Here is an 87,170-nt window from a genome sequence, read left to right on the forward strand (position 1 = left end):
ACGCCACCGCCGCACGAATGTCCATCGCCGTCACCTTCTGGGCCATGAACCACTCTGGATCCAACCAGCCCGCTCAGGTGTAAGCGATGTCCCGAGACATACCCCTGTAAGCGATGTCCTGCGACTTCACATCGGACCTGTTCCGACGAAAACTCCACAAATCACGGGTTGCGCAGAGCCGGGGCCACCCAGCGCCGCAGGTAAGCGCGAAGTGCGGCGCCGGTGCGTGGTGGCCGTCCCGGGTCGATGACGAAGGACTGGATGATGCGTAGTAGGTGCTCGGCGAGCTCATCGAGATCGTCATCGGCGAAACCTTTTGCCGCCCAGTCGACATCGAACTGGCGGACCACCGACTGCGCGAACTGCAGCGCGATATCCGAGGTCACCGATTCGGTGAAGGCGGGTGTGCGTCCCGGCGCCAGCAGCAGCCCGATGTGTTTGTCCTTGGGTAGCCACTCCAGCGCGGTCGCGATGGCCTCGGTGGCCGCGTCGGCAGGATCGGTGATGCCCTGCAAATGGGTGGACAGCCGCTCCAGGAAGTCGGTGGCCGCGACGACACCGGCCTGCATCAGTAGCGCCTCGGTGCTGGGGAAGTAGCGGTACACCGTCTGCCGGGTGACCCCCAGGGTGCGGGCGACGTCGGCGATGGAGAAGTCCGCCCCACGCTCGTCGATCGCCTTGCCCGCGGCAGCGAGAATCCGGGCGACGGCTTCCTCGTCGCTCGCCGGCGCGGCTCCGGCCCACCCGTGGGTTCGCACGCCGGAATTGTAGCGAGCTAGTGGTAGGAGACTTGCAGGTCCTTGACCCCGTTGATCCACCCGGACCGGAGACGTTGCGGCTCAGCCAGTTTCGCGATGTCGGGGATCTGGTTCGCGATCTCGTTGAACATCAGCTTGATCTCCATGCGGGCCAGGTTGGCCCCGATGCAGAAGTGCGCGCCGTTGCCGCCGAACGCCAGGTGCGGGTTCGGGTTGCGCAGGATGTCGAACTGGAACGGGTTCTCGAAGACGTCCTCGTCATAGTTGGCCGAGCTGTAGAACAGCCCGACACGCTGACCCTTGCGGATCGCGACGCCCCCGAGCTCCGTGTCGGCCGTCGCGGTGCGCTGGAAACAGTGCACCGGGGTAGCCCAGCGGATGATCTCCTCGATCGCGGTGTCGGGCCGCTCGCGCTTGAAAAGCTCCCACTGGTCCGGGTTTTCGAAGAAGGCGTTCATGCCGTGTGTCATGGCGTTGCGGGTGGTCTCGTTGCCGGCGACGGCGAGCAGGATGACGAAGAAGGCGAACTCGACTTCGGTGATCGACTCGCCGGTTCCATCTCCCATGTCGGCCTGCACCAGCCGGGTGACGATGTCGTCGGCCGGGCATTTCCGGCGCTGCTCGGCCATGGTGTACGCGTAACCCATGAGCTCGGCGTTGGCCACCGTCGGGTCGCTGTCGAAGTCGGGATCGTCGGTGTTCATGATGCTGTTGGACCAGTGGAAGATCTTCTCCCGGTCTTCTTCGGGGACGCCGATCAGGTCGGCGATGGCCAGCAACGGCAGGCCCATGGCGACATCGTCGACGAAGTTGCCGCTGTCCTTCTGTGCGGCCGCGGCCACGATCTCGCGGGCGGCGACTTCCAGTTTCTCTTCCAGCGCAGCCACCGACCGCGGGGTGAACAGCCGGGACACCAGCTTGCGGAGCCGGGTGTGTTCGGGGGCGTCGTGGTTGATCAGCAGCGCCTTGGTCAGATCGAGTTGGTCGGCGGTGACCCCGTCCGGCAGTCGCATCACCGCGCCCTTGGCGTTGGTGGACCACAGGTCGCCGTTGCGCGAGATGGCCTTGATGTCCTCGTGCCGGGTCACCACCCAGTAGCCACCGTCATCGAAGATCGACTCACCCTGCTCGTTCCACCAGACCGGGGCGGTCTTGCGCAGGTGCGCGAACTCGGTCACCGGAATGCCCCGGAGCAGCACCTCGGGGTCGGTGAAGTCGTACCCGGCTCCGAACGGGCAGGCATTCATGGTCGTCATGGGGTCCTCCTGGTGTGACGTACCGCACTCGCTGCACCGACCATACACCCAAATCCAAAGTGTATGGCCTCGGGTCTGGCGCCGTGCGGTTGCCGGGACGATTAGGGTTGTTGACCGTGCGCGTCCTCGTCATCGGATCCGGAGCCCGTGAACATGCCCTGCTGCTGGCGCTGCGGCGCGATCCGCAGGTCGACCAGCTCGCGGTGGCGCCCGGCAATGCCGGCACCGCGGCGATTGCCGAGCAGTACGACGTCGACATCAGTTCGGGGCCCGCAGTGGTCGCCCTGGCCCAGCGTCTGAAGTCCGATCTGGTGGTGGTGGGGCCCGAGGTGCCGCTGGTTCTCGGGGTGGCCGATGCGGTGCGCGCCGCCGGTATCGCCTGCTTCGGGCCGTCCAAGGACGCCGCCCGCATCGAGGGATCGAAGGCCTTCGCCAAGGATGTGATGGCCGCCGCCGGTGTGCGGACCGCGACCAGTGAGATCGTGGACAACCCGGCCAACCTGGACGCCGCGCTGAACCGGTTCGGCCCGCCGGCCGGACAGGCCGCCTGGGTGGTCAAGGACGACGGGTTGGCCGCGGGTAAGGGCGTGGTGGTCACCACCGACCGCGACGCGGCACGGGTGCACGCGGCCGCCCTGCTGGACTCCGGGCATCCGGTGCTGCTGGAGTCGTTCCTGGACGGACCCGAGGTGTCGCTGTTCTGCGTCGTCGACGGCGAGACCGTGGTGCCGCTGCTGCCCGCCCAGGATTTCAAACGGGTCGGCGACAACGACGCCGGCCCGAACACCGGCGGGATGGGGGCCTATACCCCGCTACCGTGGCTGCCCGCGCAGGTGCTCACCCAGATCGTCGACGAGATCGTCAAACCCGTTGCCGCCGAAATGGTGTCACGCGGAAGCTCGTTCTCCGGTCTGCTCTACGCGGGGCTGGCGATCACCTCTGCCGGGCCCTCGGTGGTGGAGTTCAACTGCCGTTTCGGCGACCCGGAGACCCAGGCCGTGCTCGCCCTGCTGGAGTCCCCACTCGGGGGGCTGCTCAACGCGGCGGCCACCGGCACCCTGGCGTCCTTCGAGGATCTGCGGTGGCGCGACGGGGCCGCGGTCACCGTCGTCGTGGCCGCCGAGAACTATCCGGGCCGGCCGCGGGTCGGTGACGTCATCACCGGCGCCGAGGCCGACGCCGTGCTGCACGCGGGCACCGCCCGGCGCGAGGATGGCGCGGTGGTATCCACTGGTGGACGGGTGCTCTCGGTGGTCGGCACCGGGGTGGATCTCGATGGTGCCCGCGCCGCGGCGTATGAGGCGATCAAGTCGATTCGACTGCCCGGCAGCCATTTTCGCACTGATATCGGACTGGCGGCCGCCGAGGGGCGTATCTCGCTCTGACCGCTCAGGCGACGAGTATCGGTGCCAGCCAAGAGATCTCGGCCGGGAGCTGAGAACTCCAGAACCCGCCGTCGTGCCCGCCAGGGGAGAAGCCACCGGCCGGCGGGTGGGGAAGCTGGGCGATGAACTCACCTGTCGCAGCGGCGAACGGATCACCGTTTCCGCAGTCGATGCGGACCGGGATCGAGCCCAGCGCCGCCACGCCCCACACGCTGTTGGCCTCGTAGTCCTCGGCACCGTCGAATGCCCCCGGGGCCGCGGCGCCCGGCGACGTCCACAGTGCTGGGCTCACCGCGCAGATCGCCGCGGTGCGCGCCGGTCCCAGCCTGGACCCGAGCAGCAAAGCGCCGTAGCCGCCCATCGACCAGCCGATGAAGCCGACCCGGGAGGTGTCCAGCCCCTGGCCGGCCAGCATCGGGATCAGCTCATCCAGCACCATCGCGCCGGCGTCATCCCCGGACGCGCGGTGGTGCCAATAACCTCCGCCGCCGTCCACGGCCACCACGGCAAACGGCGGTAGGCCCGCCGCGACCGCCTCCGCGAGACCCTGCTCGACGCCGCCGGCCATCACCGTCGCGGCATCGCTGCCCTTGCCGTGCAGCGCGATGACCGGACGCAGCGGCGCGGTCTGGCCCGGCGGCCTGGCGATCGCCCAGTTGGTGCTCATTCCGCCGCGTGCGGCCGAGACGAAGGACCCCGACTGGTAGGTGGCGGCCGGCTCGGCGGCGGCCCGGGGCAACACACCCGCCCCGGCGGCGACGGCACCGAGGGTGGCGCCGAGACCCATCCGCAGCACGGTCCGACGGTTGTGGGCTGACATTTGCGCCATCTTGCCATTGCCTGCTGTGGCGCTGTCTGCCAACTTGTTGTGATTGCCGAAAACCGCCATACAACTGGGATTTTGCTGGCAGCATGCAAGGCGTGACAGCGGCGGTGACTCCCAAGGGAGAACGTCGGCGGGGCGCTCTGGTGAGTGCCGCCGCCGATCTGCTGTGCGAGGGCGGGATCGACGCGGTCCGCCATCGCGCAGTGGCGCGGCGTGCCGGTCTGCCGCTGGCGTCGACGACGTACTACTTCTCCTCACTCGACGATCTGATCGCCAAGGCCGTCGAGCATGTGGGCGCCCGTGAGGCCAAGCAACTGGAGGTACAGGTCGCCGCGTTGTCGCGCCGGCGACGGGGCGCTGAGTCGACCGCCGACCTACTGGTGGACCTGCTGGTCGGCGACGATCCGGGGGCCCGGGTGTCCGAACAGTTGATCTCGCGCTACGAGCGCTACATCGCGTGCGCGCGGCAGCCCGAGCTCCGCGACATCCAGCGGCGGATTCTGCGGCAACGCACCGACGCCGTGCTGGAGGTCGTCGAACGGTCCGGTCGCGCCGTGCGATCCGAACTCGTCACGGCCCTGGTGTGCGCGGTCGACGGAGCTGTGGTTGCCTCATTGGTGGACGAGGGAGAGGGACCGCGGGCCAATGCCCGCGCGACCCTGATCGACGTGATCGACGTGCTCGCACCCGTGGACGACCGGGCCGTGCACGTCTGAGGTGAGCGAAGGGGCGGGATGACACAGTCGGAAACCACGGAGGAGCCACAACTCAAGCGGGTGATGGGGCCGGGCCTCCTGCTGCTGTTCGTGGTGGGCGACATCCTCGGTACCGGTGTGTACGCACTCACCGGGCAGGTCGCCAAGGAAGTCGGTGGCGCGGCATGGCTTCCGTTCCTGGTGGCCTTCCTGATCGCCACGATCACGGCGTTCAGTTATCTGGAATTGGTCACCAAGTATCCGCAAGCCGCCGGCGCAGCGCTCTACGCGCACAAGGCCTTCGGGATCCAGTTCGTCACCTTCCTGGTCGCGTTCGTGGTGATGTGTTCCGGAATCACCTCTGCCTCAACAGCTTCCCGCTTCTTCGCGGCCAACTTCTTCACCGCCTTCGACATCGACTGGGGCAAGGTCGGGGTGGTGGTGCTCGCCCTGCTGTTCATGGCGCTGATCGCGGTGGTGAACTTCCGGGGCGTCGGGGAGAGCGTCAAGCTCAACGTGGTGCTCACCATCGTCGAGATCACCGGCCTGGCCATGGTGATCCTGGTGGGTGTCTGGGCCTTCACCGGCGGCGGCGCCGACGTCGACTTCGCCCGCGTCGTGGCCTTCGACACCCCGTCGGACAAGGGCACCTTCCTGGCCGTCACCACCGCCACCTCGCTGGCGTTCTTCGCGATGGTCGGTTTCGAGGACTCGGTCAACATGGCCGAGGAGACCAAGGACCCGGTGCGCATCTTCCCCAAGGTGCTGCTGTCCGGGCTGGGGATCGCCGGCGTCGTCTACGTGATCGTCGCCATCGTCGCGGTGGCACTCGTACCCGTCGGTGTCCTCGCCGACAGCGAGACCCCACTGATCGAGGTCGTCAAGGCGGGCGCCCCCGGGCTGCCGATCGAGGCGATCCTGCCCTTCATCTCCATGTTCGCGGTGGCCAACACCGCGCTGATCAACATGCTGATGGCCAGCCGACTCATCTACGGCATGGCCCGCCAGCACGTGCTGCCCCCGGTGCTGGGCGTGATCCACCCGAAGCGGCACAGCCCGTGGGCGGCCATCATCTTCACCACCCTCATCGCGTTCGGCCTGATCTTCTACGTCTCCGCCGTCGCCAACAGCAGTGCCATCGCGGTGCTCGGCGGCACCACCTCGCTGCTGCTGCTGGCGGTGTTCGCCATGGTGAACGTGGCGGTGCTGGTGCTGCGCCGCGATGTGCAGGCCACGGGCGGGCATTTCCGCACGCCGACGGTGCTGCCCGTCATCGGCTTCTTCGCCTCGGCCTACCTGGTGCTGCCGTTCTCCGGGCGCCCCGCCCAGCAGTATCTGCTGGCCGGGATCCTGATCCTGATCGGGATCGTGCTGTTCGGCATCACCACCCTGATCAACCGTCAGCTCGGTATCCGCGGTAAGGGGATCGTCGATCCGACGCACCTGGGCGACTCGCCGTAGCCGGCTCGTAAGCTGTGTGTTCGTGACGATCCCGAATGTTCTGGCCAACCGCTACGCCAGCGAAGAGATGACGGCCATCTGGTCGCCCGAGGCGAAGATCATCGCCGAACGCCGACTGTGGCTGGCGGTGCTGCGTGCGCAGTCCGAACTCGGCGTCCCCGTGCCCGACGGCGTCGTCGACGACTACGAACGCGTGGTGGAGAACGTCGACCTGGGCTCGATCGCCGCGCGCGAGCGGGTGACCCGCCACGATGTGAAGGCCCGCATCGAGGAGTTCAACGCGCTGGCCGGTCACGAGCACGTGCACAAGGGCATGACCAGTCGTGACCTCACCGAGAACGTCGAGCAGCTGCAGATCCGGCGCTCCCTGGAACTGGTCTTCGCCCACGGTGTGGCGGTGGTGGCGCGGCTGGCCGAACGCGCGCTGGTGTACCGCGACGTGGTGATGGCCGGCCGCAGCCACAACGTCGCCGCGCAGGCCACCACGCTGGGCAAGCGGTTCGCCTCGGCCGCCGAGGAGACGCTGCTGGCGCTGATCCGGCTGCGCGAGCTCATCGACCGGTACCCGCTGCGCGGGATCAAGGGACCGATGGGCACCGCCCAGGACATGCTGGACCTGTTCGACGGCGACACGGACCGGCTGGCCGAACTGGAACGCCGCGTCGCCCAATTCCTGGGATTCACAGATGTTTTCACCAGCGTCGGGCAGGTCTACCCGCGTTCGCTGGACCACGATGCGGTATCCGCGCTGGTGCAACTCGGGGCCGGCCCGTCGTCCTTCGCGCACACCATCCGGCTGATGGCCGGACACGAACTGGTCACCGAGGGATTCGCCCCCGGACAGGTCGGCTCGTCGGCCATGCCGCACAAGATGAACACCCGGTCCTGTGAGCGGGTCAACGGCCTGCAGGTGGTGCTGCGCGGGTACGCGTCGATGGCGGCCGAGCTGGCCGGCGCCCAGTGGAACGAGGGTGACGTGTTCTGTTCGGTGGTGCGCCGCGTCGCGCTGCCGGATGCGTTCTTCGCCGTCGACGGCCAGATCGAAACCTTCCTCACCGTGCTCGACGAGTTCGGCGCCTACCCCGCGGTGATCCAGCGCGAACTCGATCGCTACCTGCCCTTCCTGGCCACCACCCGCATCCTCATCGCAGCGGTGCGCGCCGGCGTCGGCCGGGAATCCGCCCACGAGGTCATCAAGGAGCACGCGGTCGCGGTGGCGCTGGCCATGCGGGAAAAGGGACAGGAGCCCGACCTGCTGGACCGGCTCSCCSCCGATCCGCGGCTCTGGACCGGGTCGCCCTCGACGCCGCGCTGGCCGACAAGGAAGCGTTCACCGGCGCCGCCGGCGCCCAGGTCGACACCGTTGTCTCGGCGGTCGAAGATCTGGTCGGCCGGTACCCGGAGGCGGCCAAGTACACCTCGGGTGCCATCTTGTGACGTTGGCCGACCTCACGGATCTCGACAACTTCGCCTGCGGTTTTCCGCATGACCTGTTCGAGGCACACCGTCGTGAGGCCCCGGTCTTCTGGCACGAACCCACCGAGCACACCCCGGACGGGGAGGGCTTCTGGTCGGTGGCCGGCTACGCCGAAACCCTTGCCGTACTGCGTGATCCGGAGACCTATTCGTCGGTGACCGGGGGCACCCGGCCATTCGGCGGCACCCTGCTGCAGGATCTCTCCGTCGCCGGTCAGGTGCTCAACATGATGGACGACCCGCGGCACGCGCAGATCCGCAGGCTGGTCAGCTCCGGCCTGACACCGCGGATGATCACCCGGGTCACCGACGATCTGCGCAGCCGGGCCCGGACGCTGCTGGACGCCGTCGAAGCCGGGGTCGCGCTCGACTTCCTCGTCGACGTCGCCGCCGAACTGCCCATGCAGATGATCTGCATCCTGCTGGGAGTGCCCGAATCCGAACGGCATTGGCTGTTCGAGGCGATCGAGCCGCAATTCGACTTCGGCGGTGCCCGCTCGGCGGCGGTCGGGCAGCTCACGCCCGAAGAGGCCGGATCGCGGATGTACGAATACGGCATGCAGCTGATCGCGGCCAAACGTGCGGACCCCAGCGACGACATGTTGTCGGTGGTGGCCAACGCCTCGGACGCCGACCTGTCGGACCTGGAGCTCTATCTGTTCTTCAGCCTGCTGTTCAGTGCCGGGGCCGAGACCACCCGCAACTCGGTGGCCGGGGGACTGCTGGCACTCATCGAGCACCCCGAGCAGATGCGGCGCCTGCAACAGGAGCCGGAGCTGCTCCCGTCGGCGATCGAGGAGATGGTGCGCTGGACCACGCCGTCCCCGTCCAAGCGCCGCACCGCGACCCGCCCGGTGACGCTGGGCGGCTGCGATATCGCGCCCGGCGACAAGGTGCAGGTCTGGGAGGGTTCGGCCAACCGGGACCCGGCGGTGTTCCAGGATGCGGACGTCTTCGATGTCGCGCGGAAGCCCAATGCGCACTTGGGATTCGGCCAGGGCGTGCACTACTGCCTGGGTGCCAATCTGGCACGCCTGGAACTGCGGGTGCTGTTCGAGGAACTGTTGCCCCGGTTCCGCACCGCGCGGCTGGTCGCACCGGTCGAGTGGACCCGCAGCAACCGGCACACCGGTATCCGGCACATGTTCGTCGAATTCGGCTGATCGCTACTCTCGAAGGCATGGACTTCGGCCAGAACGACCACCTCCGAGTCTCCAATGCGGACCGCGCGCACGTGAGCGGATTACTTGAGCGCGCGGTGGCCGACGGCATGATCACGCTCGATGAGTTCGCCGACCGCACCGATGCCGCGCTGGCCGCCCGCACCCGCGGTGAACTGCGCGCCGTGCTCGTCGACCTGCCCGATATGGACCTGCATGCCGCGCACGCGCCGGTCGCCCGCAGCAGTGCGCAGCCCGAGGCGCTGGGTGGCTGGATGACCTCGATCGTCCGGCGTGGGCCGTGGACGGTGGCGCCGGTGATCAACCTGAACACCCGGATGTGCAGCACAACCCTCGACTTCACCTCCGCGGTCTTGCCCGGGCCGGTCGTCGAGGTGAACATCGACGACTACCTCAGTTCGACGGAGCTCATCGTGCCGGCCGGGGCCACCGCCGATCTCAACGGTGTCGACGCCATCGCCGGCAGCGCGACGGTCAAGGTGCGCAACCTCCCGCAGCCCGATCAGCTGCACGTGATCGTGCGCGGCAAGGTCAGGATGGGGTCGGTCAGCGTGCGGCATCCGTTCGGGAGTTGGCTGCGGCGTCTGCACGGCGGCTGAGGGCGAACTCGATCTCGGCGATCACCCGGGTGATGACCCCGTCGTGATCGCGTAGAAGCTGTTCCAGCATGTCTATTTGGACGGGATGCCCGACGGAACGGTTCCACCCGCCGCGGTTCGCGCACATCTAGTAACGCTCACCGTCACTCGATGTGCGCAAATCGCGAGGAGTTGCGTGGGTTAGGGTGACCTAATGCTCAAGAAGTCGCGTGTATTGGTGTTGGTGGCCACGGTGCTGCTCGGTATGGGTCTGCTCGCGGGCTGCGGCGGATCCGACAGCCCCTCGGCCAGCCAAGAGCCGGCGGCCGAGTCGGTCACCATCGATCACAAATTCGGCGAGACCACCATCCCGGCGAACCCCGAGCGGGTGGTCACCGTCGGCTGGAACGACCAGGACTTCGTGCTGGCTCTGGGCGTGGTGCCGGTGGGCACCCGCAGTTGGTTCGAGAACTACAACGACTTCCCGTGGGTCAAGGAGGCCACCGACGGCAAGGGGGTGCCGGTGATCGAAGGTGACACCATCAACTTCGAGGCGATCGCCAAGGCCAAGCCCGATGTCATCTTGGCCATCTACGAGGCCATCGACCAGAAGACCTATGACCAGCTGTCCCAGATCGCCCCGACCGTCATCCAGTCGGACAAGTACCCCGATGAGGAAACCCCCTGGGACGTCCAGCTTCTGACCACCGGCGACGCGCTCGGCAAGCAGCAGCAGGCACAGGGACTCGTCGATGAGGTCAACGCCAGGATCGACGCGGCCAAGCAGGAGCACCCCGAATTCGCCGGCAAGACACTGGTGGCGGATTTCAGCTCCGAGGTCGACGCGCCCTACCTGATCGGGGCGGGCGATCCGCGCCGCACGCTGTTCGACGCGCTGGGCTTCGGTGCCCAGGAGACCGTCGGCGACGTCTCGCAGGAACGGTTGTCGCTGCTGGAGGGTGACCTGTTGTTCGTCAACGGCGTGACCAAGGAGCAGCTGGCGGATTCGCCGGCCTTCCAGCGACTCAACGTGGTGCGCGAGGACCGCACGCTCTATGCCGGTTCGGATTCCACGCTCAGCGGCGCGCTGACCTACAGCGGGCCCAACGCCCTGCTGTACGCACTGGACGTGCTGACCCCGCAGCTGAGCAACGCGCTGCAGGGCCGTCCGGTCGCGGACCTGTCGAACTCCTAGTCGCGCGAGCGGGCCCGTGCGCGGGCCCGGTCCCGCGCCGAGGCGCGCGGGATCACCAGCGGGGTGCCCGTTTCGGGATCCTCGATGATCTGGCACCTCAGCCCGTACACCTGCTCGACGAGTTCGGCGGTGATCACCGTCGACGGGGTGCCCTGGGCCACGATGTGCCCGGACTTCATCGCGATGATGTGATCGGCGAACCGGCAGGCATGGTTCAGGTCGTGCAGCACGGCGACGATGGTGCGGCCCTGCTCGGAGTTCAGTTCGGCGAACAGATCCAGCAGTTCGATCTGATGGGCGATGTCCAGGAACGTCGTCGGTTCATCGAGCAGGATGAGCGGGGTCTGCTGGGCCAGCACCATCGACACCCAGACCCGTTGGCGTTGACCACCGGACAACTCGTCGACGGGCCGGCCGGCGATCGCCGTCACGCCGGTGGCCGCCATCGCATCGGCCACCGCCTGCTCGTCCTCGCGGGCGTACTGGCGCAGCACCCGCTGGTGGGGAAAGCGGCCGCGGGCAACGAGATCGGCGACCGTGATGCCCTCCGGCGCGATCGAGGACTGCGGCAACAGCCCCAGCTTGCGGGCCACGTCCTTGGTGCGCAGACCGGTGATATCGGCCCCGTCGAGGATCACCTGCCCGCCGACCGGTTTGAGCAGGCGGGCCAAGCCACGCAACAGCGTGGACTTGCCGCAGGCATTCGGGCCGACGATCGCGGTGACGGCGCCGTCGACGATGTCCACCGACAATCCGTCCACGATCAGCGTGGCGCCGTAACCCAGCGACAGGTCCTGCGCCCGCAGCGTTGCCATACCGTTTCCTTCCCTACTGCTTCCGTGCCTGCACGACGAGAAGCCAGATGAGGTACGCCCCGCCGGCCACGACGGTGACCGCGCCGACCGGGAGTTCGGCGGGCGCGAAGATTCGCAGCGCCACCAGATCACTGGCCAGCAACAGGAATGCGCCCATGAACGCCGAGGAGACCAGCCCGACGCCGGGGGAGTTGGTGAGCCGGCGCGCCAGTTGCGGGGCGGCGAGCGCGACGAACGAGATGGGTCCGGCGGCTGCGGTGGCGATGGCGATGAGCAGCACGCCGATCGCGAAGTAGGCCAGCCGCACTCGCTCCGGGCGGACCCCGAGCGCGCCGGCGGCGTCGTCGCCCATCTGCAGGATCGGCAGCTGCGGCCCGAGGTATGCCAGCCAGACCAGTGCGGGGAGCACGCACGCCAGCACCGGGACGGCCTGTTCCCAGTGCAGCCCGTTGAGGGTGCCCTGCTGCCAGATGGCTGCGGTGATCGCCTGATTCAGCTTGATCTTCAGGATGATCCACTGGTTGAGCGAGCTCAGCATCGCGCTCACCGCGATCCCGACGATGATCAGCCGGAAGCCGGCCAGCCCGTTGCGGTAGGCAAGCAGATAGACCGCCACCGCGGTCAGCAGTCCGCCCACCACCGCGCTGGCCGCCATCAGGTAGTAGCCGCCGCCGAACAGGGCGATCGCCACGAGTGCGCCGGTGTAGGAGCCGAACCCGAAGCCGATGACATCCGGACTACCCAACGGGTTGCGGGTGATCGCCTGGAAGATCGCACCCGAAATGCCCAGCGCCGCACCGATCACCAGGGCCAGCACGATCCGCGGCATCCGCCACTGCAGCACCACCACGCTGGTGAAGCTCTGGTCGCTGCCGGTGAGGACGGCCACCACCTCCGCCGGAGAGACCGGGTACTCGCCGATCCCGAGGGCCAGCACCGCGAGCACCACCGCACCCGCGCCGAGCGCGGACAGTACACCGATGCTGCGCCACGACGCCCGCACGGCCAGCGTAGGTTCGCGCCGCACCACCAGCTGCGGACGCCCGAAATCGATTCCTGTCACAGGCCGCTCGCCTTCGAGCGGCGGACCAGCCAGATCAGGACCGGCGCCCCGATGAACGCGGTGACGATGCCGGCGGGCAGCTCACCCGGGGGGACCACGACGCGGCCGACGATGTCGGCGGCGAGCAGCAGGGCGGGTGCGGCGAAAAGGCTGTAGGCGCAGATCCATCGCCAGTCGGGGCCGGTGAACCAGCGCACGACGTGCGGCACCATCAGGCCCACGAACCCGATCGGGCCTGCCGCGGCGGTGGCCGCCCCGGCGAGCACGGTCACCGCGATGAGCCCGAGGATCCGGGTGCGAACCACGTTGCCGCCCATCGCGACCGCGAGATCGTCGCCGAGGGCGATGGCGTTCAGCCCGCGGCTGACGTAGAGGCACAACCCGGCCCCGACGGCGATGAACGGCGCGACCACCCAGAACACCTCCAGTGAGCGCCCGTCGAGCGCTCCGGCGTCCCAGAATCGCATCGAGTCGAAGGCCCGCGGGTAGTGCAGCCGGATCGCGAAGGAGATGCCGTCGGCCACTGCGCCCACCGCGACACCGGCCAGCAGCATGCGTACCGGCGTCATGAGGGTGCGCCCGGTGGCCCCGATGAAATACACCAGCAGCATGGCGACGAACGCCCCGAGGAACGCGAACCAGATGTAGGACAGCGTGGTGTGCAGGCCCAGGAACGCGATGGCGATGACGACGAAGAGACCGGCGACGGCCTCGATGCCGAGGATCTGGCTGTCGGCCAGCGGGTTGCGGGTGATGCCCTGGATGAGGGCGCCGGACAGCCCCAGCGCGATGCCGACCACGATGCCCAGCAGGGTGCGTGGGATCCGCAGGTCGTGCACGATCCACTCATCGCCGGTGTCGGTGTAGTCGGTGACCGCGTGCCACACCGTTGACAGGTCGACGCTCTGGGTACCGATCGCCAGGCTGAGTATCGACACCACCAGTAGCAGTGCCGCGCAGAGTGCCAGGCCGGGCAGGCGACGGTCCCGGGTGATGACGTCGGTCCTGCTGCCGTCGGCGAGTTCGAGCGGCATGTTGTGCAGGCTAACCTAAGGAGCTGGCGGTCGGCTGGCAGCCCTCAGAGCTTCACGCCGGCGGCATGGATCTCCAGCAGCGCCAGCCCGCGGATGGCGGGGCGGTCGTCGCGGCGCCAGGCCCCGATCGGGTCGGGGTCGATCGCGGTGAGCTTGCCCAGCGGCCGGTTGGCCAGCGCACGCATCGCCAGCAGTTCCTGTCCCGCGTGCGTGGATGCCAGCGTCAGCACCGTCAGCTTGCGCCGGAAGAACCGCAGCCGCAGGAACAGCCAGGGCATGGCGACGGCCAGGATCGGCGTGGCCGCGACCGCGAGCGCCAGCACCCACGCCAGCCAGGTCGCGGTGCTGTCCAGGCTCTGACCTGCACCGGCGATCTCCCCGGCAGCATCGCTGGCGGCGCGTAGCGGCCCGCTGAGCGCATCACCGATCAGCGGGAAGTTGTCGGCGCGGTCCCCGGCGGTATTGAGGCTGCCCGACACCCCGTCGGCGCCGTCCTGCACCTGACGGCCCACCTCGGCGACGGTCGCCACGGCCGTGTACACCGCGCTGCCCACCATCACCCACACAGACGTCCAGATGAGGACGGCGACGTCGCTGACGAGCTGGGCCAGCAAGCGACCGGGCCGGGTGGCATAGGGCAGGTACCGCAATCTCATGGCATCGATCCCAGCACATAGGGTGAGTCAATGCGCCCCGCTCTGACCGACTACCGGCATCTGGCCAGCGGCAAAGTTCGCGAGCTGTACCGCATCGACGACGATCACCTGCTGTTCGTGGCCAGCGACCGCATCTCGGCATACGACCACATCCTGGACACCGAGATCCCGGACAAGGGCCGGATCCTGACCGCGATGAGCGTGTTCTTCTTCGATCACCTCGGTGTCGCCAACCACCTGGCGGGCCCGCCCGACGACGAACGCATCCCCGAAGAGGTCCTGGGCCGCGCCCTCGTCGTCCGTGCGCTGGAAATGCTGCCGGTCGAATGTGTGGCGCGGGGCTATCTGACCGGTTCCGGGCTGATCGACTACCAGCAGTCCGGATCGGTGTGCGGGATCGCGCTGCCCGCCGGGCTCGGTGAGGCCAGCAAGTTCGACGAGCCGCTGTTCACCCCGGCCACCAAGGCCGAGCTCGGTGAGCACGACGAGAACGTGTCCTTCGACGCGGTGGTCGCGCTGGTGGGCGCGCACCGGGCCGCTGAGCTCCGCGAGGCGACGCTGCAGATCTACCTGAAGGCCGCCGAGCATGCGCTGAGCAAGGGCATCATCGTCGCCGACACCAAGTTCGAATTCGGGGTCGATGCCGACGGTCAGCTGGTGCTGGCCGATGAGGTGCTCACCCCGGACTCGTCGCGCTACTGGCCCGCGGACAGCTACCAGCCCGGCGAGGTGCAGCCCAGCTATGACAAACAGTTCGTGCGCAATTGGCTGACCGGGCCCGATTCGGGCTGGGACCGCCACGGTGAGACCCCGCCGCCACCCCTGCCCGCCGAGATCGCCGCGGCCACCCGCGCGCGGTATATCGAGGCCTACGAGAGGATTTCCGGTTTGAGCTTCTCCGATTGGATCGGATCGTGACCACGGTGCAGCCGCCCGTCGCCAAGCGGGTCGAGCACCGCCGCGAGCATCACGGTGATGTCTTCATCGACCCGTACGAGTGGCTGCGCGACAAGTCCAGCCCCGAGGTCATCGCGCACCTGGAAGCCGAGAACGCGCACACCGAGGCGGCCACCGCCGGTCTGGCGCCGTTGCGGCAGAAGATCTTCGACGAGATCAAGGCGCGCACCAAGGAGACCGACCTGTCGGTCCCGACCCGCCGCGGTCAGTGGTGGTACTACGCCCGCAGCTTCGAGGGACAGCAGTACGGGGTGCATGCCCGCTGCCCGATCAGCCACGCGGATGACTGGATCCCGCCGGAACTCGACGAGAACACCGCGGTTGCAGGCGAGCAGATCCTGCTCGACGAGAACGTCGAAGCCGAAGGCCACGAGTTCTTCTCCCTCGGTGCCATCAGCGTCAGCGTCGACGGCAACATCCTGGCCTTCTCGGTGGACCTCAAGGGCGACGAGCGGTACACGTTGCGGTTCAAGGATCTACGGACCGGTGAACTCTACGAGGACACCATCACCGGGATCGGCGCCGGCGCGACCTGGGGTGCCGACAACCACTCGGTGTACTACACCACCCTCGACGAGGCGTGGCGGCCCGACACCGTGTGGCGCCATCGCCTGGGCTCCGGGCTGCCCGCCCAGAAGGTGTATCACGAAGCCGACGAACGGTATTGGCTGGGAGTCGGGCGTACCCGCAGCGACAAGTACGTCATCATCGCCGCGGGCAGCGCGGTCACCTCCGAGGTGCGCTACGCGGACGCTGCCGACCCGGACGCCGAGTTCACCGTGGTGCTGCCGCGGCGCGATCAGGTGGAGTATTCCGTCGAACATGCGGTGGTGGGCGGCGAGGACCGCTTCCTGATCCTGCACAACGACGGCGCGGTGAACTTCACCCTCGTCGAGGCGCCGGTGAGCGACCCGAGCGCGTTCCGCACGCTCATCGAGCACCGCGAGGACGTCCGCCTCGACGGCGTCGACGCGTTCGAGAGTCACCTGGTGGTCAGCTACCGCCGCGAGGCGCTGCCGCGAATTCAGTTGTGGCCCATCGGCGCCGACGGCAGTTACGGGGCGCCACAGGAGATCGCCTTCGAATCCGAGCTGATGTCGGCGGGTCTGAGCGGTAACCCGAACTGGTCCTCGCCGAAGCTGCGGGTGGGCGCGGTGTCCTGGGTGATCCCGGTGCGGATCTATGACCTGGACCTGGTGACGGGCGAACGGACCCTGCTGCGCGAGCAGCCGGTTCTCGGCGACTACCGGCCCGAGGAGTACGTCGAGCGCCGGGACTGGGCGGTGGCCCCCGACGGTGCGAGGGTCCCGATCTCCATCGTGCACCGCGCCGGCCTGGCGTTCCCGGCCCCGACGCTGCTGTACGGCTACGGCGCCTACGAATCGTGTGAGGATCCGCGGTTCTCGATCGCCCGATTGTCGCTGCTGGACCGGGGGATGGCGTTCGCCGTCGCCCATGTGCGCGGCGGTGGTGAATTGGGGCGGCCGTGGTACGAGGACGGCAAGCTGCTGCACAAGCGCAACACCTTCACCGATTTCATCGCGGTGGCAGAGCATCTGGTGGTCACCGACCTGACCCGGCCGAACCACCTGGTGGCGCTCGGCGGCAGCGCCGGTGGTCTGCTGGTCGGTGCGGTGCTCAACCTGGCCCCGCACCTGTTCGCCGGGGTACTGGCGCAGGTTCCGTTCGTCGATCCGCTGACCACGATCCTGGATCCGTCTCTGCCGCTCACCGTCACCGAATGGGACGAGTGGGGAAACCCGTTGGAGGACAGCGAGGTCTACGAGTACATGAAGTCGTACTCGCCGTACGAGAACATCGGGCAGTACGTCTATCCGGCGGTGCTGGCCATGACCTCACTCAACGACACCCGGGTGTTCTACGTCGAGCCCGCGAAATGGGTTGCGGCTCTCCGGCACGCGCAGCTCGACCCGGTGGCCGATGCCGGCAAGGTGCTGTTGAAGACCGAGATGGTGGCCGGCCACGGCGGTATCAGCGGGCGCTACGAGCGGTGGAAGGAAGCAGCCTTCCAGTACGCCTGGCTGCTGGCGACGGCGGATCCCGAGAACCACGGTGAGGGTCAGGCGGACAGCCTTTTCGGCGGTCCACGCATCTAGACACTGTCAAGATCGCGGCTATGATGGCCTGGTGAGCAAGCCGAGCTACCACCATGGCGACCTGCGGGCGGTGATCCTGGCCGAGGCGGCCAACCTGGTCGCCGCACGTGGCGCCGACGGTGTGTCGTTGCGCGAACTCGCCCGCGCCGCAGGGGTGTCGCACGCGGCGCCGGCACACCACTTCGGGGACCGTCGCGGACTCTTCACCGCGTTGGCGGCGCAGGGATTCCAGCTCCTGACGGCCGAATTGACCGATGCCAGGCCCGAGTTCATCGACGCGGCCAAGGCCTACGTGCGGTTTGCCTTGGCGCATCCCGGCCACTTCGAGGTCATGTTCGACAAATCGCTCTACGACGCAGCCGACGCTCAGGTGCGGGAGGCGTCCACGGCGGCGTACCTCGAACTGAGCCGCGGTGTCGGCACACTCGCCGATCCGCACGCCGGGGCCGATCCCGAGGGCGCCGCGCTGGCGGCCTGGTCGATGGTGCACGGCTACGCCCAGCTCTGGCTCAACGAGGCGGTCGACACCACCGGGGATCCGATCGCGACGGTCGAGAGGCTGGCGGGGATCCTGTTCGACGGCTAGCGTCGATCCGGTGAGCCTCAACCAGATTCCGCTGACCACCCTTGACGGCAAGGACACCACGCTCGGCGAATTGTCGGACGGCGCAACGCTGGTGGTGAACGTCGCCTCCAAATGCGGCCTGACCCCGCAGTACACCGCCCTGGAGAAGATCGCCGAGGACTACGCCGACCGCGGACTGACCGTCGTCGGCGTCCCGTGCAACCAGTTCATGGGCCAGGAGCCGGGCACCGCCGAAGAGATCCAGACCTTCTGTTCCACCACCTACGGCGTCACGTTCCCGCTGCTGGCCAAAACCGATGTCAACGGTGCGGACCGCCATCCGCTCTACGCCGAACTGACCAAGGCCGCCGACGACGAGGGGCAGGCCGGTGACATCCAGTGGAACTTCGAGAAGTTCCTGGTGGCCCCGGGCGGTTTGGTGGTCAAGCGGTTCCGTCCGCGCACCGAACCGGACGCAGCCGAGGTGATCGCCGCCATCGAAGCGGTCATCTCCAAATAGCAACGTCGCGTCCGGGTGTTCGCAACCGTCGTGACATCTGATGTTGCGACACTGACGTGCGTGACCGCAGAGCTGATCGTCTCGATTTCCGGGATCAGGGACCGCACGCTGTCCGACGTCGACACCTTCTGCGAGGAACTCGACGCCCGCGGCGTGCCGGTGTCCTTGCTGGTGGCTCCCCGACTCAAGGGTGACTACCGACTGGCGCGCGACCCGGCGACGTTGTTCTGGCTGGCCGAGCGGCGTGCCGCCGGCGACGCCGTCGTGCTGCACGGCTACGACGAGGCGGCCACCAAGCAGCGCCGCAGCGAATTCGCCACGCTGCAGGCACACGAGGCGAACCTGCGACTGCTGGGCGCCGACCGGACCATGGAACACCTCGGTCTGCGTACCCGGCTGTTCGCCGCTCCTGGTTGGACGGTGTCCGAGGGAACCGTGAGGGCATTGCCGCGCAACGGATTCCGGCTGCTCGCCGGACTGGCCGGGGTCACCGACCTGGTGCGTGACACCACCACTCCGGCCCGGGTGCTCGGCATCGGCGCCGGATTCCTCACCGAAACCTGGTGGTGCCGCACCCTGGTGCTCTCGGCTGAGCGCACCGCGCGCCGGGGCGGCACGGTACGGCTGGCGGTCTCGGCGCGCCAGCTGCGACACACCGGCCCGCGGCAAGCCGTCTTCGACGCCATCGACCTGGCACTCCTGCATGGCTGCGTCCCGGAGACCTACCGCTGGGACGCGGATCGCGCCCTCACCGACGCCGCCTGAGACTAAGTTGGCGGCATGGCCGATGCCGATGTGATCGTGGTGGGTGCGGGGCTGGCCGGACTGGTCGCCGCCGCAGAACTGATCGAGCGGGGCCGCCGCGTCCTGATCGTCGACCAGGAGAATGCCGCCAACCTCGGCGGCCAGGCATTCTGGTCGTTCGGCGGGCTCTTCCTGGTGGACAGCCCCGAGCAGCGCCGCCTCGGCATCAAGGACAGCCACGAGCTCGCCCTGCAGGACTGGCTGGGTAGCGCCGGTTTCGACCGCGAGGAGGACCACTGGCCCCGGCAGTGGGCGCACGCCTACGTCGACTTCGCCGCCGGTGAGAAGCGCAGCTGGCTGCGGGAGCGCGGACTGCAGACCTTCGCCATGGTCGGCTGGGCCGAACGCGGCGGTTACGGCGCACTCGGGCACGGCAACTCGGTGCCCCGCTTCCACATCACCTGGGGCACCGGGCCGGCGCTGGTCGACGTGTTCGCCCGGCGGCTGCTCGGTCAACCCCGGGCCACGTTCGTCCACCGGCACCGCGTCGACGAGCTGATCGTCGAGGACGGCGCGGTGACCGGCGTCCGCGGCACCGTGCTCGAACCCAGCGATGCCGCCCGCGGCGTGGCGTCATCCCGGGAATCAGTGGGGGAGTTCGAGTTCCGTGCCCAGGCGGTGATCGTCGCCAGTGGCGGTATCGGCGGCAACCACGACCTGGTGCGCAAGAACTGGCCGCCGAGGATGGGCCGCGTTCCCAAACAACTGCTCTCCGGCGTGCCAGCACACGTCGACGGCCGGATGATCGGCATCAGCGAGACCGCCGGCGCCCGCGTCATCAACAGCGACCGCATGTGGCACTACACCGAGGGCATCACCAACTACGACCCGGTGTGGCCCCGCCACGGCATCCGGATCCTGCCGGGCCCGTCCTCGCTGTGGCTGGACGCCACCGGTAAACGGCTGCCGGTGCCGCTGTATCCGGGATTCGACACCCTGGGCACGCTGGAACACATCACCACCACCGGCCAGGACTACACCTGGTTCGTGCTCAACGCCCGCATCATCGCCAAGGAATTCGGGCTGTCCGGGCAGGAGCAGAACCCCGACCTGACCGGCCGCAGCGTCAAGGCGGTGCTGGCCCGCGGACGCGACGGTGGTCCGATGCCGGTGCGCGCCTTCGTCGACAAGGGTGTGGACTTCGTCACCGGCAACTCACTGCGGGAGTTGGTCACCGCGATGAACGCGGTTCCCGGCGTCGAGCCGCTGGACTACGCCACCGTGGAGGCCGAGGTCACCGGGCGCGACCGCGAGGTGCTCAACAAATTCACCAAGGACAGCCAGATCACCGCGATCCGGGCCGCCCGGGAGTACCTGCCCGACCGCATCGCGCGGGTGGTCGCACCGCACCGCCTCACCGACCCGAAGGCCGGACCGCTGATCGCGGTGAAGCTGCACATCCTGACCCGGAAGTCGTTGGGCGGGCTGGAAACCGACCTGGATTCGCGGGTGATCAAGGGCGACGGAACGGTGTTCGACGGTCTGTACGCCGCCGGTGAGGCCGCCGGTTTCGGCGGCGGCGGCGTGCACGGCTACCGGTCCTTGGAAGGCACGTTCCTGGGCGGTTGTGTGTTCTCGGGCAGAGCGGCCGGCCGGGCCGCCGCCCGCGAGACCGCCTGAGGACCCGCCGCCAGCACGGCCAGGCACACCGTCGCCGACGCCAGGAACACCGAACCGATGTTGTCGGTCAGATAGTGCAGGTCGGTGGCCGCCATGCTCAGCGCGCCGATCACGGTGACCAGGCCGGCGACCAGCAGCAGCCACAGCGACACCCCGACGGCCAGCACCAGCATGGCCATCACGGTGATGACGACGGTGGTGTGCCCGCTCGGGTAGGCCAGTGCGTCGCCCTTGTAGCGGCCGAACAGCGGCTTGAGCAGCCGGGTCGCGATCACCGAGAGCAGCGGGCACAGCGCCACCACCACCGCCAGCCGCCACCGCCTGCGCACCAGCGCGATCAGCACCGCGACGGCGAGGATCACCATCATCGGCAGCGCCCAGCTGAAATAGAGCATCCACACCGGATCGGGTCCCAACACGCGCTGCATCACCCGCAGCGACCAGTCGTCGAACGCGGTGTCACCGTGGCCGACCACCAGCCCCAGCACCACCATCGCGGCGATACCGATCGGCGGCCACCACAGCAGCAGATTGCGCGGCCTCAGAACGCGGTTCCGTTCTCCGGATCGAGCACCTGGAAGTCGGTGTCGGTCATCTCCGAGAGCCGGCCGTAGTAGATGCCCCGGGCGGACGGCTCGATGATGCCCTGGTGGATCGGGACGGCGCGGGCCGGCGACACCGCCCGCAGGTATTCGACGGCCTCGGAGACCTTCATCCACGGCGCCGCCGCCGGGGTGGCCAGCACGTCGACCGCCTCATCGGGCACGAAGAGGGCGTCCCCGGGATGCATCAGCCGGGCGGGGTGATCGCCGTCGCCGATCAGGTAGGACGTGTTGTCGATCACCGGGATCTCGGGGTGGATCACGGCGTGGGTGCCCCCCACGCCGCGCACCGAGAGGTGCCCGATGGTGAACGCGTCGCCGGCGTGCACGGCCTGCCACGGCTCGCCGAGCTGGGCGGCGGTCTGCGGGTCGGCATACAGCTTGGCCTGCGGATTGGCCTCCAACAGGGCGGGCAGCCGCGCGGTGTCGGCGTGATCGGGATGTTGGTGGGTGATCAGGATGGCGTCCAGGCCGGTGATGCCCTCGAAGCCGTGCGAAAAGGTGCCCGGATCGAACAGCACCGTGGTCTGGGCGCCTTCACCGTTGGCGAAGCCTGCCAGCAGGCATGAGTGGCCGAAGTGCGTCAGTTGCATGGCTCCATTGTGGCCCGAGACGTCGCCGGTAGAGTTGGCACCGATCAAGACCGGTCCTAAATGAAGGAGTCCCCGTGGCCCGCGTCGTAGTGCACGTGATGCCCAAGGCTGAGATCCTCGACCCGCAGGGGCAGGCGATCGTCGGCGCCCTGGGCCGTCTCGGCCATGGTGGTGTCGCGGATGTCCGTCAGGGCAAGCGGTTCGAGCTCGAGGTCGACGATTCGGTGTCCGATGAGGCACTCAACGAGATCGCCGAATCGCTGCTGGCCAACACCGTGATCGAGGAGTTCTCGGTGAGTCGGGAGAATTCGTGAGCGGCAAGATAGGCGTCATCACCTTCCCCGGCACGCTCGACGACGTCGACGCCGCCCGGGCGGTGCGCCTGGCCGGCGGTGAGGCCGTCAGCCTGTGGCACGGCGACGCCGACCTCAAGGGCGTGGACGCGGTGGTGGTGCCCGGCGGGTTCTCCTACGGCGACTATCTGCGCTGCGGTGCGATCGCCAAATTCGCCCCCGTGATGGGCTCGGTCGTGGAAGCCGCGGGCCGTGGTCTGCCGGTGTTGGGGATCTGCAACGGTTTTCAGGTGCTCTGCGAGGCCGGGCTGCTGCCGGGCGCGCTGACCCGCAACGCCGGACTGCACTTCATCTGCCGGGACACCTGGCTGGAGGTGGCCTCGAATTCGACCGCGTGGACGACGCGTTACGAAGCCGGTGCCGACCTGCTGGTCCCGCTGAAGTCCGGCGAGGGTCGCTACGTGGCCGCCGAGTCCGTGCTCGACGAGCTCGAGGGTGAAGGCCGGGTCGTTTTCCGCTACCGGGAGAACCTCAACGGTTCCATGCGCGGTATTGCCGGCGTGAGCTCGGCCAACGGCCGCGTGGTCGGGCTGATGCCGCACCCCGAGCACGCCACCGAGCCGCTCACCGGCCCGTCCGATGACGGGCTCGGGTTGTTCTACTCCGCGCTGGATGCGGTGCTCACCGCGTAGCCCTCAGCGGCTCAGCGAGACCGAGGCCTCCGCGGTGTACGCCAGGAACGTGAACGTCTCCTGCAGGTACAGCTGAACGCTCTCGGCGTCGTGGGACAGGTAACCGATCGACACGTCGGTACCCAGCTGCAGATCGAAATCGCCTCCGCGGGTGGACAACACGAACGCACCGTCGATGGCCGGCGCCCAGATGATCTCGCCGTCCACCAGCCGGTTGAGGTGCTCGCGGATCGGATAGCCGTTGACCGTGGTCTCGCTCACCTGCGTGTAGACATCGGCGGACAGCAGCACGCTGTACGGGCCGTCGACACCGGCCAGCCGCAGCTCGGAGAGCGCCTGGCTGATGATGTCGGGCATCTCCCGCGGATCGGCGGGCAGCGCCAGCTTGGGGCACGAGCTCGACTTGCGGATGCCCTCGATCGCGGCCGCCTCGTAACCCTCGAAGATCGCGCGGTCCTCGGCGAACGCCAGCTTCTTGGCGGCGTCCTTGACCGGATCCCAGTCCGAGTCCTGCGAGCCGCGTTCGACATCGTCGACATCGCGGCGGGCCACCGTGAACGGCACCCGCAGCCGCACCAGCGGCTTGGACTCGCGCAGCTGCGCGATCACACCGTCACCGGGCGGCACGACATCGCGCAGATGCCCGGTGCTGACGGCGGCGGTCACCGCGCCGCCGGGATCGCTGACGTCGACCACCCGGCGGCCGGCGATGTGGCGCTTGAAGGTCCGGGTGGCCTCCTGCTCGATCTCGGTCCAGGCGGCCTCGGTGATGGGGGCGAGTTCGCGGTACAGGTTGTTCATTGCGGGGTTCCTTTCAGGCTGCCGATCGCAAGTGAGTAGTCGGCCCGCACCGCCTCGGCCGGGGCATCCGGGATCGGAAGTGGCGGTGGATCATCGAGGAAATCGATGGTGGGCACGAAGAACATTCCGCCGGTGACGGCGGTCGAGAAATCCAGGATCCGGTCGGTGTTGCCCGGCGGGTCGCCGATGAACATGTTGGTCAGCATCCGCTCGGTGACCGCGGGCGTGCGCGAGTAGCCGATGAAGTAGGTGCCGAACTCACCGTTGCCGACGGTGCCGTAGGGCATGTTGCGGCGCACGATCTTCAGCTCGTTGCCGTCCTCGTCGGTGATGACGTTCAGCGCGATATGCGAATTGGCCGGCTTCACATCGTCGTCCATCTCGATGTCGTCGGCCTTGGTGCGCCCGATCACGTTCTGCTGCTCGTCGACCGACAACGCCCGCCAGGCCGACATGTCGTGGACGTAGCGCTGGACGTGCACGTAGCAGCCGCCCGCGAAATCGGGATCCTCGGCGCCGATCACGGTGGCGTTGTCGGCCTTCGCCCCGGTCGGGTTCTCGGTGCCGTCCACGAAACCGAGCAGATCGCGGTTGTCGAAATAGTTGAAGCCGTGCACCTCGTCGACCACGGTCACCGCGTCGGCCATCGCCTCCACCAGCCGCCCGGCGAGTTCGAAGCAGACGTCCATCGTCTCGGCGCGGATGTGCCACAACAGATCCCCGGCGGTGGCCGGGGCGTGATGGCGCGGCCCGTCCAGCGCGATGAACGGATGCAGATCGGCCGGGCGGGGTCCGGCGAACAACCGGTCCCAGGCCTGCGAGCCGATGGATGTCACCACGGACAGTTTCTTGGTGGGGTCGCGGAACCCGATGGCGCTGACCATCCCCGCGATATCGGGCAGCGCGTCGTGGACGGTCTGCTCGCCGCCGTCGTCGATGGTGGCGACCAGAAAGATGGCCGCCGACGTCAACGGATCGACTATCTGCTGCGGCAGCGGGTCTGGCACAAAGCGACCCTAGCGCCACGGACCTGCACTGCGCGGGTCAAGATACAAAGATGGCAGCTAGCCCCCAGAGTCTGTGTGAGTTCATCGACGCGTCGCCGTCGCCGTACCACGTGTGCGCCACCGCGGCCCGCCGTCTGACGGCCGCGGGGTACCGCGAGCTGTCCGAGGCCGACGCCTGGCCCGCCGCGGGCAAGTTCTTCACCATCCGTGCGGGTTCGCTGGTCGCCTGGGACTCCTCCACCCCGGCGGTGCCGTTCCGGATCGTCGGCGCGCACACCGACAGCCCGAACCTGCGGGTCAAGCAGCACCCGGACCGGGTGATCGCCGGCTGGCAGGTGGTGGCGCTGCAGCCCTATGGCGGAGCGTGGCTGAATTCCTGGCTGGACCGCGATCTCGGGATCAGCGGACGGCTCTCCGTCGCCACCGACGGTCAGGTGAGGCACCGGCTGGTGCGCATCGACGATCCGATCCTGCGGGTCCCGCAGCTGGCCATCCATCTGTCCGAGGACCGCAAGGGCGTCAGCCTGGACCCGCAGCGCCACGTCAATGCGGTGTGGGGCGTCGGGGACCGCCGCTCCTTCCTGGGTTATGTCGCCGAACGAGCCGGGGTCGACGAGTCCGAGGTACTCGGCTTCGACCTGATGACCCACGATCTCACCCCCTCGGCGATCACCGGGGCCGACGGTGATTTCGTCAGCGCGCCCCGGCTGGACAACCAGGCCACCTGCTATGCCGGGCTGGAAGCCCTGCTGGCCGCCCCCGCGACGGCCTACGTGCCCGTGCTGGCCCTGTTCGATCACGAGGAGGTGGGCTCGCAGTCCGATCACGGAGCCCAGTCGGATCTGCTGCTGACCGTGCTGGAGCGCATCACCCTGGCCGGCGGCGGGGGCCGGGAGGACTTCCTGCGCAGGCTCTCCGAATCCATGGTGGCCTCCGGGGACATGGCGCACGCCACCCACCCCAACTATCCCGAGCGGCACGAGCCCGGCCATCAGATCGCGGTGAACGGGGGCCCGGTGCTCAAGGTGCAGCCGAATCTGCGCTACGCCACCGACGGCCGGACGGCGGCGGCGTTCGCGCTGGCCTGCAGGCAGGCCGGGGTGCCGCTGCAGCGCTACGAGCACCGCGCCGATCTGCCGTGCGGGTCCACCATCGGCCCGATGACCGCGGCGGGCACCGGCATCCCGACCGTCGATATCGGCGCCGCCCAGCTGGCCATGCATTCCGCGCGCGAAGTCATGGGTGCCCGCGATGTCGCGGCCTACGCCGCGGCGCTGCAGGCGTTTCTCGCTCCGGCCTAGGGAATGTCGATCGTGGTGGTCACGGCCACCAGTTGCGGGTCGGTGGGCGCCGAGGAGAAGCCGAACTGCACCGGGGGATCCAGCTCGGCCAGCCCGCCCAGCGGGACCGCGCCGAACTGCCCGGACAGGGCGTCGATGCGCCGCGAGCGGCGCACCCCGTAGTACTCGCGGCGCCCGCCGCCCGCGGTTCCGGCGGTGTGCACCCCGGGCACCAACAGCCCGGCGACCGGATTGATGACCCGCAGCCACCACGGTGCGCTCGCCAGTGGCCCGGGTACCAGCCGCAGCAGCCGGTCGAACCGCGCCGGGCCGCCCAGCTCCGCGGTGACGTCGAGGTCGGCCGTGGTGACGGTCAGCCGGTCGGCGCTCAGTTCGGCGGTGACCGTGCCGACCCGGACGTCATCGAATGCGTAAGTGGCCGAGACGAACTCGGCGACCTGCGCGGTGGGTGCCAATAGCAGCCGCTGTTCGTCGGCGGTCTGGACCATCACATCGGCGAAGGCGCCGAACGGTGAGGACTGCCACACGCCGACCACCATCCGGATGCCGGCGTCGGTGCCGAAGCCGGCGATGTGGCCGCTGAAAACGAGTCGTGTCCGCACATGTCGATTGTGCCTAGATCTCCGAGTCGCCGTAGCGGATGACGTTCTCCACCACGATGCCGTCCCGGGTGCGCACCCGGTCCATCCCGCGGATCGTGATCGGGCCGGACGGGGTCGTCCCGGTGCCGGTGTAGTGCAGGAACACCAGTTCCTCACCCTCGGTGCGGCCCGGGGCGGTGGCGCTGTCCACCAGGGTCAGTCGCAGGTCGGGGACGGCGGCCACCAGTTCGGCGATCTTGCCGACATAGGCGGTGCGGCCACGGACCGGCGTCGGGTCGCCCTGCCAGTGCCCGACGATGTCCTCGGCCAGCAGGCCGGCCACCCGGGACGGATCGGGCGCGGCCCAGAATGCCGCCCAGATGTCGGCGGTGAACTTCGGTGCGGTGGGTGTCTGTGTCATACCCGACAGCCTGCGGTGGTGACGCCGGGTCCTCAATTACCTCCGAGGTAGTCGGTGCCCTGTCCTAGGGTTGGACCATGGCACTGAGTGTTGAGATGATCACGTTCGATTGTGTGGATCCCGACGGCCTCGCCGACTGGTGGTCCAAGGCCGCGGGCGGTGACGTGAACGCCGTGGCACCAGGCGAATTCGTCATGGTCACCAGCGAGGGGCGTCCCGCGCTGGGCTTTCAGCGGGTACCCGACCCGACCCCGGGGAAGAACAAGGTGCACCTGGACTTCCACTCCGCGGACAAGGAGGCCGAGGTGGCCCGTCTGGTCGCGCTGGGCGCCACCGAGACCGGGCGGAACAGCTTCGGCGACGAGTTCCAGTGGGTGACACTGGCCGACCCGGAGGGCAACGCCTTCTGCGTCGCCGGCGGCTAGCGTCGAGTCGGTTTGCCCGCATCACTAGAATGATCACGTGACGCTGGAGCCCACTGCACAGACCGATACCGTCGAGCGGGCAGCCGCCACCCCCGACCAACCTCAGCCCTTCCGTGAGCTGGGCCTCAAGGATGACGAGTACCAGCGCATCCGTGAGATCCTGGGGCGCCGCCCCACCGACGCCGAACTGGCGATGTACTCGGTGATGTGGAGCGAGCACTGCTCCTACAAGTCCTCCAAGGTGCACCTGCGCTACTTCGGTGAGACGACGACCGACGAGATGCGGGCCGGGATGCTCGCCGGCATCGGCGAGAACGCCGGCGTCGTGGATATCGGCGACGGCTGGGCGGTCACCTTCAAGGTGGAATCGCACAACCACCCGTCCTACGTGGAGCCCTACCAGGGTGCGGCGACCGGTGTCGGCGGCATCGTGCGCGACATCATGGCCATGGGCGCCCGCCCGGTCGCGGTGATGGACCAGCTGCGCTTCGGCGCCGCGGATGCCCCCGACACCCGCCGCGTGCTCGACGGCGTGGTCCGCGGCATCGGCGGCTACGGCAACTCACTGGGCCTGCCCAACATCGGCGGTGAGACCGTCTTCGACCCCTCCTACGCGGGCAACCCGCTGGTGAACGCGCTGTGCGTCGGCGTGCTGCGCAAGGAGGACCTGCACCTGGCCTTCGCGTCCGGCACCGGCAACAAGATCATCCTGTTCGGCGCCCGCACCGGCCTGGACGGCATCGGTGGCGTGAGCGTGCTGGCGAGCGAAACCTTCGGCGGTGACGAGGGATCCGGCCCCGGACGCAAGAAGCTGCCCGCGGTGCAGGTCGGCGACCCGTTCATGGAGAAGGTGCTCATCGAGTGCTGCCTGGAGCTCTACGCCGCCGACCTGGTGGTCGGCATCCAGGACCTCGGCGGCGCCGGACTGTCTTGTGCCACCTCGGAACTCGCGTCCGCCGGTGACGGTGGCATGCGGGTGGAGCTGGAAGCGGTACCCCAGCGCGCCGCCGATATGACCCCGGCCGAGATCCTGTCCTCGGAATCTCAGGAACGCATGTGCGCGGTGGTGACACCGGAGAACGTGGACAAGTTCATGGCCGTCTGCCGTAAATGGGATGTGCTGGCCAGCGTCATCGGTGAGGTCACCGACGGTGACCGCCTCGAGATCACCTGGCACGGCGAGACAGTCGTGGACGTGCCGCCGCGCACCGTGGCCCACGAGGGCCCGGTGTACAAGCGACCGGTGGCCCGGCCCGACACCCAGGACGCGCTGATCGCCGACACCTCGGCCAAGCTGCCCCGCCCGGCTACGGGCGATGAGCTCAAGGCGACTGTGCTTGCGCTGCTGGGCAGCCCGCACCTGTGCAGCCGGGCGTTCATCACCGAACAGTACGACCGCTACGTGCGCGGTAACACCGTGCTCGCCGAGCATGCCGACGGTGGCGTGCTGCGTATCGACGAGACCACCGGCCGCGGCGTCGCGATCTCCACCGATGCATCCGGGCGCTACACCCAGCTCGACCCGTACACCGGTGCACAGTTGGCGCTGGCCGAGGCGTACCGCAACGTGGCCGTCACCGGGGCCACCCCCGTCGCGGTCACCAACTGCCTGAACTTCGGCTCACCGGAGGATCCGGGTGTCATGTGGCAGTTCTCCCAGGCGGTCCGCGGACTCGCCGATGGCTGTGCGACGCTGGGGATTCCGGTCACCGGCGGCAACGTCAGCTTCTACAATCAGACCGGCAGCACGCCGATCCTGCCCACCCCCGTGGTGGGCGTGCTGGGCGTCATCGACGATGTGACCCGCCGCATCCCGACCGGCCTGGGCAACGAACCCGGCGAGACGCTGCTGCTGCTCGGTGACACCCGCGACGAGTTCGACGGATCGATCTGGGCACAGGTGACCGGCGACCACCTCGGCGGGGTCCCGCCGCAGGTCGACCTGGCGCGCGAGAAACTGCTGGCCGAGGTGCTGACCGCCGCCTCACGGGACGGATTGGTCTCGGCCGCACACGATCTGAGCGAGGGCGGACTCATCCAGGCCGTCATCGAGGCATCGCTGGCAGGCGAGACCGGCAGCCGGGTCGTCCTGCCGGAAGGCGTGGACCCCTTCGTCTACCTGTTCTCCGAGTCGGCAGGCCGCGTCCTGGTGGCGGTGCCACGCACCGAGGAGAGCCGGTTCCGGGCCATGTGCGAGGCGCGTGGCCTGCCGGTCACCCGGATCGGCGTGTCCGATGAGGGCAGCGAATCGATCGAGGTGCAAGGGCAGTTCACCGTGACGCTCGCTGAGCTGCGGGCCACCTCCGAGGGCGTGCTGCCCGGGCTGTTCGGGTGATTGACCGGACCACACTCCGGCATCCGTTACTGGTTTGGGTCTGGAGTCTGGTCCGGCTCGATTTCGTCGGCATCCCCGTCGGGGCGTTGTTCTTCTGCCTGTCGCTGACCCCGTCGTTATTGCCGAGGGACTGGCTGTTCGCCGGGCTGATCGGTGGCATCAACGCCGCCATCGGTTACGGGATCGGGGTGCTGATCCGAAAAATCACGCACCGCTTCGTATTACGGCACCGATCCTGGTGGCCGCCGAGCACGTCGACCTTGCGCATCGCGAAGATTGCCGCGGTGGCGGGCGCGTTGACCGTGCCGGTGCTCACCGTGATCCCCGCGGCCCGCTGGCAGCGCCAGGTATCCGCGCTGATGGGCATCGAGGGGCCGACGACGCTGACGTACATGCGGACACTGCTGCTGGCCGTGCTGGTCGGTGCCGCCTGTATCGCGGTGTGGCGCGTGCTGGTCGATCTGGTCAAACTCATCGCGCGCATGCTGATTCGCCGGTGGCATCTGCACAGCGAGGTCGCCTTCTTCATCGGCACGGCCGTCATCGCGGTGCTGTTCGTCATGATGGTCAACGGCGTGCTCTACCGCGGGTTCCTGCTCGGCGCCAGCCAGATCTTCCAGCCGCAGAATGCCACCAGCATGGCCGGTGTGGTTCAGCCGCTGGAGCCCGAGAGATCGGGTAGTCCCACCTCTTTCGCGTCATGGGATTCCCTGGGCTATCAGGGCCGCAACTTCGTGGCCGGCGGACCGCATGCCGCCGATCTGACCCGGCTCAACGGTGCGCCCGCGTTGGAGCCGATCCGGGTGTACGCCGGGCTGCAGACCGCCGACACCGACGAGAGCCGAATGGCGGTGCTGCTCAGCGAACTGGAACGCACCGGGGCGTTCGACCGCGAACTGCTCGTCATCATCCCCACGACGGGCACCGGCTGGGTGAATCCGGTGGCCGCGAGGGCCGTGGAGTCCATGTACAACGGGGACACCGCGCTGGTCGGCATGCAGTATTCCTATCTGCCGAGCTGGATTTCGTTCCTCGGTGACCGCCAGAAGTCGATCGAATCGGCACGGATGATGATCGACGGTATCCATCAGCGATGGTCGGAGTTGCCCGAGAACGACCGGCCGAAACTGGTGCTGTACGGCGAGAGTCTGGGCTCCTACGCCGGCCAGGGCGCGTTCGGCTGGCTGCCCGATATCGCGGAGGAGGACTTCTCCGGGGTGCTGTGGGTCGGTCCGCCGCACGAGAGTTCGTTGTGGAGCGGGCTGGTGCTGCGCCGCGACCCGGGCACGCCGGAGGTCGAGCCGCGCTACGACAACGGCAGCACGGTGCGCTTCTCGCAGGCCGCCGATCCGGCCGATGTGCAGCGGGTCGCCGCCCCGCCCTGGGACGGTACCCGGGTGCTGTTCCTGCAGCACGCGTCGGACCCCATCGTCTGGTGGTCACCGAATCTGTTGTTCTCCCGGCCCGATTGGCTGCGCGAACCACCGGGAACCGACCGGACCGCATCCATGCGCTGGTACCCGATCGTCACCTTCTGGCAGGTGGGTGCCGATATGACCAATGCGGCAGGAGTGCCGGAAGGGCACGGGCACAACTACTCCGACACCGTGCTCGACGGTCTGGTGGCCGTCGCCGCCCCGGACGGTTGGACACCGGCCGACACCGAGCGGATCCGCGACGACCTTGACAGCAAGGCCGGCGTCGACGGCCCCGAGACCTAGACGTCCCGGATATCGGGCACCAGCTCGTGCGGGTCGGTGTCCAGGTCGTCGATGCCGAAGCTGATGATGCGGGTGGGCGTGATCCTGATGATGCCGGCGTCGAGTTCGTCGCCGGACTTGCCCACGGCCGCTGCTACCCAGGCCTGCTCCGCAGTGCCCCGAATCTCCAGGCAGCGCACCCGCCACGGATCACGGGAGGCGATGTCGTCCACCACGAACGCCACCTTCGGATGGTGTGCGATGTTGCGCCACTTCTGACTGTCGGACATGTGGAACCCGGCGATGTCGATGGTGCCCAGATCGGCGTTGTAGCTGAAACCGACCGGGCTGTTCTGGGGTGTGCCGTTGCGCTGAACGGTGGCGAGGCGGCCGAGGTCGGCCTGGTTCAGGAAGGCGATTTCGTGCGGTTTCATGGACATAGGGTCACGGTAGAACCTCAATGATCATTGAGGTCAAGGCCTCAGGGATTGATGGTGGGCGCGCCGACCTGGCGGCCCCACACATAATCGGTGAAGATCGGCTGACCCAGCTCGAAGTGGTTGTAGGGCGCGATCGACAACCCGGTGTCCATCACCAGATACGGCGCAGGCCACAGTTCCCGGGTGATCTTCTGCCAGCAACCCGGCCGTCCGCCCGGCCCGCCGCGGGCATTCACCCGCGGCAAATTGTCCGGGAACACATAGGTATTGGGCACGCCCGCGCCGAAGATCGTGCCCGCCGACGCCAGCGAGTACCCGTTGTCACCGCCGAACACCTCGGCCATCAACGGGGCGGCGTCGTAGTAGTTGCGGATGGTGCACAGCAGTTGCGGGCTGTAGTAGTCGAAGAGTTTCGAGGTGGGAATCAGATCCTGGGCAGCACGGACCAGATACGGCCCGCCGCGGTCCAGGATCTCGCCGGCGGTGCCACTGAATCCGATGGCCGACAAGAGTGCATCGTCGACCGCGCCGCGCTCATCGTGCAGCGTGCCTGCGGTCAACGCCGCTGCCGCGAGTCCGTCGAAGAGGCCGGGTGCGGCGTCGGCATAGATGTCGGCGAGTTCGGCCAGGCCCCGCACATCGCGGCGGAACTGCGGCATCTGGGCGTTGAAGCGTTCCAGGATGGCGTTGGCGTCGGTCAGTGACTCACCGAACGCGGTGCCCATCCCGCCGAGCGCCTGCGCCGCGGCGGTCAGGGTCTGGTTCAGCTGCACCGGGTCCACCCGCTCCGAGATGGCCATGATCGTCTCGAAAAGCGTGTTGAACTCCGTGCTCACCCAGCTGGCGGTGATCTCGCTGCCGGCCGATATACGTTGTGGGGAAGGGTTTTCCGGTGATCGCAGCGCGATGTACTTGTTGCCGAACACGGTGCTGGCGTTGATGTCGGCGCCGACGTTGGCCGGGATGAGGTGCAGATATCTCGGTTCGACTCGCAGCGTCAGCCGCGCATGCGGAGTGCCCGCGATGCTGGTCGCCGCGATCTCGCCGACCCGGCCGATCTCCACACCGTTGAGCGTGACCTTGGACCCCGGATCGACGACCAGCCCGGCCCGCGGCGATATCAGGGTGAGCTCGGTGCGCGAGCGGAAATCGCCTCGGAACTGCCCCCAGATCAGCGCGGCGCCGACCGTCAGCACGATCAGAGCGATGGCGCCGACCGTCTTGTACGGCGGTGCCGGACGGTCGACGACAGCCACTTTGCGACACTAAACCGATGATGGCCCGTCGTACTGCGGATCCGGCAGAGACACGCGCCGCGGTGCTCGCGGTGGGGGAGTGGCTGCGCGACGACTCCACCGCGGAACCGGCGCGCGATGAACTGGCCGCCGCGGTGCGCCTCACCGCGCGCACGCTGGCCGCGATGGCGCCGGGTGCGAGCGTCGAGGTGCGGGTGCCGCCCTTCGTGGCGGTGCAGTGCATCGAAGGCCCCCGCCATACCCGGGGCACTCCGCCCAATGTCGTGGAAACCGATCCGCGCACCTGGCTGCTGCTGGTCACCGGGCTGATCGGGATCGACGCCCCGGCGCTGCATCTGTCCGGATCGCGTGCCGCCGAGATTTCGCACTGGCTGCCATTGGTGGACCTGGATTCCTAGCGGAAGTACGGGTACTCCTGCACCCAGTGGAACCCGCGGTTGCGCAGGGTGAAACTCGACAGGTCGACCTCGTGCAGCGTGATGTCGACGGAGCGGCCCTCCAGGCGCCCGGTCAACTCGAGGCGGTCCGGTGCGGGCTGTTCGACGCTGAAGTCGGCGAACGGCCTCGGGTCCGGTACCGCAGCAGTCTTCCCGTCGGGCAGCGGCAACGGCGCGGTGATCGTGACGTGGCCGGCGTCGATCTGGGCGGGCGCATCCCGCAGGGTGCCGTCCATGAGCTGGAAGGTGATCAATCCGGGCCGGTCGACGACCAGGTGACTCCACCGGAACCGATCGGTGGTCAGCGGGGGCGACACCCGCCCGTCGACGCTGAACTCGGTGACAGCCCAGATGCCGTACAGCTGCGGCTTGGGCCGGCCGTCGCCGTATTCATGCCAGGATTGCCAGCCCACGACCGCGAGACCGATGCTGACCCAGATGCCCAGACCCACCTGCGCGGCTGTCGCAATTCGGTTGGCGCGCTGCCCGGTGAACAGTCGCGGTGTGTGCAGCGGTTCCGAATGACGTTGCAGCACAAGAGTATCGGCTATCCGACGTAGATGCGGCGCGAGCAGGACCAGGCTGATCAGCAGCAGGTGGGACGACAGGATCTTCACCGGCACGTCGAAGGCCATGTTCATCAGGAACACCTGGCCCATGCTCAGCAGGCTGAGCAGCGCACCCAGCACCGCGGTCCGGGGCCAGAACAGCAGCAGTCCCGCGACTACCTCGACCGCGCCCAGCGCCATCTCGTAGGGATGTGAACTGCCGACCTGCAGCCACAGCACCGACATCGGGCTGAACTGCCCGAAGGGCTGCAGCAGGGCCGCCAGCGGCGGCGCGGGCATCTGGGTGGGGATGAGCTTCGCGAAACCGTAGAACAGCATCTGCCCGCCCAGGCACAGGCGCAGGAACACGGTGAACCAGACCGCCAGCCGGGTGTACTCGGTACGCCGCCGGTCCAGCACCGACCACACTGCGGCACCTATCAGCGCGATCAGCAGCAGACAGGCGATGGACACCCAGATCGCGGCCTGGTCCCCGCTGCCCGAGCCGGGACGCAGCGCCGCGTCGACCCCGAACAGCGTGCGCCCCACCCAGTCGGTGACCGGCGCGGTCAGCAGCATCTGCCACATGACCGCCCCGGAGGGCAGCCAGAGCGCGATGATGCCGGCGAATGCGAAGGTGATCTGGGCGAACCACAGGCAGAACAGACCGAGGTACAGGAAGCAGAACCGGAATGCGACGCGCGTCACTGGATGCCACACGACGCCCCACGGTAGTCGGCGGGAATGCGGACCCCCGCTGCGGAGGTTGGGTGATGTGACGACGAAAACCGGCGTCCGATTGAGTTATTGGGGTCGGATGACCGTAGACTGGGCCGCGTCACCCACAGCCCCCAGGGAGCAGCCATCGTGACCTTCGCGCCTGTCGAGCCGGAAGAGAACGAGCCAAAAGAGGAATGCGGCGTCTTCGGCGTCTGGGCTCCGGGCGAGGATGTGGCCAAGCTCACCTATTACGGACTCTATGCGCTACAACACCGTGGCCAGGAGGCGGCGGGCATCGCCGTCGCGGACGGCTCCCAGGTGCTGGTGTTCAAGGATCTCGGTCTGGTCAGTCAGGTATTCGACGAGCAGACACTGGCCGCCATGCACGGCCACGTCGCTGTCGGGCACTGCCGCTATTCCACCACCGGATCGACCACCTGGGAGAACGCCCAGCCGGTCTTCCGCAACACCGCCGCAGGCACCGGGGTGGCTCTGGGCCACAACGGCAATCTGGTCAACACCGCCGAACTGGCCACCCGGGCCCGCGACGCGGGTCTGATCGAGACCCGTGGCGCGCCGACCGCCACCACCGACTCCGACATCCTGGGCGCGCTGCTGGCACACGGCGCCGCCGACTCCACGCTGGAGCAGGCCGCACTGGAACTGCTGCCCACCGTGCGTGGCGCGTTCTGCCTGACGTTCATGGACGAGAACACCCTCTACGCGGCCCGTGACCCGCACGGTGTGCGTCCGCTGTCGCTGGGCCGGCTGGACCGCGGCTGGGTGGTCGCCTCCGAGACCGCTGCCCTGGACATCGTGGGCGCCTCGTTCGTCCGCGACATCGAACCCGGCGAGCTGCTGGCCATCGACGCCGACGGCGTGCGTTCCACCCGCTTCGCCAACCCCACCCCCAAGGGCTGCGTCTTCGAATACGTCTACCTGGCCCGCCCGGACAGCATCATCGGCGGCCGCTCGGTGCACGCCACCCGCGTCGACATCGGACGGCGGCTGGCCGCCGAGAATCCGGTGGAGGCCGATCTGGTGATCGGTGTGCCGGAATCGGGCATCCCGGCCGCGGTCGGCTACGCGCAGGGTTCAGGCATCCCGTACGGCCAGGGCCTGATGAAGAACGCCTACGTCGGCCGCACCTTCATCCAGCCCTCACAGACCATCCGCCAGCTGGGCATCCGGCTGAAGCTGAACCCGCTCAAGGAGGTCATCCGCGGTAAGCGGCTCGTCGTCGTCGACGATTCGATCGTGCGCGGCAACACCCAGCGCGCGCTCATCCGGATGCTCCGTGAGGCGGGTGCGCTCGAGGTACACGTGCGGATCGCGTCCCCGCCGGTGAAGTGGCCGTGCTTCTACGGCATCGACTTCGCGACCCCGGCCGAACTGATCGCCAACTCGGCCAGCAACTCCGCCGACGAGGACGAGATGCTCGAAGGCGTCCGGCGGGCGATCGGCGCCGACACCCTCGGCTACATCAGTCATCACGGCATGATCGCGGCGACCGAACAACCGGCCACCCGGCTGTGCTCGGCCTGCTTCGACGGCAATTACCCGATCGAGCTGCCCGGCGAGACCGCACTCGGCAAGAACGTGATCGAGCACATGCTGGCCAACGCCGCGCGCAACGGCCTTCCGCTGGAGTCGGTCAAGGCCGGCGGCGACAACGCCGACGCGCTACGGCGTCCCTGACGGCACCGCCGTCGTGGCGTCCCTGACTACTCGGGTGCCGCCGAGCTGAACCGCAGCAGGTGGCGCTTGCCGCCGCGGGCGCCCGTGCCGTCCTGGGCCAGCGCCTCGCGCACCGCGTCCCGGTAGCTGGTCAGGCCGCCGCCCGGGGGTGCGATCACCCCGTCGATGTCGTGCTCGTGCATCACCGCATCGCATTCCAGCGACTCGACCAGCGGCCGGGCCAGGCCCGACGGGATCGGCGTGACCAGCCCGACCCACCAGCTCGCGATCGTGGGCGTCAGGAACGGCAGCACCACGATCACCCGGGGGCGCAGGCCGGCGATATCGGCGTAGCCCTGCATGGCCGCGCCGTACTCCATCACGTCGGGCCCGCCGATGTCCCAGGTTCGCGACTCCGGAACCGGTGCGGTCGCGGCCTCGGCGAGATAGTGCAGCGCGTCATCGACCCCGATCGGCTGGATCTTGTTGTGCACCCACTTCGGTGTCGTCATCGCGGGCAGCCGGTCGGTGAGGTGCCGGATCATCTCGAACGACGCCGAACCCGACCCGATCACGATGCCCGCCTGCAACACCACCGTCTCGATGCCCGAATCGATGAGGATCTGGCCGACCAGTGCGCGGGACTTGAGGTGGCGGGACAGTTCGGTGCCCTCGGGGTGCAGGCCACTGAGGTAGACGATGCGGCGCACACCGGCGCGCTTGGCGGCCGCCACCACGTTGTGTGCCGAGCGTTCCTCCTCGGCGACGAAGTCCTTGGAGGTGCCCATGGAGTGCACCAGGTAGTAGACGACGTCGGTGCCCTCGAACGCCGCGGTCAGCGAGTCGGGGTCACCGAGATCGCCGCGCGCCACCTCGATGCGGTCCCGCCAGGGACGGTCGTCCAGTTTCGCTGGGGTCCGGGCCAGCGCCCGCACCGAGTAGCCACGCTCCAGCAGCGCAGGCACCAGATGCCCGCCGATGTATCCCGTTGCTCCCGTGACCAAGCAGCGTGGGTTCGTGTCCGGCACGGGTCCTCCGATTCATGATGGGCTCTCATGACGTATTCGGAGCCGACAGGTCCCTGGATGACCGCAGATGGCCTCACTCAAACGGGCAGCCCGGGTTCGGTACCGGGTTGGCCTGCGGGGAACCGGCCGGATCGATGTAGCCGACCCACATCACCAGTGGGTCGGGGCCGAGGTTGCGGCCGAGGTGGATGTACCCGGTCCCGCTCTGCTCGGTGATGGTTCCGCCGGTGGGGTAGACGCCGTCGACTTCGCAGTCCGAGCCGTAATGAGTGAGCGTGCCGGCCCGGATGACGCCGTACACCTGGCCCGGATGCCAGTGCCAGCCGGTGCTCCCGCCAGGGGCGATGGTGAGTTCCTTGGTGATGAAGTCCTGCCCGTACAGGGTGGACTGGGACAGGATCCGCGCCTCGACCCCGATGCTGGGTGTGGCGGACGCGACCCCGGCGGCGGGCAGGCAGCACACCGCCGCGGACACGACGGCAGCCAGCGACAATGAGCGAATTGGTGTCATGACCGGACACGCTGTCACAGCGCCGGCGTGCGCGGAAGCAGTCGGCTGAATGCGATGAGGTCACCGCCCATGCAGTGGTTGGGGTGTGCGACCGGTAACCTTGGGCCCGATGAGCGAGTTTCGACTGGCGAGCCGGTGACCATGGGTAAAGGCCGCGCCGAACAACACGGCATCTCGTATGCAACCGCCGGAGTGGATATCGAGGCGGGCGATCGTGCCGTCGAGTTGTTCAAACCCCTCGCCAAGAAGGCCACCCGGCCCGAGGTCCGTGGCGGCCTCGGCGGGTTCGCCGGGCTGTTCGCGCTGCGCGACGGCTACCGCGAGCCGCTGCTGGCGTCCTCCACGGACGGCGTCGGCACCAAGCTGGCCATCGCCCAGGCGATGGACAAGCACGACACCGTCGGGCTGGACCTGGTCGCCATGGTGGTCGACGACCTGGTGGTGTGTGGCGCCGAGCCGCTGTTCCTGCAGGACTACATCGCCGTCGGACGCACCGTGCCGGAGCGGGTCGCCGCGATCGTGTCGGGTATCGCCGACGGGTGCGTGCTCGCCGGGTGTGCCCTGCTGGGCGGCGAGACCGCCGAGCATCCCGGGCTGATGGAACCCGACCACTACGACATCTCGGCCACCGGCGTCGGTGTCGTGGAGGCCGACGACGTGCTGGGCCCGGAACGGGTCAAGCCCGGTGACGTGATCATCGCGATGGCTTCGACCGGTCTGCATTCCAACGGTTACTCGCTGGCCCGCAAGGTGCTGCTGGAGATCGACCGGATGGACCTGTCAGGTCATGTCGAGGAGTTCGGCCGCACCCTCGGCGAGGAACTGCTGGAGCCGACCTACATCTACGCCAAGGACTGCCTGGCGCTGGCCGCCGAGACCCATGTGCGGACCTTCTGCCACGTCACCGGCGGCGGGTTCGCCGGCAACCTGGAACGCATCATCCCGCCCGGCCTGGTGGCCGAGGTGGATCGCGGCACCTGGACGCCCGCACCCGTGTTCGGCATGATCGCCCAGCGCGGACGCATCGAGCGCGCCGAGATGGAGAAGACGTTCAACATGGGCGTCGGCATGGTCGCCATCGTCGCGCCGGAGGACACCGACCGCGCGTTGGCGATTCTGACCGCGCGCCACCTCGCCTGCTGGACGGTCGGAACCGTCGCAAAGGGTACGAAGGATGGGGCGCGAGCTCAGCTCGTCGGCCAGCACCCGCGGTTCTGAGGGAACGCGCGGCGCGCCGCCGGGGCGGTCAGCGCCGCCAGTCGTCCTCGTCGGCATAACGGTCCGCGGGGCCCGCGAAATCGTCGGAGCTGCCCTTGAAGTCGTCGGCCGCGCTGCTGTTGGACAGCTCGCGCTGAAGCCGCTCGAAGTCAGTCTCCGGCGTGTTGTATTTCAGGTCACGAGCAACCTTGGTCTGCTTTGCCTTAGCTCGGCCGCGGCCCATTGGGACCCCCTCGCGCAATAACGGAGCGGCCCGACGTGCAGGCGGCTCCGATCTGTGTGTGTCTAATTGTCCTGCCAACACTTTACCGTGCCCCGCGGCGGGCCGCTGGTAGGCCCTTCCTTGCCGCGGTTCCTAACCGCCTCCGCTGCGCAGTCGCTCCACCGCGAGGCGCCCCGCGCCGACGCCGTCGACGTCGGGGACCGAGTCCGCGTCGATGACGGCGGCCACCGCCGACTCGCCTCCGGTGGTCAGTTCGGTGTCGACCGGCAGGGTTCGTTTCACCAGCGCCAGAGCGATAGGACCGTCGTCGATGTGGTCGACGACGGAGCCCAGCCGGCCCACCGCCCGTCCCCCGGCCAGCAGTGGATCGCCGGTCGCCGGGCGGTCCGCGGACCCGTCCAGGTGCACCAGCACCAGCATGCGGGGCGGTTTTCCGAGGTTGTGTACGCGCGCGACGGTCTCCTGGCCGCGGTAGCAGCCCTTGTCCAGGTGCACCGCGCCCACGCCGGGCCCGCCGATCCAGCCGATCTCGTGCGGAATGGTGCGCTCATCGGTGTCGACGCCGAGTCGCGGGCGGGCGGCGGCCACCCGGTGCGCCTCATAGGCCCACACGCCGGCCCTGGTGACACCCGCGGCGATCAGCGCATCGATCCAGCCGTCCTTGGTGGACCGCGGCACCAGCACGTCGTATTCACCGGGGTAGGTGCCGCGCAGGAATCCGCCCGCGGGCAGTGCCACCGCGGTCCACGGAGCCGGCAGCGCCTCGACCCCGAGAGCGGTCAGCACCCGGGGTTCGGACAGCCCGGGTCCCAGCAGCGAGAGCACCGCGAGGTCGGCGGGGTCGACGGTGACGTCGGCCCAGAAGATCATCTTGCGCAGGAAGCCCAGCAGCGGTTCACCACGCCACGGTTCGGTGTCCAGCACTGTGATCCCGTCGAGCTCGGTCTGGATCCAGTGATCTTCGACACGACCCTGACCGTCCAGGCTCAGATTCTCGACGACGACGCCGTCGGGCAGGTCGCTGACGTGCTGGCTGGAGATGGTGTGCAGCCAGCTGCGCCGCCCCGCTCCGGTCAGTTGCAGGACCGCGCGGTGCGAGCGGTCCACCACCACGGCGGCCCCCTCCGCGGCTCGTTGCTCGCCGAACGGGTCGCCGAAATGCCAGACCGCGCCGGCGTCTGGTCCTGTTTCTGGTGCGGGAACTGCGGACATACCGCCAATGCTACGGCGGTTACGCTCTGCCCCATGGTGGCCCGATCCGCGGACGTCGTGGTGGATCTCGACGGCGTCCGGCACGACCCGTCCACACCGCTGGTGCGGGCCGTCGACCCGGTGCTCACCCGCGGTGACGGTGTCTTCGAGACCACGCTGTTGCGGGACGGCCGGCCCTGCCTGCTGGACGCCCATCTGGCGCGGCTGGACCGCTCCGCCGCGATCGCCGGGCTGCCCCGCCCGGACCCGGACCGCTGGCGTGCGGCGGTGGATGTCGCGGCGGCTCACTGGGGCGGTATTGCCGACGGCGTGCTGCGGCTGCTGTACGGGCGGGGGGCGTCGTTCGTGGCGGTGTCCGCGGTGCCCGCCCGCGCTGTTGCCGCCCGCCGGGACGGACTGGCCGCGGTCACGCTGAATCCCGGGCCGCGCGGTGCGCTGACGGGCGCGAAATCGCTGTCCTACGCCCTCAATGTCGCCGCCCTGCGGGAGGCGTCGCGCCGCGGCGCCGGTGACGCGATCTTCGTCGATGACGACGGGGCGGTGCTGGAAGGACCGCGCTCATCGGTGGTGATCGCGCAGAGCGAAATTCTGCTCAGCCCGCCGCCGAGCCTGCCGATCCTGGCGGGCACCACCGTCGGCGCGCTGTTCGCGATCGCGCCGCGCAGCGCCTACCGCGCGCTGACCGTCGCGGATCTCCTTGCTGCCCAAGGGGTTTGGCTGGTCTCCGCGGTGACGCTGGGTGCGCGGGTGCACACCCTCGACGGTGTGGCGTTGCGGCCGGCGCCGGCCGCGGGCGAGCTGGCCCGTCTGGTGGACCTCGCGATGTCGCGCTAAATCGGTTGTCGGGTCACGGTTCCGGGAGTACGGTCGCTCGTACACAGGAGAGGAGGTGGTCCGAGAAATTGAGTGACATACGGACAAGTGAGGTGGCTGCTAGCTAGCAGCACCAGGAGTGTGATGGGTCTCTTGGCTCTTTCGCACACGCGCATCGTGCATCCTGCGAGCGCTGGCGAATTCCAAGCAGCCACCCGGCCCCCGAGCCCTTGGTTGGTCCAACCAAGACGAACGGCTCGGGGGCTGCTCCATGTCTGGGGTCGGTCAGCGAGCTCGGTGCCCGTCGTGGCGTGGGTGTCAGCCGATGAAGCGGACCAGCCGAGCCGACAGATGCGGCACGAGGCCGCCGTCGGCGTCCACCCGCTCTTCGACATAGGCGAGGTCGCCGCCCTCAACGATCCCGTAGAGGCGCTTGGCGCCGCCCACCAGCACGCCGGACTTGCTGCGCGCCAGGGCGTCGGTGGCCAGCTCCCAGGATGCCTGGTTGAGCGGACTGCCGTAGAACAGTTCGACGTAGCCGGCGGAGTGGGCGAGCAGCAGCTCGATGGCCTGGGTCTCGTCGAGATCGGCGGGGTCGTTGACGAACCGCCAGTAGCCGGTCTCGCGGAGGTCGGGGGCCGCGAACTCGCCGTCGGCGTTCAGCCGCCAGGACCGCGAATCCCAGTTCAAATAGTCGCCGCCGTCATGGGAGACGATGATCTGCTGGCCGAACCGGTAGTCACCGTCGGCATCGCGGCCCTCGCCCTCACCGCGCCACACGCCGACGAGCGGCAGCAGGGCAAGCAGCGCGGGGTTGAGGTCCGCACCCGCGCGCAGATTCGCGGTGTCCGCGGCGATCGGCAGATCGTCGAAGGCCGGGATGTTGCGGGCCGCGGTGATCTTGGCCCGTTCAAGCGCAGAGGCCACCGCCCGGTCACCCGAGCCGGGAACCGCTGCGTCGCTGTCGGAGCTCACCCCTCGTCGGTGACGAGCCGATAGACGGCGTACAGCGCAAACCAGGTGATGACGACGACGGCCACCACGAGCAGGAATTCGAAGAACAGAACCACGGGATGATCCTAACCGCCAGAGGTCACCGCGCTCGAGTCGAGGCCCGAGCGCGGTGACCGGTGGAGTGACTACGCGACCTTGACGTCGATCTCGTGGATGCCGGCACCGGTCGGGGCGATGCTGGCATCGCCGTTGCCGGCGGGGGACAGCGCCCGCAGCGTCCAGTTGCCCGGGGCCGCGAAGAACCGGAAGTCACCGGTGGCCGACGCGACGACCTCGGCGGTGAACTCGTCGGAGCCGTCCAGCAGGCGCACGAACGCGCCGCCGACCGTCTGGCCCGAGCCGTCCACGACACGGCCGGTGATGACCGTTTCCTTCTCCAGGTCGACGCCGGCGGGCAACGTCAGTCCTTGCTTGGGTGCAGAGCACATATCAACTTCCCAACTCGATCGGGGCTCCCACCAGGGAACCGTATTCCGTCCAACTACCGTCGTAGTTCTTGACGTTCTTGTGACCCAGCAGCTCCTGCAGCACGAACCAGGTGTGCGACGAGCGCTCCCCGATGCGGCAGTAGGCGATGGTCAGCTTGTCGCCGTCCAGGCCGGCCTCGGCGTACAGCTTGGCCAGGTCCTCGTCGGACTTGAAGGTGCCGTCCTCGTTGGCCGCCTTGCTCCACGGCACGCTGATGGCGGTGGGGATGTGGCCGGCGCGCTGGCTCTGCTCCTGCGGCAGGTGCGCCGGGGCCAGGATCTTGCCGGAGAACTCGTCGGGGGAGCGGACATCGACCAGGTTCTTCTCACCGATCGCGGCGATGACCTCGTCGCGGAAGGCGCGGATGTCGTTATTGGGCGCCTTGGCCGAATATGACGTCGCGGCCCGCTCGGGCACCTCGGTGACCAGGGGGCGGCCGTCGAGCTCCCACTTCTTGCGTCCGCCGTCGAGCAGCTTGACGTCCTCGTGCCCGTAGAGCTTGAAGTACCAGTAGGCGTAGGCGGCGAACCAGTTGTTGTTGCCGCCGTAAAGGATCACGGTGTCGTCATTGGCGATGCCCTTGTCGGACAACAGCTTCGAGAACTGCTGCTGGTCGACGAAGTCGCGCTTCACCTGATCCTGCAGCTCGGTCTTCCAGTCCAGGCGCACCGCACCCTGGATGTGGCCGCCCTCGTAGGCGGACGTGTCCTCGTCGACCTCGACGAAGACCGTCTTCGGCGCGTCGAGATTGCTCTCGGCCCAGTCGGTGGAGACCAGGACGTCGGAGCGTGCCATGAAGTGGTTCCTTTCGGTTGTGTGGTGCGTGAAGGTCAGGCGGGAACGCGGCGGAACCGCGCGACGAGCGGGTAGATCTGGCAGCCCAGGCAGATGCCGAAGGCGGCGTTGAGAAATGCGGCGAACAGTGCGAAGCCGGTGGCGATGAGACCGACCAGCGGCGCGCCGAGCGCAAAACCGACGGTCCCGACGGCGCCGAAGACGAATCCGACCAGCTGGGCGAACTTCAGCGGAGCGACCGGTTCACGCTCGGTGACGGGGCTCAGCCGCGGTGCGACGAGCGCCGCGAACACCGCGCCGTAGGGATGCCGGCGCGGTCCCAGTGCGGCACCGACGGCGAAGACGATCGTCTGCAGACCCAGGATGACGGCGGCCGCGGGCACGCTGGCCGTCGAGACCAGCAGGGTGACGATCAGCACGGCGGTGGTGATCCAGGCGACGAAGCGGGGTCCGCGGACGTCGACCTGGTCCTGGGCAATGGCCCCGGTATTGGCTGACATGTGAATGCTCCTGTTGCTTGGCTGGGCTGGACTGGCAGGCCACGAAGGCGCCTGGGAAGCGGCGCACCAAGATGAGGGCGCGGCTATCAGCAGCTACGACAACAACAGCAACAACCCGCGGTGCGGCACAGATCAACTGCGCGGCGTTTGGTGAGCAGCAGCTCAAGACGGGCGGTCACGACGCACACAATACCCGTAGGCACCGGCATCAAGCCAATAGCGGTTCGAGCGCCGAGCGCAGGTCAGCGGCTTTCGGGACGCCGGTGGTCCGGTACCGCGGACGCCCGTCGCCGTCGAAGATGATGGTGGTCGGCAGCGACAGCACCGAAAGCCGCCGTGCGGCTTCGGGATTTTCGTCCATGTCGATCTCCACATGGGCCACTGCGGGCAGTTCGTCGCATACCTGGTCGACCACCCGGCGCACCGCCGCACAGGGTCCGCACCACGTCGCGCTGAAATGCAGGATGGTCGGACCGGTGCTGGACAGGCCGAGTCCGCTGGTGTCGACATCGGAGGCCTCGGCTGCGGCCCGGATCATCCCCGAGCGCAGCGTGATCAGCTTGCCCACCAGGTACCCGAGGCCGAGCACCGCGATGACGATCACGATGACGAGCGTCAGCGAAGTGTTCATGACTGTCTGAACTCGTCCAGGCGCACGGTTAGTCCCTCGGCGATGCCCTCGACGATGATGTCGGATCCGCGGGCGCCGGCCGTCGTGGGCGTCAGGCCGAACGGCAGCCGCTGGCCCGGAATGCGGTTACTGAAGGCCTTCAGCACCGCGGCGGTCTTGTCCTCGGGCACCGGCTCGTCGGCGGTGCCGGGGCCGGTCAGCACCCCGGTCGCGGTCATGACCAGCGTGCTGCCGTCGGCATCGCCGGTCGTCAGGTCCACCGCCACGCTCACCCGCTCGTGGAAGTCCGCGTCCGTCGGGGTTCCGGTGAAGATCAGTCCGTTGCCGCTGGAGATACCGGATTCGGTGGTGCCGCCGGTGGCGTCGTTGCTCTCTCGCTGCGGCGCCTCGACCAGCAGGTCCTTGATGCCCATGAACTTTCCGACGTGCGTCGAGTCGATGATGATCCGGCTCTCGGCGATGTCGACCGGTAGCTCGGCGTCCGGGCCGATCAGCCAGGTCGAATCCGACAGATCGATCGAGTGCAGCGTGGCCTCCAGCGACACCCTGCCGGTCACCGGGTGTTCGACGCCGTTGGCCCGGATCTCGATCTCGCGGTAGTGATGCGCGCGTGCCTGGGTGATGAACGGGAACCCCAGGATGCTGGCCCACGGATCGAAATGCAGCTGCGCGGCGGTGCGCACGCTGCGCGCCAGCCGGTATTCGGCGTAGATGGCCGCGCCGAAATCCGTTCCCACGCCGCCCAGAATCACCGCGAGAATGGTCGCGAGGACACCGGTCAGCAGCTTGCGCACCCGGTCATTCTGTCGCACCCGCCGGGTCGCCGGACCGACACCCGCCGGTTCGGGTCTGCTAACCAGCAGGTAGCACGGTATTGTTATGCGATCGTCGGTCGTAACGGCCACGTGTCAACCATGAATCTGGAAGATGACCTCCGACACCGATGTCCCGGGGACGATCCAGGACTCGGGAGGACATTTTGGAACTTCTACTTCTGACCGTTGACCCGCACCCGGACACCGTGCTGCCCTCCCTGTCGCTGCTGGCGCACAACGTACGGACGGCACCGACCGAAGTGTCCTCCCTGCTCGAAGCCGGAACCGCGGATATTGCGATCGTCGATGCCCGCACCGACCTGGCCGCTGCGCGTGGCCTGTGCCGCCTGCTGGGCACCACCGGGACCTCGGTTCCCGTGGTGGCCGTGGTCAACGAAGGCGGGCTGGTCGCCGTCAACGTGGAATGGGGTCTCGACGAGATCCTGCTGCCCGGCACCGGGCCCGCCGAGATCGATGCCCGGCTGCGGCTGCTGATCGGTCGCCGCGGCGGGGTCGCCGACCAGGAGAGCGTCGGCAAGGTGACGCTCGGCGAGCTCGTCATCGACGAAGGCACCTACACCGCGCGGCTGCGTGGCCGCCCGCTTGACCTGACCTACAAGGAGTTCGAGCTCCTCAAGTACCTCGCGCAGCACGCCGGCCGGGTGTTCACCCGCGCCCAGCTGCTGCAGGAGGTCTGGGGATACGACTTCTTCGGCGGCACCCGCACCGTCGACGTGCACGTGCGACGTCTGCGCGCCAAACTCGGGCCCGAGTACGAATCGCTGATCGGCACCGTCCGCAACGTCGGCTACAAGGCCGTGCGGCCTGCGCGTGGGCGCACGCCGGCACCGGCCGTCGATGAGCTCGATGAGGACGACGAGTACGACGGTGAGCTCGACGGGGACCTCGGCGAATCCGACTTCGGTTCGACCGCAGGCTCGTTCGGCCCACTGCACAGCCAGTGATCGAATGGCGCACCGGGCTTTCCGCTGATGATCGGGCCCGGATCACCGACATCGTCACCGCGGCCACCGCGCTGGACGGGGTGGCACCGGTCGGCGATCAGGTGCTGCGTGAGCTGAGCCGCGACGACACCCGTCACCTGCTGGCCCTGGACGGGGACACGGTGGTCGGTTATCTGAACCTCGGTTCCGAGATGGCCGAGGCGGTGGTTCATCCCGACGCCCGCCGCCGCGGCATCGGGACCGAGTTGATCCGCACCGGACTCGCCGAGGGCGGCCCGCAGACCCGGATCTGGGCGCACGGAGATCTGGCGCCCGCCCGGGCATTGGCCTCCGCACTGGGTCTGCAGCCGGTACGGGAGTTACTCCAGATGCGGCGTTCGTTGTCGGACCTGCCGGAGATCGTGGGGCACCACGAGATCCGCACCTATGCCGGGCCGCAGGACGATGCCGAGTTGCTGCGCGTCAACAACGCGGCCTTCTCCTGGCATCCCGAGCAGGGCGGCTGGACCGGGGCCGACATCGATGAGCGGCGCGCCGAATCCTGGTTCGATCCCGCCGGACTGTTCCTGGCCTTCGAAGGGCCGACGTTGTTGGGCTTTCACTGGACGAAGGTCCACTCCCGGAGCCTCGGCGAGGTCTATGTCGTCGGCGTGGATCCGGACGCACAGGGCCGCGGTCTCGGCGCCGAATTGACTTTGCTGGGGCTGCATCATCTCGCCGGGCGGCTGGGGCCTGAGGCCGATGTCACATTGTATGTCGAGGGCAACAACACCGCCGCGGTGAAAACCTATCGGCGCCTGGGGTTTGTCGTCTACAGCGCCGATGTGGCGTACGCCGCGCCAGCTGTGAACTAGCTGTACCTGTTCACCTCCCGTTCATTCTGAGGCCGCTGACAGTCCACTGCCACCGCATACGTTGCCGGGGAGTCTGAAGCCGTCAACTGAAAGTGGGATTCGTGAAGCTCAATATCGGCCTGGCCCTGTCGGCGACCGCTGTCGCCGCGCTCACGCTGACCGCGTGCGGCAGCGACAACAACACCGGCAGCACCGCCACGAGCGGTTCGGCCTCCGGTACGTCCTCGGCCGCCGCGGACTGCGGCGGTAAGAACTCCATCACCGCCGAGGGTTCGACGGCCCAGCAGAACGCCATCGCCCTGTTCAACCAGGTGTGGGGCCAGAAGTGCCAGGGCAAGAATCTCTCCTACAACCCCACCGGCTCGGGTGCGGGCCGCGAGCAGTTCGTGGCGAAGAACGTCGATTTCGCCGGCTCCGACTCGGCCATCAAGGAAGAGCAGGCGGCCCAGGCCGCCGAGCGCTGCGGTGGCAACCCGGCGTGGAACCTGCCGCTGGTCTTCGGGCCCATCGCGATGGCCTACAACGTCGAGGGCGTCGACGGACTGGTGCTCAACGGTGACACTCTGGCCAAGATCTTCCAGGGCCAGATCGCCAAGTGGAACGACCCGGCCATCGCCGCACTGAACGAGGGCAAGACCCTGCCCGACACCGATATCACCCCGATCTTCCGCTCGGATTCCTCGGGCACCACCGACAACTTCCAGAAGTACCTGGAGGCCGCCTCGGCCGGTGCATGGACCAAGGGCGACGGCAGCGAGTTCCAGGGCGGCGCCGGCGAGGGCGCGCAGAAGTCCGCCGGTGTCGCGCAGGCCGTGCAGGCCACCCCGGGTGCCATCGGCTACGTGGAGAAGGGCTTCGCCGATCAGGCCGGCCTGTCCTACGCACAGATCAACACCGGTGCGGGCGCGGTCGAACTGACCGACGAGTCGGCAGGCAAGGCCATCGACGCCGCCAAGTTCGCCGCCGAGGGCAATGACCTGACGCTGGACCTGGCTTCGCTGTACGGCACCACCGAAGAAGGCGCCTACCCGCTGGTGCTGGCCACCTACGAGGTCGTCTGCTCGAACGGTTACGACGCCGAGACCGCCGCGGCCGTCAAGTCCTTCCTGACCGTCGCCGCCAATGACGGACAGGCCGGACTGTCCTCGGCCGGCTATGTGCCGCTGCCGGAGAAGTTCAAGGAGCGTCTGCTGACCTCCATCGAGGCCATCGGGCCGGCTGCCTAGTCCACTGGCGTAGCGGCTAATTCGAGGCGAGGATGGGTGCCTGACCGAATGACATTCAAAGGTATCGAGAAGGGTTCAGACGGTAGCTCCGTGACTATTCCGAATCCATCAGACTCGGGGTCGGGTGAGGCGCTCGCCGCACCCTTCCCCGAGCCCACCCCGATCTCGACGAACCCGTCGAAGAACTCGAAGGTGCGCCCCGGCGACCGCATCTTCAGCGGGCTCGCCACCGGATCGGGCGTCCTGGTCATCGCGATCATCGCCGCGATCGGCATCTTCCTGCTGTGGCGGGCGATCCCGGCGCTGACCCGCAACGAGCAGAACTTCTTCCTCTTCGGCGGCAACTGGATCACCACCGACACCTCGGCGATGTCCTTCGGCATCCTGGACCTGCTGCAGGTCACGGTGTTCGTCTCGGTCTTCGCCCTGATCCTGGCGATGCCGGTGGCGTTGGGCATCGCGATCTATCTGACCAACTACGCGCACAAGCGGGTCAAGGGCCCGCTGGCCTATCTGGTCGACCTGTTGGCTGCGGTGCCGTCGATCATCTACGGCGTGTGGGGTCTGTACGTCCTCGCGCCGACGATCAAGCCGGTCGCGGTGTGGCTCAACGAGAACCTGAGCTGGTTGTTCCTGTTCTCCACCGGTAACGCGTCGGTGGCCGGCGGTGGCACCATCTTCACCGCGGGCATCGTGCTCGCGGTGATGATCCTGCCGATCATCACCGCCGTCACCCGCGAGGTGTTCGTGCAGACCCCGCGCGGCCAGATCGAGGCCGCGCTGGCGCTGGGCGCCACCCGCTGGGAGGTCGTGCGCACGACGGTGCTGCCGTTCGGCATGTCCGGCTACATCAGCGGCGCCATGCTCGGCCTCGGCCGTGCACTCGGTGAGACCATCGCCCTGCTGATCATCCTGCGCGGCACCCAGACCGCGTTCGGCTGGTCGCTGTTCGACGGCGGCTTCACCTTCGCCAGCAAGATCGCCTCGGCGGCTTCGGAATTCAACGATCAGTACAAGGCGGGCGCCTACATCGCCGCCGGCCTGGTGCTGTTCATCCTCACGTTCGTGGTGAACTCGCTGGCCCGTGCCGCGGTCTCCGGAAAGGACCGGTCCGCCTCATGACCGCAACGCTGGATCAGCCGATCAAGGCTCCCACCTTCCAGGGCGTCAGCGGGCGCCGCAAGTTCACCGACAAGTTCGCCACCGTCCTGGTCACCGCGTCCGTGGTGGTCGCGATCGTCCCGCTGGTGTGGGTGCTCTACACGGTGGTCTCCAAGGGCATCGGCGTGGTGCTGTCGAGCACCTGGTGGATGAACTCGCAGGCCGGTATGACGGCCTTCCAGCCCGGTGGCGGTGCCTATCACGCCATCGTCGGCTCGCTGCTGCAGGCCCTGATCTGTGCCATCATCTCCATCCCGATCGGCATCTTCGTGGCCATCTACCTGGTGGAGTACGGCGGCGGGACCCGGCTGGGCAAGGTGACCACCTTCATGGTCGACATCCTCACCGGTGTGCCCTCGATCGTGGCGGCGCTGTTCATCTACGCGCTGTGGGTCGCGACGCTGGGCTTCCAGCGCTCCGGCCTGGCGGTGTCACTCGCCTTGGTGCTCTTGATGATTCCGGTCATCGTGCGCGCCACCGAGGAGATGCTGCGCATCGTGCCGATGGACCTTCGCGAGGCGAGTTACGCACTCGGCGTGCCGAAGTGGAAGACCATCTCGGCCATCGTGGTGCCGACCGCGCTGTCGGGCATCGTCACCGGCATCCTGCTGTCGCTGGCACGTGTAATGGGTGAGACCGCACCGCTGCTGATCCTGGTGGGCTACGCCCAGGCCATGAACTTCGACATGTTCAGCGGCTTCATGGGTTCGCTGCCCGGCATGATGTTCGACCAGACATCGGCGGGCGCGGGCGCCAATCCGGTTCCGACCGACCGACTGTGGGGCGCTGCGCTCACCCTGGTGGTCCTCATCGCGCTGCTCAATGTCGGTGCGCGATTCATTGCCAAGTTCTTTGCCCCGAAAAAGGTCTAGCAGGTTTAGGAGATAACCATGGCCAAGCGACTTGATCTCAAAGACGTCAACATCTACTACGGCGCGTTCCACGCCGTGCAGAACGTGTCGCTGTCGGTCGAACCGCGCAGCGTGACGGCGTTCATCGGCCCCTCGGGCTGCGGCAAGTCGACCGTGCTGCGCACCCTGAACCGTATGCACGAGGTCATCCCCGGCGCCTACGTCAAGGGCTCGGTGCTGCTCGACGGTGACGACATCTACGGTGCCGGCGTCGACCCGGTGGGCGTGCGCAAGACCATCGGCATGGTGTTCCAGCGGCCGAACCCGTTCCCCACCATGTCGATCCGCGACAATGTGGTGGCCGGGCTGAAGCTGCAGGGTGTCCGCAACAAGAAGACCCTCGATGAGACCACCGAACGGTCGCTCAAGGGTGCCAACCTGTGGAACGAGGTCAAGGACCGCCTCGACAAGCCCGGCGGCGGCCTCTCCGGCGGTCAGCAGCAGCGTCTGTGCATCGCCCGCGCGATCGCGGTGCAGCCCGATGTGCTGCTGATGGATGAGCCGTGTTCGGCGCTGGACCCGATCTCCACGCTGGCGATCGAGGATCTGATCTCGACGCTGAAGCAGGACTTCACCATCGTGATCGTCACGCACAACATGCAGCAGGCGGCCCGGGTCAGCGATCAGACGGCGTTCTTCAACCTCGAGGCCACCGGCAAGCCCGGCCAGCTCATCGAGATCGACGACACCGAGAAGATCTTCTCCAACCCCACCAAGAAGGCCACCGAGGATTACATCTCCGGCCGTTTCGGCTAGCCGCTAGGGGGTCAGCACCACCCGGGTGCCGGACGGCTCCGCGGTGGCCCAGGCGTCGGTGACCTCGGCCAGCGGGCGTGTGAGCGTGCGCAGTTCGATGGTGCCGGCGGCGACCATGTCGAACAGCCGTGGCAGGGCCTCGTTGCGCGTCCGCGCCAGCACCTCGGGCGGCACGCTGCCGATGCCGACCCCGGACATGGTGATGCCGGTACCGCGCAGGATCGCGGCCGGCAGCGTGATATCGGCTCCGGCCATCGATCCGATCTGGACGAACCGGGTGCGGTGATAGTGCGCGGCCGGATGGCTCGCGGCCAGTGCGGCAAGGGCTTCGGTGGCCGGATCGCCCCAGAGGTAGTCCAGTACCGCGTCGAACGGATGCTCGGCGTGCAGTGCACTGATCTGCTCGCTGACGTCTGCGTCGCCGAGGTTGATGGCCTCGTCGGCGCCCACCGTGCGCAGCCACTGCAAGCGGCTCTCGTTTCGGCCGGTGACGATCACGCGCCCGGCCCCGAAGACCGACTTGGCCAGCTGCACGGCCATCGATCCGGTCACTCCGGTGGCGCCCAGCACCAACACACTCTGGCCCGGCTGCACGGCGGCGGCGAATTCCAGTGCGGCCCAGGCGGATATCCCGGGATTTGGCACGGCGGCCGCGGTGACGGCATCCACCTCATCGGGTAGCTCGACCATTCCGTGGGCACTGATCAGGGTGCGCTCGGCCATCATGCCGTAGGGCGCCACCGCGCCGGTGTAGACCCGGCGGCCGTCGTCGAGTCGGGCCACACCGTCCACGCCGGGGATCGCAGGAAGGGTGAGTTCGCCGCTGGCGTAGTGCTTTCCGCTGATGAGTGCCTTGGTCAGGTTGGTCAGTGCCGAGGCTTCGACGGTGGCGGCGACGGTGCCGTCCCCGGCTTGCGGCTCGGCGAAGTCGGTGTAGGTGGGGGATTGGCCCCATTCGGTGACGACGGCGGCTTTCATGATGCGCTCCTCATAGTTTCCTAAAATATGGTTTCTATGGAAACAATGTACGGCCACGGCGAGAGGATGGCAATATGGTTTCCATGAAAACCAAGTCCGGGCTGATCGACGCCATCAACACGTTGATCGGAGCGGTCGGCGACAAGTTCGACGCCGACGAGGACGGCGATCCGGAACGCGATTTCATGGTGCAGCGCTGTCCGGAACGGCTGGAGAAGGCCGTGCGTGGGCTACCGACACTGTCGATGCATCTGCTCGCCGCCATCGCGGACGGGCCGGTGGGCGTGGTCGGGCTGGCCGGCAAATCCGGTCAGCTCAAGGGAACGGTCTCCAAGCACGTGCAGCGCCTGGTCGAGGCCGGTCTGGTGGTGCGCACCCCGGTGCCCGGCAACCGAAAAGAGATCCAGCTGGAGCTCACCGCGGACGGCGCGCTGGTCAGCGCTGCGCACCGCGAACTGCACGACGAGATGAATCGCGGGATGTGCGAATTCCTGCAGCGCTACAGCAACGCCGATCTACAGGTGCTGGAGACGGTGCTGCGCGACCTGCTGGCCGCCCGCAAGGAGGGCGTGCGGATCGTTGCCGGCGAGCGCTGAGCTCAGCGCGGTTCGGTGAACGTCGCGTCCTCCGGGAACGATCCGGTGGCGGTGAAGATCACCCGGCGGGCCACCTCGACGGCGTGGTCGGCGAAGCGCTCGTAGAAGCGGCTCAGCAACGTCACGTCGACGGCGGCGGTGACGCCGTGCTTCCAGTCCTTGTCCATCAGCACCGAGAACAGGTGACGGTGCAGGTCGTCCATCGCATCGTCTTCTTCGCGGATCCGGGCAGCCTTCTCCGGGTCGAGGGTGTCCAGCACCTCCTGCGCGCTGCGGCTCAATTCGACTGCAACGCGGCCCATTTCGGCGAAGTAACCGTTGACTTCCTCGGGCAGCGCGTGCTGGGGATGGCGGCGGCGGGCGATCTTGGCGACGTGCAGGGCCAGGGCGCCCATCCGGTCGATGTCGGCGACGATCTGGATCCCGCTGACGATGGCGCGCAGGTCTCCGGCAACCGGTCCCTGCAGGGCCAGCAGCATGAAAGCGGCTTCCTCGGCGCGCACGCTGATCTCGGTGATGCGGTCATGGTCGGTGATGACCTGTTCGGCGAGCGCCAGATCGGCCTGCAGCAGGGACTGGGTCGCGCGTTCCATTGCCACGCCCGCCAGGCCACACATCTCGCCGAGCTGAACGGTCAAGGAAGACAGCTGTTCTTGATACGCAGTACGCATGTAATTACCTTACGGTTGCCGGGCCCGAAGGTCACGATGTCACAGGTGAACGAACGGTGAATGCCCTTCGCGCGCGAGGGATCGAACTATTCGCAGGTGGTGTCCGCCGCGTTGGTGACCGTCAGATCCTCGGGTAGTTCGGTGGCCTGCTCACTGCTGGTACCGCGCACCATGTGCACCTGTACCGACGATCCGCTCGGAGAGGGCGGGCTCACCGAGCTGAAATCGGAGCCCAGTACCACCCGCACCACATCGCCCATCCCCGTCACCCGCTCGATGGTGGCGTTGTGGAACGACGACGCCACGGTGGCTGCGGCCTGCTCGTTACCGGGTGAGAAGAACACCGTCGTCGAGGTCAGCGGCCCGGGATAGTCGTCGGGGGTGTCGATGTTGAAGCCATGTTGTTGCAACACATCGGCGGCGCTGCTGGCCAGCCCGGATTCGCCGGTCGAGTTCGACACCCGCACCGTGACCGCGCCGGGTTCGGTGGCCACCGCATCGACCACCTCGCCGTCCGGGTCGGCGGGTGAGGTTGTGCCGCTGCCGGATTCGGGAGTCTCGGGCACCGGGGTGTTGTCGGCGTTGCGCTCCTCGGGCAGCGGATCGTCATCGATGATCGCCTCGAACAGGGCGGCCATGTCGTCGACGCGGGGTTGCTCGTTGCCGTAGTCGTCGGCGTAGCCGGTGGTGGGCACGGTGACGAAGGTGATCCGGCCTGCGTTCACGCCCTGGACGGACTGTCCCAGGTCCACGAGATCCTTGGTCCGGATGTTGTCGACGAAACTGTCCTCGATGAACATGTTGACGACGTTGTTGAGCTTGCTGAGGCTGAAGAACACCTCTTTGGAGATCAGCGAGCGCAGCAGCGAGGACAGGAACAGCTGCTGGCGCTTGATGCGGCCGTAATCACCGTTGACCTCGGTGGTGACCTGGCGGGCTCGCACGTAGTTCAGCGCGGTGTGGCCGTCGACCATCTGCCGGCCGGGGTTGGCCAGCACGGTGCCCAGCTCGTAGTCCTCCAGCGGGGTGGTGCTGCACACCTCCACGCCACCCAGCGCGTCGACCATCTTGGCGAAGCCGGTGAAGTCGACGGCCATGAACCGGTTGACCGACAGGCCGGACAGCTTCTGGATGACCTTCACCAGGCACTTGGGCCCGCCGACGGCGTAGGCCGAGTTCAGCTTGGTCTCGGTCCAGGCCTCCTCCATGCCGTACATCGGCGATTCTTCGTCGGTGATCGGTCCGTAGACCCCGGTCTCCGGGTTCCAGGGCTCACACTTGATCGGCGTGATCGCCAGATCGCGCGGGAAGGACACGGCCACAACACGTTTGCGGTCGGCCGGGATGTTGACCAGCATGATGGTGTCCGAGCGGGCGCCGGCGGCATCGTCGGTGGTGCCCGCTCCGACCTCACTGTTCTGGCCGATGCGCGTGTCGGTGCCCACGATCAGGAAGTTCTCGTCGCCGAACTGGGCGTTGGGGTCCACGATGTCGCGCGAATTGGGGTCCAGCGCGGAGACCTGGTTGAGGCTGTTGTTCTTCATCGACTGCCATTGCCAGGCGCCGCCGGTCAAAGCCAGCGCGCACACCGCGATGAGGGCGGCGGCCACCCGGCCGACGGTGCGGGCCCGGTGGTGCTGCACCGGTGCCGGGCGCACGGTGTGCAGGGGGCGCGGCGGACGGGCGGCAGCCAGGTCGGGCAGTTCCGCGGCGTACGCCGAGGGCACGTGCATGACCTCGGTGACGGGCTCGGCGGGGTCGCGGCGGGGCGCGCGTCCGGTGGGGGCCGGCTCGAAGATCGCGGCCTCGATCGGCTCGACCGGGTCGGTGATCTCGGCGGGGCTTTCCGGCGCCGGGGCCGGTTCGTCGACCGGGTCGGCGCGGTGCCGGCGGCCGCGTCCGCCACTGGGTTGGTCGGCCGCCAGTTTGGCGATCAGGTCGGCGACGGTGACGCCGTCGGTGTGGTTACCCGCGGGTGGGTCGGAATGGGCCTCTTTGGCCGGGTCAGCAGCCTGCGCGCGTTCCCACGGCGTGGCGCCTGGTGCCGATCGCGGAGATCGGGTAAGCCATTGGTTGTCCTCCCCGGGCGCGCGGTCGGGCCGGTCAGGAGTGGCGTTATCGCCGTCACTCATGTCCTACCGGCCTTCGGCTCGTGGGGTCGTGCGCGCCGTTGCACACGTTCTCATCGGTGCTTAATCAAAAGCTGCTGCTCATTCTTTTAGCAGCACTGCACCCGGCTCCGCCACCGGAGCCCGGTCAGGTGGCCTTTCATCGTACTGAGACAACCTGAGAGTCCGACAGCGCGATGACGTGACGGAGCGGTCTCGGGATCATCTCGGACGAGGTCAGCCGCCGGAGTTCATCACGTCGGCGCCGACGGGCACCGTCAGATCATCGGGATCGTCGAGCCACCCCGCGGGCAGGCTGACCGATCCGGGGGAGCCCTGACGTCCACGCGGGCCGCCGGCCACCTCCGGGAACGGGACGTCGCCGTCGAGTTCGCCGAGCAGCGCATCGAGCTCACGCAAGGTCTTGACCAGCGCCAACGCCCGGCGCAGGTCGGCGCCGGCGGGGAAGCCGTGCATGTACCAGGCGACGTGCTTACGGATGTCGCGCATGCCCTTGTCCTCACCGAAGTGAGCCGAGAGCAGCTCGCCGTGGCGGCGCACGATGTGGGCGACCTCGCCGAGCGTCGGAGGGGTCGCGATGGGGCGCCCGTTGAAGGCCGCCGACAGCTCGGCGAACAGCCACGGCCGGCCCAGGCAGCCGCGTCCGATGACGACTCCGTCACACCCGGTTTGCTCCATCATCGCCAGCGCATCGGTGGCGTCGAAGATATCGCCGTTGCCGAGTACCGGGATGGTGGTCACGTGCTGCTTGAGCGCCGCGATCTGACTCCAGTCGGCGGTCCCCGAGTACCGCTGCGCGGCGGTGCGGGCGTGCAGCGCCACCGCCGCCGCACCCTCGGACTCGGCGATGCGGCCGGCGTCCAGATGGGTGTGGTGGGCGTCGTCGATCCCGATCCGGAACTTCACGGTGACCGGGATGTCGGTGCCTTCTGTCGCGGCGACTGCAGCCCTGACGATCTTGCCGAAAAGCTTGCGCTTGTACGGGATCGCGGACCCGCCGCCGCGCTTGGTCACCTTGGGCACCGGGCAGCCGAAGTTCATGTCGATGTGGTCGGCCATGTTCTCGTCGACGATCATCTTGGCCGCCGCGTAGGTGGTGTCCGGGTCCACGGTGTAGAGCTGCAGCGAACGCGGCGACTCGTCGGGTGCGAAGGTCGTCATGTGCATGGTCACCGGGTGGCGCTCGACGAGGGCACGCGCGGTCACCATCTCGCAGACGTACAGACCGCTGACGGTGCCGGCGCGGGCAACCTCGAGTTCACGGCACAGTGTGCGGAACGCGACATTTGTCACACCCGCCATCGGAGCCAGCACGACCGGACTGCGCAAAGCGAGCGGCCCGATCTGTAAGCCAGACCGGGCCGTGTCGCTGTGTGCTGGGGCTAGGAGGCTGCCGATGATGTCACCAACAGGTTCTTCATGGCCTTCTTCTCGGCGACCTTGCGCTCGCGCTCCAGGCGGCGCTCCTTGGCCACTTCGAACTTCACGCAGGTGTCCTGGAGCTCCTTGACGAGCTCGCCGAGATCGTCCCGCAGTCGGGCGCCCTCGCCGGTGAAATCCTCACGTTCGAAGATGCGCCACTTCTTGAGCACCGGCATCACGACGTCCTCGAGGTGGATCCGCGGGTCGTACACGCCGCCGACGGCGATGGTGACGGCCTTGCGACGGAACTCGGGCACCGTGTATCCGGGCATCTTGAAGTTGCGCAGCACGCGGTGCAGCGACTTCATCGCCTGGTTGGGCACCATGTCCAAACCGGCGGCGCTGACGTCGCGGTAGAAGATCATGTGCAGGTTCTCATCGGCGGAGATCCGGCCCAGCAGCTGGTCGGCGATGGTCTCTTCGCAGGCCTTGCCGGTGTTGCGGTGTGAGACGCGGGTCGCGAGCTCCTGGAACGTCACGTAGATGACGGAGTCGAACAGGGTGGACGCGAACAGGTCGCCCTGCTGATTCTGGCCGGGGGAGAAGCCACGGGTGACCTGCTCGACGCGCAACTCTTCGAGTTCGACGGGATCGATGGCGCGGGTGACCAGCAGGTAGTCGCGCAGTGCGATCCCGTGCCGGTTCTCCTCGGCGGTCCAACGATTTACCCACCAGCCCCACGGGCCGTCCATGGTGAAGTTCATCGCGATCTCGCGGTGGTACGAGGGCAGGTTGTCCTCGGTCAGCAGGTTCTGCACCATCGCGGTCTGGGCGACCTCGGAGAGTTTGGACTGCTCGGGATGCCAGTCCTGCCCGCCGAGGGCGTAGAAGTTCTTGCCGTCCGACCACGGGATGTAGTCGTGCGGGTTCCAGTCCTTGCGCATGGCGAGGTGCCGGTTGATGTTCTTCTCGACGACAGGTTCGAGCTCGCGCAGCAATTGCACGTCGGGTAGGTCTTGCGACACGTTCACTCCCAGTTATCTGTACCTGTTGGTAGCACTCAATATATCTGTGCCCCCCAGTGACATCAAGTTACGCTGCCTGTGCGTCTGATAACGGTTCCAAATCGATCTGATAGCCGCTGCGCTGGCAAACCTCAGCGAACGGTGGCGCGGCTCAGCAACATATCGGTGCAGTAGTCGACGAACTGCTCGCGGGTGGCGGTCAGCCGGCCGTTGAGATAGGCGGTGAACAACGCCGTCAGGGCGCCGACGAGACCGGTCGCGACCATTGCCTGCAACGCCGGGTCGGTGATTTCGGTGAGTTTGTGCTGCAGCAGGGCGATGAAGTTGGGCATCCACTCCGCGCCGGATTTGGTGAGCACCGGTTCCCGCTCGGGCGCCAGCAGCAGCACCCGGCCGCGGCTCGGGTCGTCGACCATCAGCGCCACGAACGCCTCGACGGCGTCCCGCGGTGTCTGCGAGGACAGCAGGGCCTTCATCGCGGTGCCGCACACGTCGTCGTAGACGGCGCGCACGAATTCGTCGCGGTCGGTGAAGCTCTCGTAGAAATACCGCTCGGTGAGGCTCGCTTCGCGGCACACCGCGCGCACCGTCAGCGCCGGGCCGGCCGCCCCGCCGAGCAGGGTCACCCCGGCGGCGACGAGTTCACCGCGCCGCAGTGTCTGGCGATCCTGCAGGGGAACGCCGGACCATCGACCACGTCGTTGACCGGACGGCACATCACTCCTAAGCTGCGTAGTGACAACGAGTGTAGTCAGAATCGATTCTGACTGGGACGGAAGTTGGCCAGTGACTCAAGATACGTCCGAGACGTGCCCGGTGACCAGCGCATCCGCCGAGGCCACCGCCGAGGTGGCGGCAGGCTGCCCGGTGAGCGCCGGCGGGTACGACGCCCCCGCGATGCCGCTCGGACCGGACTCGCTGACCTGGAGGTACTTCGGCCAATGGACGGGCCTGTTCCAGGGCACCTGGGCCGGGTCCATGCAGAACATGCATCCCCAGCTCGGCGCGGCGGTCGAAGAGCACTCGATCTTCTTCCTCGAGCGGATCCCGCGGCTGCTGCGCTCGATCTATCCGATCGGCGGCGTGGTCTTCGACGGTGAGCGCGCACCCAAGACCGGTGCCGAGGTCCGCGACTATCACCTCGGTATCAAGGGCGTGGACAAGCAGGGACGCCGCTACAGCGCGCTCAATCCCGACGTCTTCTACTGGGCGCACGCCACGTTCTTCAAGTCCACCCTGCTGGCCGCCGAGAAGTTCGGCGGCGGGATCTCGCTGGCCGACAAGCGCCAGCTGTTCGACGAGCACGTCGCCTGGTACCGGATGTACGGGATGAGCATGCGGCCGGTGCCGAACTCCTGGGAGGAGTTCGAGCAGTACTGGGATCACATGTGCCGCAACGTGTTGGAGAACAACTACGCCGCGCGCGAGGTCATGGATCTGTCGACCATGCCCAAACATCCCTCACTGCAGTGGATCCCGGACCCGCTGTGGGCGCTGAACCTCAAGGTCATGCAGCGGTTCCTGACGTTCATGACGGTGGCCCTCTACGACCAGCCGGTGCGTGACCTGATGGGCTACCGCTGGACGCCGCGCCAGCAGCGGCTGCACGACAGGCTCTGCAGCGTCATCACCTTCGCGGGCAAGGTGCTGCCCAAACGCTCGCTGATGCACCCGCGCAAGCGCTCCGCGGTGGACCGGGCGTCGGGCCGGCTGCCCGCCGATTCCCCGCTGGTGCAGACCCCGGCGCGCAACCTGCCGCCCGTCGAGTACCGCGGCCAGCCGCAGTTCTACTGCCCCGAGGTCGGCTGACCCTCACCGTCTACCGTTAGCCCCATGCAGGGGCCCGAAATACTCGGCGGCCGCTACGAACTGCGTGGTCTGCTCGGCCGCGGGGGCATGGCGGAGGTCCACGACGGCTGGGACACCAGACTGGGCCGCGCCGTCGCGATCAAGCTGATGTACCCCGCACTGGCCGCGCAACCCGAGAACCGCCGGCGTTTCGAGGTCGAGGCCCGGGCCGCGGCACGCCTGAGCCACCCGCACATCGTCGCGGTGCACGACAGCGGCGAACACGACGGCACCCCCTACATCGTGATGGAGCGCCTCAGCGGGCGCACCGTCGCGGACACCATCGCGCAGGGGCCGATGCCTTTGCCGCAGATCCGCTCACTGCTCGATGACGTGCTCTCCGCGCTGGCGACGGCGCACGCCGCGGGCATCCTGCACCGCGACATCAAGCCCGCCAACATCCTGCTGACCGACACCGGCGTGCCCAAGGTCGCCGACTTCGGCATCGCGAAGAGCCCCGAGTCCGGCCACACCATGACCGGCCTGGTGATCGGCACGCTCGGCTATCTCAGCCCGGAGCGGATCGCCGGCCGTCCCGCGACGATCGCCGACGATCTGTACGCGGTCGGGGTGCTGGCCTTCGAAGCGCTCGTGGGACGTGTCCCGGCGCCGCATGAGGACGTGGCCGTGCTGCGCCCGGACGCCGGCCCGGCGCTCGCCTCGGTCGTGCAGCGCGCCATCGCGCCCGACCCGCGGGCCCGGTTCGCCGACGCCGAGCAGATGCGGGCCGCGCTGAGCGCGGTGCGACCGCAGACGCTGTTCCTGGATGCCCCGCTGCCCGATCCCGCCACGGCCTACGTGCCGGCGCCCACGCCGCGCAGTCGCCGCCGCACGCTGATCGGTGTTGCCGGGGCCGTGCTGGCGGTCCTGGTGCTCGTCATCGCCTTCGTGGTGGACACCGCGTCCCGCTCCGGCACGCCCACGCCGGTGACGACCACGACCACCACGACGCCGACCCCGACCACCACGACCTCGGCGCCGCTGCCGACCACGACCGCCACGGTCGAACAGCAACAGCCCGGACCGACGCGGGGCCGCGGCAACGGTGAGAACAAGAAGGGCGAGAACGGCAAGGGGCCGAAGCCCAAGGGTGATGACCGATGAGACAGGCGTGGTGCCCCCACCAGGGCTCGAACCTGGGACCTGCGGATTAAAAGTCCGTAGCTCTACCAACTGAGCTATAGGGGCGTGGTGCAAAAGGATACTGGGCGGCCCTCCCGGACGGATGGGGGTATCCGGTTTGGGATTTCGCAGGGCTGTGTCCTAAGCTATCGAAGCTTCCAACGTCACCGGCGTTGAGAGCGGCCCGGAGAAATTCGGATAGGCCCCCATCGTTTAGCGGCCTAGGACGCCGCCCTTTCACGGCGGTAGCACGGGTTCGAATCCCGTTGGGGGTACGGCGCGAAGGTGGTGACACACCCGAGCGATGCAGTAAAGAGCAAGGCCCTGTGGCGCAGTTGGTTAGCGCGCCGCCCTGTCACGGCGGAGGTCGCGGGTTCGAGTCCCGTCAGGGTCGCCATTTCGGCGAGGTATTCCGGTCGCAAGGCCGGAGCCTTCCGGCCAGGTAGCTCAGTTGGTACGAGCGTCCGCCTGAAAAGCGGAAGGTCGCCGGTTCGATCCCGGCCCTGGCCACCACGAGTTCCATCACTTCGCAACGCTGTTGCCCCCCACCTCCATCTTGGTGACGAAGGGCGACGTCATCGCTCGCACCAGCGCCCCGTAGGCGACCCCGAAGTCGATCTCGTCGCCGACCGCGACCTCATGATCGCCCAGATCGACCACCAGATGATCGCTGCTCATCCCGAGGATCGTGATGCCCTTGGGCGGCTGCAGACCGTCCGGGTCCACATCCTGGCGACCCAGGGCCAGGATTGCCTGGTGCACGGTGCCACTGCCGGTGCGCAGCGGCGCCTCCCCGAACGCCGCCTGCGCGCGGTCCCCCCACGGCTGTGCCGGTTTCACGGCGACCTCGATGATCTCGGCGGTCAGCGTGAAGACATCGGTGTGCAGGCCGGGGATCGGGGTCCGGTACAGGGGATCGAGGCCCAGCAGGATGGCCTCGCCGAGCCGCAGCTCGTCGATCCGGCCGACATCGTGGGTGTGCAGCGCCCAATTCAGGTTCGCCGAGTTGCCGCCGGAGACGACGTCGAGCGAGATCCCGTGCAGTGCCTCGATATCGTCGGCCAGCCCGGTGAGCACGCCCATGTTCCGGTCATCGGGCACGACGCCGTTCTGGCAGGCCAGGTTCGCGCCGAGCCCGACGAGCCGCAGCGACGAATGGCCCAGGACGGCGCGCACCGCCTCCGGGGCGTCGTCGAGGGAGATGCCTTCGCGTAGGTCGCCCAGTTCGACCACCAGCACGACGGCGTGCATCCGCTTGCGCTCGGCCGCGGCCTGATCCAGTGCCGCCAGCACGACGGCCTCGGTGTTTAGGCTGATGTCGGCGATGTCGACGACGGCTGCCACCTGGCTGAGCATGGGTGAGCGGATCAACGTGCGCAGCGGTGAGCGGCCGAGCCCGGCCAGCCGGGTCAGGTTCTCCACCCGGGAATCACCGAGGCCGCGGGCCCCGCCGCGCAGCATCGCCGCGCCGACGCCCGGCGAACCCAGTACGGCCTTGGTGATTCCGGTGACCCGGATGCCCGACTCGTCGAGCCGGTCGACCAGGATCCGGGTGTTCTGCTCGACCTTGTCGAGATCGGTCTCGATGCGAAGCGTCACATCGGGGTTGATGTGGCGGCGACCGCCGCGAGCGCAGGGAAGGCCGTCAGCACCATCTCGACCAGCTCCGACGACGGGCGGGTCAGGGGATCGGTGACAGGGAGCCCGAGCTGCGAATGATGTTCGGAGATCGCGGTATTCAGCTCGTCTTCGGTCATGTCCTCGTGGTTGATCGTGACCCCGATGACGCGGGTGTCGGCGAACGCCTCGATCAGGGCGATCTCGCTCGCCGCGGTCGGCATCGGCACCATCGGGAAGTCGCCGAGCACCGCGCGCTTGGGCGCGTGCTGCACGATCACCCCGGCGGGGCGGCTGCCACGCAGGATGTGCGCCGACGTCAGGTATGCGGGGTGGCTGAGAGCGCCCTGGCCCTCGACCACGATCACGTCCGGGTCTTCACCCTCGAACGCGGCGACCACCTGGTGCTCCACCTCACCCGAGCAGAACTGGGGGACCAGCGCATCCAGGGCGACGCCGTATTTCCCGCCCTGGATCAGGGTGGTCTGGCCGGTGCCCACCATGACCGCCTTGATGCCGTGCGCGTTCAGCGCCTGGACCAGCAGGGTGGCCGTGGTGCGCTTGCCGATCGCCCCGTCGGTGCCCAGGATCGCGATCCGGGGGCAGGTGACGTCGAAGATCCGGCCGGAGAACAGGTGCAGGTCACGCTTGGCCTTGGGCCGGCGCACATCGGTGATGGTGACACCGGCGATCACGGCGGCCGCGGCGAACTCGGGGTCGTCGTTGAGGAACTCGTGTAGGCCGTTGATGATGTGCATCCCGCGGGCGATGCCGTCGAGCAGTACGACCCGTTGCTGGTTGGACAGCAGGCCGTCGGCGGGTGCCAGTCCACAGATCAGGTAGTCCGGCACGTGGCCGGCGTGCGCGATGGACTCGGCGAGCGAGGCCAGCACCGGGATGCCGTTGGCGGTGCCGTCGAGGAGTTTCCCGGCGTCCGACCCGGCCCGGAGGCTGTCGATGACGCTGAGGATCTCGTAATTCTCCGAGTGCCGGACCAGGCCATTGGCAGTTTTGCCGTCCTGCTCGCCGAACTGTCCCTCGCAGTACACGATCGCGGTGGAACCGGCGGGCAGCGCGAACGGAGTCGCGGGATGGATGGACTCGCTCGGCTGGAACGCATCGAGAGACGGGATACCACTGGCACGCGAAGACATAGATTCCTCTGAGAAGTCTCAGAGAAGGCGACGCAATCGAGGCGGGGCGATGTAGCCCGACGTTCAACGAAGTGGTCTGCCCTGAGGGCCGGCAAGATTACCGACATGTTAACGGTACCGGATAGATCGTGACTGACCTGCATCTACCGACCCGGCTACCGAATTGTCAGCTCCGTAACATCTGCCCCACCGATCACGATCAAGTACACGTGTCGCAATCATTCGGGGATGAAAAGCGCAGTCGGTGCAAGACCGTCATCGGTGCCCTGCTCGTCGCGTTGGCGTTCGCCTGCGCCGCCGCGCCGCAGGCGAACGCCCAACCTGCCGGCAAGGACTTCACCAAACCCGCCATCGTGATCCTGGGCTACGGGCTCACCCCCGACGGCTGGATGCGTCCGATCCTCTACACCCGCGTGTTGACCGGACTGGCTGTGGCACAGGCGTTTCCGCAGTCCCCGATCATCGTCACCGGCGGCAACCCGAAGAACGGGCGCACCGAGGCCGGCGAGATGCGCAACCTGCTGCGCCTGCTCGGCTTCCCCGCGAACCGGATCATCGTCGAGGACAAGGCCAACAGCACGGTCCAGAACGCCCAGTTCTCCGTCCCGCTGGCCAAGAAGGCCGACACCTCGGGGATCATCCTGGTCACGTCCTCGACGCATCAGGGCCGCGCGGACGGGAACTTCGCCGACGCCGGCGGCGACATGCTGGCCACCGTCAGCTTCCCGGACGGCAATCCGCAGACCAACATCACCCAGTTCATCCGCGACGTGCTCAGCCCGCTGACCCCCATCGGCTGAGCCGTTCTATGGTGACCGGGTGACGACGGACGCTGCCGCGGGAGACTTCCGGGCCCGCCTGCTGGCGGCGTTCGAGGCCTCGATCGCCGAGGGCGGCTACGCCAAGACGACGATCGCGGACATCGTGCGGCGGGCACGGACCTCACGCCGGACCTTCTACGAGCATTTCTCCAGCAAGGACGAATGCTTCATGGCGCTGCTCGCCGAGGCCAACGCCGAACAGGTCCGCTCGATCGCGGGTGCCGTCGACCCCGAAGCCCCCTGGCAGCAGCAGGCCCGCCAGGCCATCGAGGCCTGGATCGCCTCGGGGGAGTCCCGGCCCGACCTCACCCTGAGCTGGATCCGGGACGGACCCTCGCTGGGCGCGGCGGGACGTGACCTCACCCGGGAGTCCATGGAGCATTTCGTCGATATGGTGACCGCGCTGATGGACAGCCCGCAGTTCCGCGCCGCCGGGATCGGGCCTGTGTCGCGACAGCGGATCATCATGCTGCTCGGCGGCCTGCGCGAGCTCACCGCCATCACCGTCGAAAACGGCGGGAAGATGAGCGATATCACCGAGGAAGCCGTGGACGCCACGATCGCGCTGTTCGCCCCGCGCTGAGCACGGGGGAGTCTCGACCTCTCCGGTACGTTGAGCTGATGGTTCGGCCCGCTCAGACGGCGCGCAGTGAGCGCACACGCGACGCACTGCGCCGGGCGGCGATGGTGCGATTCCTCGCCCAGGGGGTCGAGGACACCTCGGCCGAACAGATCGCCGCCGACGCCGGAGTGTCGCTGCGCACCTTCTATCGGCACTTCTCCTCCAAACACGATCTGCTGTTCGTGGACTACGACGCCGGCCTGGAGTGGTTCCGCACCGCTCTGGCCAATCGCTCACCGCAGGAGTCGATCGTGGAGTCGGTGCACTCGGCGATCCTGCAGTCCCCGTATGACGTGGACGCGGTGGCCAAGATCGCCGAGCTGCGCGCCGACGAGCTCGACCCGGGCCGCATCGTGCGCCACATCCGGGCCGTCGAGGCCTCCTTCGCCGAGGTCGTCGAGGAACACCTGCGCAACGACGACCCGCCGCGGCCCGGCTCCGATGCCGCGCTGCGCGTCACCGTCGCCGCCCGCTGTATTGCCGCCGCGGTGTTCGGCGCCATGGAGGTGTGGATGCTGGCCGAGGAGCGTTCCCTGCCCGAACTCGCCAGGCTGTGCCGGATGGCGTTGGACTCGCTGGAATCGGGCGTCATCCCGGCGTCCTGATGTTTTGTCATTATTGACAAAACATTGGCCGGGGTGCAGCCTGGGCTGATGTCGGACTACGACGCGATCGTCATCGGCGCGGGCCACAACGGCCTGGCCGCCGCCGCCCTGCTCCAACGCGCCGGGATGCACACCCTGTGCCTGGACGCCAAACGCTATCCCGGCGGAATGGCTTCCACCGTAGAGCTTTTCGACGGGTACAAGTTCGAGATCGCCGGCTCGCTGCAGTTCCCCACGTCGGCGGTGGTCAGCCGCGAACTCGGCCTGGACGCCCTAGCATGCGTCGACGTCGACGTCATGTCGGTATCGCTGCGCGGTATCGGCGACGACCCCGTCATCTACTACACCGACCCGATGAAGCTGCTCACCCACCTCAACGAGATGCACGGGGCCGAGGCGGTCAACGGCATGGCGGGGCTGATGGCCTGGAGCATCGCGCCCACCCGGGCGCTGGGCCGCTTCGACGCCGACACGCCGGCGAAGACGCTCGATGAGATGTATGCCTGCGCCCACAACGAATTCGAACGCTCGGCCATCACCGACATGTTGTTCGGCTCGGTCACCGACGTGCTCAACCGCTATCTGCCCGACCCGGAGAAGCACGGCGCGCTGCGCGGCATGCTCAGCTTCCTGGCCGTGAACACCACCTACCGCGGACCGGCCACCCCCGGCAGCGCGGCGGCGCTGGCCTTCGGACTGGCCGTTCCCGACGAGAACGCCGTGCTGATGAAGAAGCTGCGCGGCGGGATCGGCGCGCTCACCACCCATCTGAGTGAGCTGCTGACCGCGGGCGGGGGCGATCTGCGACTGCGATCCCAGGTCGAGGAGATCCTGACCGCCGACGGCCGTGTCACCGGGGTGCGCTTGGCCGACGGCACCGCCATCAGCGCGCCGGTCGTGATCTCGGCGCTCGCGCCCGACCTCACCGTGACCGGACTGCTGGACGCCTCGGCGGTGCCGGGCGAGGCCCGCGAGCGCTACACCCATGTCGACCACCGTGGCAGCTACCTGCAGATGCACTTCGCACTCGACGGCATCCCGACCTTCGCCGAACCGTACGGCATGCTCAACGATCCCGAGATGCAGTCGGCCATCGGCCTTTTCAATACCCCGGAGGAACTGCAGCAGCAATGGGAGGACAGCCGCCGCGGGATCGTGCCCGCGGATCCGGCGATCGCGATGCAGATGCCCTCGGTGCAGGATCCCGACCTGGCGCCGCCGGGTAAGCATGCGGTATCGGCCTTCTCGTTGTGGTTCCCCGTGGAAGATACGGCGGGATCCTCATACGGCGACCTGAAGAACGAGATGGGCCAACGCGTGATCGACAAGATCACCAGGCTGGCACCCGATTTCGAGAGCCTGATCTCCCGGCACACCACCTTCACCCCGAAACACATGAGCACCATGTTCGGCGCTCCGGGCGGTGACTACTGCCACGGACTGATCCATCCCGAACAGATGGGCCCCAACCGGCCCGGGCCCCGAGGGTATGCGGATCAGGAACTCCCGGTCGCCGGGCTGTACCTGGGCAGCGCGGGATGCCATGGCGGGCCGGGTATCACCTTCATCCCCGGCTACAACGCCGCCAAGGCGGCGCTCGCCGAGGCGCGTTAGTCGTCTTCGACGGCGGCGCCGTCGGGGGTCGCGCCGCCCTCGTCGGACCAGTCCGTCCGGTCCCCGGCACCCTTGGCGGGGTCGCTCTGGACGTCGTCCTCGGCGCCCTCTGGGCCTGCGTCTGACTCGGTGGTCTTCGGATCTCCGCTCACGGGGGAGAACTACCCGTTTCGTCGGGTTCGGAAACGGTCAGCACCACCTCGGCGATCTCGGGTGCCGAGTCCTCCAGCCGATGCTCCAGGGTGCGCAGGGTCCGCGCGATGGAGGACTCGACGGCATCACCCACGAGATCGACACTCGCGATCACGAAAATCTTCTTCGGCCCGATGAATTCGGGTCGCAGAAAGCGGACCGTGGCGACCTCGGGGAACCCGACGAGGCGGTCACGCAAGGCCTGCTGCAACCGGGGCGGCCCGCCCTCACCGGTGAGAAAGACCCGGTTGCGGTTGATCAGCACGACCGCCACCACGGCGAGCAGCACCCCGACCGCGATGGAACCCGCCGCGTCCCAGGCCACATCACCGGTGAGCTGATGCAGCAGGATGCCGGTGAACGCGATGACGATACCGATCAGGGCGGCACTGTCCTCGGCGAACACCGCCCGCACGGTCGGGTCCGATGTCTCGAACGCGTATCGCAGCACATCACTGTCGAATGTGGCTGCGTCGCGGCGGAGTTGACGCACCGACTGCACCCAGGAGATGCCCTCCAGGACGAAGGAGATGGCCAGCACGATGTAGGCCAATCGGTAGTCCTGCGGACCGTCCTCGCCGTGCAGCAGTTCGGTGATGCCGTGCCAGATCGACACCGCGGCGCCGACCACGAACAAGCCGACCGCGGCCAGCAGCGACCAGACGTAGACCTCGCGACCGTAGCCGAGCGGGCGCCGCTCATCGGCCCGGCGGGCGCCGCGGCGGTTGGCGATGAGCAGGAAGACCTCGTTGCCGGTGTCGGCCCAGGAATGCGCCGCTTCCGCGGTCATCGACGCCGAACCCGACAGCACGGCCGCAAAACTCTTCGCCCCGGCGACCGCGAGGTTGGCCGCGAATGCGACCAACACGGTGACCGTGCTGCCGTCCCCCGACTTCACCACCGCGGGTCAGCCGCCCTCGAGCTGCTGCATCCAATCCCGGGGCACCCGCTCACGCGGTCCCGGAGCCGACTGGCCGGCCGGGTGCGCCTGCGGCGCAGCCAGTTCGGGGCCGTCGTAATACTCGTCGGTGGCGTAGTTCCAGAACCAGTCCTCGCCGGGTTCGAAGCTGCGGATGATGGGGTGGCCGGTGTCGCGCCAGTGTTGGGAGGCGTGTTTGGCCAGTGAGTCGTCGCAGCACCCGATGTGTCCGCAGGCCGCGCACCGGCGCAGGTGCACCCACCAGCCGCCTGCGGCGTCGCATTCCACACAACCGGTACCACTCGGGGGCTTGGCGGGGTCGATGTCCACCTGCACGAGTCTACTGAGCCGCAACGGTTTTTCTCGGTGAGATCAGATCAAGCTGAGCGAAACCATTCTCGAGATACCCACCAGCAAAATCGGTAATTGACGTCGGCGTTCTCGCAATAGGTGCCTTTGACAGCTAACTAGACCCGCTTTAACGTCCGCGCGATGAGTGCCGCCGGGCAGGTGACGAAGTCCATGAACGCCGTGGGCGGCTTCGTGGTGCTCGGCGCCGAGACCTTCGCCGCGATGTTCCGCAGGCCGTTCGCCTGGCGGGAACTGTTCGAGCAAATTGCATTCGTGGCCAGGGTGTCCATTTTCCCGACCATCATGCTGTCCATTCCCTACACCGTACTGATCGTCTTCACGCTCAACATCGTGCTGCTGGAGATCGGGGCCGGTGACCTGTCCGGCGCCGGTGCGGCGCTGGCATCGGTCACCCAGGTCGGCCCGGTCGTCACGGCCATCGTCGTCTCCGGAGCCGCCGCCACCGCGATGTGCGCCGACCTCGGCGCCCGCACCATCCGCGAAGAGATCGACGCCATGAAGGTGATCGGGGTCAACCCGGTCCAGGCACTGGTGGTGCCGCGGGTGCTGGCGGCCACCTTCGTGGCGCTGATGCTGTATTCCGTTGTCGCCGTGGTCGGCCTGACCGGCAGCTACCTGTTCGTCGTCTACGTGCAGAACGTCACCCCGGGTGCCTTCGTCGCCGGCCTGACCCTACTGACCGGCCTGCCGCAGGTCATCGTGTCGCTGGTCAAGGCGCTGCTGTTCGGGCTGTCCGCCGGTCTGATCGCCTGCCACCAAGGGCTTTCGGTCGGTGGCGGCCCGACCGGCGTCGGCAACGCCGTCAACGAGACCGTGGTGTTCTCGTTCATGGCGCTGTTCCTCATCAACATCCTGGCCACCGCCCTCGGGGTGAAGGTGACCGGATGAGCACCCTGGCCGGCGGGCGCCTGGTCGACGGCACCCGCAACCTGGGCAGGCAGACCGCGTTCTACGGTCAGGCCCTGGTGTCCACCGCGGACGCGGTACGCCGTTACCCGGGTGAGGTGCTGCGCCTGATCGCCGTGATGGGCATGGGCACCGGTGCACTCGCGGTGATCGGCGGGACCGTCGTCATCATCGGATTCCTGACGCTGTCCACCGGCGCCCTGATCGCGGTGCAGGGCTACAACACGCTGTCCAACGTCGGTATCGAGGCCATGACCGGCTTCCTGTCGGCCTTCCTCAACGTCCGCTTCATCGCGCCCGCGACGGCCGGGGTGGCGCTGGCGGCCACCATCGGTGCCGGGGCCACCGCGCAACTCGGCGCCATGCGGATCAACGAGGAGATCGACGCCCTGGAGGTGATGGGTATCCGCACCATCACCTATCTGGTGTCCACCCGCATCGTCGCCGGGGTGGTGGTGGTCATCCCGCTCTACACGGTGGCGGTGCTGATGTCCTTCCTGGCCACCCGCTTCGGGACGACGGTCATCTACGGGCAGTCCCGCGGGGTGTACGACCACTATTTCTCCACCTTCCTGCGCCCCTCGGATCTGCTGTGGTCGTTCGTCGCGGCGCTGTCGATGGCGGCCGCGGTGATGGTGGTGCACACCTACTACGGGTTCAGCGCCACCGGCGGGCCGGCTGGGGTGGGCGAGGCCGTCGGCCGCGCGGTCCGAACCTCGGTCACGGCAACGGTGTTCGTGCTGCTCACCATCACACTGTCGGTATACGGACAGTCCGGCAATTTCAACCTCTCGGGGTGAGGAGTGGCACATACTCGTCGCCGGGAGAAGATCGACCCGATCTGGTGGGCGCCCGTCCTGGTGCTGATCATCGTGGGACTGATCGCGATGACGGCGCTGCTGTTCTCCGGTTCGCTGCGCAACTTCGTACCGATCACCCTGATGTCCGACCGTGCCGGGCTGGTGATGGAGAACGGGGCCAAGGTCAAACTGCGCGGTGTGCAGGTCGGTGAGGTCGGCTCCGTCGGCACCGAGGACGGCGTGGCCTCGCTGCAGCTCAACATGTACCCGGGCCCGTTCGAATACCTGCCCGCCAATGTCGAGGCGGAGATCAAGGCCACCACCGCATTCGGCGCCAAATACGTCGACCTCATCGTGCCCGACGGCGCACCCGCCGGGGCCCTGAAACCGGGGTCGGTGCTGCGCTCGCGCAATGTCACCGTCGAGGTCAACACGGTGTTCGAGAACCTGCAGTCGGTGGTGCAGGCGGTGGACCCCGCCAAGCTGAACTCGGTGCTCTCGGCGGTGTCGGAATCCCTGCGCGGCAAGGGGGACCGCATCGGGCACGCCATCACCGATGCCAACAACGTGCTGCTCGCCGTCAACCCGCGGATGGAGACGGTGCGTACCGACTGGCAGCTGTTCGGCCAGACCGTACACGCCTATTCTGCTGCGGCCCAGGACATCCTGTCAGTGCTGGACGCCTTCTCCACCACCTCGGAGACCATCGGTACGCATGCCCAGGCGCTGGACACGCTGCTGCTGTCGGCGGTCGGCTTCTCCCGGTCCGGGATCGACGTCATCGGCGGCAACCAGCCGAACCTGGTGCGCGCCATGAACATTCTCGACCCCACCACCAGCCTGCTGCTCAAATACTCACCGACCTACACCTGCCTGTTCCAGGGGGCGGTGTGGTTCCTGGAGAACGGTGGCCGGGATGCCCTGGGCGGCAACGGCAGATCGGTCATCATGGACGCGGCGATGCTGGCCGGTGACGACGCCTACCGCTACCCGCAGAACCTGCCGAAGACCAATGCCACCGGCGGGCCGGGCGGCAAACCGAGCTGCGGGTCGCTCCCCGACGTGAGCCAGAACTTCCCGGTGAAGGCGCTCGTCACCGACACCGGTTGGGGCACCTTGCCCAACGAGATCCGGACCAACCCGGGTATCGGCTTCCCGGGGTGGGCGAACTACTTCCCGGTGACCCGGGCGATCCCCGAGCCGCCGAGCGTCCGCTATCCCGGCGGGCCCGCACCCGGGCCGGGCCCCTTCGGCGCACCGGCGCCGCCGTTCCCGCTGCCACCCGGCTCATAGAAGGGATCAGACATGCGACGTAAGAGCATCACCGGCACCGTGGTGCGGGTTGCCCTGTTCACCGCGATCTGCCTGGTCTTCCTGTTCGCCCTGGTGACAGTCTTCGGGCAGTTCCGCTTCGACTCCCGCGTCGGCTACAGCGCGGTGTTCACCAACGTGTCCGGCCTGAAGGGCGGCAACTTCGTGCGCATCGCGGGCGTCGAAGTCGGCAAGGTTCGCGACCTGACCCTGCACAAGGACGGCACCGTCACCGTCGAGTTCGCGATCGACCGCGATCTGCAACTCACCGAGGGCACCAGGGCCGCAGTGCGTTACGAGAACCTGATCGGTGACCGCTACCTCGCACTGGAGGACGGCCCCGGATCGGTACGCACACTGCAGGCGGGTCAGACCATCCCGCTGACCCGCACCTCACCCGCACTCGACGTCGACGCGCTCATCGGCGGGTTCCGTCCGCTGTTCCGGGCGCTGGACCCCGAACAGGTCAACGCGCTGTCCGGCGAACTGCTGAAGGTGTTCCAGGGGCAGGGCGGCACCGTCTCCTCGGTGCTGGCCCAGACCTCGGCGCTGACCAAGACGCTGGCCGGCCGCGACGAGCTCATCGGCCAGGTGATCACCAACCTCAACACCGTGCTCGACACCTTCGCCACCCGAGACGAACAGTTCTCCGAAGGGCTGGGCGACCTTTCCAGCCTGGTCGAAGGTCTGTCGGAGCGCCGCACCGACATCGCCACCGGCGTCGCGCACATCAACGCCGCCGCGGGATCCATCGCCGACCTGCTGGTGGAGGCCAGAGAACCGCTGAAAGAGGCGGTGGCGCAGACGGATCGGTTCAGCGGGCAGCTGATGGCCGACCGTGACTACCTCGACGAACTGGTCAGGACGCTGCCGGACACCTACCAGATCCTGGCCCGGCAGGGGCTCTACGGCGACTACTTCGGCTTCTATCTGTGCGATGCGGCACTGAAGGTCAACGGCAAGGGCGGTCAACCGGTGTACATCAAACTGGCCGGCCAGGACACGGGACGGTGCGCACCAAAATGAAACTGAAACGCCCCACCATCACACCCATCGCCGAACGCAACCGCACGGTCGTCGGGATCGTCGGCACCCTGATCGTGGCGGCCGTCGTCGTCGCCGCGTTCTCCTACGACAAGCTGCCCGTGGTGAAGGGGACATCGGATCACTCCGCCTACTTCTCCGAAGCCGGTGGCATCAAACCCGGAAGCGATGTGCGGGTGTCCGGCCTCGGCGTCGGTCGGGTCTCCGAAGTCCGCCTCGAAGGCACCAAGGTGCGGGTCGACTTCACCGTCCGCACCGGCGTCGAACTCGGCGACCGCACCGAGGCCGCCATCAAGACCGAGACGGTGCTGGGCACCAAGATGCTGGAGCTCACACCGCGCGGGGACGGCGCACTGTCCGGCACCATCCCGCTGGAGCGCACCACCTCGCCCTACGATCTGCCCACCGCCCTCGGCGATCTCACGACCACCATCAGCGGTCTGGACACCACCCAGCTGTCCTCGGCGCTGTCCACCTTGGCCGAGACGTTCCAGAACACCCCGGCCGACCTCAAACTGGCGCTGGAGGGGGTGTCCCAATTCTCCGACACCCTCAACAACCGGGATGCCCAGCTGCGCAACCTGCTCGCCGATGCCAACAAGGTCACCGGGGTGCTGGCCAAGCGCAGCGACCAGATCGCCGCGCTGGTGGTCAACGCCAATGCGCTGCTCGCCGAACTGCTCTCACAGCAGCAGTCCGTCGATGCCTTCATGGTCAACCTGACCGCCGCCTCCCAGCAGCTGTCCGGGCTGGTCGCCGACAACCGCACCCAGCTCAAGCCTGCCCTGGACAAGCTCAACGGCGTGCTGGAGATTCTCGACAACCGCAAACAGGAACTGCAGCGCACCCTCTACCTGTTGCGCCGCTACGCGATGTCCTTCGGTGAGGTGCTCGGATCGGGACCGTTCTTCAAGGCCTCCGTGGTCAACCTGCTGCCCGGCCAATTCGTGCAGCCCTTCATCGACTCGGCGTTCTCCGATCTCGGTCTGGACCCCAACGTGGCGCTGCCCTCACAGCTCGTCGATCCCGGTGTCGGCCAGCCGGGCACCCCGGCGCTGCCGGTGCCCTTCCCGCGGACCGGGCAGGGCGGTGAACCGAATCTGACGCTGCCCGATGCCATCACCGGTAAACCCGGCGATCCGCGCTACCCGTACCGGGAGCCGCTGCCGGCACCCGCACCCGGTGGACCGCCCCCGGGCCCGCCCGCCCCACCGCCGCCCGGATTCTCCGGTCCCGCACCGGTTCTCGGTCCGACCCCGGTGTACGTGCCGTGAGGGGGCGGCTTAGGGTCGCGCTGGCCACCGCACTGGTCGCCATCCTGGCGGTGGCGCTCTCGGTGGTCAGCACCTCGTGGTGGGACCGGGTCAACACGGACACCTTCGTGGCGTACTTCGCCAACGCCAACGGCCTGTACACCGGCGACGAGGTGCGCATCCTGGGCGTCGCGGTGGGCACCGTCGACAAGATCGAGCCGCAACCGGAGAACATCAAGGTCACCTTCTCGGTCGACGCGCAGTACCCGGTGCCCGCCGATGCACGCGCTGCCGTGCTGTCGCCGTCACTGGTCAGTGCCCGCGCCATCCAGCTGGTGCCCGCCTACGACGGTGGGCCGAAACTCGCTGCCGGCGGGACCATCCCGTTGGAGCGCACCGCGGTGCCGGTGGAATGGGACGACTTCCGGACCCAGCTGCAGAAGCTCACCGAGTCGCTGCAGCCGACGACACCGGGCGGGCCCAATGCGGTCGGCGAGTTCATCAACAGCGCCGCGGACAACCTGCGCGGTCAGGGCGACACCGCCCGCGACACCGTCATCAAACTGTCCCAGGCGATGTCGGTGCTCGGCGATCACAGCACGGACATCTTCAGCACCATCCGCAACCTGCAACTGCTGGTGTCCGCCCTGACCTCCAGCAGCGACCTGCTGGCCGCGTTCAACCGCAACATGGCCGACGTGACCACCGTGCTGTCCAACACGCCCAATGAGATCGCCGAGGCCACCCAGAGCCTCGACGCTGCGGTCACCGATCTGCGGGGGTTCATCGCGGAGAACCGGGAATCGCTGGGCACCACCTTCGACCGGTTCGACTCGATCACCACCGCGCTCAACGACCGCCGCGGCGATGTCAAACAGATCCTGCACATCGCGCCGTCGGTGTTCCAGAACTTCCTCAACATCTATCAGCCCGCCCAGGCCGCGGTGACCGGCATCATGGCTCTCGGGAACTTCTCCAACACCGTCGAATTCATCTGTGGTGCCGTGCAGGCCGCGTCGAAGCTGAACTACGAACAGTCGGCCAAACTGTGCGTGCAGTACCTGGCGCCCATCGTCAAGAACCGGCAGTACAACTTCCTGCCGATCGGTGGCAACCCGTTCGTCGGGGCCACCGCCCGCCCCAACGAGATCACCTACAGCGAGAATCACCTGCGTCCCGACGCGGCGCCGCCGCCACCACCGCCGCCGGCGCCGATCGATCCGGTCGAGTTCCTGGCCGCCGAGGGCCCCGCGGTGCCCACCGATCCGGCCACCGGGCTACCCGGACTGATGGTGCCGGGCGGCACCCCGTGACGCGCCGGCTCCCGCTGATCCTGCTGGCCGTGGTGCTGGTCGCGGGATGCCAATGGCGGGGCCTGAATTCGCTGAGCCTGCCCGGTACCGCGGGCAGCGAGGACGGCTCCTACACCATCCAGGCGCAACTGCCCGATGTCGTCGTCATCCAGCAGAACACCCGGGTGCGGGTCGCCGACGTCAACGTCGGCAATGTCACCAAGATCGAGGTGCAGGACTGGCATGCCCTGGTCACCATGCGCATCGACGGTGACGTACAACTGCCCGCCAACGCCACCGCCAAGGTCGGCCAGACCAGCCTGCTGGGCTCCATGCACATCGAACTCGCCCCGCCCGCCGACGAGCCGGCGCAGGGCCGGCTCACCGACGGTGCGGTGATCCCGTTGGCATCGGCGGCGACGTATCCGACCACCGAGCAGACCCTGGCATCGGTGTCGGTGCTGCTCAACGGCGGCGGCCTGGCGCAGCTGCAGGAGATCAACCAGACCTTCGCCAAGGCACTGGCCGGACGCGAAGACGATATGCGCAGCCTGCTCACCCAGCTGGACACCTTCATCGGGTCGCTGAACGCGCAGACCGATGACATCATCACCGCCACCGAGCATCTCAACGAGCTGGCCGGGCAGGTCGCGGCGCGCGACGCGACGGTGGACCGGGCGCTGACCACCATCCCGCAGGCGCTCGGCGTGCTCGCCGACTCCCGCGCCACCCTGACCGAGGCGATCGACGCCCTCGGACAGTTCAGTGCCATCGCCAATTCGACGGTGCAGCAGACCCGCGAATCGCTGGTGAACAACCTGCGCAATATCGCGCCGGTGTTCCGGGAACTGGCCGATGCTGGGCCGGCGCTGACCCGGGGACTGGACTTCCTGTCCACCTACCCATGGGTGAAAAGCACCATCCCCAACTGGTTCCGCGGTGACTTCGCCAATATCAGCCTGGTCATCGACCTCACGCTGAGCCGGTTGGACAGCGGCATCTTCACCGGCACCCGTTGGGAAGGTGACCTCACCGAACTCGAGATGCAGTGGGGTCGCACCATCGGCCAGATGCCCAGCCCGTACACCGGCGGCAACCCGCTGGTGGCGCCGTACCACTGGGGGTCCTACTGACATGTTGCGCCTGCACCGCACGGTATGGATCCAGCTTGCGATCCTGGCCTCCGTCACCGTGATCGCCTGCGGGGTGATGGCTTTCGGCTTCGTCAAGGTACCTGCCCTGCTGGGGATCGGCCGCTATGACGTCACCCTGGAACTGCCCAGCTCCGGCGGTCTGTACCCGACCTCGGTGGTCACCTACCGCGGGGACGAGATCGGCCGGGTCACCTCGGTGGACGTCACGGCCACCGGCGTGCGGGCGGTACTCAAGCTCGAATCGGACACCAAGGTGCCCGCGGATGTGTCTGCGGCGGTGCACAGCCGGTCAGCGATCGGTGAACAGTTCGTCGAACTGACCCCCGGCGCCGGGACGTCCGCGACGCTGGCCGACGGCGATGTCATCCCGGCCGGTCGGGTGTCCCTGCCGGTCGATATCGCCGGTCTGCTCGACGCGACGAACACTGCACTGCAGGCCATTCCGCAGGACAATCTGCGCACCCTGATCGATGAGGCCGACGTCGCGGTCGGCGGACTGGGCCGGGAACTGTCGCGGATCGTGGACGGGTCGACGTCGCTGGCCGTCGAAGCGGGCGGGTCGAAAGACCAGTTGACCCGGCTCATCGACGAGTCGCCACCGGTGCTGAATTCGCAGGTGCAGACCGCGGATTCGATCGCCACCTGGGCGTCGCGGATGGCGTCGATCACCGGGCAGTTCGAAGCGCAGAACGCTGCGTTCGGGGATCTGCTGGACCAGGGCGGTCCGGCGCTGGACGAGGGCCGCGCGCTATTCGACCGCTTCGCCCCGGCGTTGCCGACGTTGCTGGCCAACATGGTGAGCCTGGGCGATATCGCGGTGACCTACCGTGCCGATCTGGAGCAGCTGTTGGTGCTGGTGCCGCAGGGCACCTCGGTGATGTCGGCGATCACGCTGGCCAACTCCAACACCCGGCAGGCGTACCGCGGTATCTACCTGGACTTCAACCTGAACCTGAACTGGCCACCGCCGTGCAACACCGGCTTCCTGCCGGCCCGCCAGCAGCGGGTGCCCTCCGACATCGACGCCCCGGACCGCCCGTCGGGCGAGCTGTACTGCCGGGTCCCGCAGGACTCGGATCTCAATGTCCGCGGGGTGCGCAACATTCCGTGCGAGACCAAACCGTGGAAGCGCGCCCCGACGGTGGAGATGTGCGAAAGCGAGCAGGACTACGTGCCGCTCAACGACGGCTTCAACTGGAAGGGCGACCCGAACGCGACACTGAGCGGACAGGAGATCCCGCAGTACCCGCCCGGAAGTTCCGCGCCGGGTGAGCCACCGCCTCCGGTCGACGGCCTGGCGCCGAATGCGGCCGAGCTGACCAAGTTTCCACCACCGGCACCTCCCGCGGCGGTCGCCCCGCAGAACGTCGCGGTCGCCGTGTACGACCCGGCCACCGGCGACTACATCGGCCCGGACGGTCGCCGCTACACTCAGGGCGATCTGGCCCAGGCCGGTGACCGGACCTGGCAGTCGCTGCTGGTGCCCGGCGGGTAGCGCACCAGTTAGCCGTGGGCTACAGGAAGTAGCTGTCGTGCCGCTGATTCCATTCGATACGTTCCTCGTCGGTCAGGCCGGCCAGGTGCGGTAGGCCCTCGAAGTAGGATTCCCGCGGTGCGCCGGGGGCGAACAGGATCAACACCTCGGCGGGCTCATCGGCGTCGTTGCGGAATCCGTGGATGCCCCCGGGCGGTACGAAGAGGAAATCGCCTTTGGTCGCGTCGACCCACTTGTCGCCGTCGTAGAGCCGCATCGTGCCGTCCAGCATGTAGAACGCCTCGGAGATGGCCTTGTGATAGTGCGCGGCAGCACCGCCGGCGCGGGCTGCCATCTCGACGCGGTACAGGCCGTAGTCGCCCGCCGAGGTCTTCTGGTCGACGAGGTAGTGGAACTTCATCGGGCCGACCGCGTAGTCCTCGGCATGGTCCTCCCGGCGGAGGCTCGCGCTGATCTCGGGTTCACCGTCGAAACGCTCAGCGGGATAAGGAGGGACATCCATGATGTTTTGCGGATTCCACAGCGACATGAGGGCTCCTTCGGCGCTACGCGAGTTTGCGGTTTCAACTACCTAAACACGCAAGCACGCTCGGACGCCAGGGCGAACGTCATACTGCTACTTCTTGTCTCGCCAGGCACGCTCGAACGGCAGCCGCCACGCATTCGGCGCGATCAGTTGGTGGATAGCGTTCGGGCCCCAGGTGCCCGGCTGGTACAGCTTGGCCGGCGGCGGATCCTCGAGCAGATGAGCCGAACGCTCCCACAGGGATTCGATGCCCTCGGCGGTGGTGAACAGCGTGTGGTCACCGCGCATCGCATCCAGGATGAGCCGCTCGTAGGCCTCCAGCACGTCGCCGTTGCTCGGGATCTCGGTGGTGGAGAACTGCATGGACATCTTGTCCAGCTTCATTCCCGGCCCGGGACGCTTGCCGTAGAACGACAGCGACACCTTCGAGTTGTCGGCCAGATCGAAGGTCAGGTGGTCCGGGCCCTGCGAGCCGACACCCGACCCGGCCGGGAACATGGTGCGCGGCGCCTCTTTGAAGGCGATCGAGATGATGCGCATACCCTCGGCCATCTTCTTGCCGGTGCGCAGATAGATCGGCACCCCGGCCCAGCGCCAGTTGTCGATGCCGACCTTGAGGGCGATGAACGTCTCGGTATCGGAATCCCTTGCCACTCCGGTGAGTTCGCGGTACCCGGCGAACTGCCCGCGCACCACGTCGTTGCACTGGATGGGCAGCATGGAGCGGAACACCTTGTTCTTCTCCTCGCTGATCGCGCGCGGCTCCAGCGCGGTCGGCGGTTCCATCACCACGAAGGCCATCACCTGGAACAGGTGGGTGACGACCATGTCCTTGTAGGCGCCGGTGCTTTCGTAGAAGTTGGCCCGCTCGTCCAGACCGAGCACCTCCGGAATGTCGATCTGGATGTGATCGATGAAGTTGCGGTTCCAGATCGGCTCGAACAGACCGTTGGCGAACCGGAACGCCAGGATGTTCTGGGCGGCCTCCTTGCCCAGGAAGTGGTCGATCCGGAACACCTGGCGTTCCTTGAACGTCTCATGCACGAAGTCGTTGAGGGCGACCGCGCTGGCCAGGTCGGTGCCGAACGGCTTTTCCATCACCACCCGCGAGCGGTCCACCAGCTTGGCCTCGCGCAGCATGGTGATGACCGCGCGGGCGGCCTTGGGCGGTACCGAAAGGTAGTGCAGCCGTTGAGCGTTGCCGCCGAGTCGGGCCTCGGCCGCGGCGACCGCTGCGGCCAGCGCCTCCGGCCCGGCGCCCTGGGGGACGTAGCTGAGCATCGTGGAGACGTCGGCCCACTGCTCGTCGGTCAGCTTGTGCGTACCGAATCTCTCGATGGCGTCCTTGGCCAGCGCGCGGAACTCGTCGTCGGTCAGATCCTCCAGCGAGGTGCCGACCACCTGGATGTTCGGCGCCAGCTCGGACTGGTCCAGGTAGGCCATCCCGGGCAGCAATTTGCGTTTGGCCAGATCGCCGGTGGCGCCGAACAGCACGATCACATGGGGTTCGAGCGGGTCGGTGTCCCGGCGGTGCGGGCGGGCACCGGGTGCGGGGTAGGCGATGGTCTGCGGGTTCTCGGCGGCCATGGCCGCGATGTTGCCATCCGTACGTTAACGCTGCGCGACATCGCTAGGGTCAGGCCATGGCAACCAGCGTTTCCCGTGAAGTGGTCATCGAGGCGTCCCCGGAGGAGATCTTCGCCGTCGTCGCCGACGTCGAATCCACCCCGACCTGGTCGCCCCAGTATCAGAAGGCCGAGGTGGTGGATCGCGACGCCGAGGGCCGTCCGCACCGCGTGATCCAGACCATCAAGACGGTCGGCATCAGCGATCAATTGACCATCGATTACACCTGGGAAGAGCACAAGGTCAGCTGGGTGCTGGTGAAGGCCAGTCAGCTGAAGTCCCAGCAGTGCAGCTACACGCTGACGCCTTTGGGGGACACGGACCCAGAAAGAACACAGGTGCGGTTCGACATGGACATCGAGCTGGCGATCCCACTGCCGGGGTTCATCCTCAAGCAGGTCATGAAGGGCGCCATCGATGTCGCGACCAGCGGCCTGCGCAAGCAGGTGCTGAAGGTCAAGAAGGGTTGACCGGTCCGCTCGCCGGCGTGCGGGTCCTCGAACTCGGCGGTATCGGACCGGGCCCACATGCGGGGATGATGCTGGCAGATCTGGGGGCCGACGTGGTGCGCGTCCGGCGCCCCGGCGGACTGCAGATGCCCGCCGAGAACGTCGACCTGATGCACCGCGGCAAACGGGTCGTCGACCTCGACGTCAAGCACGAACCCGACAAGCTGCTCGACCTCGCCGCCAAGGCCGATGTACTGCTGGACGGCTTTCGGCCGGGGACCTGCGAGCGGCTCGGTATCGGCCCGGAGGACTGCGCCGCGGTGAACCCGCGGCTGATCTTCGCGCGCATCACCGGTTGGGGACAACACGGGCCGCTGGCACAGACCGCCGGCCACGACATCAACTACCTGTCGCAGACCGGCGCGCTGAGCGCCATCGGCTACCGGGACCGGCCGCCCGTCGCCCCGCTGAACCTGGTCGCCGATTTCGGTGGCGGCTCGATGCTGGTGCTGGTCGGCATCCTCGCCGCCCTGTTCGAGCGGGAGACATCCGGTACCGGGCAGGTGATCGACGCCGCCATGGTCGACGGGGTCAGCATGCTCGCACAGATGATGTGGACCATGAAGGCCACCGGATCGCTTCGGGATCAACGGGAGTCGTTCCTGCTCGACGGTGGCGCGCCGTTCTATCGGGTCTACGAGACCGCCGACGGCGGGCACATGGCGGTGGGGGCGATCGAGCCGCAGTTCTTCGCGGCCCTGCTCGCCGGACTCGGTGTGAATGCCGACGAGGTGCCCGCCCAGTTCGACCGCGACCGCTGGCCCGAGATGCGCGCGGTGTTCGAGGCCCGGTTCGCCGCCCGGACCAGCGCGCAGTGGACGGCGACCTTCGCGGACAGCGATGCCTGCGTCACCCCGGTGCTGAACTGGGCCGAGGCCGCCGACAGCGAGCACCTGCTGGCCAGGGGCACCCTGGTCGACGAGCACGGGGTGCGTCAGGCCGCGCCGGCCCCGCGGTTCTCCCGGACACCGGCCGGACCGGTCGGCCGACCGCCGCAGGACACCACGGCGCTCGAGGATGTCGGCTGGTGAGCCGGATTTGCTGCCGACATCGGCGTAAATTGGCAACGCCCAGTTAGTCGAAATCCTTGCGGGAATCTAAGGGCGGTCTTATATTTGCCTGATGGCTGTCAGAGCGTCGAGAGAAGTCCTCTTCGACGCCTCGCCGGAGGCGATCCTAGATGCGCTCGCCGACATCGACGAGGTGCCGACCTGGTCCACCCTGCACCGTTCCGCGGAGGTGGTGGACCGTCATCCCGACGGCAGGCCCCACCACGTCAAGGCGACGGTGAAGATCATGGGCATCACCGACAAGGAGATGCTGGAGTACCACTGGGGCGATGACTGGATGGTCTGGGACGCTCACGACACCTTCCAGCAGCGCGGGCAGCACGGCGAGTACAAGCTGGTCCGCGAGGGTGACCGCACCCGCGTCCGATTCGACCTCATCATCGATCTGGTCGCGCCGATCCCCGAGTTCCTGCTGCGCCGGGCCAAGAAGATGGTGCTCGACGCGGCCGTGGACCGGTTGCGTACCCGGGTCACGCGTTTCCACGGCTAGCAATCACGGTGAGCGCAAGGGAATTACCGGTGCCGCCGGGTCGCTGACCCGTATATGCCCACTGGAATAGTCCTCGTTCCCAACCGACAGGCCGCCAACCACGTCGACGACGCGATCAGCCAGGCACGTCAGGCCTATGACGTCGGCGTCCGGCAGATCTGGCTCGCACAGCAATTCGATCATGACGCGATCGGCCTGGCGGGCCTGATCGGCGCCGCGGTGCCCGGACTCGGCGTCGGCACCTCCGTCGTCCCGCTCAACCCACGGCACCCGCTCGTCGTCGCCTCCCAGGCACAGACCGCGCAGGCCGCGGCGCACGGAAACTTCAGCCTCGGCATCGGCCTGGGGTCGCACAAGCCCGAACAGGATGCGTTCGGCACCGCGTGGCGCAACCCCGTCGGCCGGCTGCGTGAACATCTGCAGGTGCTGCGGTCGATCTTCGACGAGGGGGCCGTCGACTTCCACGGCGACGAGTTCACCGCCAACCCGGAATGGCCGGTATCGGTCGCGGGCGGGACGCCGATCCCGGTCTACGTGGCCGCGATGGGACCGAAGGCACTGAGGGTCACCGGCGAACTCGCCGACGGCACCCTGCCCTACCTCGCCGGACCGCGCACCATCGGCGAGTTCGTCGTCCCGACGATCACCAAGGCGGCCGCCGAGGCCGGCCGACCCGAGCCGAAGACCATCGCGATGGTCCCGGCGCTGGTCACCGACGATGCCGAGGCAGGCCGCGCGCTGGCCGCCGAGACGCTGGCCTTCTACGCGACGATCCCGTCGTATCAGAAGGTGATCGAGCGCGAGGGCCTCGACTCGATCGCCGACCTGGCGGCCGTGGGTGACGCCGACACCGTGCGCAGGCAGCTGCGCCGCTACCTCGACGCGGGTGCATCCGAGGTTGCGCTCAGCCCGCTGGACCACTCGCCGGCCGCGCTGGCACCGCTGTGGGAGGTCACCGCGTCCCTCGCCGACGTCTGACGGCGCCGAAACAGCGGCGCAACACGACCGGCTTAACCTCAACCGATGGGGGTCAGGCGCTCGGTACTGCTCGAATGCCTGATCGCCGAACGGGCCGGCACTTCCCAGGACGGGGTGCTCGACGAACTGCGCCGCGCCATCCTGGACGGCGGCGTCCCGCCGGGCACGCCGATCCCGCTCGCGGAGGTCGCCGAGATATTCGGCGTGAGCCAGATCCCGATCCGCGAGGCGCTGAAAACTCTCGTTGCCGAGGGATTGATCTCGCACCGGCGCAACGGCGGTTACACCGTCGCACTGCTGACCGCGCAGGAACTACGCGAGATGTACATCGTGCGTGAGACGTTGGAATCCGCATCCCTGACCGCCGCGGTGCACAACGCCACCGACACCGATCGCGCGACCGCGGTGATCGCCAACCAGCGTCTCGAACAGGCCATCCGGGACGGGGACGCGGCCGCGTATCACCGCGGCAGCAGGCAATTCCATGCCGCGCTGACCGGTCCTTCACGGATGCACCGGCTGCTACACATGCTGGAGGCTGCCTGGAACGTCACCGAACCGGTGCAGTCGATGGTGCATGTCAGTCCCGCCGACCGGGCGGTGCTGCATGCCGATCACGGCGCCATGCTGGAGGCGTTCCTGGCCGGCGACGTCGATGCCCTGCTCGCCGTTTCCGAACAACACGCCGCCCGGCTCAACGCCGTCATCGCCACCTTGCCGCGCAACACCGGGCTGCTGGCGTGAGCGAATATATTTCCGGCGCAACGGACCGATAAGTTCACCGAAACGGTGGGGAAACAATGCGGTCCCATAGTCGGCAACCATGACCGATACCGTTGTACCTCCGAACACCGCTCCTCCGGGTGCCGTTGTCGGTGCCGGTGACATCGTCGAAGCCGCCGGCCATCCGGTGGGCGGCGGCGTCATCAAACCCGGCTACGACCCCCGCCTCACCAACGAGGATCTCGCCCCGCTGGGCAAGCAGAGCTGGACGTCCTACAACATCTTCGCGTTCTGGATGTCCGATGTGCACAGCGTCGGCGGGTACGTCACCGCAGGCAGCCTGTTCGCACTCGGACTGGCCAGCTGGCAGGTGCTGATCGCGCTGCTGGTCGGCATCAGCATCGTGTACTTCTTCTGCAACCTGGTGGCCAAGCCCAGCCAAGCGACCGGGGTGCCCTACCCGGTGATCTGCCGCACCGTATTCGGTGTGCTGGGCGCCAACATCCCGGCCATCATCCGCGGTCTCATCGCGGTGGCCTGGTACGGCATCCAGACCTTCCTGGCCTCGGCGGCACTGGACATCGTGCTGATCAAACTGTTCCCGAGCCTCGCGCCGTACGCCGTCGTCGCCGACTACGGGTTCGCCGGGCTGTCGCTGCTGGGCTGGGGCAGCTTCCTGCTGCTGTGGGTGCTGCAGGCCTGCGTCTTCTGGCGCGGCATGGAGTCGATTCGCAAGTTCATCGACTTCTGCGGGCCTGCGGTGTACGTCGTCATGTTCATGCTGTGCGGCTACCTCATCTACAAGGCCGGTTGGGGCGCCATCGATCTGAACCTCGGCGGCGTCACCTACACCGGCTGGTCCTCGGTTCCGGTGATGCTCGGCGCCATCGCCCTGGTGGTGTCGTACTTCTCCGGTCCGATGCTCAACTTCGGTGACTTCTCCCGCTACGGAAAGTCGTTCGCGGCCGTCAAGAAGGGCAACCTCCTCGGCCTGCCGGTCAACTTCCTGGTCTTCTCGGTGTTGGTGGTCGTCACCGCATCGCTGACCCTGCCGGTGTTCGGCGAGCTCATCACCGATCCGGTCGAGACGGTGGCCCGCATCGACAGCACCTTCGCGATCGTGTTGGGCGCGTTGACCTTCGCCATCGCCACCATCGGTATCAACATCGTCGCCAACTTCATCTCCCCGGCGTTCGACTTCTCCAATGTCAGCCCGCAGCGCATCAGCTGGCGCGCCGGCGGCATGATCGCCGCCGTCGGTTCGGTGCTGATCACGCCGTGGAACCTGTACAACAACCCCGAGGTCATCCACTACACGCTCGAAACCCTGGGCGCCTTCATCGGCCCGCTGTTCGGTGTGCTGATCGCCGACTACTACTTGATCCGCAAGCAAAAGGTGGTGGTGGACGATCTGTTCACCATGGAGGAGTCCGGAAAGTACTGGTACACCAAGGGATACAACAAGGTCGCCGTCGTCGCCACCGTCGTCGGTGCCATCCTCGCCATGATCCCGGTGCTGACCGGCGGATCCGTGCCCGGTATGCACACCGCCGCGCAGTACAGCTGGTTCATCGGCTGCGGTGTCGGCTTCGCCATCTACTACCTGTGGGGTAAGCGCGACGTCCTGGTGGCAGAATCGGTGTCGTGACACGCATCTGGGTGATCAACCCGAACACCACCCGGGCAATGACCTCGACCATCGAGGTCTGCGCCCGGGCGGTGGCCGCCGAGGGCACCGACGTTGTCGGCGTCACGTCCGAGTTCGGGCCGCCGTCCATCGAGAGCCACTACGACGAGGCGATGAGCGTGCCCGGCCTGCTGGCCGCGATCCAGCGCGGCGAGTCCGAGGGTGTCGACGGTTATGTCATCGCCTGTTTCGGCGACCCCGGCCTGGACGCGGCCCGGGAACTGGCCACCGGCCCGGTGATCGGTATCGCCGAGGCCGCCATGCAGGCCGCGAGCCATCTGGGTCGCGGGTTCAGCATCGTGACGACGCTGGGACGCACCATCGGGCGGGCCGAGGATCTGGCCGAACGCTACGGGATGAGCCGGTTCTGCCGCGGCTTCCACGCCTGCGAGATTCCGGTGCTGGACCTCGAAACCGATCCGATGGCAATGAAACTCGTCACCGAAGCCTGCCGGGAGGCGGTCGAGCAGGACGGCTCCGACGCGGTGGTGCTGGGCTGCGCGGGGATGGCCGATATGTGCAGGCACATCTCCGATGAGATCGGTGTCCCGGTGGTCGACGGCGTCACCGCCGCCACGCTGACCGTGCAGTCGCTGGTGACGATGGGTCTGCGCACCGGCAAGCGCGGGGAGTTCGCGGCGCCGCCGGCCAAGGAGTACGTCCAGAAGCGCTAGTGTCCTGAGTCATTAATTACGATCTAGTTGTTAATCTGGGTTGTGCCGACCCCTCATGCTGCTGAGATTGTGTTGTCTGCCGCCGAGCGTGCC

At 67.8% G+C, this 87,170-nt stretch carries 90 protein-coding genes, 4 tRNA genes and 1 pseudogene; 54 read left to right on the plus strand and 41 right to left on the minus strand.

The window, feature by feature from the left end:
* Window positions 1–161: 161 nt before the first annotated feature.
* On the minus strand, window positions 162–758 hold the full coding sequence (locus ASE48_RS14770) for a TetR/AcrR family transcriptional regulator (RefSeq protein WP_057167870.1): 597 nt from the start codon (window positions 756–758) through the stop codon (window positions 162–164).
* Between the two features lie 17 nt (window positions 759–775).
* A complete protein-coding gene (locus tag ASE48_RS14775; RefSeq protein WP_057167871.1) occupies window positions 776–2,014 on the minus strand; it encodes a cytochrome P450 in 1,239 nt (412 codons plus the stop codon).
* 116 nt (window positions 2,015–2,130) lie between these two features.
* On the opposite strand from ASE48_RS14775, the gene purD reads away from it, so the two are divergent.
* On the plus strand, window positions 2,131–3,399 hold the full coding sequence (purD, locus tag ASE48_RS14780) for a phosphoribosylamine--glycine ligase (protein WP_057167872.1): 1,269 nt from the start codon (window positions 2,131–2,133) through the stop codon (window positions 3,397–3,399).
* 4 nt (window positions 3,400–3,403) lie between these two features.
* Here purD and ASE48_RS14785 read toward each other — a convergent pair whose 3' ends face one another.
* Window positions 3,404–4,228, minus strand: coding sequence for an alpha/beta hydrolase (locus tag ASE48_RS14785; RefSeq protein WP_057167947.1), 825 nt, complete (start codon window positions 4,226–4,228; stop codon window positions 3,404–3,406).
* A gap of 83 nt (window positions 4,229–4,311) precedes the next feature.
* On the opposite strand from ASE48_RS14785, the gene ASE48_RS14790 reads away from it, so the two are divergent.
* The 6 genes and pseudogenes from ASE48_RS14790 (at window position 4,312) to ASE48_RS14815 (ending at window position 10,811) form a co-directional block, all read left to right on the plus strand.
* A complete protein-coding gene (locus ASE48_RS14790; RefSeq protein WP_082614205.1) occupies window positions 4,312–4,941 on the plus strand; it encodes a TetR/AcrR family transcriptional regulator in 630 nt (209 codons plus the stop codon).
* A gap of 18 nt (window positions 4,942–4,959) precedes the next feature.
* On the plus strand, window positions 4,960–6,381 hold the full coding sequence (locus ASE48_RS14795; RefSeq protein ID WP_057167874.1) for an APC family permease: 1,422 nt from the start codon (window positions 4,960–4,962) through the stop codon (window positions 6,379–6,381).
* Window positions 6,382–6,403: 22 nt separating this feature from the next.
* Window positions 6,404–7,818: pseudogene (gene purB / locus ASE48_RS14800) on the plus strand (adenylosuccinate lyase).
* Entirely contained in the window at window positions 7,815–9,020 is a 1,206-nt protein-coding gene (locus ASE48_RS14805; RefSeq protein ID WP_057167875.1) for a cytochrome P450, read from the plus strand. Before purB ends, ASE48_RS14805 begins: the two are co-directional and overlap by 4 nt.
* A 17-nt stretch (window positions 9,021–9,037) precedes the next feature.
* Window positions 9,038–9,637 (plus strand): DUF1707 SHOCT-like domain-containing protein, encoded by a 600-nt coding sequence (locus ASE48_RS14810; protein WP_057167876.1) that lies wholly within the window; start codon window positions 9,038–9,040, stop codon window positions 9,635–9,637.
* Between the two features lie 193 nt (window positions 9,638–9,830).
* On the plus strand, window positions 9,831–10,811 hold the full coding sequence (locus ASE48_RS14815; RefSeq protein ID WP_057167877.1) for an ABC transporter substrate-binding protein: 981 nt from the start codon (window positions 9,831–9,833) through the stop codon (window positions 10,809–10,811).
* Here ASE48_RS14815 and ASE48_RS14820 read toward each other — a convergent pair.
* Genes ASE48_RS14820 through ASE48_RS14835 form a run of 4 tightly spaced genes read right to left on the minus strand, consistent with a single transcriptional unit; the run spans window position 10,808 to window position 14,379 of the window.
* Entirely contained in the window at window positions 10,808–11,626 is an 819-nt protein-coding gene (locus tag ASE48_RS14820; protein WP_057167878.1) for an ABC transporter ATP-binding protein, read from the minus strand. The genes ASE48_RS14815 and ASE48_RS14820 overlap by 4 nt on opposite strands.
* Before the next feature lie 13 nt (window positions 11,627–11,639).
* Window positions 11,640–12,689: a FecCD family ABC transporter permease gene (locus tag ASE48_RS14825; RefSeq protein ID WP_057167879.1), complete on the minus strand. Its 1,050-nt coding sequence runs from the start codon at window positions 12,687–12,689 to the stop codon at window positions 11,640–11,642.
* Window positions 12,686–13,723 carry an iron chelate uptake ABC transporter family permease subunit gene (locus tag ASE48_RS14830; protein WP_057167880.1) on the minus strand — a complete coding sequence of 346 codons (1,038 nt, stop codon included), beginning with the start codon at window positions 13,721–13,723 and terminating at the stop codon, window positions 12,686–12,688. Before ASE48_RS14830 ends, ASE48_RS14825 begins: the two co-directional genes overlap by 4 nt.
* A 44-nt stretch (window positions 13,724–13,767) precedes the next feature.
* Window positions 13,768–14,379: a hypothetical protein gene (locus ASE48_RS14835; RefSeq protein ID WP_057167881.1), complete on the minus strand. Its 612-nt coding sequence runs from the start codon at window positions 14,377–14,379 to the stop codon at window positions 13,768–13,770.
* A gap of 30 nt (window positions 14,380–14,409) precedes the next feature.
* Here ASE48_RS14835 and ASE48_RS14840 point away from each other — a divergent pair, with 30 nt between their 5' ends.
* The 6 genes from ASE48_RS14840 to ASE48_RS14865 are packed head-to-tail and all read left to right on the plus strand — an operon-like array spanning window position 14,410 to window position 20,962.
* Window positions 14,410–15,297 (plus strand): phosphoribosylaminoimidazolesuccinocarboxamide synthase, encoded by an 888-nt coding sequence (locus ASE48_RS14840; protein ID WP_057167882.1) that lies wholly within the window; start codon window positions 14,410–14,412, stop codon window positions 15,295–15,297.
* Window positions 15,298–15,302: 5 nt separating this feature from the next.
* Entirely contained in the window at window positions 15,303–17,453 is a 2,151-nt protein-coding gene (locus ASE48_RS14845; protein ID WP_082614210.1) for a S9 family peptidase, read from the plus strand.
* 31 nt (window positions 17,454–17,484) lie between these two features.
* Complete coding sequence (locus ASE48_RS14850; RefSeq protein ID WP_057167884.1) at window positions 17,485–18,039, plus strand: TetR/AcrR family transcriptional regulator; 555 nt, start codon at window positions 17,485–17,487, stop codon at window positions 18,037–18,039.
* Between the two features lie 10 nt (window positions 18,040–18,049).
* The gene (locus ASE48_RS14855) at window positions 18,050–18,538 is read left to right on the plus strand and encodes a glutathione peroxidase (protein WP_057167885.1); all 489 of its coding nucleotides are present in this window, start codon (window positions 18,050–18,052) and stop codon (window positions 18,536–18,538) included.
* A gap of 60 nt (window positions 18,539–18,598) precedes the next feature.
* On the plus strand, window positions 18,599–19,303 hold the full coding sequence (locus ASE48_RS14860) for a DUF2334 domain-containing protein (protein ID WP_057167948.1): 705 nt from the start codon (window positions 18,599–18,601) through the stop codon (window positions 19,301–19,303).
* A 15-nt stretch (window positions 19,304–19,318) separates the two neighbouring features.
* Window positions 19,319–20,962 carry an FAD-binding dehydrogenase gene (locus ASE48_RS14865; protein ID WP_057167886.1) on the plus strand — a complete coding sequence of 548 codons (1,644 nt, stop codon included), beginning with the start codon at window positions 19,319–19,321 and terminating at the stop codon, window positions 20,960–20,962.
* On the opposite strand, the gene ASE48_RS14870 is transcribed toward ASE48_RS14865, so the two are convergent.
* Window positions 20,875–21,456, minus strand: a complete 582-nt coding sequence (locus ASE48_RS14870; protein ID WP_057167887.1) for a hypothetical protein — start codon at window positions 21,454–21,456, stop codon at window positions 20,875–20,877. The two genes, ASE48_RS14865 and ASE48_RS14870, sit on opposite strands and share 88 nt — an antisense overlap.
* 47 nt (window positions 21,457–21,503) lie before the next feature.
* Window positions 21,504–22,157: an MBL fold metallo-hydrolase gene (locus ASE48_RS14875; RefSeq protein WP_057167888.1), complete on the minus strand. Its 654-nt coding sequence runs from the start codon at window positions 22,155–22,157 to the stop codon at window positions 21,504–21,506.
* Window positions 22,158–22,231: 74 nt separating this feature from the next.
* Between ASE48_RS14875 and purS the strand changes: the two genes are divergently transcribed.
* Together purS and purQ are read left to right on the plus strand one after the other, a co-directional pair.
* Entirely contained in the window at window positions 22,232–22,471 is a 240-nt protein-coding gene (gene purS / locus ASE48_RS14880) for a phosphoribosylformylglycinamidine synthase subunit PurS (protein ID WP_057167889.1), read from the plus strand.
* Window positions 22,468–23,142 carry a phosphoribosylformylglycinamidine synthase subunit PurQ gene (gene purQ / locus ASE48_RS14885; RefSeq protein WP_057167890.1) on the plus strand — a complete coding sequence of 225 codons (675 nt, stop codon included), beginning with the start codon at window positions 22,468–22,470 and terminating at the stop codon, window positions 23,140–23,142. Before purS ends, purQ begins: the two co-directional genes overlap by 4 nt.
* Before the next feature lie 3 nt (window positions 23,143–23,145).
* Here purQ and ASE48_RS14890 read toward each other — a convergent pair whose 3' ends face one another.
* Entirely contained in the window at window positions 23,146–23,943 is a 798-nt protein-coding gene (locus tag ASE48_RS14890; protein WP_057167891.1) for a family 1 encapsulin nanocompartment shell protein, read from the minus strand.
* On the minus strand, window positions 23,940–24,950 hold the full coding sequence (locus ASE48_RS14895; RefSeq protein WP_057167892.1) for a Dyp-type peroxidase: 1,011 nt from the start codon (window positions 24,948–24,950) through the stop codon (window positions 23,940–23,942). The genes ASE48_RS14890 and ASE48_RS14895 overlap by 4 nt, the downstream gene beginning before the upstream one ends.
* 50 nt (window positions 24,951–25,000) lie before the next feature.
* Here ASE48_RS14895 and ASE48_RS14900 point away from each other — a divergent pair, with 50 nt between their 5' ends.
* The gene (locus ASE48_RS14900) at window positions 25,001–26,251 is read left to right on the plus strand and encodes a M18 family aminopeptidase (protein WP_057167893.1); all 1,251 of its coding nucleotides are present in this window, start codon (window positions 25,001–25,003) and stop codon (window positions 26,249–26,251) included.
* On the opposite strand, the gene ASE48_RS14905 is transcribed toward ASE48_RS14900, so the two are convergent.
* Complete coding sequence (locus ASE48_RS14905; protein WP_235571215.1) at window positions 26,248–26,853, minus strand: hypothetical protein; 606 nt, start codon at window positions 26,851–26,853, stop codon at window positions 26,248–26,250. The two genes, ASE48_RS14900 and ASE48_RS14905, sit on opposite strands and share 4 nt — an antisense overlap.
* Before the next feature lie 13 nt (window positions 26,854–26,866).
* Complete coding sequence (locus ASE48_RS14910) at window positions 26,867–27,253, minus strand: nuclear transport factor 2 family protein (RefSeq protein ID WP_057167894.1); 387 nt, start codon at window positions 27,251–27,253, stop codon at window positions 26,867–26,869.
* 77 nt (window positions 27,254–27,330) lie between these two features.
* Here ASE48_RS14910 and ASE48_RS14915 point away from each other — a divergent pair, with 77 nt between their 5' ends.
* From ASE48_RS14915 to ASE48_RS14925, 3 genes are read left to right on the plus strand one after another with little or no spacing between them, the layout of a single operon-like run.
* A complete protein-coding gene (locus ASE48_RS14915; RefSeq protein ID WP_057167895.1) occupies window positions 27,331–27,678 on the plus strand; it encodes a VOC family protein in 348 nt (115 codons plus the stop codon).
* A gap of 37 nt (window positions 27,679–27,715) precedes the next feature.
* Complete coding sequence (gene purL, locus ASE48_RS14920; RefSeq protein WP_057167896.1) at window positions 27,716–30,013, plus strand: phosphoribosylformylglycinamidine synthase subunit PurL; 2,298 nt, start codon at window positions 27,716–27,718, stop codon at window positions 30,011–30,013.
* On the plus strand, window positions 30,010–31,734 hold the full coding sequence (locus ASE48_RS14925; protein ID WP_057167897.1) for an alpha/beta hydrolase: 1,725 nt from the start codon (window positions 30,010–30,012) through the stop codon (window positions 31,732–31,734). The genes purL and ASE48_RS14925 overlap by 4 nt, the downstream gene beginning before the upstream one ends.
* On the opposite strand, the gene ASE48_RS14930 is transcribed toward ASE48_RS14925, so the two are convergent.
* Together ASE48_RS14930 and ASE48_RS14935 are read right to left on the minus strand one after the other, a co-directional pair.
* Complete coding sequence (locus ASE48_RS14930) at window positions 31,731–32,153, minus strand: PPOX class F420-dependent oxidoreductase (RefSeq protein ID WP_057167898.1); 423 nt, start codon at window positions 32,151–32,153, stop codon at window positions 31,731–31,733. The two genes, ASE48_RS14925 and ASE48_RS14930, sit on opposite strands and share 4 nt — an antisense overlap.
* A 41-nt stretch (window positions 32,154–32,194) precedes the next feature.
* The gene (locus ASE48_RS14935) at window positions 32,195–33,409 is read right to left on the minus strand and encodes an MCE family protein (RefSeq protein WP_057167899.1); all 1,215 of its coding nucleotides are present in this window, start codon (window positions 33,407–33,409) and stop codon (window positions 32,195–32,197) included.
* Between the two features lie 17 nt (window positions 33,410–33,426).
* On the opposite strand from ASE48_RS14935, the gene ASE48_RS14940 reads away from it, so the two are divergent.
* Complete coding sequence (locus ASE48_RS14940) at window positions 33,427–33,807, plus strand: sterol carrier family protein (protein ID WP_057167900.1); 381 nt, start codon at window positions 33,427–33,429, stop codon at window positions 33,805–33,807.
* Here the strand turns inward: ASE48_RS14940 and ASE48_RS14945 are convergent.
* Window positions 33,804–35,102, minus strand: a complete 1,299-nt coding sequence (locus ASE48_RS14945) for a DoxX family protein (protein WP_156409209.1) — start codon at window positions 35,100–35,102, stop codon at window positions 33,804–33,806. The two genes, ASE48_RS14940 and ASE48_RS14945, sit on opposite strands and share 4 nt — an antisense overlap.
* 159 nt (window positions 35,103–35,261) lie before the next feature.
* On the opposite strand from ASE48_RS14945, the gene purF reads away from it, so the two are divergent.
* Complete coding sequence (gene purF / locus ASE48_RS14950) at window positions 35,262–36,812, plus strand: amidophosphoribosyltransferase (RefSeq protein WP_057167902.1); 1,551 nt, start codon at window positions 35,262–35,264, stop codon at window positions 36,810–36,812.
* A gap of 26 nt (window positions 36,813–36,838) precedes the next feature.
* On the opposite strand, the gene ASE48_RS14955 is transcribed toward purF, so the two are convergent.
* Both ASE48_RS14955 and ASE48_RS14960 read right to left on the minus strand, forming a co-directional pair.
* A complete protein-coding gene (locus tag ASE48_RS14955) occupies window positions 36,839–37,819 on the minus strand; it encodes an NAD(P)H-binding protein (RefSeq protein WP_057167903.1) in 981 nt (326 codons plus the stop codon).
* Window positions 37,820–37,892: 73 nt separating this feature from the next.
* On the minus strand, window positions 37,893–38,330 hold the full coding sequence (locus ASE48_RS14960) for a cupin domain-containing protein (protein ID WP_057167904.1): 438 nt from the start codon (window positions 38,328–38,330) through the stop codon (window positions 37,893–37,895).
* 141 nt (window positions 38,331–38,471) lie between these two features.
* Between ASE48_RS14960 and purM the strand changes: the two genes are divergently transcribed.
* Window positions 38,472–39,548 (plus strand): phosphoribosylformylglycinamidine cyclo-ligase, encoded by a 1,077-nt coding sequence (gene purM / locus ASE48_RS14965; RefSeq protein ID WP_057167950.1) that lies wholly within the window; start codon window positions 38,472–38,474, stop codon window positions 39,546–39,548.
* Window positions 39,549–39,576: 28 nt separating this feature from the next.
* Here the strand turns inward: purM and ASE48_RS14970 are convergent, their stop codons facing one another.
* Both ASE48_RS14970 and ygfZ read right to left on the minus strand, forming a co-directional pair.
* Window positions 39,577–39,771 carry a DUF3073 domain-containing protein gene (locus tag ASE48_RS14970; protein ID WP_057167905.1) on the minus strand — a complete coding sequence of 65 codons (195 nt, stop codon included), beginning with the start codon at window positions 39,769–39,771 and terminating at the stop codon, window positions 39,577–39,579.
* A 132-nt stretch (window positions 39,772–39,903) separates the two neighbouring features.
* Window positions 39,904–40,983 (minus strand): CAF17-like 4Fe-4S cluster assembly/insertion protein YgfZ, encoded by a 1,080-nt coding sequence (gene ygfZ, locus ASE48_RS14975; RefSeq protein WP_057167906.1) that lies wholly within the window; start codon window positions 40,981–40,983, stop codon window positions 39,904–39,906.
* Window positions 40,984–41,019: 36 nt separating this feature from the next.
* On the opposite strand from ygfZ, the gene ASE48_RS14980 reads away from it, so the two are divergent.
* Window positions 41,020–41,817 carry an aminodeoxychorismate lyase gene (locus tag ASE48_RS14980; protein ID WP_442928724.1) on the plus strand — a complete coding sequence of 266 codons (798 nt, stop codon included), beginning with the start codon at window positions 41,020–41,022 and terminating at the stop codon, window positions 41,815–41,817.
* 297 nt (window positions 41,818–42,114) lie between these two features.
* Here ASE48_RS14980 and ASE48_RS14985 read toward each other — a convergent pair whose 3' ends face one another.
* From ASE48_RS14985 to lmeA, 7 genes are all read right to left on the minus strand, one after another.
* Window positions 42,115–42,771 carry an FABP family protein gene (locus tag ASE48_RS14985; RefSeq protein WP_057167908.1) on the minus strand — a complete coding sequence of 219 codons (657 nt, stop codon included), beginning with the start codon at window positions 42,769–42,771 and terminating at the stop codon, window positions 42,115–42,117.
* A 164-nt stretch (window positions 42,772–42,935) separates the two neighbouring features.
* Window positions 42,936–43,238 (minus strand): DUF1416 domain-containing protein, encoded by a 303-nt coding sequence (locus ASE48_RS14990; RefSeq protein ID WP_057167909.1) that lies wholly within the window; start codon window positions 43,236–43,238, stop codon window positions 42,936–42,938.
* A gap of 1 nt (window position 43,239) precedes the next feature.
* Complete coding sequence (locus ASE48_RS14995) at window positions 43,240–44,073, minus strand: sulfurtransferase (RefSeq protein WP_057167910.1); 834 nt, start codon at window positions 44,071–44,073, stop codon at window positions 43,240–43,242.
* Between the two features lie 35 nt (window positions 44,074–44,108).
* On the minus strand, window positions 44,109–44,573 hold the full coding sequence (locus ASE48_RS15000; RefSeq protein WP_057167911.1) for a DUF4395 domain-containing protein: 465 nt from the start codon (window positions 44,571–44,573) through the stop codon (window positions 44,109–44,111).
* Between the two features lie 86 nt (window positions 44,574–44,659).
* Window positions 44,660–44,782, minus strand: coding sequence for an Ms5788A family Cys-rich leader peptide (locus ASE48_RS33810; protein WP_370517663.1), 123 nt, complete (start codon window positions 44,780–44,782; stop codon window positions 44,660–44,662).
* Window positions 44,782–45,204, minus strand: a complete 423-nt coding sequence (locus tag ASE48_RS15005) for a thioredoxin family protein (RefSeq protein ID WP_057167912.1) — start codon at window positions 45,202–45,204, stop codon at window positions 44,782–44,784. The genes ASE48_RS33810 and ASE48_RS15005 overlap by 1 nt, the downstream gene beginning before the upstream one ends.
* Complete coding sequence (gene lmeA / locus ASE48_RS15010) at window positions 45,201–46,016, minus strand: mannan chain length control protein LmeA (protein WP_156409210.1); 816 nt, start codon at window positions 46,014–46,016, stop codon at window positions 45,201–45,203. The genes ASE48_RS15005 and lmeA overlap by 4 nt, the downstream gene beginning before the upstream one ends.
* 164 nt (window positions 46,017–46,180) lie before the next feature.
* Here lmeA and ASE48_RS15015 point away from each other — a divergent pair, with 164 nt between their 5' ends.
* The 6 genes from ASE48_RS15015 (at window position 46,181) to pstB (ending at window position 51,892) form a co-directional block, all read left to right on the plus strand.
* Window positions 46,181–46,984, plus strand: a complete 804-nt coding sequence (locus ASE48_RS15015) for a winged helix-turn-helix transcriptional regulator (protein ID WP_162264234.1) — start codon at window positions 46,181–46,183, stop codon at window positions 46,982–46,984.
* A complete protein-coding gene (mshD, locus tag ASE48_RS15020) occupies window positions 46,981–47,838 on the plus strand; it encodes a mycothiol synthase (protein ID WP_082614206.1) in 858 nt (285 codons plus the stop codon). The genes ASE48_RS15015 and mshD overlap by 4 nt, the downstream gene beginning before the upstream one ends.
* Window positions 47,839–47,930: 92 nt before the next feature.
* Complete coding sequence (gene pstS, locus ASE48_RS15025) at window positions 47,931–49,064, plus strand: phosphate ABC transporter substrate-binding protein PstS (protein ID WP_162264233.1); 1,134 nt, start codon at window positions 47,931–47,933, stop codon at window positions 49,062–49,064.
* A 48-nt stretch (window positions 49,065–49,112) separates the two neighbouring features.
* Window positions 49,113–50,186, plus strand: coding sequence for a phosphate ABC transporter permease subunit PstC (gene pstC / locus ASE48_RS15030; protein ID WP_057167915.1), 1,074 nt, complete (start codon window positions 49,113–49,115; stop codon window positions 50,184–50,186).
* Window positions 50,183–51,097, plus strand: a complete 915-nt coding sequence (pstA, locus tag ASE48_RS15035; protein ID WP_057167916.1) for a phosphate ABC transporter permease PstA — start codon at window positions 50,183–50,185, stop codon at window positions 51,095–51,097. The genes pstC and pstA overlap by 4 nt, the downstream gene beginning before the upstream one ends.
* An 18-nt stretch (window positions 51,098–51,115) precedes the next feature.
* A complete protein-coding gene (gene pstB, locus ASE48_RS15040; protein ID WP_057167917.1) occupies window positions 51,116–51,892 on the plus strand; it encodes a phosphate ABC transporter ATP-binding protein PstB in 777 nt (258 codons plus the stop codon).
* A gap of 3 nt (window positions 51,893–51,895) precedes the next feature.
* Here pstB and ASE48_RS15045 read toward each other — a convergent pair whose 3' ends face one another.
* Window positions 51,896–52,870: a quinone oxidoreductase family protein gene (locus ASE48_RS15045; RefSeq protein WP_057167918.1), complete on the minus strand. Its 975-nt coding sequence runs from the start codon at window positions 52,868–52,870 to the stop codon at window positions 51,896–51,898.
* An 83-nt stretch (window positions 52,871–52,953) separates the two neighbouring features.
* Between ASE48_RS15045 and ASE48_RS15050 the strand changes: the two genes are divergently transcribed.
* Window positions 52,954–53,466, plus strand: coding sequence for a MarR family winged helix-turn-helix transcriptional regulator (locus ASE48_RS15050; protein WP_057167919.1), 513 nt, complete (start codon window positions 52,954–52,956; stop codon window positions 53,464–53,466).
* Window positions 53,467–53,468: 2 nt separating this feature from the next.
* Here the strand turns inward: ASE48_RS15050 and phoU are convergent, their stop codons facing one another.
* The 5 genes from phoU to ASE48_RS15075 all read right to left on the minus strand — a co-directional run bounded on the left by phoU (window position 53,469) and on the right by ASE48_RS15075 (window position 59,369).
* Window positions 53,469–54,137 (minus strand): phosphate signaling complex protein PhoU, encoded by a 669-nt coding sequence (phoU, locus tag ASE48_RS15055; protein ID WP_057167920.1) that lies wholly within the window; start codon window positions 54,135–54,137, stop codon window positions 53,469–53,471.
* An 86-nt stretch (window positions 54,138–54,223) separates the two neighbouring features.
* On the minus strand, window positions 54,224–56,269 hold the full coding sequence (locus tag ASE48_RS15060; protein WP_057167921.1) for an LCP family protein: 2,046 nt from the start codon (window positions 56,267–56,269) through the stop codon (window positions 54,224–54,226).
* A gap of 213 nt (window positions 56,270–56,482) precedes the next feature.
* Window positions 56,483–57,664 (minus strand): tRNA dihydrouridine synthase DusB, encoded by a 1,182-nt coding sequence (dusB, locus tag ASE48_RS15065; protein WP_268766305.1) that lies wholly within the window; start codon window positions 57,662–57,664, stop codon window positions 56,483–56,485.
* Window positions 57,649–58,653: an acyl-ACP desaturase gene (locus ASE48_RS15070; RefSeq protein ID WP_057167954.1), complete on the minus strand. Its 1,005-nt coding sequence runs from the start codon at window positions 58,651–58,653 to the stop codon at window positions 57,649–57,651. The genes dusB and ASE48_RS15070 overlap by 16 nt, the downstream gene beginning before the upstream one ends.
* 131 nt (window positions 58,654–58,784) lie before the next feature.
* Window positions 58,785–59,369 (minus strand): TetR/AcrR family transcriptional regulator, encoded by a 585-nt coding sequence (locus tag ASE48_RS15075; RefSeq protein WP_057167922.1) that lies wholly within the window; start codon window positions 59,367–59,369, stop codon window positions 58,785–58,787.
* Window positions 59,370–59,439: 70 nt separating this feature from the next.
* On the opposite strand from ASE48_RS15075, the gene ASE48_RS15080 reads away from it, so the two are divergent.
* Window positions 59,440–60,462, plus strand: a complete 1,023-nt coding sequence (locus ASE48_RS15080; protein WP_057167923.1) for an oxygenase MpaB family protein — start codon at window positions 59,440–59,442, stop codon at window positions 60,460–60,462.
* Window positions 60,463–60,486: 24 nt separating this feature from the next.
* Window positions 60,487–61,605: a serine/threonine-protein kinase gene (locus ASE48_RS15085; protein ID WP_057167924.1), complete on the plus strand. Its 1,119-nt coding sequence runs from the start codon at window positions 60,487–60,489 to the stop codon at window positions 61,603–61,605.
* Between the two features lie 8 nt (window positions 61,606–61,613).
* Here ASE48_RS15085 and ASE48_RS15090 read toward each other — a convergent pair.
* Window positions 61,614–61,689: transfer RNA gene (locus tag ASE48_RS15090), tRNA-Lys, on the minus strand.
* Between the two features lie 136 nt (window positions 61,690–61,825).
* Between ASE48_RS15090 and ASE48_RS15095 the strand changes: the two genes are divergently transcribed.
* The 3 genes from ASE48_RS15095 to ASE48_RS15105 all read left to right on the plus strand — a co-directional run bounded on the left by ASE48_RS15095 (window position 61,826) and on the right by ASE48_RS15105 (window position 62,136).
* Window positions 61,826–61,898: transfer RNA gene (locus ASE48_RS15095), tRNA-Glu, on the plus strand.
* A 45-nt stretch (window positions 61,899–61,943) separates the two neighbouring features.
* Window positions 61,944–62,020: transfer RNA gene (locus ASE48_RS15100), tRNA-Asp, on the plus strand.
* 39 nt (window positions 62,021–62,059) lie between these two features.
* Window positions 62,060–62,136 (plus strand) — tRNA-Phe (locus ASE48_RS15105).
* 9 nt (window positions 62,137–62,145) lie between these two features.
* Here the strand turns inward: ASE48_RS15105 and ASE48_RS15110 are convergent.
* Together ASE48_RS15110 and ASE48_RS15115 are read right to left on the minus strand one after the other, a co-directional pair.
* A complete protein-coding gene (locus ASE48_RS15110) occupies window positions 62,146–63,222 on the minus strand; it encodes an alanine/ornithine racemase family PLP-dependent enzyme (protein WP_057167925.1) in 1,077 nt (358 codons plus the stop codon).
* Window positions 63,219–64,394 (minus strand): DUF1611 domain-containing protein, encoded by a 1,176-nt coding sequence (locus ASE48_RS15115; RefSeq protein WP_200962160.1) that lies wholly within the window; start codon window positions 64,392–64,394, stop codon window positions 63,219–63,221. Before ASE48_RS15115 ends, ASE48_RS15110 begins: the two co-directional genes overlap by 4 nt.
* Before the next feature lie 209 nt (window positions 64,395–64,603).
* Here ASE48_RS15115 and ASE48_RS15120 point away from each other — a divergent pair, with 209 nt between their 5' ends.
* The 4 genes from ASE48_RS15120 to ASE48_RS15135 are packed head-to-tail and all read left to right on the plus strand — an operon-like array spanning window position 64,604 to window position 68,056.
* Window positions 64,604–65,194: a YdcF family protein gene (locus ASE48_RS15120; protein WP_057167926.1), complete on the plus strand. Its 591-nt coding sequence runs from the start codon at window positions 64,604–64,606 to the stop codon at window positions 65,192–65,194.
* Window positions 65,195–65,213: 19 nt separating this feature from the next.
* Complete coding sequence (locus ASE48_RS15125; RefSeq protein WP_057167927.1) at window positions 65,214–65,798, plus strand: TetR/AcrR family transcriptional regulator; 585 nt, start codon at window positions 65,214–65,216, stop codon at window positions 65,796–65,798.
* 38 nt (window positions 65,799–65,836) lie between these two features.
* Window positions 65,837–66,442 carry a TetR/AcrR family transcriptional regulator gene (locus ASE48_RS15130; RefSeq protein WP_057167928.1) on the plus strand — a complete coding sequence of 202 codons (606 nt, stop codon included), beginning with the start codon at window positions 65,837–65,839 and terminating at the stop codon, window positions 66,440–66,442.
* A gap of 48 nt (window positions 66,443–66,490) precedes the next feature.
* A complete protein-coding gene (locus ASE48_RS15135) occupies window positions 66,491–68,056 on the plus strand; it encodes a phytoene desaturase family protein (RefSeq protein ID WP_057167929.1) in 1,566 nt (521 codons plus the stop codon).
* Here the strand turns inward: ASE48_RS15135 and ASE48_RS33125 are convergent.
* Genes ASE48_RS33125 through ASE48_RS15145 form a run of 3 tightly spaced genes read right to left on the minus strand, consistent with a single transcriptional unit; the run spans window position 68,053 to window position 69,497 of the window.
* A complete protein-coding gene (locus ASE48_RS33125; protein ID WP_200962162.1) occupies window positions 68,053–68,208 on the minus strand; it encodes a hypothetical protein in 156 nt (51 codons plus the stop codon). The genes ASE48_RS15135 and ASE48_RS33125 overlap by 4 nt on opposite strands.
* The gene (locus ASE48_RS15140; RefSeq protein ID WP_057167930.1) at window positions 68,205–69,149 is read right to left on the minus strand and encodes a cation diffusion facilitator family transporter; all 945 of its coding nucleotides are present in this window, start codon (window positions 69,147–69,149) and stop codon (window positions 68,205–68,207) included. The genes ASE48_RS33125 and ASE48_RS15140 overlap by 4 nt, the downstream gene beginning before the upstream one ends.
* A 6-nt stretch (window positions 69,150–69,155) precedes the next feature.
* Window positions 69,156–69,497, minus strand: a complete 342-nt coding sequence (locus ASE48_RS15145; protein ID WP_082614211.1) for a UBP-type zinc finger domain-containing protein — start codon at window positions 69,495–69,497, stop codon at window positions 69,156–69,158.
* Between the two features lie 162 nt (window positions 69,498–69,659).
* Here ASE48_RS15145 and ASE48_RS15150 point away from each other — a divergent pair, with 162 nt between their 5' ends.
* From ASE48_RS15150 to ASE48_RS15185, 8 genes are read left to right on the plus strand one after another with little or no spacing between them, the layout of a single operon-like run.
* Window positions 69,660–70,427 (plus strand): MlaE family ABC transporter permease, encoded by a 768-nt coding sequence (locus tag ASE48_RS15150; RefSeq protein WP_057167932.1) that lies wholly within the window; start codon window positions 69,660–69,662, stop codon window positions 70,425–70,427.
* Entirely contained in the window at window positions 70,424–71,245 is an 822-nt protein-coding gene (locus ASE48_RS15155) for an ABC transporter permease (RefSeq protein WP_057167933.1), read from the plus strand. The genes ASE48_RS15150 and ASE48_RS15155 overlap by 4 nt, the downstream gene beginning before the upstream one ends.
* 3 nt (window positions 71,246–71,248) lie before the next feature.
* Window positions 71,249–72,538 carry an MCE family protein gene (locus ASE48_RS15160; RefSeq protein WP_082614208.1) on the plus strand — a complete coding sequence of 430 codons (1,290 nt, stop codon included), beginning with the start codon at window positions 71,249–71,251 and terminating at the stop codon, window positions 72,536–72,538.
* 12 nt (window positions 72,539–72,550) lie between these two features.
* The gene (locus ASE48_RS15165) at window positions 72,551–73,582 is read left to right on the plus strand and encodes an MCE family protein (RefSeq protein WP_057167934.1); all 1,032 of its coding nucleotides are present in this window, start codon (window positions 72,551–72,553) and stop codon (window positions 73,580–73,582) included.
* Window positions 73,579–74,874 carry an MCE family protein gene (locus tag ASE48_RS15170; RefSeq protein ID WP_057167935.1) on the plus strand — a complete coding sequence of 432 codons (1,296 nt, stop codon included), beginning with the start codon at window positions 73,579–73,581 and terminating at the stop codon, window positions 74,872–74,874. Before ASE48_RS15165 ends, ASE48_RS15170 begins: the two co-directional genes overlap by 4 nt.
* Window positions 74,871–76,166 (plus strand): MCE family protein, encoded by a 1,296-nt coding sequence (locus tag ASE48_RS15175; protein ID WP_057167936.1) that lies wholly within the window; start codon window positions 74,871–74,873, stop codon window positions 76,164–76,166. The genes ASE48_RS15170 and ASE48_RS15175 overlap by 4 nt, the downstream gene beginning before the upstream one ends.
* Window positions 76,163–77,278 carry a virulence factor Mce family protein gene (locus tag ASE48_RS15180; RefSeq protein ID WP_057167937.1) on the plus strand — a complete coding sequence of 372 codons (1,116 nt, stop codon included), beginning with the start codon at window positions 76,163–76,165 and terminating at the stop codon, window positions 77,276–77,278. The genes ASE48_RS15175 and ASE48_RS15180 overlap by 4 nt, the downstream gene beginning before the upstream one ends.
* A 1-nt stretch (window position 77,279) precedes the next feature.
* Window positions 77,280–78,794, plus strand: a complete 1,515-nt coding sequence (locus ASE48_RS15185; protein ID WP_057167938.1) for an MCE family protein — start codon at window positions 77,280–77,282, stop codon at window positions 78,792–78,794.
* A 19-nt stretch (window positions 78,795–78,813) separates the two neighbouring features.
* Here ASE48_RS15185 and ASE48_RS15190 read toward each other — a convergent pair whose 3' ends face one another.
* The gene (locus ASE48_RS15190; protein WP_082614209.1) at window positions 78,814–79,323 is read right to left on the minus strand and encodes a cupin domain-containing protein; all 510 of its coding nucleotides are present in this window, start codon (window positions 79,321–79,323) and stop codon (window positions 78,814–78,816) included.
* A gap of 87 nt (window positions 79,324–79,410) precedes the next feature.
* On the minus strand, window positions 79,411–80,907 hold the full coding sequence (gene zwf / locus ASE48_RS15195; protein WP_057167939.1) for a glucose-6-phosphate dehydrogenase: 1,497 nt from the start codon (window positions 80,905–80,907) through the stop codon (window positions 79,411–79,413).
* A 56-nt stretch (window positions 80,908–80,963) separates the two neighbouring features.
* Between zwf and ASE48_RS15200 the strand changes: the two genes are divergently transcribed.
* From ASE48_RS15200 to ASE48_RS15230, 7 genes are all read left to right on the plus strand, one after another.
* On the plus strand, window positions 80,964–81,416 hold the full coding sequence (locus ASE48_RS15200; RefSeq protein ID WP_057167940.1) for an SRPBCC family protein: 453 nt from the start codon (window positions 80,964–80,966) through the stop codon (window positions 81,414–81,416).
* The gene (locus ASE48_RS15205; RefSeq protein ID WP_057167941.1) at window positions 81,413–82,486 is read left to right on the plus strand and encodes a CaiB/BaiF CoA transferase family protein; all 1,074 of its coding nucleotides are present in this window, start codon (window positions 81,413–81,415) and stop codon (window positions 82,484–82,486) included. Before ASE48_RS15200 ends, ASE48_RS15205 begins: the two co-directional genes overlap by 4 nt.
* Window positions 82,487–82,577: 91 nt before the next feature.
* Window positions 82,578–83,015, plus strand: coding sequence for an SRPBCC family protein (locus tag ASE48_RS15210; RefSeq protein ID WP_057167942.1), 438 nt, complete (start codon window positions 82,578–82,580; stop codon window positions 83,013–83,015).
* Window positions 83,016–83,069: 54 nt separating this feature from the next.
* Window positions 83,070–83,993, plus strand: a complete 924-nt coding sequence (locus tag ASE48_RS15215) for an LLM class F420-dependent oxidoreductase (protein WP_057167943.1) — start codon at window positions 83,070–83,072, stop codon at window positions 83,991–83,993.
* A gap of 45 nt (window positions 83,994–84,038) precedes the next feature.
* Entirely contained in the window at window positions 84,039–84,737 is a 699-nt protein-coding gene (locus tag ASE48_RS15220; protein ID WP_057167944.1) for a GntR family transcriptional regulator, read from the plus strand.
* Window positions 84,738–84,816: 79 nt separating this feature from the next.
* Window positions 84,817–86,364: an NCS1 family nucleobase:cation symporter-1 gene (locus ASE48_RS15225; RefSeq protein WP_057167945.1), complete on the plus strand. Its 1,548-nt coding sequence runs from the start codon at window positions 84,817–84,819 to the stop codon at window positions 86,362–86,364.
* Window positions 86,361–87,077 (plus strand): aspartate/glutamate racemase family protein, encoded by a 717-nt coding sequence (locus tag ASE48_RS15230; protein ID WP_057167946.1) that lies wholly within the window; start codon window positions 86,361–86,363, stop codon window positions 87,075–87,077. Before ASE48_RS15225 ends, ASE48_RS15230 begins: the two co-directional genes overlap by 4 nt.
* The last annotated feature ends 93 nt before the right edge of the window (window positions 87,078–87,170 follow it).

Source organism: Mycobacterium sp. Root265 (assembly GCF_001428895.1).
GTDB lineage: Bacteria > Actinomycetota > Actinomycetes > Mycobacteriales > Mycobacteriaceae > Mycobacterium.

Coding starts and splice junctions, on each gene's coding strand:
- ASE48_RS14775 (WP_057167871.1), bottom strand. CDS start 2,014: ATGACGACCATGAATGCCTGCCCGTTCGGAGCCGGGTACGACTTCACC.
- ASE48_RS14785 (WP_057167947.1), bottom strand. CDS start 4,228: ATGGCGCAAATGTCAGCCCACAACCGTCGGACCGTGCTGCGGATGGGT.
- ASE48_RS14790 (WP_082614205.1), top strand. CDS start 4,312: ATGCAAGGCGTGACAGCGGCGGTGACTCCCAAGGGAGAACGTCGGCGG.
- ASE48_RS14795 (WP_057167874.1), top strand. CDS start 4,960: ATGACACAGTCGGAAACCACGGAGGAGCCACAACTCAAGCGGGTGATG.
- ASE48_RS14810 (WP_057167876.1), top strand. CDS start 9,038: ATGGACTTCGGCCAGAACGACCACCTCCGAGTCTCCAATGCGGACCGC.
- ASE48_RS14815 (WP_057167877.1), top strand. CDS start 9,831: ATGCTCAAGAAGTCGCGTGTATTGGTGTTGGTGGCCACGGTGCTGCTC.
- ASE48_RS14820 (WP_057167878.1), bottom strand. CDS start 11,626: ATGGCAACGCTGCGGGCGCAGGACCTGTCGCTGGGTTACGGCGCCACG.
- ASE48_RS14830 (WP_057167880.1), bottom strand. CDS start 13,723: ATGCCGCTCGAACTCGCCGACGGCAGCAGGACCGACGTCATCACCCGG.
- ASE48_RS14835 (WP_057167881.1), bottom strand. CDS start 14,379: ATGAGATTGCGGTACCTGCCCTATGCCACCCGGCCCGGTCGCTTGCTG.
- ASE48_RS14840 (WP_057167882.1), top strand. CDS start 14,410: ATGCGCCCCGCTCTGACCGACTACCGGCATCTGGCCAGCGGCAAAGTT.
- ASE48_RS14865 (WP_057167886.1), top strand. CDS start 19,319: ATGGCCGATGCCGATGTGATCGTGGTGGGTGCGGGGCTGGCCGGACTG.
- ASE48_RS14870 (WP_057167887.1), bottom strand. CDS start 21,456: ATGGTGGTGCTGGGGCTGGTGGTCGGCCACGGTGACACCGCGTTCGAC.
- ASE48_RS14875 (WP_057167888.1), bottom strand. CDS start 22,157: ATGCAACTGACGCACTTCGGCCACTCATGCCTGCTGGCAGGCTTCGCC.
- ASE48_RS14890 (WP_057167891.1), bottom strand. CDS start 23,943: ATGAACAACCTGTACCGCGAACTCGCCCCCATCACCGAGGCCGCCTGG.
- ASE48_RS14900 (WP_057167893.1), top strand. CDS start 25,001: ATGGCAGCTAGCCCCCAGAGTCTGTGTGAGTTCATCGACGCGTCGCCG.
- ASE48_RS14910 (WP_057167894.1), bottom strand. CDS start 27,253: ATGACACAGACACCCACCGCACCGAAGTTCACCGCCGACATCTGGGCG.
- ASE48_RS14915 (WP_057167895.1), top strand. CDS start 27,331: ATGGCACTGAGTGTTGAGATGATCACGTTCGATTGTGTGGATCCCGAC.
- ASE48_RS14930 (WP_057167898.1), bottom strand. CDS start 32,153: ATGTCCATGAAACCGCACGAAATCGCCTTCCTGAACCAGGCCGACCTC.
- ASE48_RS14940 (WP_057167900.1), top strand. CDS start 33,427: ATGATGGCCCGTCGTACTGCGGATCCGGCAGAGACACGCGCCGCGGTG.
- ASE48_RS14960 (WP_057167904.1), bottom strand. CDS start 38,330: ATGACACCAATTCGCTCATTGTCGCTGGCTGCCGTCGTGTCCGCGGCG.
- purM (WP_057167950.1), top strand. CDS start 38,472: ATGGGTAAAGGCCGCGCCGAACAACACGGCATCTCGTATGCAACCGCC.
- ASE48_RS14970 (WP_057167905.1), bottom strand. CDS start 39,771: ATGGGCCGCGGCCGAGCTAAGGCAAAGCAGACCAAGGTTGCTCGTGAC.
- ygfZ (WP_057167906.1), bottom strand. CDS start 40,983: ATGTCCGCAGTTCCCGCACCAGAAACAGGACCAGACGCCGGCGCGGTC.
- ASE48_RS14990 (WP_057167909.1), bottom strand. CDS start 43,238: ATGTGCTCTGCACCCAAGCAAGGACTGACGTTGCCCGCCGGCGTCGAC.
- ASE48_RS14995 (WP_057167910.1), bottom strand. CDS start 44,073: ATGGCACGCTCCGACGTCCTGGTCTCCACCGACTGGGCCGAGAGCAAT.
- ASE48_RS15000 (WP_057167911.1), bottom strand. CDS start 44,573: ATGTCAGCCAATACCGGGGCCATTGCCCAGGACCAGGTCGACGTCCGC.
- ASE48_RS33810 (WP_370517663.1), bottom strand. CDS start 44,782: ATGCCGGTGCCTACGGGTATTGTGTGCGTCGTGACCGCCCGTCTTGAG.
- ASE48_RS15005 (WP_057167912.1), bottom strand. CDS start 45,204: ATGAACACTTCGCTGACGCTCGTCATCGTGATCGTCATCGCGGTGCTC.
- pstC (WP_057167915.1), top strand. CDS start 49,113: ATGACATTCAAAGGTATCGAGAAGGGTTCAGACGGTAGCTCCGTGACT.
- pstA (WP_057167916.1), top strand. CDS start 50,183: ATGACCGCAACGCTGGATCAGCCGATCAAGGCTCCCACCTTCCAGGGC.
- pstB (WP_057167917.1), top strand. CDS start 51,116: ATGGCCAAGCGACTTGATCTCAAAGACGTCAACATCTACTACGGCGCG.
- ASE48_RS15045 (WP_057167918.1), bottom strand. CDS start 52,870: ATGAAAGCCGCCGTCGTCACCGAATGGGGCCAATCCCCCACCTACACC.
- ASE48_RS15050 (WP_057167919.1), top strand. CDS start 52,954: ATGAAAACCAAGTCCGGGCTGATCGACGCCATCAACACGTTGATCGGA.
- phoU (WP_057167920.1), bottom strand. CDS start 54,137: ATGCGTACTGCGTATCAAGAACAGCTGTCTTCCTTGACCGTTCAGCTC.
- ASE48_RS15060 (WP_057167921.1), bottom strand. CDS start 56,269: ATGAGTGACGGCGATAACGCCACTCCTGACCGGCCCGACCGCGCGCCC.
- ASE48_RS15085 (WP_057167924.1), top strand. CDS start 60,487: ATGCAGGGGCCCGAAATACTCGGCGGCCGCTACGAACTGCGTGGTCTG.
- ASE48_RS15115 (WP_200962160.1), bottom strand. CDS start 64,394: ATGTCTTCGCGTGCCAGTGGTATCCCGTCTCTCGATGCGTTCCAGCCG.
- ASE48_RS15130 (WP_057167928.1), top strand. CDS start 65,837: ATGGTTCGGCCCGCTCAGACGGCGCGCAGTGAGCGCACACGCGACGCA.
- ASE48_RS15135 (WP_057167929.1), top strand. CDS start 66,491: ATGTCGGACTACGACGCGATCGTCATCGGCGCGGGCCACAACGGCCTG.
- ASE48_RS15150 (WP_057167932.1), top strand. CDS start 69,660: ATGAGTGCCGCCGGGCAGGTGACGAAGTCCATGAACGCCGTGGGCGGC.
- ASE48_RS15155 (WP_057167933.1), top strand. CDS start 70,424: ATGAGCACCCTGGCCGGCGGGCGCCTGGTCGACGGCACCCGCAACCTG.
- ASE48_RS15165 (WP_057167934.1), top strand. CDS start 72,551: ATGCGACGTAAGAGCATCACCGGCACCGTGGTGCGGGTTGCCCTGTTC.
- ASE48_RS15170 (WP_057167935.1), top strand. CDS start 73,579: ATGAAACTGAAACGCCCCACCATCACACCCATCGCCGAACGCAACCGC.
- ASE48_RS15185 (WP_057167938.1), top strand. CDS start 77,280: ATGTTGCGCCTGCACCGCACGGTATGGATCCAGCTTGCGATCCTGGCC.
- ASE48_RS15190 (WP_082614209.1), bottom strand. CDS start 79,323: ATGTCGCTGTGGAATCCGCAAAACATCATGGATGTCCCTCCTTATCCC.
- zwf (WP_057167939.1), bottom strand. CDS start 80,907: ATGGCCGCCGAGAACCCGCAGACCATCGCCTACCCCGCACCCGGTGCC.
- ASE48_RS15200 (WP_057167940.1), top strand. CDS start 80,964: ATGGCAACCAGCGTTTCCCGTGAAGTGGTCATCGAGGCGTCCCCGGAG.
- ASE48_RS15210 (WP_057167942.1), top strand. CDS start 82,578: ATGGCTGTCAGAGCGTCGAGAGAAGTCCTCTTCGACGCCTCGCCGGAG.
- ASE48_RS15215 (WP_057167943.1), top strand. CDS start 83,070: ATGCCCACTGGAATAGTCCTCGTTCCCAACCGACAGGCCGCCAACCAC.
- ASE48_RS15220 (WP_057167944.1), top strand. CDS start 84,039: ATGGGGGTCAGGCGCTCGGTACTGCTCGAATGCCTGATCGCCGAACGG.
- ASE48_RS15225 (WP_057167945.1), top strand. CDS start 84,817: ATGACCGATACCGTTGTACCTCCGAACACCGCTCCTCCGGGTGCCGTT.